The 115343-nt window shown below is 38.4% G+C and carries 107 protein-coding genes, 1 riboswitch and 4 other annotated features (1 of these 112 only partly in view); of the genes, 88 read left to right on the forward strand and 19 right to left on the reverse strand.

From position 1 onward, the window contains the following. On the reverse strand, window positions 1-88 hold the 5' portion of the coding sequence (locus tag N0O92_RS03880; protein ID WP_315613307.1) for an aminopeptidase. Its footprint begins 1028 nt before the window's first position; 88 of the gene's 1116 nt are visible here — the first part of the coding sequence; the start codon lies at window positions 86-88; its stop codon lies off the left edge, out of view. A 188-nt stretch (window positions 89-276) separates the two neighbouring features. Between N0O92_RS03880 and N0O92_RS03885 the strand changes: the two genes are divergently transcribed. The 7 genes from N0O92_RS03885 to N0O92_RS03915 all read left to right on the forward strand — a co-directional run bounded on the left by N0O92_RS03885 (window position 277) and on the right by N0O92_RS03915 (window position 6466). Then, entirely contained in the window at window positions 277-720 is a 444-nt protein-coding gene (locus tag N0O92_RS03885; protein WP_315613308.1) for a DUF948 domain-containing protein, read from the forward strand. Then, window positions 717-1181: a YtxH domain-containing protein gene (locus N0O92_RS03890; RefSeq protein WP_315613309.1), complete on the forward strand. Its 465-nt coding sequence runs from the start codon at window positions 717-719 to the stop codon at window positions 1179-1181. The genes N0O92_RS03885 and N0O92_RS03890 overlap by 4 nt, the downstream gene beginning before the upstream one ends. A gap of 346 nt (window positions 1182-1527) precedes the next feature. Continuing rightward, the gene (locus N0O92_RS03895) at window positions 1528-2604 is read left to right on the forward strand and encodes a bifunctional 3-deoxy-7-phosphoheptulonate synthase/chorismate mutase (protein WP_315613310.1); all 1077 of its coding nucleotides are present in this window, start codon (window positions 1528-1530) and stop codon (window positions 2602-2604) included. A 311-nt stretch (window positions 2605-2915) separates the two neighbouring features. Next, complete coding sequence (gene ccpA / locus N0O92_RS03900; protein WP_315613312.1) at window positions 2916-3917, forward strand: catabolite control protein A; 1002 nt, start codon at window positions 2916-2918, stop codon at window positions 3915-3917. A 117-nt stretch (window positions 3918-4034) separates the two neighbouring features. Next, window positions 4035-4847: a flagellar motor protein MotP gene (gene motP / locus N0O92_RS03905; RefSeq protein WP_315613313.1), complete on the forward strand. Its 813-nt coding sequence runs from the start codon at window positions 4035-4037 to the stop codon at window positions 4845-4847. Beyond that, window positions 4834-5601 carry a flagellar motor protein MotS gene (gene motS, locus N0O92_RS03910; RefSeq protein ID WP_315613314.1) on the forward strand — a complete coding sequence of 256 codons (768 nt, stop codon included), beginning with the start codon at window positions 4834-4836 and terminating at the stop codon, window positions 5599-5601. Before motP ends, motS begins: the two co-directional genes overlap by 14 nt. A gap of 157 nt (window positions 5602-5758) precedes the next feature. Beyond that, complete coding sequence (locus N0O92_RS03915) at window positions 5759-6466, forward strand: 5'-methylthioadenosine/adenosylhomocysteine nucleosidase (protein WP_315613315.1); 708 nt, start codon at window positions 5759-5761, stop codon at window positions 6464-6466. Between the two features lie 146 nt (window positions 6467-6612). On the opposite strand, the gene N0O92_RS03920 is transcribed toward N0O92_RS03915, so the two are convergent. Genes N0O92_RS03920 through N0O92_RS03930 form a run of 3 tightly spaced genes read right to left on the reverse strand, consistent with a single transcriptional unit; the run spans window position 6613 to window position 9064 of the window. Next, window positions 6613-7776 carry an acetoin utilization protein AcuC gene (locus N0O92_RS03920; RefSeq protein WP_315613316.1) on the reverse strand — a complete coding sequence of 388 codons (1164 nt, stop codon included), beginning with the start codon at window positions 7774-7776 and terminating at the stop codon, window positions 6613-6615. After that, the gene (locus tag N0O92_RS03925) at window positions 7776-8417 is read right to left on the reverse strand and encodes an acetoin utilization AcuB family protein (RefSeq protein WP_315613317.1); all 642 of its coding nucleotides are present in this window, start codon (window positions 8415-8417) and stop codon (window positions 7776-7778) included. Before N0O92_RS03925 ends, N0O92_RS03920 begins: the two co-directional genes overlap by 1 nt. 14 nt (window positions 8418-8431) lie before the next feature. Then, on the reverse strand, window positions 8432-9064 hold the full coding sequence (locus N0O92_RS03930) for an N-acetyltransferase (protein ID WP_315613318.1): 633 nt from the start codon (window positions 9062-9064) through the stop codon (window positions 8432-8434). 224 nt (window positions 9065-9288) lie between these two features. Between N0O92_RS03930 and acsA the strand changes: the two genes are divergently transcribed. Continuing rightward, window positions 9289-11004: an acetate--CoA ligase gene (acsA, locus tag N0O92_RS03935; protein ID WP_315613319.1), complete on the forward strand. Its 1716-nt coding sequence runs from the start codon at window positions 9289-9291 to the stop codon at window positions 11002-11004. 148 nt (window positions 11005-11152) lie between these two features. Here acsA and N0O92_RS03940 read toward each other — a convergent pair whose 3' ends face one another. Continuing rightward, window positions 11153-13978 carry a transglycosylase domain-containing protein gene (locus tag N0O92_RS03940; RefSeq protein WP_315613321.1) on the reverse strand — a complete coding sequence of 942 codons (2826 nt, stop codon included), beginning with the start codon at window positions 13976-13978 and terminating at the stop codon, window positions 11153-11155. Window positions 13979-14126: 148 nt separating this feature from the next. Then, window positions 14127-14356: a binding site (T-box leader), on the forward strand. A 54-nt stretch (window positions 14357-14410) separates the two neighbouring features. Here N0O92_RS03940 and tyrS point away from each other — a divergent pair. After that, window positions 14411-15652 (forward strand): tyrosine--tRNA ligase, encoded by a 1242-nt coding sequence (tyrS, locus tag N0O92_RS03945; RefSeq protein ID WP_315613322.1) that lies wholly within the window; start codon window positions 14411-14413, stop codon window positions 15650-15652. 127 nt (window positions 15653-15779) lie between these two features. Here tyrS and rpsD read toward each other — a convergent pair whose 3' ends face one another. Further along, window positions 15780-16382, reverse strand: coding sequence for a 30S ribosomal protein S4 (gene rpsD / locus N0O92_RS03950; RefSeq protein ID WP_315613329.1), 603 nt, complete (start codon window positions 16380-16382; stop codon window positions 15780-15782). A 485-nt stretch (window positions 16383-16867) separates the two neighbouring features. Between rpsD and N0O92_RS03955 the strand changes: the two genes are divergently transcribed. Next, window positions 16868-19093 carry a sensor domain-containing diguanylate cyclase gene (locus N0O92_RS03955; RefSeq protein WP_315613330.1) on the forward strand — a complete coding sequence of 742 codons (2226 nt, stop codon included), beginning with the start codon at window positions 16868-16870 and terminating at the stop codon, window positions 19091-19093. Between the two features lie 55 nt (window positions 19094-19148). Here the strand turns inward: N0O92_RS03955 and N0O92_RS03960 are convergent, their stop codons facing one another. Beyond that, window positions 19149-19634, reverse strand: coding sequence for a GAF domain-containing protein (locus tag N0O92_RS03960; RefSeq protein WP_315613333.1), 486 nt, complete (start codon window positions 19632-19634; stop codon window positions 19149-19151). Between the two features lie 243 nt (window positions 19635-19877). Between N0O92_RS03960 and refZ the strand changes: the two genes are divergently transcribed. Beyond that, on the forward strand, window positions 19878-20531 hold the full coding sequence (gene refZ, locus N0O92_RS03965) for a forespore capture DNA-binding protein RefZ (protein WP_315613335.1): 654 nt from the start codon (window positions 19878-19880) through the stop codon (window positions 20529-20531). Here refZ and hisJ read toward each other — a convergent pair. Continuing rightward, entirely contained in the window at window positions 20526-21347 is an 822-nt protein-coding gene (hisJ, locus tag N0O92_RS03970) for a histidinol-phosphatase HisJ (RefSeq protein WP_315613336.1), read from the reverse strand. The two genes, refZ and hisJ, sit on opposite strands and share 6 nt — an antisense overlap. Window positions 21348-21685: 338 nt before the next feature. Here hisJ and ezrA point away from each other — a divergent pair, with 338 nt between their 5' ends. The 5 genes from ezrA to N0O92_RS03995 all read left to right on the forward strand — a co-directional run bounded on the left by ezrA (window position 21686) and on the right by N0O92_RS03995 (window position 28020). Then, window positions 21686-23377: a septation ring formation regulator EzrA gene (gene ezrA, locus N0O92_RS03975; protein WP_315613337.1), complete on the forward strand. Its 1692-nt coding sequence runs from the start codon at window positions 21686-21688 to the stop codon at window positions 23375-23377. A gap of 192 nt (window positions 23378-23569) precedes the next feature. Further along, window positions 23570-24712, forward strand: coding sequence for a cysteine desulfurase family protein (locus N0O92_RS03980; RefSeq protein ID WP_315613339.1), 1143 nt, complete (start codon window positions 23570-23572; stop codon window positions 24710-24712). Next, entirely contained in the window at window positions 24709-25911 is a 1203-nt protein-coding gene (gene thiI / locus N0O92_RS03985) for a tRNA uracil 4-sulfurtransferase ThiI (protein WP_315613340.1), read from the forward strand. Before N0O92_RS03980 ends, thiI begins: the two co-directional genes overlap by 4 nt. 152 nt (window positions 25912-26063) lie before the next feature. Continuing rightward, complete coding sequence (locus tag N0O92_RS03990) at window positions 26064-26273, forward strand: alpha/beta-type small acid-soluble spore protein (RefSeq protein WP_034634231.1); 210 nt, start codon at window positions 26064-26066, stop codon at window positions 26271-26273. A 157-nt stretch (window positions 26274-26430) separates the two neighbouring features. Then, window positions 26431-28020, forward strand: coding sequence for an amidohydrolase (locus N0O92_RS03995; protein WP_315613341.1), 1590 nt, complete (start codon window positions 26431-26433; stop codon window positions 28018-28020). Window positions 28021-28120: 100 nt separating this feature from the next. On the opposite strand, the gene N0O92_RS04000 is transcribed toward N0O92_RS03995, so the two are convergent. After that, the gene (locus N0O92_RS04000) at window positions 28121-28927 is read right to left on the reverse strand and encodes an NAD kinase (RefSeq protein WP_315613342.1); all 807 of its coding nucleotides are present in this window, start codon (window positions 28925-28927) and stop codon (window positions 28121-28123) included. Window positions 28928-29026: 99 nt separating this feature from the next. Between N0O92_RS04000 and sppA the strand changes: the two genes are divergently transcribed. The 9 genes from sppA to N0O92_RS04045 all read left to right on the forward strand — a co-directional run bounded on the left by sppA (window position 29027) and on the right by N0O92_RS04045 (window position 37133). Beyond that, window positions 29027-30022 (forward strand): signal peptide peptidase SppA, encoded by a 996-nt coding sequence (sppA, locus tag N0O92_RS04005; protein ID WP_315613343.1) that lies wholly within the window; start codon window positions 29027-29029, stop codon window positions 30020-30022. Window positions 30023-30032: 10 nt separating this feature from the next. Further along, entirely contained in the window at window positions 30033-30617 is a 585-nt protein-coding gene (locus tag N0O92_RS04010) for an RDD family protein (RefSeq protein ID WP_315613345.1), read from the forward strand. Window positions 30618-30706: 89 nt separating this feature from the next. After that, window positions 30707-31366: a DUF2953 domain-containing protein gene (locus N0O92_RS04015; protein ID WP_315613347.1), complete on the forward strand. Its 660-nt coding sequence runs from the start codon at window positions 30707-30709 to the stop codon at window positions 31364-31366. 21 nt (window positions 31367-31387) lie between these two features. Then, window positions 31388-31861: a GerW family sporulation protein gene (ytfJ, locus tag N0O92_RS04020; protein ID WP_315613349.1), complete on the forward strand. Its 474-nt coding sequence runs from the start codon at window positions 31388-31390 to the stop codon at window positions 31859-31861. A 112-nt stretch (window positions 31862-31973) separates the two neighbouring features. Then, window positions 31974-32474: a thiol peroxidase gene (gene tpx, locus N0O92_RS04025; RefSeq protein ID WP_315613351.1), complete on the forward strand. Its 501-nt coding sequence runs from the start codon at window positions 31974-31976 to the stop codon at window positions 32472-32474. Window positions 32475-32784: 310 nt separating this feature from the next. Then, window positions 32785-33774 carry a class I SAM-dependent methyltransferase gene (locus N0O92_RS04030; RefSeq protein ID WP_315613352.1) on the forward strand — a complete coding sequence of 330 codons (990 nt, stop codon included), beginning with the start codon at window positions 32785-32787 and terminating at the stop codon, window positions 33772-33774. 197 nt (window positions 33775-33971) lie between these two features. Next, the gene (locus tag N0O92_RS04035; protein ID WP_315613353.1) at window positions 33972-35162 is read left to right on the forward strand and encodes an acetate kinase; all 1191 of its coding nucleotides are present in this window, start codon (window positions 33972-33974) and stop codon (window positions 35160-35162) included. Window positions 35163-35330: 168 nt separating this feature from the next. Continuing rightward, window positions 35331-36284, forward strand: coding sequence for a 3'-5' exoribonuclease YhaM family protein (locus tag N0O92_RS04040; RefSeq protein WP_315613354.1), 954 nt, complete (start codon window positions 35331-35333; stop codon window positions 36282-36284). Window positions 36285-36287: 3 nt separating this feature from the next. After that, a complete protein-coding gene (locus tag N0O92_RS04045) occupies window positions 36288-37133 on the forward strand; it encodes an EcsC family protein (protein WP_315613355.1) in 846 nt (281 codons plus the stop codon). 90 nt (window positions 37134-37223) lie between these two features. On the opposite strand, the gene N0O92_RS04050 is transcribed toward N0O92_RS04045, so the two are convergent. After that, complete coding sequence (locus tag N0O92_RS04050; protein ID WP_315613357.1) at window positions 37224-37547, reverse strand: hypothetical protein; 324 nt, start codon at window positions 37545-37547, stop codon at window positions 37224-37226. 237 nt (window positions 37548-37784) lie between these two features. Between N0O92_RS04050 and N0O92_RS04055 the strand changes: the two genes are divergently transcribed. The 5 genes from N0O92_RS04055 to N0O92_RS04075 all read left to right on the forward strand — a co-directional run bounded on the left by N0O92_RS04055 (window position 37785) and on the right by N0O92_RS04075 (window position 42288). Then, complete coding sequence (locus tag N0O92_RS04055) at window positions 37785-38996, forward strand: argininosuccinate synthase (RefSeq protein WP_315613358.1); 1212 nt, start codon at window positions 37785-37787, stop codon at window positions 38994-38996. Beyond that, a complete protein-coding gene (gene argH, locus N0O92_RS04060) occupies window positions 38996-40369 on the forward strand; it encodes an argininosuccinate lyase (RefSeq protein ID WP_315613359.1) in 1374 nt (457 codons plus the stop codon). The genes N0O92_RS04055 and argH overlap by 1 nt, the downstream gene beginning before the upstream one ends. A gap of 92 nt (window positions 40370-40461) precedes the next feature. Further along, window positions 40462-40611: a hypothetical protein gene (locus tag N0O92_RS04065; RefSeq protein ID WP_156314835.1), complete on the forward strand. Its 150-nt coding sequence runs from the start codon at window positions 40462-40464 to the stop codon at window positions 40609-40611. Between the two features lie 198 nt (window positions 40612-40809). Continuing rightward, window positions 40810-41568, forward strand: a complete 759-nt coding sequence (locus N0O92_RS04070; RefSeq protein WP_315613362.1) for an SDR family oxidoreductase — start codon at window positions 40810-40812, stop codon at window positions 41566-41568. Between the two features lie 339 nt (window positions 41569-41907). Next, on the forward strand, window positions 41908-42288 hold the full coding sequence (locus tag N0O92_RS04075) for a hypothetical protein (protein ID WP_315613363.1): 381 nt from the start codon (window positions 41908-41910) through the stop codon (window positions 42286-42288). A gap of 160 nt (window positions 42289-42448) precedes the next feature. On the opposite strand, the gene N0O92_RS04080 is transcribed toward N0O92_RS04075, so the two are convergent. Beyond that, a complete protein-coding gene (locus tag N0O92_RS04080; protein ID WP_315613365.1) occupies window positions 42449-43549 on the reverse strand; it encodes a M24 family metallopeptidase in 1101 nt (366 codons plus the stop codon). An 85-nt stretch (window positions 43550-43634) separates the two neighbouring features. Between N0O92_RS04080 and N0O92_RS04085 the strand changes: the two genes are divergently transcribed. The 4 genes from N0O92_RS04085 to N0O92_RS04100 all read left to right on the forward strand — a co-directional run bounded on the left by N0O92_RS04085 (window position 43635) and on the right by N0O92_RS04100 (window position 47019). Further along, the gene (locus tag N0O92_RS04085) at window positions 43635-44483 is read left to right on the forward strand and encodes a YitT family protein (protein WP_315613366.1); all 849 of its coding nucleotides are present in this window, start codon (window positions 43635-43637) and stop codon (window positions 44481-44483) included. An 83-nt stretch (window positions 44484-44566) separates the two neighbouring features. Next, window positions 44567-45250: a metal-dependent hydrolase gene (locus N0O92_RS04090; RefSeq protein WP_315613367.1), complete on the forward strand. Its 684-nt coding sequence runs from the start codon at window positions 44567-44569 to the stop codon at window positions 45248-45250. Window positions 45251-45373: 123 nt separating this feature from the next. Then, window positions 45374-45613 carry a hypothetical protein gene (locus tag N0O92_RS04095; RefSeq protein WP_315613370.1) on the forward strand — a complete coding sequence of 80 codons (240 nt, stop codon included), beginning with the start codon at window positions 45374-45376 and terminating at the stop codon, window positions 45611-45613. Window positions 45614-45711: 98 nt separating this feature from the next. After that, a complete protein-coding gene (locus N0O92_RS04100) occupies window positions 45712-47019 on the forward strand; it encodes a DRTGG domain-containing protein (protein WP_315613375.1) in 1308 nt (435 codons plus the stop codon). 101 nt (window positions 47020-47120) lie between these two features. Here the strand turns inward: N0O92_RS04100 and N0O92_RS04105 are convergent, their stop codons facing one another. Further along, entirely contained in the window at window positions 47121-47405 is a 285-nt protein-coding gene (locus N0O92_RS04105) for a YtpI family protein (protein ID WP_315613377.1), read from the reverse strand. 168 nt (window positions 47406-47573) lie between these two features. On the opposite strand from N0O92_RS04105, the gene N0O92_RS04110 reads away from it, so the two are divergent. Next, window positions 47574-48506, forward strand: coding sequence for a DHH family phosphoesterase (locus tag N0O92_RS04110; protein WP_315613378.1), 933 nt, complete (start codon window positions 47574-47576; stop codon window positions 48504-48506). A gap of 85 nt (window positions 48507-48591) precedes the next feature. Here N0O92_RS04110 and N0O92_RS04115 read toward each other — a convergent pair whose 3' ends face one another. From N0O92_RS04115 to ytrH, 3 genes are all read right to left on the reverse strand, one after another. Next, the gene (locus N0O92_RS04115; protein WP_315613380.1) at window positions 48592-48819 is read right to left on the reverse strand and encodes a YtzJ family protein; all 228 of its coding nucleotides are present in this window, start codon (window positions 48817-48819) and stop codon (window positions 48592-48594) included. Window positions 48820-48924: 105 nt separating this feature from the next. Continuing rightward, complete coding sequence (gene ytrI, locus N0O92_RS04120; protein ID WP_315613382.1) at window positions 48925-49431, reverse strand: sporulation membrane protein YtrI; 507 nt, start codon at window positions 49429-49431, stop codon at window positions 48925-48927. Then, a complete protein-coding gene (gene ytrH / locus N0O92_RS04125; RefSeq protein WP_315613384.1) occupies window positions 49428-49766 on the reverse strand; it encodes a sporulation membrane protein YtrH in 339 nt (112 codons plus the stop codon). The genes ytrI and ytrH overlap by 4 nt, the downstream gene beginning before the upstream one ends. Before the next feature lie 186 nt (window positions 49767-49952). On the opposite strand from ytrH, the gene dnaE reads away from it, so the two are divergent. From dnaE to N0O92_RS04290, 33 genes are all read left to right on the forward strand, one after another. Further along, entirely contained in the window at window positions 49953-53291 is a 3339-nt protein-coding gene (gene dnaE, locus N0O92_RS04130; RefSeq protein ID WP_315613386.1) for a DNA polymerase III subunit alpha, read from the forward strand. Window positions 53292-53438: 147 nt separating this feature from the next. Further along, a complete protein-coding gene (gene ystJ / locus N0O92_RS04135) occupies window positions 53439-54650 on the forward strand; it encodes an NADP-dependent malic enzyme (RefSeq protein ID WP_315613619.1) in 1212 nt (403 codons plus the stop codon). A gap of 32 nt (window positions 54651-54682) precedes the next feature. Further along, the gene (locus tag N0O92_RS04140) at window positions 54683-55348 is read left to right on the forward strand and encodes a FadR/GntR family transcriptional regulator (RefSeq protein WP_315613387.1); all 666 of its coding nucleotides are present in this window, start codon (window positions 54683-54685) and stop codon (window positions 55346-55348) included. A 67-nt stretch (window positions 55349-55415) separates the two neighbouring features. Next, on the forward strand, window positions 55416-56261 hold the full coding sequence (accD, locus tag N0O92_RS04145; protein WP_315613388.1) for an acetyl-CoA carboxylase, carboxyltransferase subunit beta: 846 nt from the start codon (window positions 55416-55418) through the stop codon (window positions 56259-56261). A gap of 15 nt (window positions 56262-56276) precedes the next feature. After that, on the forward strand, window positions 56277-57260 hold the full coding sequence (gene accA, locus N0O92_RS04150; protein WP_315613389.1) for an acetyl-CoA carboxylase carboxyl transferase subunit alpha: 984 nt from the start codon (window positions 56277-56279) through the stop codon (window positions 57258-57260). Window positions 57261-57448: 188 nt separating this feature from the next. Further along, window positions 57449-58408 (forward strand): 6-phosphofructokinase, encoded by a 960-nt coding sequence (pfkA, locus tag N0O92_RS04155; RefSeq protein WP_315613390.1) that lies wholly within the window; start codon window positions 57449-57451, stop codon window positions 58406-58408. Window positions 58409-58551: 143 nt separating this feature from the next. After that, window positions 58552-60306 carry a pyruvate kinase gene (gene pyk / locus N0O92_RS04160; RefSeq protein ID WP_315613391.1) on the forward strand — a complete coding sequence of 585 codons (1755 nt, stop codon included), beginning with the start codon at window positions 58552-58554 and terminating at the stop codon, window positions 60304-60306. 85 nt (window positions 60307-60391) lie between these two features. Continuing rightward, window positions 60392-60787: an FxsA family protein gene (locus N0O92_RS04165; protein ID WP_315613392.1), complete on the forward strand. Its 396-nt coding sequence runs from the start codon at window positions 60392-60394 to the stop codon at window positions 60785-60787. Window positions 60788-60883: 96 nt separating this feature from the next. Then, window positions 60884-61357 (forward strand): DUF441 domain-containing protein, encoded by a 474-nt coding sequence (locus N0O92_RS04170; protein WP_315613393.1) that lies wholly within the window; start codon window positions 60884-60886, stop codon window positions 61355-61357. Window positions 61358-61574: 217 nt separating this feature from the next. After that, a complete protein-coding gene (gene citZ, locus N0O92_RS04175) occupies window positions 61575-62690 on the forward strand; it encodes a citrate synthase (protein WP_315613394.1) in 1116 nt (371 codons plus the stop codon). Between the two features lie 116 nt (window positions 62691-62806). Next, entirely contained in the window at window positions 62807-64075 is a 1269-nt protein-coding gene (gene icd / locus N0O92_RS04180; protein ID WP_315613395.1) for an NADP-dependent isocitrate dehydrogenase, read from the forward strand. A gap of 296 nt (window positions 64076-64371) precedes the next feature. Further along, entirely contained in the window at window positions 64372-65316 is a 945-nt protein-coding gene (gene mdh / locus N0O92_RS04185) for a malate dehydrogenase (RefSeq protein ID WP_315613396.1), read from the forward strand. A 178-nt stretch (window positions 65317-65494) separates the two neighbouring features. Next, on the forward strand, window positions 65495-66220 hold the full coding sequence (locus tag N0O92_RS04190) for a response regulator transcription factor (protein ID WP_315613397.1): 726 nt from the start codon (window positions 65495-65497) through the stop codon (window positions 66218-66220). Further along, window positions 66213-67982: a two-component system histidine kinase PnpS gene (gene pnpS, locus N0O92_RS04195; protein WP_315613398.1), complete on the forward strand. Its 1770-nt coding sequence runs from the start codon at window positions 66213-66215 to the stop codon at window positions 67980-67982. Before N0O92_RS04190 ends, pnpS begins: the two co-directional genes overlap by 8 nt. A 364-nt stretch (window positions 67983-68346) precedes the next feature. Beyond that, entirely contained in the window at window positions 68347-69297 is a 951-nt protein-coding gene (gene hflK, locus N0O92_RS04200) for an FtsH protease activity modulator HflK (protein ID WP_315613399.1), read from the forward strand. Further along, the gene (gene hflC, locus N0O92_RS04205; RefSeq protein ID WP_315613400.1) at window positions 69297-70232 is read left to right on the forward strand and encodes a protease modulator HflC; all 936 of its coding nucleotides are present in this window, start codon (window positions 69297-69299) and stop codon (window positions 70230-70232) included. Before hflK ends, hflC begins: the two co-directional genes overlap by 1 nt. A 231-nt stretch (window positions 70233-70463) precedes the next feature. Further along, window positions 70464-73088: a DNA polymerase I gene (gene polA / locus N0O92_RS04210; protein WP_315613401.1), complete on the forward strand. Its 2625-nt coding sequence runs from the start codon at window positions 70464-70466 to the stop codon at window positions 73086-73088. A gap of 14 nt (window positions 73089-73102) precedes the next feature. Continuing rightward, the gene (gene mutM / locus N0O92_RS04215; protein ID WP_315613402.1) at window positions 73103-73927 is read left to right on the forward strand and encodes a DNA-formamidopyrimidine glycosylase; all 825 of its coding nucleotides are present in this window, start codon (window positions 73103-73105) and stop codon (window positions 73925-73927) included. Between the two features lie 64 nt (window positions 73928-73991). Continuing rightward, entirely contained in the window at window positions 73992-74630 is a 639-nt protein-coding gene (gene ytaF / locus N0O92_RS04220) for a sporulation membrane protein YtaF (protein WP_315613403.1), read from the forward strand. A 13-nt stretch (window positions 74631-74643) separates the two neighbouring features. Then, window positions 74644-75234: a dephospho-CoA kinase gene (gene coaE / locus N0O92_RS04225; RefSeq protein WP_315613404.1), complete on the forward strand. Its 591-nt coding sequence runs from the start codon at window positions 74644-74646 to the stop codon at window positions 75232-75234. A gap of 147 nt (window positions 75235-75381) precedes the next feature. Next, the gene (locus N0O92_RS04230) at window positions 75382-76416 is read left to right on the forward strand and encodes a glyceraldehyde-3-phosphate dehydrogenase (protein WP_315613405.1); all 1035 of its coding nucleotides are present in this window, start codon (window positions 75382-75384) and stop codon (window positions 76414-76416) included. A gap of 163 nt (window positions 76417-76579) precedes the next feature. Beyond that, window positions 76580-76951: an adenosylmethionine decarboxylase gene (gene speD / locus N0O92_RS04235; protein ID WP_315613406.1), complete on the forward strand. Its 372-nt coding sequence runs from the start codon at window positions 76580-76582 to the stop codon at window positions 76949-76951. Window positions 76952-77198: 247 nt separating this feature from the next. Beyond that, a complete protein-coding gene (gene nrdR / locus N0O92_RS04240; RefSeq protein WP_315613407.1) occupies window positions 77199-77660 on the forward strand; it encodes a transcriptional regulator NrdR in 462 nt (153 codons plus the stop codon). Between the two features lie 71 nt (window positions 77661-77731). Beyond that, entirely contained in the window at window positions 77732-79171 is a 1440-nt protein-coding gene (locus tag N0O92_RS04245) for a replication initiation and membrane attachment family protein (protein ID WP_315613408.1), read from the forward strand. A 3-nt stretch (window positions 79172-79174) separates the two neighbouring features. Continuing rightward, window positions 79175-80101 carry a primosomal protein DnaI gene (dnaI, locus tag N0O92_RS04250; RefSeq protein WP_315613409.1) on the forward strand — a complete coding sequence of 309 codons (927 nt, stop codon included), beginning with the start codon at window positions 79175-79177 and terminating at the stop codon, window positions 80099-80101. 98 nt (window positions 80102-80199) lie between these two features. Further along, a complete protein-coding gene (gene mqnC, locus N0O92_RS04255; RefSeq protein ID WP_315613410.1) occupies window positions 80200-81312 on the forward strand; it encodes a cyclic dehypoxanthinyl futalosine synthase in 1113 nt (370 codons plus the stop codon). 221 nt (window positions 81313-81533) lie between these two features. Next, window positions 81534-82394, forward strand: coding sequence for a putative sporulation protein YtxC (ytxC, locus tag N0O92_RS04260; RefSeq protein WP_315613411.1), 861 nt, complete (start codon window positions 81534-81536; stop codon window positions 82392-82394). A gap of 67 nt (window positions 82395-82461) precedes the next feature. After that, window positions 82462-82706: a binding site (T-box leader), on the forward strand. Between the two features lie 282 nt (window positions 82707-82988). Further along, window positions 82989-84920: a threonine--tRNA ligase gene (gene thrS / locus N0O92_RS04265; protein ID WP_315613412.1), complete on the forward strand. Its 1932-nt coding sequence runs from the start codon at window positions 82989-82991 to the stop codon at window positions 84918-84920. Between the two features lie 425 nt (window positions 84921-85345). Then, window positions 85346-85472 (forward strand) — a sequence feature (ribosomal protein L20 leader region). A 101-nt stretch (window positions 85473-85573) separates the two neighbouring features. Next, on the forward strand, window positions 85574-86077 hold the full coding sequence (infC, locus tag N0O92_RS04270) for a translation initiation factor IF-3 (RefSeq protein WP_315613413.1): 504 nt from the start codon (window positions 85574-85576) through the stop codon (window positions 86075-86077). A gap of 37 nt (window positions 86078-86114) precedes the next feature. Next, window positions 86115-86315 carry a 50S ribosomal protein L35 gene (gene rpmI / locus N0O92_RS04275; RefSeq protein ID WP_034750876.1) on the forward strand — a complete coding sequence of 67 codons (201 nt, stop codon included), beginning with the start codon at window positions 86115-86117 and terminating at the stop codon, window positions 86313-86315. A 35-nt stretch (window positions 86316-86350) separates the two neighbouring features. After that, window positions 86351-86710, forward strand: a complete 360-nt coding sequence (gene rplT / locus N0O92_RS04280; protein ID WP_034627110.1) for a 50S ribosomal protein L20 — start codon at window positions 86351-86353, stop codon at window positions 86708-86710. A gap of 126 nt (window positions 86711-86836) precedes the next feature. Continuing rightward, the gene (locus N0O92_RS04285) at window positions 86837-87106 is read left to right on the forward strand and encodes a DUF1294 domain-containing protein (protein WP_315613414.1); all 270 of its coding nucleotides are present in this window, start codon (window positions 86837-86839) and stop codon (window positions 87104-87106) included. A 22-nt stretch (window positions 87107-87128) separates the two neighbouring features. Beyond that, window positions 87129-87704, forward strand: coding sequence for a TVP38/TMEM64 family protein (locus N0O92_RS04290; protein WP_315613415.1), 576 nt, complete (start codon window positions 87129-87131; stop codon window positions 87702-87704). Between the two features lie 54 nt (window positions 87705-87758). On the opposite strand, the gene N0O92_RS04295 is transcribed toward N0O92_RS04290, so the two are convergent. Continuing rightward, entirely contained in the window at window positions 87759-88139 is a 381-nt protein-coding gene (locus N0O92_RS04295) for a sigma-w pathway protein ysdB (RefSeq protein WP_315613416.1), read from the reverse strand. A gap of 154 nt (window positions 88140-88293) precedes the next feature. On the opposite strand from N0O92_RS04295, the gene N0O92_RS04300 reads away from it, so the two are divergent. Then, window positions 88294-88785: a dUTP diphosphatase gene (locus N0O92_RS04300; protein WP_315613418.1), complete on the forward strand. Its 492-nt coding sequence runs from the start codon at window positions 88294-88296 to the stop codon at window positions 88783-88785. Between the two features lie 70 nt (window positions 88786-88855). Further along, window positions 88856-89941: a M42 family metallopeptidase gene (locus N0O92_RS04305; protein WP_315613419.1), complete on the forward strand. Its 1086-nt coding sequence runs from the start codon at window positions 88856-88858 to the stop codon at window positions 89939-89941. Window positions 89942-90051: 110 nt separating this feature from the next. Here N0O92_RS04305 and sspI read toward each other — a convergent pair whose 3' ends face one another. After that, window positions 90052-90258: a small acid-soluble spore protein SspI gene (gene sspI, locus N0O92_RS04310; protein WP_315613420.1), complete on the reverse strand. Its 207-nt coding sequence runs from the start codon at window positions 90256-90258 to the stop codon at window positions 90052-90054. 124 nt (window positions 90259-90382) lie between these two features. Here sspI and N0O92_RS04315 point away from each other — a divergent pair, with 124 nt between their 5' ends. The 9 genes from N0O92_RS04315 to N0O92_RS04355 all read left to right on the forward strand — a co-directional run bounded on the left by N0O92_RS04315 (window position 90383) and on the right by N0O92_RS04355 (window position 102763). Further along, window positions 90383-91138: a TrmH family RNA methyltransferase gene (locus tag N0O92_RS04315; protein WP_315613421.1), complete on the forward strand. Its 756-nt coding sequence runs from the start codon at window positions 90383-90385 to the stop codon at window positions 91136-91138. A gap of 60 nt (window positions 91139-91198) precedes the next feature. Further along, window positions 91199-91427: a binding site (T-box leader), on the forward strand. Between the two features lie 78 nt (window positions 91428-91505). Further along, a complete protein-coding gene (gene pheS, locus N0O92_RS04320) occupies window positions 91506-92540 on the forward strand; it encodes a phenylalanine--tRNA ligase subunit alpha (protein WP_315613422.1) in 1035 nt (344 codons plus the stop codon). Window positions 92541-92552: 12 nt separating this feature from the next. Continuing rightward, the gene (pheT, locus tag N0O92_RS04325) at window positions 92553-94979 is read left to right on the forward strand and encodes a phenylalanine--tRNA ligase subunit beta (RefSeq protein WP_315613423.1); all 2427 of its coding nucleotides are present in this window, start codon (window positions 92553-92555) and stop codon (window positions 94977-94979) included. Window positions 94980-95209: 230 nt separating this feature from the next. Beyond that, window positions 95210-95485, forward strand: a complete 276-nt coding sequence (zapA, locus tag N0O92_RS04330; protein WP_315613424.1) for a cell division protein ZapA — start codon at window positions 95210-95212, stop codon at window positions 95483-95485. Window position 95486: 1 nt separating this feature from the next. Then, window positions 95487-96026 carry a CvpA family protein gene (locus N0O92_RS04335; RefSeq protein ID WP_315613425.1) on the forward strand — a complete coding sequence of 180 codons (540 nt, stop codon included), beginning with the start codon at window positions 95487-95489 and terminating at the stop codon, window positions 96024-96026. Between the two features lie 136 nt (window positions 96027-96162). Continuing rightward, window positions 96163-97884, forward strand: coding sequence for a DNA polymerase/3'-5' exonuclease PolX (gene polX, locus N0O92_RS04340; RefSeq protein WP_315613426.1), 1722 nt, complete (start codon window positions 96163-96165; stop codon window positions 97882-97884). Between the two features lie 73 nt (window positions 97885-97957). Next, on the forward strand, window positions 97958-100318 hold the full coding sequence (locus N0O92_RS04345) for an endonuclease MutS2 (protein ID WP_315613427.1): 2361 nt from the start codon (window positions 97958-97960) through the stop codon (window positions 100316-100318). A 17-nt stretch (window positions 100319-100335) separates the two neighbouring features. Then, window positions 100336-100749: a DUF350 domain-containing protein gene (locus tag N0O92_RS04350; RefSeq protein ID WP_315613428.1), complete on the forward strand. Its 414-nt coding sequence runs from the start codon at window positions 100336-100338 to the stop codon at window positions 100747-100749. 307 nt (window positions 100750-101056) lie between these two features. After that, window positions 101057-102763: a long-chain-fatty-acid--CoA ligase gene (locus N0O92_RS04355; RefSeq protein ID WP_315613429.1), complete on the forward strand. Its 1707-nt coding sequence runs from the start codon at window positions 101057-101059 to the stop codon at window positions 102761-102763. A gap of 156 nt (window positions 102764-102919) precedes the next feature. Here N0O92_RS04355 and N0O92_RS04360 read toward each other — a convergent pair whose 3' ends face one another. Next, complete coding sequence (locus tag N0O92_RS04360; RefSeq protein WP_315613430.1) at window positions 102920-103603, reverse strand: hypothetical protein; 684 nt, start codon at window positions 103601-103603, stop codon at window positions 102920-102922. 157 nt (window positions 103604-103760) lie between these two features. Here N0O92_RS04360 and N0O92_RS04365 point away from each other — a divergent pair, with 157 nt between their 5' ends. The 8 genes from N0O92_RS04365 (at window position 103761) to N0O92_RS04400 (ending at window position 113247) form a co-directional block, all read left to right on the forward strand. Next, a complete protein-coding gene (locus N0O92_RS04365; RefSeq protein ID WP_315613431.1) occupies window positions 103761-105461 on the forward strand; it encodes an AMP-binding protein in 1701 nt (566 codons plus the stop codon). A gap of 99 nt (window positions 105462-105560) precedes the next feature. Next, window positions 105561-106151: a TetR/AcrR family transcriptional regulator gene (locus N0O92_RS04370; protein WP_483860624.1), complete on the forward strand. Its 591-nt coding sequence runs from the start codon at window positions 105561-105563 to the stop codon at window positions 106149-106151. 14 nt (window positions 106152-106165) lie between these two features. Continuing rightward, window positions 106166-106936 (forward strand): enoyl-CoA hydratase, encoded by a 771-nt coding sequence (locus N0O92_RS04375; protein ID WP_315613432.1) that lies wholly within the window; start codon window positions 106166-106168, stop codon window positions 106934-106936. A 50-nt stretch (window positions 106937-106986) separates the two neighbouring features. Next, window positions 106987-107757: an electron transfer flavoprotein subunit beta/FixA family protein gene (locus tag N0O92_RS04380; protein WP_315613433.1), complete on the forward strand. Its 771-nt coding sequence runs from the start codon at window positions 106987-106989 to the stop codon at window positions 107755-107757. Between the two features lie 13 nt (window positions 107758-107770). Next, complete coding sequence (locus N0O92_RS04385) at window positions 107771-108748, forward strand: electron transfer flavoprotein subunit alpha/FixB family protein (protein WP_315613434.1); 978 nt, start codon at window positions 107771-107773, stop codon at window positions 108746-108748. A gap of 654 nt (window positions 108749-109402) precedes the next feature. Next, window positions 109403-109717: a thioredoxin gene (gene trxA / locus N0O92_RS04390; protein ID WP_034745400.1), complete on the forward strand. Its 315-nt coding sequence runs from the start codon at window positions 109403-109405 to the stop codon at window positions 109715-109717. A gap of 136 nt (window positions 109718-109853) precedes the next feature. After that, entirely contained in the window at window positions 109854-111629 is a 1776-nt protein-coding gene (gene uvrC / locus N0O92_RS04395) for an excinuclease ABC subunit UvrC (RefSeq protein WP_315613435.1), read from the forward strand. A 72-nt stretch (window positions 111630-111701) separates the two neighbouring features. Continuing rightward, window positions 111702-111891: riboswitch (Lysine riboswitch) on the forward strand. Window positions 111892-112005: 114 nt separating this feature from the next. Beyond that, window positions 112006-113247 carry an aspartate kinase gene (locus N0O92_RS04400; RefSeq protein WP_315613436.1) on the forward strand — a complete coding sequence of 414 codons (1242 nt, stop codon included), beginning with the start codon at window positions 112006-112008 and terminating at the stop codon, window positions 113245-113247. Between the two features lie 75 nt (window positions 113248-113322). Here the strand turns inward: N0O92_RS04400 and N0O92_RS04405 are convergent, their stop codons facing one another. Then, on the reverse strand, window positions 113323-113721 hold the full coding sequence (locus N0O92_RS04405) for a YslB family protein (protein WP_315613437.1): 399 nt from the start codon (window positions 113719-113721) through the stop codon (window positions 113323-113325). Between the two features lie 220 nt (window positions 113722-113941). Here N0O92_RS04405 and N0O92_RS04410 point away from each other — a divergent pair, with 220 nt between their 5' ends. Further along, entirely contained in the window at window positions 113942-115291 is a 1350-nt protein-coding gene (locus N0O92_RS04410) for a TrkH family potassium uptake protein (RefSeq protein WP_315613438.1), read from the forward strand. The last annotated feature ends 52 nt before the right edge of the window (window positions 115292-115343 follow it).

Raw genomic sequence — 115343 nt, forward strand, 5'->3', positions numbered from 1 at the left:
TTTCTATTAATACTTTCTCTCCTTTTTGTAATTCGACCGAGTAGGTAATTAAGTTTTTGGCTAATACTTGAATTCTAGGGTCTCTCATTCAAATTCCTCCTTATACATTCACTTTCTTATTGTATACGATTATGGGAAAACATAACAGTAATTATGAAAAGAAGCAGGAGTTCTAACAATGATCGCGAATAAATGTAAAGAAAGGACGTTTAACATAATAGGATTGTGGGTAATACGAATTATAGATCGTAGTTATCAAGGAGGTGAAGATCTATAATGGAAAGTTTATTGTACATAAGTGCGCTAGTAGCTGCCATTGCTTTTGCAGTGTTAGTCATATATCTTGTCCGAACATTGAAATCAGCAAACCGTACTCTTGATCATGTTGCTAATACGATGGCTGGACTGGAAAAACAAGTGAATGGAATTACTAGGGAGACAGAAGAATTGCTACATCGTACAAATCGGTTAGCAGATGATCTTCAAGAGAAATCGGAATCATTAAATACGGTTTTTTCATCGGTGAAGGAACTTGGTGACTCAGTAGGGCAAGTGAATAAGTCCATCAGACACGTTTCTGATACAGTCTCATCCCAAGTTGTTAAACAGTCGGATCAAATTGCCAAAGCCGTACAATGGGGCAATGTTGCAATTGATTTATATTCGAAATTCAAACAAAAAAAAGAAGAAAGCGAATCTAAAGGAGGAGAAAGATTATGAGTGATAAGAATAGCATGAACACAAAGGACTTTTTAATTGGCTCATTAATTGGGGGAATTGTAGGGGCGTCGGCAGCATTGTTTTTAGCTCCTAAATCAGGAAAAGAACTTCGTAGTGATATTAACGAGCAAGCTCAAATTGCCCGTGATAAAACAAACCAATTTACTTCCACTGCTTACGACAAAGGAAATGAATGGGCTACTTACGCTAAAGAAAAATCTTCTTCTATCGCTAAAGTGGTTTCCGATCAGTCAGCTCAAGTGGTTGAAAAGGTGAAGGAAGCAACGACCAATTTAAAAACTGAAGCTGAGGATACAGCTAATGCAGCTGGTGAAATTGTTGAAGATCTGGCTGGAGATGTACAACAATCTGGAGAAGAAATTGCAGAGACAGTCAAACAAGAAGTGAGTGACATTCAAGCTAAGCTTGAAGAAGAAGAAAAAGCTGCTCAAGCGAAATAACAATTATGAATAGAGAAGTCTTAGATAAGGGGTACCGCCACAATTCAAAAATGACCTGTGGCGGTATCCCTTTCATTTCTTATACTTAGTGGGAGTTATGACGACAGTGATTTATCCCCTTCATGAATAAGAAGCATTTGTTGAAAATCAATCGTTTTCCCATATATAATAGCTATATTTTACTAAAGAATATGTAGAAACGTAAGCACAAACTATTAGACTAGTTGCTTTATTGCATAAAAGCATAAAAGCTTAAAAGCGTTAAAGAAAACTCGTGACATTCTCTGAATTTTCATATATAATAAAAAACAAATACAAAAGAGGCATATAGAGGGAGTGGAGAGCAGTGAGTAACGACAAATTAGATGTGTTGAGAACAGAATTAGACGAGGTAAATCTAAAGCTTCTTGAAACAATCAATGAGCGAGCTCGTCTTGTTCAAGAAATTGGAAAAGTAAAAAGTTCACAAGGTGTAAATAGATTCGATCCGGTGAGAGAGCGTAGCATGCTCGATCACATTGCGGAGCATAATAAAGGACCATTTGAGACGGCTACTTTACAACATTTATTTAAGCAAATCTTCAAAGCGAGCCTTGAGTTACAAGAAGAAGACAATAGTAAAGCATTGCTTGTTTCTCGTAAAAAGCAACCAGAAAATACGGTTGTTGATTTAAAGGGTGTCATGATGGGAGATGGACAGCAACGTCTTGTTATGGGGCCATGTGCGGTTGAAAGCTACGAACAAGTATTAACAGTTGCCAAAGCATTGAAAGAACGTGGAATTAAATTGTTACGAGGAGGAGCGTTTAAACCTCGTACATCACCATACGATTTCCAAGGGTTAGGGCTAGAAGGCCTTAAGATTTTAAAACAAGTGGCAGATGAACTTGATATGGTTGTGATCAGTGAGATCGTAAATCCTTCTGATATTGAAACAGCTGTAGAATATTTGGATGTTATTCAAATTGGTGCACGTAACATGCAGAATTTTGAACTACTAAAAGCTGCTGGAGCAGTAGATAAGCCAGTTTTACTAAAACGAGGCTTATCTGCGACGATTCAAGAATTCATTCATGCTGCAGAATACATTGTAGCAAATGGAAATACAAACTTAATGTTATGTGAGCGCGGAATTCGCACATATGAAACAGCGACTAGAAATACGTTAGATATTTCAGCTGTTCCAATCTTAAAACAAGAAACTCATTTGCCAGTATTAGTGGATGTGACACATTCTACTGGGCGTCGTGATTTGTTACTTCCAACAGCCAAGGCTGCATTCGCTATTGGTGCCGATGCTATTATGGCAGAAGTACATCCAGATCCGGCTGTAGCTTTATCAGATTCTGCTCAACAAATGGATATTCCTCAATTTAATAAATTTATTGATGATTTGCTTGCTTCAGGATTATATAAAGGGTAATTCAAAATAGAGAGGTTGTCTCTAATAAAGTTCAATCCCAAAGTCCACCATATATAGTATGCTCGTCTAAGTGTACATTATGGAGTCTGGTAAGGGTGGAGGAACTTTCAGAGATAGCCTCTCTTTCTTTTGTAAAGAAACAGGCGAAAAACCGCAAAAAATGTATTTTTTTTTACACATACTATGAAAATTTCATGAAGGATGTCGATATAAGTACTGTAGGACATTGCGGACCTCTTCATAGTATCGTATGATAACTATACAATCATGAAAACGAATAAGTTTATTTTCAAAAACTGAGGAGGATCCTAGTGAATACAACTATTTATGATGTAGCAAGAGAAGCAGGAGTTTCAATGGCAACCGTGTCACGTGTTGTTAATGGAAATCCAAATGTAAAACCCGCAACTAGAAAGAAAGTACTTGAAGCAATTGAGAGGTTAGGCTATCGTCCCAATGCAGTAGCAAGAGGTCTAGCAAGTAAGAGAACAACAACTGTCGGGGTGATCATCCCTGATATTTCGAGTATCTTCTTTGCAGAATTAGCAAGGGGGATTGAGGATATTGCCACGATGTATAAATACAACATCATCCTTTGTAACTCTGATCAAAACCAAGAAAAGGAAATCCATTTAATCAATACGTTACTTGAAAAGCAAGTAGACGGAATTGTTTTTATGGGTGGTCATATTACAGAAGAACATGTTGTTCAATTTAAACGCTCACCAGTCCCAATCGTGTTAGCCGCTACACTTGATGCGAACGAAGAGATTCCTTCGGTAAACATTGATTATAGACAAGCTGTTTATGATGCTATTTCTCATCTCATTGAACAAGGACATTCTCGTATTGGGATGCTCTCAGGAACGTTAGATGACCCTGTTAATGGTTATCAAAAGTTCCTAGGATATAGAGAGGCAATTGAAGGAGCTGGTCTTTCTTTTGAAGAGGACTTAGTTGTCATTGGGGACTATACGTATGACTCAGGAATAGACGCAATGGAGTCATTTTTAGAGTTAGAAAATAAGCCTTCAGCTATTTTTGCATCCACTGATGAAATGGCTTTAGGTGTTATTCATGGAGCTCAAGACCACGGATTTTCAATCCCAGATGATTTCGAAGTAATTGGGTTTGATAATACTCGTCTTGCAACAATGGTTCGACCAACACTTACAACAGTTGTTCAACCGATGTATGACATTGGTGCTGTTTCTATGCGTTTATTAACGAAATTAATGAACAAAGAAGAAGTGACGGACCAAGTCGTAGTGCTCCCTCACAGAATCGAATTTAGACAATCAACGAAATCATAATGGGACGCTGAACCAAGATCTCAGAACACGAATACGTAATAAGCAAACATAGATGACTATGTTTCGAGAATGAAGTGTAGTGGTCAAGAGAGTATCGCGCCCCTCAGGGAGAGGATTATGAAAAAATTTGATATTATGACACCAATAGGAATCGTGATAGGAATCATCGTTATCCTATTGGCTGTCTTCTCAAACTCTGGGCCATCTGGATTTATTTACTTTATTCAGATTGCATCAGTTCTTATCGTATTTGGAGGTCTTATATCAGCCATTGTTATTACGTTTTCTTTAGCTGAATTAAAATTGGTTCCGAAAGTTTTAGGGGAAGCATTTCGTACAGAGAATCATGATTTACATCAACTGATTGATACATTTGTTGATTTATCATCAAGAGCACGTCGTGAAGGCTTACTAGCACTTGAGGCGAGTTTGGATGAAGTAAAAGACCCTTTTATAAAAAAAGGAGTACTGTTAGCGGTAGATGGAATTGAGCCAGATGTAATAAAAGATATTATGATGGCAGAAGTTGTAGCAATGGAAGAGAGGCATCGTAAGGGACGAGCCATCATTGAGAAAGCTGGAGAATATGCACCGGCTTGGGGGATGATTGGAACTCTTGTTGGTCTAGTTCTCATGTTACAAAATTTAAATGATCCCGCTACTCTTGGACCTAATATGGCTGTTGCTTTATTAACAACCCTTTATGGGACAGTGCTTGCTAACCTAGTTTTTTTACCTATGGCTACTAAACTAGGAAACAAAACAGATGAAGAAATATTCGTAAAGCAGATTATTATAGAAGGGGTTATTGGGGTTCAATCTGGACAAAATCCAAAAGTACTTCAAGAAAAACTAAGTGCCTTCTCTACTGCAAAGAAAAATGACAACCAAGATGAAGATGTGTTAGGTGAAGAAAATGTTGCATCGTAAGAGACGGCAAGAAGATAAAGGTGCACCAAAATGGATGGTCACTTTCTCTGATCTTATGACACTAATTTTGGTATTTTTTATTCTTTTATTCTCGATGTCCGTCGTGGATGCTCAAAAGTTTAGGGCAATTGCGGATTCTTTTAATCAAAGACAAATCTTTGAATATATGCCTTCAGCGATTGAGTTTGATAACCCAAGCCAAGAACAAGGCGAAGTAAGAAAGGATCCGTTTGAAGAAGGAGTATTCGGTAGCGAGGAAACTACGAGAGATGAACAAGACGCTGCTATGGATGAGTTACTGTATGAAGTAAATGAATTTCTTGAAGAAAATGAACTGACTGAATTAATCTCTGCAACAAGAGATGATCGGGGAGTTGTACTTGTTTTGCAAGAAAGAACCATTTTTGCAACAGCGGAGGCTGAATTACTTCCAGACGCGGAACCATTTCTTAGCAAAGTCGGGACATTACTTGTTGCGATACCAAACATCGTAAAGGTGGAGGGACATACGGATAGTCGTCCAATCTCGACTTATCGCTATCCCTCGAACTGGGAACTGTCTGGAGCGCGAGCAAGTAGCGTTATCCGTTTTTTAATTGATACACATGATTTAGAACCAGACCGTTTTATTGCAACAGGCTATGGAGATACTCGTCCAGTTGTTCCTAATACAACGGTTGAGAATTTACAGCAAAATCGACGAGTTGTGATCGTTATATCCGATCCTAGCCTTGAAGATGGAGAAACATTTTAAGTGAATAACTATAACGAATGATTGCCATGATGATATTTGCAGTCACAATATCCCGAAAATGAATGATTTTTGCTATTGTTTATTCAGTACGGTATATTGTGATTGCTACTCTTTTTATCATGGTAGTCATTTTTTTATGGTTTTAGGAGGTTAAATAGTGAAAATTGGAATCATAGGTGCAATGAATGAAGAAATAGAACGTATGAAAACCGAAATGGAGATTGTGGAAACCCATATTTTTGCAACGGTTACTTTTTATGAGGGGAAGATGAATGGGCAAGACCTCATCCTTTGTAAGTGTGGGGTAGGCAAGGTGAATGCTGCTCTCACCAGCCAAATTTTAATTGATAAGTTTACAATTAGTCATCTGCTATTTACAGGGGTCGCGGGAGCTGTTGATGATTCATTGGATGTGGGTGATTTGGTCATTTCAACGAGTGCAATGCAACATGACCTTGATGTTACACCACTAGGTTTTAAAAAAGGAGAAATCCCTTATTTTAACGGTTCATCTGATTTTCAAGCTGATGAAACACTCATTCAAATGGCAGTGCAAGCAGCGAAAGCCTTACCTGATCGGCGTATCGTTCAAGGTAGGATTGTGAGTGGCGACCAATTTATTGCAGATCACAAGTATGTTCAAAGCTTACGTGAAGAGTTCACAGCTGCTTGTGTAGAAATGGAGGGGGCAGCTGTTGCACAAGTCGCTGCGATGAATGACGTTCCTTTTGTGATTATCCGGTCCATGTCAGATAAAGCAAATGGAGAAGCATCAGTCAACTTTCAAGAATTTACGGTCCTGGCAAGTGAACAGTCACATCTCCTTGTGTCAAACATCGTTCGAACATTGAAGGGAACTTTATAATAAAGGTAATTCGGAAAAAATATGTTTACCGCTGGCAGCGAAAGGAAAAATGGAAAACTAGCGAAAAAACCTCTTGAAAGTTTGAGCACTGAAAAGGGAACAATCAACCATTTTCAGTGCCCTGAACCTTTAAAAAATTTAATAGACTACCGTTTTTTTTCATTTCGAATGTGAAAAAGAGCTTTTTCTAATGTTTTTCTATTTTTTTCCGTAATCTCTTGTTTGCGAGGGATGGAAGGAACAATATTAGTATCGTGCCAAGTTACCGGTAACGTTTCAATAGATTGCTCAGACCAATTATGAATCCAGGAATTAGGAATGGACGTGTCGAGACGATCGGTTTGATTTGTCATCGTTAACCAAATATAGGCCCAAGCTCTTGGAACAACGCGCCATATATCGTACCCGCCGCCTCCTACCGCAATCCATCTCCCTTCACAAAATTCATGAGCGAGTTCATGAGCTATTCGTGGAATTTGTTTATAAGTCTCAATCGTTGAACAAAGATGAGTAAGTGGATCAAAATGATGAGCATCTGCCCCGTTTTGTGTTAGTATTACATCTGGTTTAAAAAACTCAATAACCTCACGGAAAGCGGTCTCATAAACTTCTAAAAATGATTCATCTTCTGTAAACGCGTCTACAGGCACATTAATAGAAAATCCGTATCCCTTTCCCGATCCTTTTTCATGTACTTGTCCTGTTCCAGGGAAAAGATATCGCCCAGTTTCATGAATGCTCAATGTACATACATCTGGATCATCATAGAAAGCCCATTGAACTCCGTCTCCATGATGGGCATCTGTATCTACATATAATACACGGGCTCCATACTTTTGTTTCATGTACTCTATTGCAATTGAACTATCGTTATAAATACAAAAACCAGAAGCTTTTCCTTTAAAACCATGATGCAACCCACCACCAAGGTGAAGAGCATGATTGGCTCTACCTGACATGACTTCATCAACTGCTTGTAATGTACCACCGACAAGTAAGGCTGCTGCCTCATGCATATTCGGGAAGATAGGAGTATCTTCTGTCCCGAGTCCATAATTGGCTGCAATAGCTTCTTCTAACGCTCCTTGTCCTGCAGCTTTCACGGCGTCAATAAACGCTTCATCATGAACAAGCGCGATCTCTGTATCCGTTGCCATTCGTGGAGATAGAATTTGTTTTGTATTAAGAGCGTCAAGACTTTTTAATAGATCAAAAGTAAGTTGAAGACGTAAGTGATTAAAGGGATGTTTCTCATTAAAACGATAAGCTAACTGTTCATCGGAAAAGATAAAGACGGCGTCTTGTTTCATTATTTCATCCCCGGCACACTTGGCCAAATAACATCATATCCTTCTTCTTCAATCACTTTAACCACTTTTCTAGGATCTATCGTTTGTATACGGAAAACAAGAATTTTGAAAGCTGGATCTTGATGAGGGTAAACCAAAACACTCGTAATACTTATGTTTAATTCTTTGAAAATAGAGGCAATATCTGAGAGTTTGCCAGTGATATTTTCAACTTTCACCTCGATATGAGAACTAGGTTGGTGAGCTCCCATTAATTCAACTAATGTGTGGAGCATATCTGTTTCTGTAATAATACCAACTAACTCTTCGTCATCTAATATTGGTAGACACCCAATATGATGTTCATAAAAAAGGGTAGAAACTTCTTCTACGAAATCAAGCGGGTGAGCGGTGATCACATTTCTTTTCATGATAGAAGAGATCGGTTTTAAAAAATCTTCAAGATGTTCAGTAAAGTGAAAAATGGAGGGACTTGCATCTCTAATATCACTATCTGAAACAATTCCAACAAGTTGTTTTTGTGCGTTAAGAACAGGAATATGGCGAATTTGATGGTATTCAAGAAGTTGCATAGCTTCTTTGATAGTGGATGTTTCTGTAACCGTAATCACATTTCGTTTCATTATGTGTTCAATAATCAATACAACCCACCTCCTTAGTACATGAATCGGTTTTGGAACCGAAGTTGATCAAATTGCTGAATTGATTCTTGGCTTACTCTCTTTCCTACCCTGGCCATTAAGCAATTGGCAGGGTGAGAACAAATTTCAGGGTCGTCTGTTGCATACCATTCTAAGCCACCAGCATTCATCATTTTCTCCATGACTTTTCGATACTCCCATACATCTAATCCACTGCCCTTTAAATCCCAATGCCAGTAATATTCTGTTGTAATAATAATATAATCTTCCATTGCATCATCCATGACGGAAAGACGTAACAGATTTTTTCCTAACTGAGCACCGCGATATTCAAAAGCGATTTCAATTGCCCCTAGTTCAATTAGATTTTCCATTTTTCCTTCTGACCAGCGTTCCATTGGATCTGGATAAACAAATGTAACATATCCTACAATCATGTTCCCATCCCGAATGATATTAATTCTGCCTTCTGGTAAATCAGCAATTTCTAATAACGCTTCTTTTTGCTGGGTAGGGGGTCGAAACGCTACAAGACCATCATGAAAATCATAAGATCGTAAAAGATCAGAATGAATTGGACCTTCAAGGAGCAATGTTCGATCGTGAAATGGGACTTCCATTGAGTAATATGTCTTCTGATGCATCATGATATGTAACCACCTTTATAAAGCCTATTTCCACTTTTATTATACATGATGAATAGCAAATGGTGTTATTTGCCATTGATTTGTCAATAAAAATTATCAGAGGTCTTTTTCGTGTTAGTTTGTTTTTCCTAAAAAATGGGTAAATTTAAAATTTTAAATTGATATAATATTCTAAATGTATTATACTATAAATTGAAACTACATAAAAGAGAGGAAGATGTACGATGAATCTGCAAGCGCTTCCATCTGTAAGGGGAAATCATAATTTAGAAAGCTATGAACAGACTGCCCAGTCTTTTGACTGGAAAGAAACAGAATCTCAATTCACTTGGAGTAAAACAGGACAGGTTAACCTTGCTTACGAAGCGATTGATCGTCACGTAGAGGAAGGAAAAGCGAACAAAGTAGCACTTTACTATAGTGATGCTAAGCGCGATGAGCAATATACTTTTACTGATATGAAGAATTATTCAAATAAGGCTGGAAATGTCCTGCGTGATGCAGGAGTAGAAAAAGGCGATAGAGTTTTTATTTTTATGCCGCGTTCACCAGAACTATACTTTGCGGTTCTCGGTGCCGTCAAGCTAGGAGCCATAGTTGGACCATTGTTTGAGGCGTTTATGGAAGGGGCTGTACGTGATCGTTTAGAAGACAGTGAGGCGAAGGTGCTGATCACAACGCCAGCTCTATTAGAGCGAGTTCCGGTGGATGACTTACCAAATCTTGAAACTGTCTTTATTGTAGACGAGTCATATGAAGAGAAAGAAGGCTACCTAAATCTCTTAACTCGTATAAATAGTGCTAGCGATGAACTTGATATTCAATGGGTTGATCGTGAAGATGGATTAATTTTGCATTATACGTCTGGCTCTACAGGAAAGCCTAAAGGAGTATTGCATGTTCATAATGCTATGCTTCAACACTACCAAACAGCTAAATGGGTGCTAGACTTAAAAGATGATGATATTTACTGGTGTACAGCTGATCCAGGTTGGGTAACAGGAACATCATATGGAATTTTTGGTCCTTGGCTGGTCGGTGTTTCTAATGTTGTCCGTGGTGGACGATTCAGTCCTCAAGATTGGTATGAAACGTTAGAGAAATACAAAGTGTCTGTTTGGTATAGTGCACCAACAGCATTTAGAATGTTAATGAGTGCAGGCGATGAGCTTGTTAAGAAGTATGACCTTTCAAACTTGCGCCATATGTTAAGTGTAGGTGAGCCTCTAAACCCTGAGGTAGTCCGTTGGGGTAAAAAAGTATTTGACCTTCGTATTCACGATACGTGGTGGATGACAGAGACAGGTGCTCAAGTAATTTGTAACTATCCTGCAATGGACGTTCGTCCTGGTTCAATGGGCAAACCGATTCCTGGTGTTAAAGCGGCCATAATCGATGATAAAGGAAATGAATTACCACCTAATCGTATGGGGAATTTAGCTATTAAAAAGGGCTGGCCATCGATGATGCGAGCTATCTGGAAGAATGAAGAGAAATATAATAGCTATTTCGAAATCGAAGGCTGGTATGTTTCTGGTGATTCAGCTTATATGGATGAAGATGGGTACTTCTGGTTCCAAGGTAGAATTGATGATGTAATTATGACATCAGGAGAGCGTGTTGGACCATTTGAAGTAGAAAGCAAATTGGTTGAGCATCCTGCTGTAGCTGAAGCTGGTGTTATTGGGAAACCAGACCCTGTAAGAGGTGAAATTATTAAAGCGTTTGTTGCTCTTAGAGATGGATATGAAGTAACAGAAGAGCTTAAAGAGGATATTCGAAATTTTGTTAAAAAAGGGTTAGCTGCTCATGCGGCTCCACGTGAAATTGAATTTAGAGCAAAACTTCCTAAGACTCGTAGTGGTAAGATTATGAGACGTGTTCTAAAAGCATGGGAATTAGACTTGCCAACAGGGGACTTATCAACAATGGAAGATTAATAGAGAAGCCTACACCCGATCGGGTGTAGGCTTTGTCTTTGTTTATTCAATAATCCTGTGTGTTTGTTCATTATACAGTGGTAAATTGAAAGGATGTGTAAAAAGAAAAAGCTAGGAACAATCCTAGCTTTTTCTTAGTTGCAATGTGTTAATTATCATTACCATCATTAGAAGAGTTTTCGTTCTCTTTCTCTTTTTTCTTCTCTTCTTTTTCTTCTTTCTTTTCTTTCTCTTTCTCTTCCTCTTTTGGCTTTTCAGGTTCTGGCTCAGGTTCTGGCTCTGGCTCTGGTGAATAGTTTTTCCCTTCAACGATGGACGAAGCAGACGATTCACGGCCTGAAGAGTCTACAGCCGTTACATAGTACGAGTAATTGTCTCCATTCACATTTAATGAAGTTGTTTCATTTCCTTTTACGTGATTATAACGTTTATAATTCGTACTTTCATTTTCAGCTCGATAGATTCGATAGCCTACAATATCGTTGTCGGAGTGTTTGGACCAAGTAAGTGAATTGCCGCTTAATTTGATTCCACTAACAGAACCAGGTGTATTCCCATTATTAGGTGCCTTTTTATCTGGAATTAAGTTTTTCATATTATCTGGCAGGTATTTTGATATATCTCCTATGCCAGGAAAATCATCGGCTACCATAACGCCTTCTTGTGTGAATTCAGAAGGTGTGTTAGAAAGGGCCAAATAGTTACTTCCATTAATCGTAACATATCGAGCATTTTCCAAGCTATCATCGGTTTTATTTGGAACATATCTTGCGTCAAATAGATCAGTTGTTACTAGACCGGCTTGTTGACAAATTGGTGATGGTAAAAGTCCTGTTAGACTACATATCGATCGAGATACAATTCCATCAGGTCTAGCAAAACGCTCGCTTGGTCCTACCAATTCGGGTTTTTGGCTATAAGCAGCATTGGCAATATTTGCCCAGATTTGCTGAGTTCTTGGTCCAGACCGCAACCCGTTAACTGTTGTACTAATTTGTTCGCCTTTGTCATAGCCAATCCAAACCCCTAATGTAACATTAGGATTGGTGCCAACAAACCAGGAATCTCGAGTGTTACTGGTAGTTCCTGTTTTACCAGCCCAATCTGCTGAAAAGTTCAATCGGCCTGGTAATGAACTTGCCGTACCGCCTGCTTTTAATACGTCGCGCAACATATCAAGCGTTAAGTATGAAGCTTGTGGGCTAAATACGTCTACTTCTGTTGGCTCATGTTCATAAAGTACGACACCCTGAGCCGTTTCAATACGTTCAATCATATAGGATTCAACGTATTTCCCACCATTAGCAAATGTTGCATAGGCGTTTGTATTTTGTTCAACTGTAACGTTATGATCGGTTGAACCTAGTGGAGCGGAAGGATATGGCTCCCCGCTATTTAATGAGAATCCTAATTTTAATAATGTTTCTCGTGACTTTTCATGCGGTACCATTAAAAAAGAACGTACGGCAGGAATGTTACGAGATCTTGCAAGAGATTGTCTTACTGAAAGCAATCCTTGATGGCCATTATCAAAGTTTGATAATGGTTCCCCCCCTGGATAAGTAGTAGGGGTGTCTGGTACAACAATTCCGGGTTGGATCGCTCCAACGTCCATAGCTGGTGCATAGGCAAGCAGTGGCTTCATTGTTGAACCGTTTTGTCTGTACGCTCGAGTGGCACGATTGAAGTCTCTGCCGTATACTTCCTCACGTCCGCCAACAAATCCCTTAATGGCACCAGTATGATTTTCAATCAAAACAGCCCCAACTTCTTCTTGTTGACCACCTTTTTCAGGGCCAAATAGATGACCGGTTTTGACTGCTTCCTGCATGGCCTTGTAGATATCTTCATCGATTGTTGTATGGATATGGTATCCATTTGTACGTAATTCCTGGCTAGCTTCTTGACGATATCTACTAAGTAGTTCAATTTCTTCTGATTGCTCAAGTTCTTCATGTCCACTGTTTTGTAGCTTCTGTTTAGCTAACATGTCGGCTGCACGTAATAAAACTTCATTAGTTAAATAAGGATACTCCTCAATTGGGGCAGGAGTTCGTTCTGTGAAATCCCCTGGAATATCATAAGCTAGGGCATCTTCAAACTCTTCTTCCGTAATAAAGCCAGCCTCGTGCATTCTTGATAAGACGGTTCTCATACGGTTCATACTAGGATCTAGATTATCTTTCACTTCACCACCTGGTAAAAAAGGTGTATAGCCAAATGGGCTTTGTGGCAAGCCTGCAATATAGGCTGCTTGTGGGATAGATAATTCACTAGCATCTACACCGAAAAGACCATTAGCTGCTGCTTGAACACCGGCAATTTGGCGACCGGATGAATTACGACCGAATGGTACGATATTTAAGTACGCTTCAAGTATCTCATCTTTATCCAAAAAGTGCTCTAAGCGCATCGCAAGTAAGATTTCGGTAGCTTTACGGTCGAACGATACTTCACTTGTTAAAATTTGATTTTTAATCAGCTGCTGTGTGAGGGTACTACCACCTGTTTGTAAGGATGAGTTGGCAAACTCTTGAAACGTTGCACGCATAATGGCTTTCGGTACAACCCCTTCATGCTCATAGAAATATTCATCTTCTGTAGCAATGATGGCATTTCTTAAGTGTTCAGAAATATCCTCTAACGCAACTTGGTAACGTTCAATGTCTGCTGGAAGTTCTCCAATTAAGCGATCATCGGCAAAATAGGCAACACTTGTTTCTTCATAATCATAAATTTGTGTTCGCATTTCACTTGCTGACCGAAGCGGTTCATCTTTGACAAGGGCGGCAAAGTAACCAGCTGCTGCGCCACCCACGAAAAAGAACCCCATAAATCCAACAATTAAAAAGACAAGGAATAAGTTCCAAAATACTTGGTATGTAATACCAATTTTTCGAAATACCTTTAATTCATGTAATTTTCTTGGAAACCGTTTGAGTTTCTCTATAAATGATGATTCGTTATGATTCATAGCAAACCTCCCATATATCAGTAAATATTATATCATACGCTGTCGAATGACGATATGGGTTAAAAGGTGTTTGACAATGTCATTTTCTTGTGGTAAAAAAGATACATTATAGTCGTTTGACAAAAAAGACTGAATACAAATGAATAATAATGAAGCGAAGAATGATCGAAGTAGTCTTAATCTTCCCTGTAAAAGAGAGCTAATGGTTGCTGTGAATTAGCACAAAAGGTTAGGATGAATTACAATCAGGAGCTTTTCTTTGTGATAAGCAAAGAACGGATGATACCGTTAACTAAATGAAGTGGAAAAGACCGATATGGATCACGTATTCATGTGTCTTTTCAACAAGGGTGGTAACGCGAAGACCTCGTCCCTTTTTTAGGGGAGAGGTCTTTTTTCTTTTATATAAATATACAGAATGGGGTATGAATGATGGAAAAAGAATGGACTTTAACGGAAGAACAAAAAGCAGAAGTAGAGAGACAGCTTAATTATTTAAAGCGTGGAGTAGTAGAAATTGTTCCTGAAGCTGACTTCAGAAAGAAAATTGAAAAGTCAGTAGCGACAGGAAAGCCATTAAAAATTAAATTAGGAATGGATCCATCTGCACCTGATGTACATATCGGTCATACAGTTCCGCTTCATAAATTACGTCAGTTTCAAGAGTTAGGACATGAAATTCAAATGTTAATTGGGGATTTCACAGGGCGAATTGGAGACCCGACAGGAAAGTCTGAGACACGTAAGCAATTAACTGATGAAGAAGTGAAGCAGAACGCAAAAACGTATGTTGAGCAATATGGAAAGATTCTTGATATGGATAAAGTAACGATTTACTACAACTCTGAATGGTTAAAACCATTACAGTTTGAAGACGTAGTGAAACTTGCTGCTAATATGACAGTTGCTAGAATGTTAGAGCGTGACGATTTCGAAAAACGTTACAAGTCAGGCCAACCTATTTCTGTTCACGAATTCTTCTATCCATTAATGCAAGGGTACGATTCGGTAGCGTTACACACGGATATCGAAGTTGGTGGTACGGACCAAAAGTTTAACCTGTTAATGGGAAGAACATTACAAGAGGCATATGGGCAAGAGAAGCAAGTGGCACTCACGTTACCTCTGATCGAAGGTCTTGATGGGGAAAGAAAGATGTCTAAGTCATTAAATAACTATATTGGTATAGATGAGGCTCCGAACGAGATTTTTGGAAAATCGATGTCGATCCCAGATGAACTGATGATTAAATATTACAAATTAGCAACTGATTTACCAATGGATGAAATTAACAACCTAGAAGTTGGGTTAAAAGATGGCAGTGTACATCCTCGAGATGCAAAAATGAATTTAGGGGCACTATTTGTTGAAATGTACCACGGAAAAGCAGCAGCAGAAGAAGCTCGAAATTATTTCCAAACAGTCTTCCAAAAGCGTTCTCTTCCAACAGATCTTCCTGAGACTAAGTGGGAAGGTGACGAATCGGTTTGGATTGTCGATTTACTTGTTGAGTTGAAGATGATGAGTTCAAAAGGAGAAGCTAGAAGAATGATTCAAAATGGTGGAGTTAAAATAAACGAGGAAAAAGTAGAGGACGTCCAGTTACAAGTTGAAATAGAAGACGGTATGATTCTTCAAGTCGGAAAACGTAAGTTTATGAAATTAATCAAGTAAAAAAGCAGAAGTTTTTGAGGGGGCACTGAAAGGGTGAGTTTCACTATTTTTAGTGCCCTAAGTTATCATCTGTTAAGCTAAGACAAAAAAAAGCCAGTCCAATTGGACTGGCTTTTTTCTATAAAGATTAACGAGAGTAGAACTCAACGATAAGAGCTTCTGTAATTTCAGCAGGTAGCTCAGAACGTTCTGGAAGACGGCTATAAGTTCCTTGTAAGCTATCAGCATCGAAAGTTACATAAGCAGGAACGAAGTCGTTTCCTTCAAGAGCTTCCTTAATTACATCAAGGTTGCGTGACTTTTCACGAACACCAATTGTTTGACCAGGCTTAACGCGGTAAGATGGGATATCTACGCGGCTTCCATCAACTAAGATGTGACCGTGGTTAACTAATTGACGAGCAGCACGACGAGTACGAGCAAGACCCATACGGTAAACTAGGTTATCAAGACGAGACTCAAGAAGAATCATGAAGTTCTCACCGTGGATACCAGACATTTTACCAGCATCATCAAAGATGCGACGGAATTGACGCTCATTTACTCCGAACATGTGACGAAGTTTTTGCTTTTCTTGAAGTTGTAAACCATATTCAGAAAGCTTTTTACGTTGGTTTGGACCGTGTTGCCCTGGAGCATACGGACGCTTTGCTAATTCTTTACCCGTACCGCTTAGTGAAATTCCTAAACGACGAGATAATTTCCAAGATGGACCTGTATAACGAGCCATAATTTGACTCCTCCTTGTTATTTTGATGTTGCAAAATAACAACCGGCTGGTAATCTCTAAACAATGTTCATTTTGCTTTCATGCATCTTCGCTTCGACAGCTAGAAGTTACACGATGCACCTCGTCTTTATGCAGCCGTTCGAGGAACAAAATGAAGGAACATTGCTTGTTTACCGTGGCTGTCGTATTTCACACAAATTCTATTATATGAATTAAGAATACAGTTGTCAAGAATCGATTATCTTTCTTTCTCTTTTGACTACTAAATATCATGAGTATAGTTCCTTTGCAAATAATGATTTGATTTTTTCATTACATGAATAACAGGAACATAGTATAATTAGGATGTATATAGTCCTAACACTATTTTACTTATTTATAGTAAAATAGATACAAAAATGACTGGTTAAGAATACCGGATGAAAATATAAAGTAGGCTACGTCAAAGTGGCGGGTCATACACGATTGTGTGGTGTTGTAAGAGAATGAAAAACGATTTCAAAGTACAGCCTATAAATAATAGATATGATATTTTTTTGGACAAAGTTGTTTCAAGAATGCTAGCCCATCAGACGTTTTTTAAACCTGCTGTTTTCTTTGTTGCTTCAGAAGATCGGATTCTTTCCTTACAAGAAGTTGGCTATCTTCCAAAAGAGTTAGTTAAGGCTACATCGTACTTTTGTCATTCTTTTCAGGTGAATAAAATGATGATGAAATATGGTGATTGTCACCAAATTTCGGTTCCCATATTTCAGGAGGAAAAAAAGCTTTTTTTAGGAGTTATCATTCAGTGCACGAACGAGAAAAGCCAAAAGATTCATCAATATTTGGAAATTGTATCCATTGGCCTTGTCTCCGCTAATCTGGACCAATTATTTGAACCACTGGGGGTATCGCCAGAAGAATTGCTTATAGCGGCGGATTATCGGATGGAATTTAGTCGTTTGGCAAAAGCCTTGGTAACATGCTATACAAAAAAGGTAAATCGCCACATAGGTATATATGAACTAAACCATAAAAAAGCAACACTGGTATGTTCATCTACAAAACTTCCAATGGACGAAGTAACTATAACAGAACTGTTTATTGATGAACAATTAGAACAGACGGATATGCCGTTTCTAGTTACAGGAGAGAAACTTAATAATAAGAATACGAACGCCTATCTTCTTTTCCCTGTTGTGTTCATGAGTAATGTTGTATCATTTCTAGTATTTTCTTTTGAATCAGATGAAGAAGTTTATGCTGAAAAAGAGCATTATTGTGGGTGGGTAAATAAATTAATCCCTATTTTTGAAAAAGGTCTTGAGCAGCCAACGGGAAAAGTAGAAAAACGTAAAGACATCTTATTGCAAGTAACAAAAAAATTCCACTCTACAATGGATATTGCCAACGTACTAGATGAAATTGTTGCAGCGATAAAAAATGTATATCCACGGTTTCACGTACACCTGCTAATTTCTCAAGAATGGAAAGTGAATCATGATTTGCCTATTAAACCCTTTATGTACGGAACGGACAGTAGCAATCGGATGGCTGAGCAAGCTTATTTAACTGGACGGATTCAAGTAGACCATGAAGCAATGAACGAAAATATAGTGTTGTATGCGCCTCTTAAAGGAAAGCAGGGAGTGTATGGCGTAATGGAAATAGAGTTGGTTGATTATACTCGAATTCCAAGAGCAGAAATTGAGTTTATTAAAATGCTTGCAGACACTGGTGGGATTGCATTAGAAAATGCGGAGTTGTTTCAACAAAGTCGAAAACTCATTTATGATTTACAATTAATTAATGAGACATCTCATCAGTTAAATCTGAACTTACGCTTATCTGATACGATTAACTTTATGACCCGTCAGATTACAGAGTCGTTTGGAGCCGAACAAGTTGGGTTTATTATTTTCCAACCTAATGGAGGATACATCGTGCTCGAAGGAAGTTCACCTTTATTTAGTGAAGCGGCAATTCTAGATGAATTAGAGCCTTTTTTGCAACGAATGAAGCGAGAAAAAGATTCTGTTTTCATAGGTGATACTGATATTCAAAATGAAAAAGTAATTGAAGGTTATAAATCCATTCTATCTGTTCCTATGATTCAAAATAAGGAGTTAAAAGGCGTAGTCATTGCCATTCATCACAAGACGAATCATTTTAGTTTTGATAACTTTAAACTTCTTCAGTCCCTTGTTTTTCATTCAACATTAGCATTTACGAATTCCATGCTTCATGAAGAACTAGAAAGACTAGTGATAACGGACCATCTAACAAGGCTACACTCAAGAAGGTTTTTAGATGAATGTATTCAAGAGTCTTTGCAAAAAGATGCAAATGGAAGCTTCCTATTACTAGATATTGATGATTTTAAGACAATTAACGATACGTTTGGTCATCAAGTAGGTGATGATATTATTATTCAAGTGGCTAATGTTCTTAAGAAAAATATTCGAGAAGGGGACATTGCTGCTAGATGGGGTGGCGAAGAGTTAGCTATTTATTTTCCGCGAGTTGAAATAAAAATAGGCAAACAAATTGCACATAGAATATTGCGAGCTGTTGAATTAGAAACGAGTCCTAGAGTAACGGTATCCATTGGATTATCTTCCTGGAGCTCCAGTGAAAAAGGGATGACGTTGCAAAAGCTGTTCAAATTAGCAGATCAAGGATTGTATGACGCCAAAGAAGCTGGTAAAAATAGGGTGATTGTCAAATGAAAAAGAGGTTGCTAAGGAGAGTGTGTCTCCTTTTAGGCAACCTCTTTTATATTTATTAATTAACAATATGCTTCTCAATAATGGCTACAAACTTCTCTAAATACATTTGTTCTTCTTCTGTAAATCGAGATGGAAGGGGACTATCAATATCTAATATAGCGACAATAGAATCCTGATGTCGAATTGGAATAACAATTTCAGAACGAGAGGCAGCGTCACAAGCAATATGACCAGGAAATTGGTGCACATCAGGTACGAGCATCGTTGTATTTTTTTCTACTGCTGTCCCGCATACTCCTTTACCTAGAGGGATACGTACACATGCAGGCAATCCTTGAAACGGACCTAACACTAGTCCTTCTTCTTTAAGTAAATAAAAACCAACCCAATTTACATCGTGGAGAAATTGGGTTAGCAAAGCACTGGCATTTGCTAGGTTTGCAATAAAATCTTCTTCACCTGTTAATAACGCATCGAGTTGCTTTGTGACGATGTTGTATTTTTCTTCTAAACTTCCTTTATATATCTCTTGTTGGAACATGGTTTGCTTCCTCCATTTATATGAATTGTGTCATGACTGCGTCGACGTCTATTTTGCCATTTTACCTGATTTTCACTATAAAGCAAAAGAAAACAACTACCTTAGGTGAATGATAGAGGAAAATGGAAGAAAATGAAGAATTTTGTTGGTTTATCAAAGATTTTTGTCGAGCGATTCATAAAGGAAATTGACCAAGTGGCACGAAACTTATAACAGTCAGGAAAAATAAGGAGGGCTACCAATATGAAGGAATCAAAAAAAGATAGAATAATTGATGCTGCTGTTCGACTTTTCCATACACAAGGTTTCGATGGTACCTCAGTCCGAGATATCGCTAGTAAGGCTAACGTCAATGTCGCTCTTGTCTCCTATCATTTTGGTGGAAAAAAAGGCCTTTACGAAGAGTTAATGACTCAATTTCTTGAAGGTCACCTCCAAATCATGAAAAATGAATTAGAAAAAACAATAACAACAAATAAGGAGCTTGTTCTCTCTTTAATCAAGTCTCTTCTTGAATATCAATCGAAGAATCATTTTGTGGCAAGAATGGTTCATCGAGAAATGACCATGGATTCTGTTCTTGTCCGTGAGCTCATGAGCACCTACCTTAGAAAAGAGAAGCATGACCTTGAAGAGATCATTCGGACAGGAATGAAGAGAGGAGAATTTCGAAAACAGCCACTTGATTTTGTAGTAATCCATTTGCGCACAATGATCAACATGCCGTTTCAATCTCCTCATTACTTAAGTGAGCTATATCAAATTACGACAACCGAACCGTACTTTATTGAAAGGTATATGAAGCACATTAGACATTGGGTCGATCTGTGGTTATGCAAAAATCAATCAGAGTATACAACAACGACAACGTACTTACTTCCACGATCTATTTCATAATTGTTGAGGCTTTGATAAAACAGCCTTAGCGACTAACTGGTTGCTTCCACTCAATAAGCCAGTTACTTGATGGGCATCAGAACCATAAACCAGTGGAATGGAGAGGTCCATTGCTCGTTCAATAATGGAATCATAAGGGTAAGGCTCTTTGCATAAAGGTTTGATACAGCCAGCGCCATTATAATCGAGTTCATATCCTCTATTCTTTATTTCATGAAGAATAGTTGAAAGATCATGTAAGTGATCATGTTTTGCTGGGTACTTTTTTGCGAATTTCCGTGCAAGAGTAATATGGCCAATCCTCTTCGGTTTATAAGGTCCTAAGTCAGACCGTATAGAGGATGCTACTGTCTTGTAGTAATGCTGATATACAGCATCGATAGAACCTAATTGTAAGGCTGCCTTTTGGAACACATCAGGACTATAATCTATACAAAGGTAGCTTCCTTTCAGATGTAAAAAATGAACGGAAAGAATACTATCGTCTAACAGCGGTCCAATTTCATTTAGGAACGCTGTTGTTTCATGTTCATATCCCTCAATATAGTCTACTTCTAATCCGGTATAGACGTTAAGATGTCCTTTGTATTGCTGTTTTAGTGCCTCGATCTCTTCTAGGTAACGATGTACATCCTCGATTTTCATGGCACTATCCATCATTGGAGTAGGATCTTTAAATGAAGATGGAAGTGGAGCATGCTCTGTGAATGTAATTCCTTGATATCCGTATTCAATTGCCTTATCACAATACTCTTCAAATGAATCACTCGTACCGTGAGGGCAATAAGGGCTATGTACGTGACCATCATGTATCATGTTCTGCTCGCTCCTTAACGTTAATGAAACTTACATATATCAAATGAAAGAACGGTATTGTTAAAGAGGTACTAAAAAACACTTTATCATTCTCTTTCATAAAGCAGGATTCACTCTTATGCTTGACTGAAGTAAAAGATTTGTTTTTTTTAGTATTTTCCCAAATTGACCGTTTTACATGGATACAAACTAACCATTTCATGGTATCATAGAAACTATCAAAATCGTAAAAATTTTAGACAAATTTGTCAGAAATAGAGGATTTTTGTTTTATTTGCCGAAACAACAAGAAGCCACAAAGAAATCTACAGATTAATGAGCAAGAAGGGAGTCCTCAAATGTTTTTTTATTTAGTTTATACAGCCATAGCGATTGCAGCTATTTTTATAATTGTCAGTTCTGTCATGCGTAAGCGGATCTACAAAGAGGTAGACCGACTCGAAGAATGGAAAAATGGTATTTTGAATCGGGATATCCCTGATGAAATTGGCAAAGTCAAGAAACTACATATGTCAGGTCAAACGGAAGAAAAGTTTGAGACGTGGCGAAATGAATGGGACGAGATTGTTGGTGTCATCTTACCTGATATTGAAGAGAAATTATTTGATATTGAGGACCTCGCTGCTAAAAATCGGTTTGCAAAAGCAAAACAATTACTGGACTTGTCTGATAAGCGTCTAACTAGCATTGAAGTTCAAATTAAAAACTTGTTAGAAGATGTAGAAGGATTAGTGCAAAGTGAAGAACAAAATCGTTCAGAAATAGATGAGGTCAGGGCAGCCTATAAAGAGCTTTATACCGTTATTACGAAAAAAAGAGGTTCATTAGGGCCAGGGCTTGTTTCATTTGATGAACAAGTAGACAAGGTCAATGAACTTTTAGAGTTGTTCGATGAGTCAACTGCTGAGGGGAGTTACTTAAAAGCAAGAGAGCATCTTGTCGAAGCTCATTCTTTAGTAACACACTTAGAACAATTAATTGAAGAGTATCCTAAACTTCTTGTGCAAGTAGAAACGAAAATTCCAGCAGAGATGATGGAAATTCTAGATGGAATGAAGGAGATGGAAGCTGGAGGCTATCAACTAGAGCCATTTGCTATTCCTTCTAGATTAGAGGTAATGGAGCAAGAGCTTGCGAAAATAAAAGAAGAATTAGTCGTTTTAAAATGCGATGGGGTAGAAGAACAACTTCTTGAACTATCTACGAAGATTGAAAATCTATATGATACGTTAGAGTATGAAGTAGAGTCTAAACAATATGTTGATACTCAATTAGAACAACTATCACTGCAAGTACAAGAAAGTAAGCAAAAGGTAGAAGCATTAGCAAATGAAACATTAGATGTACAAAAAAGTTACTTTGTTTCGAAGCAACAAATAAGTACGCAAAAACAAATTAAAGACAATGTCCATGATCTAACAAATCAATTATACGTGCTTTTTGATCTTGCTGAACATCAAAAGCAAACCTATACGTCCATTAGAGAAATGGTTGATAAATGGCAAGAAGAGATGAAAACGATCGTTACTCAAATCGATGAGGAAAAAGAAACATTGTTTGCGTTAAGAGAAGATGAGAGAGCAGCAAAAGAAACGTTGCAATCGCTTAGACACATCATGTTAGAAACAAATCGAGTCGTTAAAAAGAGCAATATTCCAGGTCTTCCACAGCGAGCTGTTGATCAACTAGAAAGTGCGGAGGAATCATTAATACGTGCTACAAATCAACTATCACAAGTTCCACTTGAATTAGGAAGAGTAACGGTGTTGGTAGAAGAAGCAGAGGCCACTGTGAAGAAAAACCAAGAAATGGTAATGGGAATGGTGGAGCAAGCTGATTTGGCTGAAAAAGTGATTCAATACGGAAATCGTTATCGTAGTCGTTCTCAAGATGTAACGATTGGTTTATTAGAAGCAGAGTCATATTTTAGACAATTTGAATATGAGGAAGCTCTAGAATGTGCAAGATCAGTGATTGAGAAATATGAGCCTAATGTAGTAGACATTGTAAAAGGGTATATGCCCGTGTAAATAAGAAGTAGGTTGTCTCATAAGAATTCATCCCATAACTGTTTGGGATCTGATTCTTTGTTGAGATAACCTTTTTTTATGGCTCGAACATGTGAATAACTGGGAATATCAATTATCTACCTTGTTATTTATGTAGATTGTGCTAACATATATGGATGCGTAGAATAAATGAAGACTTGGGGGGAGTATACGATGATTTACTTAGATAATAGTGCAACGACGAAACCATATAAGGAAGTTATTGAAACCTTTTCAACTGTTGCGTCGACCTATTTTGGAAATCCATCCTCTCTTCACTCTCTTGGGATGCAGGCAGAGGGATTAATCGGAGAATCTAGAAATCGTATTGCTCATTTACTCGGTATAAAGGCCAATGAAATTATATTTACTTCTGGAGGAACAGAAGGAAATAATATAGCGATAAAAGGTGCAGCAAAAGCAAAACAAAGTCGAGGCAAACACCTCATTACAACACAAGTGGAGCATGCTTCAGTCCACGAAGCCTTTTCACAACTTGAGAAAGAAGGCTTTGACGTTACGTATGTTCCTGTGGATGAAAATGGGATGATCAGTGTGGAACGAATCAAGAACGAAATTCGATCAGATACGATTCTTGTTTCCATGATACATGTAAATAATGAAACAGGGGCAATACTTCCTGTCCAAAAGATTGGAGAACTTCTAAAAGCGTATCCTCAAATACTTTTTCATGTTGATCATGTGCAAGGTGTTTCGAAAGTACCTTTGGATTTAAAGGATTCAGGAATTGATTTATGTACGTTCTCAGCTCATAAATTTCATGGTATGAAGGGGAATGGTTTTTTATTTGTTAGAGAAGGATTGAGAATAGATGCGCTGTTTCATGGGGGAGAGCAAGAAGGGCGCCTGAGGGCTGGTACGGAAAATGTTGCAGGTATTGTTGCAATGGCCAAAGCGTTACGACTCGCTACTGAGTCAGCAAGCAAAAGCTGGCAATTAGAGAAATTACGTCAATATCTTGTAAATGAATTAACAACATTGGAAGGTGTTGTTGTAAATAGTCCAGACGACAACGTTGCACCACATATTGTTAACTTCTCTATTCCAGGTGTGAAACCAGAAGTTGTTGTACAATCTTTAACGGCAAAAGAGATCTATGTATCTACGAAATCGGCTTGTTCGTCAAAAGTATCAGAACCGAGTCGAGTTCTTTTAGCTATGGGGTTAAGTGAAGAAAGAGCGAACTCTGGAATTCGAGTCAGTTTTTCTTATGAAACAACACAAACGGAGATAGATCAATTTATATCACAGTTAAAAATAATTATTCCGGAATTACTGGAGGTTGTAAACTCATGACATATGATCACATATTAATACGATTTGGAGAGCTTGCCTTAAAAGGAAAAAACCGTTCTATATTTGAGAAGCAACTTCAACAAAATATTAAAATGAGTCTTAAATCTTTTTCAAATTTGCAAATTAAGCGCACGTACGGTCGAATTGTGATCGAACTGAATGGAGAAAATCACGAAGAGGTTGTGAGTAAGTTGAAACATATCTTCGGAATTCATTCGTTCAGCTTAGCGTTGAAAGTAGAAAATGATATTCATGCAATGCAGAATGGTGCTCTTCAAGTACTAAAAGATCACCAACATGTTCAAACTTTTAAAATTACGGCAAGAAGAGCTTACAAACCATTCCCATTAGATACGATGCAATTAAATCGTGAAATTGGTGGGTACGTTTTAGCGAATACAGATGATGTCAAAGTCGATGTTCATAATCCCGATGTAGATATTCGAGTAGAAGTTCGCGAAACAGCAACATATGTAACGTCTGGCTCGTATCAAGGAGCAGGTGGGTTACCTGTTGGAACAAGTGGAAAAGTGTTATTGTTATTATCAGGTGGAATAGATAGTCCAGTTGCTGGTTATTTAACAATGAAACGTGGGGCCAAAATAGAAGCTGTGCACTTCCATAGCCCGCCGTATACGAATGAAAGAGCAAAGCAAAAAGTAATTGACTTAGCGAAAACACTAACAAAATTTGGAAGTAGCGTTACGCTACATTTAGTGCCATTTACAGATGTGCAAAAACACATTCATCAGCACATTCCAAGTAACTTGCAAATGACAATAATGAGAAGAGTGATGCTTCGTATCAGTGAAAAAATTGCTCAGGAACGGAAAATTCTTGCCCTTGGAACAGGGGAAAGTCTAGGTCAAGTAGCAAGTCAAACGTTGCATAGCATGAATACGATTAACGAAGTGACGAACTTGCCAATCATTCGCCCTTTGGTTACAATGGACAAGCTAGAAGTGATTGAAATTGCGAAAAAAATTGATACGTATGAAACATCTATTTTGCCATTTGAAGATTGTTGTACTATTTTCTTGCCACCTGATTCAAAAACAAGACCGAAACGAGAACAAGCTAATAAATATGAGCAATATATAGAAGTTGATAAATATGTACAAGATGCCGTAGAACGAACAGAGAAACTGATCTTAACAAGTGCAACACCAGTTAGCAAAGAAGTAGAAGACCTATTTTAATCCTTACTTCAACAAAGATCTAGGTAGTTAAAATGGCTTACTTAAGGCAACAAAGCTCGCATTCAATAAGATTCACAACAATTACCAATTATCTTGGTGCATGTTTTTCCCCTGTCTAACTCATTCTATGAGTACAGAAGGAGGTGAGAAACATGGCAAACAACAACAGCGGTAATTCAAACCAGCTTCTTGTACCTGGTGTACAACAAGCTCTAGATCAAATGAAGTACGAAATCGCTTCAGAATTTGGTGTTCAACTTGGAGCAGATGCTACTTCTCGTGCTAACGGTTCTGTTGGTGGAGAAATCACAAAGCGTCTAGTTCAAATGGCTGAACAACAAATGGGTGGTAGCATCCAGTAATTAGATATATGATGGCTGTGAGAAGGGTGCAACTAAGCACCCTTCTCTTATTTTGTGTGCATTTGCTTTTGGGCGAAGGTTTTACCATGCTATCATATTGCAAGTTGTAAAAGATTAGGGCACGATATAGGAAAGACACAAAGAGGAGGAAAGATGTATGGGTACGCTGTGGTTTAACGGTACATGTTTTACAATGAGAAAAGAGAACGAAAGCGTGAGTGCCATTTATATAGAGAATGGCAAAATTCGTGCGTTAGGTAATAAAGATGATCTTGAAGAACGATATGGGGGAAATATAGAAATAAAACATGATTTACAAGGGAAATTTCTGTATCCTGGCTTTGTAGATAGTCACTTACATATAATTGGTCATGGTGAAAAGTTAATTAGGCTTGATTTATCAGAAGTGAATGAAGCTGCGGAAATGAGAACATTATTAGAACGAAACTACAAGGAAACGAAGGAAGATCATTGGGTCTTCGGTGAGGGATGGAATGAAAATAATTTTCCGGATAGAAAGATCTTTCATCGTTCAGAGCTTGATGAAATTGCTCCGGATAAACCTATGTTTTTAACAAGGATTTGTCGTCATGCAGCCCTTGTTAATACTAAGGCCCTAGAATTAGCAGGTATTACTAAGGAAACAAAAGATCCAAATGGTGGAGTAATTGTTAAAGATGACAAAGGAGAACCGACTGGTTTTCTTTTAGATACAGCAGCCGATTTAGTGAAAGAAGTCATCCCTGGGGCAAGTGATGAGTATGTTAAACAAGCATTAACTGTAGCGATAAAGGATATGTTTCAAGTTGGTCTAGTAGGCGGTCATACGGAAGATTTACATTATTATGGAGGATTTAAACAAACGTTTGATCAATTTTTACATGTCATTAATGGAAATGAGGTTAAGTTTCGAGCTCACCTTCTTGTCCATCATGAAGCGGTAGCTGAAATGGAAAAAGAAGGATATGAAATAGGAGAGGTAACCCCTTTTATTGAGCTTGGGGCGGTTAAGATCTTTGCAGACGGTGCACTTGGTGGGAGAACGGCCTTTTTAAGCGATCCTTATACAGATGATCCTTCTACTTCAGGTGTCGCTATTCATACAGAGGAAAGCCTACAACAGCTTGTGAAAAAGGCTCGTGAGAAAAATCGAGCTGTGGCCATTCATACGATAGGAGATGCTGCACTGGATATGGCTTTGACAGCATTAGAACGTTATCCCGTGAAAGAAGGAAGAGATCGATTGATTCACGTTCAAGTCGTAGACGACTCGTTATTAGAGCGAATGAAAAAACTGAACGTCATTCTTGATCTCCAACCTAGATTTGTCGCTTCTGATTTTCCTTGGGTAATGGAGAGATTAGGAGAAGAACGAATTCAACAGTCATTTGCGTGGAAAACGTTACTAAACAGTGGTTTGCATTGTGCTGGGGGATCGGATGCACCTATAGAACCAGTTGATCCACTATTGGGCATTCATGCAGCTGTAGCTAGAACGCGTTTAGGAGAACAACATGAAGGGTATTTGCCTAAACAAAAATTAACCCCGTTTGAAGCGGTTCAGTTGTTTACATCTGGAAGTGCTTATGCGATCGAAAAGGAAAGAGAAAGAGGCTTACTAGCAGAAGGGTTTGTAGCTGATTTTACCATTCTAGACAAAAATTTATTTGAAATTGAACCAGAAGACATCTTACATACAAACGTAATGATGACGGTTGTCGATAATACGATCATGTATCAAAGATAAATGAGAGGTTGTCTCATAAACAACAAGGGTGAAGCGATGTTCCATACTAGCACCTTGTTCTTGAGACAACCTCTCTATTTTTCCCTAAGGGGGAGAGATATTAAGGTGTACGTAAGAAATTTCTTTGTACTTTTTCCCAAAATGAATTGTTTTTTAATTTCAATACTTTAATGGAACGTTCCGCTAATCGTAGTTTCAGTTGGTGGGCATGTCGAATGCTGAGAGCCTCATTATCGACTCCGATAATGGGATGGTCATTTCCATCTTGAACAACTTTCAAAGTAAGGACTCGGTCTGAACCAAGTAAAAAGGATGTGCCAAGAGTTCTGTATTGATTATTATTTAATGAAGCAATTTCACTTACTTGTAACGATGGTAAGGTAGGATCGACTACGGCTCCATTAACGGACATATTGTATGCCGTACTCCCTGTAGGAGTAGAGACAATCATCCCATCCCCTCTAAACGTTTCAAAGTGCAAATCATCAATAAAGACATCAATGACAAATGTTTTGATGACATTGGAACGAATCGAACATTCATTCAAGCAATAAAATGGCTTTTCATTATCAACAGTCACTTCCAGAATAGGGTATCGACGTACTTCCACCTCGGCATTCTTCATAGCTTCTATCATCTGCTTGAAATCTTGAATGGAAAAATCAGTATAAAAACCTAGCGAATCGGTGCTCACTCCAACGTATAAACAATCTTCTTGGAAACCAGTTTTGCGAGTCGCTTGTAAAAAGGCATTGTCTCCGCCGATGCTTGCAATAATATTAGCTTTATTAACATCGGAAACAAGCGTAAGACCGTTCTCCATAGCTAGTGTTTTTACTTGTTCAACTACTTGTTCCATTTCTTCTGTACGTTTGTAGGATAAATAAAGATTGGTTCTCGATGTCATAACTGTCATCCTCTCTGAAATGTCCTATTATCAATTTTATGTTATCATAACCAATGAATGGGAAAAAGAAACGAAAAAGTGAAATCGAGGAGTGAGGGAATGAGTCGGAAACGATGGCTGGCGTTAATTGCCGTGGCGATGTTGCTAGTTATATCACTAGTAGTAAATGTAGCAACATCCATGATTTTTTCAAATACAAGCTCTTTTATGGATTCAATGGCACATGATTGGACAGAGCAAGTATTAGATACAGGAGAGGAATTGGGAGGTTCAATCGTTGTTCTAGAAATAAATGGGGTTATTCAAGATACAGGAGACGGTGGTTTATTTTCAGCAACAGGCTATCGTCATCAAATGTTCCTATCACAAATTGAACATGCAGCGAAAGACCCCACTGTAGAAGGAATCATTATTCGAGTTAATACCCCTGGTGGTGGAGTGGTGGAAAGTGCTGAAATCCATGAGAAAATAGTAGAAGCCCAAGAGGAATATGATAAACCTATTTATGTTTCGATGGGGAGTATGGCGGCATCTGGTGGTTATTATATCGCGGCGCCTGCTGACAAAATTGTGGCAAGCCCACAAACAATTACGGGGTCAATTGGTGTCATTATGGAATCCATTAATGTAACTGAACTGGCTGAAAATTATGGAGTGAAAGTAAATACAATTAAAAGTGGTCCATATAAAGACATTATGTCTGCAACAAGAGAAATGACGGAAGAAGACAGAGCCATCCTTCAATCATTAATAGATGAGTCTTATGATGAATTTGTTCGAATCATTGCTGAAGGAAGAGAGATGTCAGAGTCCCAAGTTCGGACTGTAGGAGATGGACGAATCTATAGTGGAACACAAGCTTTAGAATTAGATTTAATTGATGAATTAGGAAGCTTGGATGACACCATAGAAATGATGAGAGAGCTAGTTGGGCCATTGAATGTAGTGAAATATGAACCACATGTAGGCTTTCCGAATTTCCTTTCTATGTCCTTTCAACAATTATTTGGAACAGATGTGGGGGAATTAGCCACTCTTGAACGTATTTTAGCAACACACCGATCACCTACTTTGAAATATATTTATACAGATTAAGGAGGGGAAGATGTTGAATGAGGTAGTGGAACGATCTTGGCTTCCGAAACGAAAGCGAGTAGTCAACGGGCGCTTACGTAATCGAGTCATTTCTCAAAATGTCGAGGTCCCTTTACACGTAGCACAAGAGGAAGAATCTCACGTAGTGCCTACCTATTATTATGCTGGTTTTTGGCTACGGTTCTGGGCTTTTCTCCTGGATATGCTTGTTGTGTTTTCTTTAAATGGATTACTTGTATACCCATTGCTTCGAGTAACGGGAGTGGATGGTTTGTTATCGATCGCCTCGTTTAGTTTTGAATCAGTATTAACGGCGATTGTATTCTTTTTGTATTTTGCGATTATGACGAAATTGTATGGACAGACGATTGGGAAAATGGTGTTAGGAATTCGAGTGATTTCTTTGAATAGTCAAGAGTTAAATTGGACTCAAATAATCTTCAGAGAAGGAATCGGGCGTTTTATCCATCAAGCTTTTTTTCTTCTTTACGCCATATATACAATGGTCGCTTTTACGCAAAAAAAACAAGGTTTGCATGACATCATAGCAGATACGATAGTCATTCATGAAAGAGATGAAATTAAGAAAGAATAACTTTTGCGTAAACCTGCCAAAACTGGCAGGTTTATTCTGTATAAAAAAGGAGAAGCTAATACAATCGAACTTTGAAAAAGGGGTATTGTATGGTTTGGGCGATTATTCTTATAGCACTACTTGTATTGTTTCTCTTAGTTGTAGTATCAAAAGTGAAGATTTACGTAGATTATCGTCATAATAAAGACGATGATTTACTTGACGCAAAGGTGACTTTTTGGGGAATGAGAGTATACACTTTTTCAGCTCCAGTCATAAAAATTGATGATGATTCAGCTTCACTAATTGTGGAAGAAGAACAAAAAATTGCTGGATTCGAAACGAAAAAGGCACTGCCAATTACACCAGAATTATTGGATAAATATTTTCACTGGTTTAAAGATTTCTTAGACCATGTAGTTGGGCTACATAAGATCGTACGAAAGTTCTTAAAAAAAGTAAACGTGAATTCATTAACATGGCACACCGATATTGGTGTAGGAGACGCAGCTCATACTGCTCAACTTGCTGGTGCAATTTGGGGAGTAAAGGGGAATATTATTGGTCTCATTGGGAATTATATGAGAATGAAGTTCATGCCTAAATTAACAATTGATCCACATTTTCAGGCAATGGTTTCTCATACGTATTTTTCATGCATGTTTTCTTTCAGAATCGGACATGCTATCGTTGCAGGTCTAATGCTACTTAAGCATTGGAGACGAAGACCGAAACTGTCTCAATCAGAATCGGTTGAAAAAAATATGTAAATTATGAAGGAGGAAACAATCATGACAGACCATCCAATTCAAGGTTTAATGAAAACGGCTATGGAAAATTTAAAAGAAATGGTCGATGTAAACACGATTGTTGGTGACCCAGTTGAAACTCCTGATGGCAGTGTCATCATGCCTGTATCTAAAGTAGGGTTTGGTTTTGCTGCTGGTGGTAGTGAATTCGTTATTGAACAACGTGGTACGGAAGAACACAAGCACCCATTTGGTGGTGGTAGTGGTGGTGGAGTTTCCATTACTCCTATTGCATTCTTAGTTGTAAATAGTGAAGGTGTAAAAATGGTTCACTTAGATAGTAACACTCATTTATACGAGAAGTTGCTTGATTTTGCACCGCAAGTAGTTGAGAAAATTCAACAAATGCTTGGAAACAATAGTGGTGGTCAAAGTGGTGCTGCTACAAACGGGAATTCTTCTACTACTACTTTTACAAGCACAACAACAACGGATACGGATCAAACAACACTTTAAGAATGGGGTTATCCCATTCTTTTTTTATTTTTTCTTTTAAGTTACTTAACTGGCATATTTTCTCACTCTCCTGTAAGATAAATGGGTACATACTTTTAAAGGAGGAATAACAATGGCTGAAATTACATTTAAAGGAAATCCAATGACCTTATTAGGTTCAGAAGTAAAGGTTGGAGAAAAGGCTCCTGACTTTACCGTTTTAGCAAATGATTTATCAGAAGTAACATTGGCTGACTCAAAAGGGAAGGTGCGCTTAATTAGTGTTGTTCCTTCTATTGATACGGGTGTATGTGACCAACAAACAAGACGTTTTAATGAGGAAGCAGCAAGTCTTGAAAATACACAAGTATTAACCGTAAGTGTTGATTTGCCTTTTGCTCAAAAGCGTTGGTGTGCAGCTGCCGGAATTGAAAATGTTCAAACGGTTTCTGACCATCGTGATCTTTCTTTTGGAGAGGCCTTTGGTGTTGCGATTAAAGAATTACGTTTACTAGCTCGTGCAGTTTTTGTTATTGATTCAAATGATGTTGTTACATATGCTGAATATGTTTCTGAAGCAACGAATCATCCAAATTATGAAGCTGCTATTGAAGCTGCCAAATCAGCTGAGTAAAAATCAATTTTAGTGTGGTTCATTTAGTTTTAAGCTGGAATAGAAGGAGTAAGTATGGAGTATCCTTCTAACAAAGTAGCTATGATATGGACGTTACAAGCTTTCTATGAGAAACCTACTCATGGAAGGCTTTTTTAAACTGGTTGTGTACGGGACAAGGCCAAGGGACGTTATTTTGTGAGAACTCCCCTCAAAGCATTGTAGACATTCCTTCGCTCAAATTCATGATCAGAAGGTGACTACAGTAGTATTAAGCATGTGAATTTGCTAAAATGGTTGGACGAAGCTTTAACGAGGAAGGGGAAAAACCGTGAGTCAAACAAAAGTAGAAATATTATATACATATTTAGATGAAGTGGCCAATTACTTAGAGGGAATTGTAGATGTAACATACTTAGAAGGTTTAGCAGAAGCAGGTGAAAATTTATTTAAAGAAGAAGTGTGTCAACATGTTACAACAGAACAAAAAATGTGGTTACAGGACAAACTGTTTACGATAAAAGACGAATCAATCTCAAATGAAGACATTCGTAAAGCATTTCAATTAGCCGTTTTAAAAGGGATGAAAGGAGCCGTTCAACCGCATCACTCGATGACGCCAGACGCTGTCTGTTTATTTTTAAGTTACCTAGTCAACAAAGTGATTGCGAAAAATGAACAGCCTATTTTGCTTTTAGATTTGGCAGCAGGATCCGGAAATTTAGTGAATGCTCTTTTGAATCAATCGACTGCACCTATTACAGCAAGTGCATTTGAAGTTGATGAAACGCTTTTAAAACTTGCCTATGTAAGTGCGAATTTACAAAAGCATGAATTGCAGTTATTTCACCAAGATAGCGTAGAACCTATTGTTTTTGAAGATGTAGACTTAGTTGTGACCGATTTACCTGTTGGGTATTATCCAAAAGACGAAATTGCCCAAGCTTATCAATTAAAAGCACCAAAAGGACATTCCTTTATTCACCATCTTATGATTGAACAAGCAATAAGCAAAACAAAGGCAGGGGGGTTTTTGTTTTTCCTAGTGCCGAATTTCTTATTTGAGAGTGAACAAGCCAAGCAGCTTCATGAATATGTAAAAGGTGAGGCCAACATTCTCGGCTTACTTCAGCTACCTAACAGCATGTTTCAGTCTGAACAGTTTGGAAAGAGCATCTTTATGTTACAGAAAAAGGGAGAGAAAACGAGACAACCGAAACAAGCATTGCTTGCGGAACTCCCATCATTCACTAAAAAAGAGGCGCTTGCAGACATGGTCAAACAGATCAATAAATGGTTTGAGGAAGAGTTACGTATATAATGTGTGAAAGGGTGTGACCTTAAGTAAGAGGTTACACTCTTTATTTTTCAAAAAAGCGATTTCATTTCTGAAAATAAAGAATATAGCTGAAAACTGTAGAAAAAAGGCGAATAAACTTGAAATGATGAATTTGTGGTGCTTAAATGGAAGAGGATAAAAAGAAGTAAAAGCAAGATAAAAGGAGCGGACAAAAAAAGATGGCAAAAATCATTGCAATAAATGCAGGAAGTTCTTCATTGAAATTTCAACTTTTAAACATGCCTGAGGAATCAGTCGTTACAAAAGGATTAGTAGAACGTATTGGTTTAGGTGACGGTGTGTTTACAATAGAAGTAGATGGAGAAAAAAATACAGAAACATTAGACATTCCAGATCACGCTTTTGCGGTAAAAACATTATTAGATAAGTTAACAGGTCTTGGCATTATTCAATCGTTAGATGAGATTGATGGCATTGGTCATCGTGTAGTTCACGGTGGAGAGAAGTTTAACGATTCTGTATTAATTACAGATGAAGTATTAGCGGGAATTGAGGAAGTTTCTGAATTAGCTCCTTTACATAACCCTGCAAACATTGTAGGGATTAAAGCGTTTAAAGAAGTATTGCCGAATGTGCCAGCTGTAGCTGTATTCGATACAGCATTTCATCAAACGATGCCTGAATCTTCATTTTTGTATAGCTTGCCTTATGAGTATTATGAAAAGTTCGGAATTCGTAAATATGGATTCCACGGAACATCGCACAAGTATGTGTCAGAACGTGCTGCAGAGCTCTTAGGTCGTCCAATTGAGCAACTGCGTCTATTATCATGCCATTTAGGTAATGGAGCGAGTATCGCCGCTATTGATGGTGGAAAATCAATTGACACATCGATGGGTTTCACTCCTCTAGCGGGTGTAACAATGGGGACGCGTTCAGGTAATATTGACCCAGCCTTAATTCCGTATATCATGGAAAAAACGGGTCAAGATGCAAACGGCGTATTAGATACCTTAAACAAACGTAGTGGACTTTTAGGGGTGTCAGGCTTTTCAAGTGACCTGCGTGACATCGAAGGAGAAGCAAAAAGTGGAAATGAGCGTGCAGAATTAGCTCTTGAAGTATTTACATCACGTATCCATAAATACATTGGATCGTATGCTGCGCGTATGAGTGGGGTCGATGCTATTATTTTCACAGCTGGTATTGGTGAAAATAGTGATGTCATTCGTGAGCGCGTACTAAAAGGTCTTGAATTTATGGGTGTTTATTGGGATCCTTCTCTTAACAAAGTACGTGGAAAAGAAGCTTTTATTAATTATCCACATTCCCCAGTTAAGGTCATCATCATTCCAACAAATGAAGAAGTTATGATCGCTCGAGATACGATTCGCTTGTCGCAATCATAAATGAGAAAGTCCTCCCATTCTAATTTAAGATAGAATAGGGAGGCTTTTTTTAGATGTTTGGATCTCAGTTGGAAATCGTTTTGCTTTTAGAAAACAACAACGCTATCATGAGACTGAAAACTTTCTATAGCGCATACAATGAAACAATGAGCGATAGGGGGGATGGCAATGTTACAGTTGCACGAGGGAGAAACCATTACCTCTTTTTTTCTAATTAAGGAGAGAGAGATTAAACAAGCTGCTAATGGAAGCGACTACGCGAATTTCAAATTAGAAAGAAATTTGGTCATGATTCCCGCGAGATTATGGGATATTACAAATGAACAAAAAAAAGCATTCCAACGAAAGACGATCGTGAAGGTAGAAGGTACGGTTATGACTTATCGTGAGAAGCTGCACTTAAACATACAACGAATCCGTTTAGCTACAGAAGAAGATCAAGTGAATGTCTCTGAATTAATTTCAAAAAAGGGAGTACAAAGAGAAGTTCTTTGGCAAGAGTTTAGGCTTATGATGGAAGAAGTCGATTCCCAAACATTACGTTCCATTATCAGACAGTTATTTAGCAATAAAGGAATTAGAGAGCGTATGACAACCATTCCTGCATCGAAAAACTATCATCATACATATTATGCTGGTTTGCTTGATCATATTGTCCATGTCACGCAATCAGCTATGCAGCTGTTGCCATTGTACCCAAACATCAATAAAGATATTATTATTGCGACATGTCTTACGCATGAAGTAGGAAAGACAGAAGTGTTTACAGAGGCGATTGCACCGGAGCATTCAACCGCAGGTGAGTTATTGGGACATATTGCTCTTAGTCTTGAACTCGTCCAAGATGCTGCAAAAGAGGCAGGAATTCAAAGAGGAAATGACGAACTATTAGCCTTAAAGCATTGTATAGCAAGCCAATATGGAGAAAGAAGTTACGGTTATGGTAGCACAGCTTCTCCCAAAACAGCAGAGGCAATCTTTTTTCATCATCTAAAACAAATGAATGCGACATTACAATCGTTTGAAGTGGTTCAGGTAACAGAAAACGAAGAGTGGGTGTATTCTCCGATTTTAAAAAGAAAACTGTTTGTCAACAATGATTATGGTAGTAAAGAGGGATAAAAAATGAGGGAAATGGACCAAATCGAATTTCGATTGAAAGAATTGAATGAATGGGAAGAGACGTTCTTTTCGTATGAATCAACCGATTTCAAAACAACGTACAGCAAATGGACGGAGCAACTTGTTGATCAACTAGGTGAAAAGCGTAAACAAAAGTGGTTATCGGTTATGGATGCATGTTTATTGCATTTGCAGGCATGGTTGCAACATACGCGCTCTTATGACGAAACAAAACGTAGAGTCATTTCGCATGCACGAACGTTTGATCCAACTATTACAACTATTGATGACCTGCAAAACCTTCCGCTAGAACAATTAGACTACTTAGCAGAACAACTCATGGCAAAGCAACGACTTATTGCGTTAGGGCAAGGAGGTCTCACTGGCATGGGGGGCGCCTTTCTTCTGTTATCTGATTTACCTGCTCTTGCTGTTATTCAACTACGATCGTTACAACACTTGGCTTTAGTCTATGGATATGATGTGAGAAGACCTGTTGAATTGATCAATATGCTAAAGTTGTTTTATGTTGCGACGATTCCGAAATCACATCAAGCAAGAGAATGGGACAAGTTGATTGCTGAAGTGGAAGAACAAGACCGTGAACATGTGTTTTACAGCGGCGATGACGCGATCTTACAAGACTCTATATTCGAACAATTGTTAAAACAACTTGCTAAAAGTTTTGTGTTGACGATGTTACGGAAGAAGATGATTCAAGGAGTTCCGTTAGTCGGAATGGCTGTAGGAGCAGGAATGAATTATCGTTTTTCGCAACAAGTCATTGATGTGGGGCAACATTTTTATCAAAAGCGGCGTTTAATGGAAGAACTAGAAGACTGGTCATAAAACAAGAATGAAAGAAAAAAGGGGCTGTTGAACGATCAACAGCTTTTTTAGTTTTTTCAAGAAATACAGGCAACATCTGTCACCCCTATACTATGATGGTAGTAAGTGGCCATCATAAGTAATGGATGGAGTTGTGCGAAACCATATCCATAAGTCATTAATAATCGATGCAAGTTCTGCCATTTCCAAATTCAATTCACAAGAGCGCTCAAAATCTTCTTCTACTGTTAACTGGGAATGGACTACATCAATCTTTCGTTCTATTGCTTTTACTCGGTCAGGTATTGTTCCTCTGATCGTTTCCCATTTTGCTAAAACATCCTCTTGGCTATCTTTATCTAAATCAGTCCAAGATACAGAAATAACAGGTAAGGATAGGCCTAGTCGTGAATCATAATTGAATATGATACTCATGAAATCACCTCACTATCCATATTAAAAGATGGATCGTAATTTTGGAAACAAAAACAAAGGAAAAAACAAAAAATTTACTTGCCAAAACCATTCACCCCTGTTAAAGTAATGAATATTAATAAGAATTGTGTTTGGTTTTATGCAAAAAGGTGCAGGCAAGTAACGCACTCATTTTTTTGAATAAGGATGTATAAAAATAATATTTAAAGTATTAATATTCATTGGAGGTTTTTAGAGATGAGCAAAGAAAAAGTAGTTTTAGCATATTCAGGCGGGTTAGATACATCGGTTGCAATTAAATGGTTAGCAGATAAAGGATATGACGTTATTGCGGTAGGTTTGGATGTTGGGGAAGGCAAGGATTTAGACTTTGTGAAGCAAAAGGCTTTGAATGTAGGAGCAATTGAATCGTATTCAATTGATGCGAAAAAAGAATTTGCAGAGGATTTTGTGTTGCCTACATTACAAGCACACACTATGTATGAAGAGAAATATCCATTAGTATCAGCACTTTCTAGACCGCTTATCTCTAAAAAGTTAGTTGAAATTGCTGAAAAAACGGGTGCATCTGCTGTGGCACATGGTTGTACAGGAAAAGGAAATGACCAAGTTCGTTTTGAAGTTTCTATTCAAGCGCTAAATCCTAATCTAAAAGTTCTTGCACCTGTTCGTGAGTGGGGTTGGTCACGTGATGAGGAAATTGCTTATGCAAAAGAAAACAATGTTCCGATTCCAGTTGATTTAGATAATCCATATTCTGTAGATCAAAACCTATGGGGACGTGCAAATGAGTGCGGTATCTTAGAAGATCCATGGGCGACACCTCCAGAAGGTGCATATGAGTTAACAAACTCGATTGAAAACACACCTGATCAAGCTGAGATTATTGAAATTGGCTTTGAGCAAGGAGTACCAGTAACATTAAACGGCAAGTCTTATCAATTAGACCAGTTAATTCTTGAGTTAAACCAAGTAGCTGGAAAACATGGTGTTGGACGTATCGACCATGTAGAAAACCGTCTTGTTGGTATTAAATCTCGTGAAGTATATGAGTGCCCAGGTGCAATGACGTTAATTAAAGCACATAAAGAGCTCGAAGATATTACATTAACAAAAGAAGTCGCTCACTTTAAGCCTGTTATTTCTAAGAAATTAGCAGAAGTGATCTATGATGGACTTTGGTTTTCACCAATTACAAAAGCATTGCAAGCATTCTTAACAGAAACACAAAAAACGGTAACAGGTGTTGTACGTGTGAAACTGTTCAAAGGTCATGCGATCGTAGAAGGACGTAAATCACCTAACTCACTATATAATGAGAAACTTGCTACGTATTCAACAGATGATGAATTTGATCACAGTGCAGCAGTTGGTTTCATTTCATTATGGGGCTTATCAACAAAAGTAAACAGCATGGTGAACAAAGAGAAGAAGGAGGTCACTCAGTAGTGGCTAAGCTTTGGGGTGGACGTTTTACAAAAACAGCTGAGGAGTGGGTCGATGCATTTGGTGCATCGATCGGCTTTGATCAGGCATTAGTAGACGAGGACATTGAAGGAAGTCTTGCACATGTAACGATGCTTGGCAAGTGCGGCATTCTTCCTGCAGAAGAAGTTGAGCAAATTAAAGCAGGACTAAACACGTTACGAGAAAAAGCGAAGAACGGGGAATTGGAGTTCTCTGTTTCAGAAGAAGATATTCACTTAAACCTTGAAAAAATGCTTATTGATGAAATTGGTCCAGTTGGAGGGAAGCTTCATACTGGTCGAAGCCGTAATGATCAAGTTGCAACTGATATGCATCTTTATCTACGTAACAATACAGAAGAAATTATGAATGCCATTAAAAAATTGCAAGAAGCGTTGTATAATCAAGCAACACAGCATGTTGAAACGTTAATTCCAGGTTATACGCACTTACAGCGTGCGCAACCAGTTTCATTTGCGCACCATCTACTTGCGTATTTCTGGATGCTTGAGCGGGATTATAGCCGTTTAGAAGATAGTATGAAACGGGTAAATATTTCACCATTAGGTGCTGGTGCACTTGCAGGCACGACATTCCCTATTGATCGCGCTTATGCAGCAGAACTGCTTGGTTTTGATGATATTTATCAAAACAGTCTTGATGCAGTAAGTGATCGTGATTTTATTGTTGAGTTTTTAAGTGCTTCTTCGGTTTTAATGATGCACTTATCTCGACTATGTGAAGAATTAATTCTTTGGTCAACACAGGAATTTCAGTTTATCGAGATGGATGATTCATTTGCAACAGGAAGCAGCATTATGCCACAAAAGAAAAATCCAGACATGGCTGAGTTAATTCGTGGAAAAACGGGACGGGTTTATGGAAACCTGTTCTCTCTTTTAACTACTCTCAAAGGTCTTCCACTTGCATACAACAAAGATATGCAAGAAGATAAGGAAGGGATGTTTGACACAGTTGAAACAGTCAAAGGTTCACTTAATATTTTTGCTGGTATGATCGAAACAATGACAGTGAATACCGATACGATGGAAAAAGCAGTTCATCAAGATTTCTCTAACGCAACCGAACTTGCTGATTATTTAGCAACGAAGGGAATGCCGTTCCGTGACGCGCATGAAGTAGTGGGAAAACTAGTTCTTGTTGCGATTCAAAAAGGAGTATTCTTACTTGATCTGCCTTTCTCAGACTATAAAGATGCAAGTAGCTTGTTTGAAGAAGATATCTTTGATGTCTTACATCCCAAAACGGTCGTTGCACGTCGTAACAGTGCAGGTGGAACAGGATTTGATCAAGTGAAACTGGCATTAGAAAAAGCAGAAACATTATTAAAATAATAAAGAGACATTTCTACTGTTAACACATAAAACTAGCTGGTCTGTTTCATACTAAGTAGGCGATTGAATACTTAGAAGGGGGTAGATCACTAGTGAAAGAACACAAATTATCAAACCATGTTTACGATGCAGAAGGCGAAATGTCTGTGCATCAACAAGTGATGGATTCTTATAGTCAAGGAACGCATGAACAGCGTCACCAAGATGAAATGGAACATCAATACGAAAAAACAAAGTATTAATGTTAACCGTAGATGTCCCCCTTCCCCTATAAGGAAGCAGCATGAGCCTATATGTAAAGAGAGACTATTTCACAGTAATTTGATCGGCCCTTTAAGGACTTACTTCAAATTGCTTTTGAGAAATGGTCTCTTTTTTTACTAACATGGTAAAACGTAGTATCATTTAACTGTAAATGATTTGGGTAAGGAGGGATAAGCGTGCGTCATGCTTTCATAACGGCCGGAACAAAAGGATTAGGTGTTCAAGTAACAGAAGCTTTGCTTAAAAAAGGGTATTCTGTAACCGTAACGTATCGAAGTGATCAAAAAGCTGTAACAGCTTTGAAAGAAAAATGGAGTCATTATGAGGGAGTACTTCATTTTGTGCAAGCTGATGTAACAAAAAAAGAGGATATTGATCGTGCCGTTGCACTTGCAATGGAGAAATTTAACCGAATTGATCTATTAATTAATAACGCAGGACCTTATGTGTTCGAACGGAAAAAGCTTGTTGATTACGAAGAGACAGAATGGTATGAGATGATAGAAGGAAATTTAAGTGCTGTTTATCATCTGTTACGAAAAATTGTTCCCATTATGAGAGAGCAACAGTTTGGACGAATCGTTACATATGGCTTTCAAGGAGCCAATAGTGCCCCAGGCTGGATCTACCGATCAGCCTATGCTGCAGCGAAGGTCGGTTTGGTTTCGTTAATGAAGACCGTCTCAATTGAAGAAGCTGAATATGGCATTACTGCTAATATGGTTTGTCCTGGAAATATATTAGGGTCAATGAAAGAAGCGACCATTGAGGAAGCGAGAAAACAGCATGATAGTGAAACCCCTATCGGTCGTTCAGGAACAGGAGAAGATATTGCAAGGTCTATTCTCTTTTTGTGCGATGAAAATGCCGATATGGTCACGGGAACGGTGCTAGAAGTGACAGGCGGCGTTGATGTCATTCATCGGTATCGATAGAGAACCAAGAAAAAGGGGAAGACCATCCCTTTTTGAAGAGGATTCGGGGAAGAGCAATAGCTCCGCACGTTGCACAAGAAGGAGACCATCGGTTCCGCACATTGCTAAGAGACCTAAGAAAAAGGGAAGACCGTCCTTTTTCTTGAAGAAAACTCGAAGAAGAGCAATGGCTCCACACGATGCGCGCATGAAGGAGAAGGGCACTCCTTCCTGCTAAAAAGAAGGCATCGGTTCCGCACATTGCTAAGAGACCTAAGAAAAAGGGAAGACCGTCCTTTTTCTTAGGTCTCTTGTATAACATTCCATTTTTTTACTCATGTTAATGGTGAGGTGATGGTTATGTTGAAATGGTATGTTGCTCCGTTGATGATTGTTGTTCTACTTGGGTTGTGTGTACCGATTCAGGCTGCCGCTTCCGGGACAGAGTTAATGACGGCATTTTCTCTTAGGGTTACCATTGTTGAAAATGGAGTGGAGCATGAGTGGGAATATGATAGTCCAAATCATTATGAATACGAGCAAGGTGATCGAGTCGTAAAGGGGAAAGAAGCTAAGGAAAAGGTTGAACAAATTGTCGATGAACTACAGTTACACGAGAAAGCCGAAGTGAATGATTTAGTTAAAAGATTAAAAAGTTCGGCTTATCCTAATATGAAAAAATTAGATATTCGTTTTATGAACGGAGAGAGTAAGCTATTTACATGGGTTTGGGAAGCATAAGCATAAGCATAAGTAGAAGGTGTTAGGGGATAAAGTCTTTTAACACCTTGTTTTATAGACAGATAGTAGGAAGTGAAAGCAGAAAAACACGATTCCCTAACAAACGGGAATCGTGTTTTTTGAGACTGCTTATTAATACTTTATTAAGGTGCGGCAAAAATTACGTTATTATTTGTAGTTCTTTTGGATACGTAGTTAAACATTCATACCCTTCAGTCGTAATCAATACATCATCTTCAATTCTTACTCCCCCGAGTCCCGGTACATAAATCCCAGGTTCAATTGTAAACGTCATTCCAACTTTAAGGTAGTCTTGATTGGTTTCATTAAGTGAAGGAAGCTCATGGACTTCTGTTCCTAATCCATGCCCAATTCGGTGCGGAAAATAATCGCCGTATCCAGCACTCGTAATAATCGATCGAGCTTTCAGGTCTAAGTCTCCAAGAATTGTGCCAGCTTTGCAAATGTCAAGTGTTTTTAATTGTGCCGATAAAACCGTGTCATAAATCGCTCTTTGTTCTTCTGTTAATTGACCAAAAGCTACTGTTCTTGTGATATCGGAGCAATAGCCTTCAAGGACAACTCCTAAGTCAAATAATACAAATTCACCGTGACGAATTTGTTTCATACTTGGCTTACCATGCGGATTTGCAGACTGTTCACCGCTTAGAACTAAGGTTCCAAACGACATTTCAGCAATTCCTTTTCTTTTTAACTCATATTCAATTAAAGCAAGAACATCCATTTCTGTCCGACCAGTTGCCAGAGCGTGAATGCCCACTTCTACACCGTAATCGGCTAGTTTAGCTGCTTCTCGTAAAATGGCTAATTCATCTTTGCTTTTAATTAAACGAAGATTCATTAGTTCGTCTTCACAAGAAATGAAATCTAGTGCCGGTGATAGGTTTTGTAACTGTTCTGAACGCGCAACAGATAATAATCCTTTTTCAATGGCTATTTTCGTGCCTTGTAGTGACAAAGAAGCAAAATAATGAGAGAGCAATTCCCAAGGGTTTTCATTGTCGCTATAGCCTATGATATGGTAGTTCCATCCCGATTGTCGAACAAGGTCTTTTTCCATATTCGGACAAACAAGAATGGGTTCGGATTCTTGAAAGACTAACAAGGAAACTAGACGCTCATGAGGTTCACACCGAAAACCCGTTAAGTAGAATAAGTTCGCTTTTCCTTTGACGAATGTATAGGCTATATCTTCGGTTTTCATCCATTTTTGTAAAGTCTGTAATCTATTTTCTAACATAATATCCCCTTTCAAAGCTTCTTGATTATTCTTAATTTAACATCATATGTTAAAATAAGATAGACATAGAGAAGAGGAGAAACAAATGAAAACATTTTTTAATTATCTTTCTTTGACAATTGGTTCAATCATTGTAGCAGCTGGGCTTGAACTTATATTAGCTCCTAATGGTCTAGTTGATGGTGGTGTAACGGCCATAGCTATTATGGTCAACTCGCAATTGGGCTGGCCCATTTGGATTGTGTATTTAGGGCTTAATGTTCCAACGCTCCTGTTTTCTGGACGGTTTATGGGCAGGAAGTTTGTGATTCGTACGTTGTATGCTAACGTTGTGACAACTGCTGCACTTTGGTGGTTGGCACCGATGATGGCTATCACCTCTTCTGAAGTGTTGATTGTTTTATATGGGGGTCTTATGCTAGGGTTAGGAATTGGCCTTGTTGTGAAAGCAGGAGGGGCAGTTGACGGAACTGAAATGATTGCCATTTGGGCTAATCGTCGTTTTCATATACCTATTAGTACCTTTTTATTAGCGGTAAATGCTGTTATTCTTACAGGCGCCGCTTTTGTGTTTACGTTAGAACAAGCCATGTTTAGTATCGCTGTTTTTTACATCGTTTCTAAAATGATTGATTTTGTATTAGACGGCTTAAATCAAGGAAAATCGGTCATGATTATATCAGAAAAACCCCATCTAATTGGAGAAAAACTTTTAGAGGAACTTGATGTGTCCATTACGTATTTATATGGTCAAGGTGGCTATACAGGAGATGAAAGATTAATTATCTATTGTATAACCAACCGATTTATGTATCCAAAATTAAAGGAAGTTGTCTTAACAATCGATCCGACAGCTGTACTAGAAGCTTCATACGTAACGGAAACAACAGGAGTAAAAAAACAAACGTTATTTCAAAACCAAGAAGGAAAATAATCATATGGTTAGGCAGGAATTTTTAGATTAGTGGTTAAATAAAAAATATAGTGGGAAATAGAATCAAAAAAGGAGCGGATAGTATGAAGATTAGCTATCATGGTCATTCAGTTGTCCAAATTGAAACAAATAAGAAAAAGATTATTATTGACCCTTTTATAACTGGAAACGGTCTTACCGATTTAGATGCTAATGACTTAGAGGTCGACGTCATTCTGCTAACTCATGGTCATAACGATCATGTTGGAGATACGGTTGAGCTTGCAAAACGTAATAATGCACTTGTTATTGCACCGAATGAACTTGCGGTATATTTAGGCTGGCAAGGGGTTAATGTGCATCCTATGCATATTGGAGGTGCACATCAATTCGATTTTGGTACCGTAAAACTTACGCAAGCTTTCCACGGATCTGCGTACACAATTGAAGAAGAACAAAAAATTGTCTATACAGGAATGCCTGCAGGAATTTTGTTTACAGCTGAAGGCAAAACTATCTTCCATGCAGGAGATACGGCTTTATTTAGTGATTTGAAACTAATCGGTGAGAGAAATACAATTGATGTTGCCTTTTTGCCGATTGGTGATAACTTTACAATGGGCCCTGAAGATGCATCAATTGCTGCTGAGTGGCTACAAGCAAAACGTGTAGTGCCTATTCATTATAATACATTCCCTGTTATTGAACAGAATCCTAATGAATTTGCAGACAATTTATCTGGAAAAAAAGGATTGGCTCTAGCGGTTGGGGAATCGATCGAATTATAAAATTCGTTGTAAGAAAGAGTGGCTGAAGCTACTCTTTTTTTCTGTTTACATGTGGATATGGAAGCTTGGTCTTTTCCTGTTTTTACGTGCATAAGATGTAGAAAACAGTAGTGGGGTGATGGAATGAAACAGCGGTTGTTCTTGTCATTCTTACTTTCAATTGCCATGATTGTCTATGGAATTGAATATTTGCCATTTGACGGGACAGGAGTGGACAGGGTGTTTGCTTGGTCATGGATGGTGTTTGCGCTTTTTGTTGTGAGTGGAAATGGACTACATCTGTTATACCAAAAGAAGCGAAGAAAACGCGTAGCTGTACCTATTCATAAAATGTCTCCGGCAAGGGAGAAAATGCGAGGATAAGAAAGGAGCCTTGATAGTCCGAACTTTCAGACGTATAATGACAATAGTACAGAATACGTGTATCAGTAAAACAGCTGAGTGAAAGTGTGGTGGCTATCATGGCTACAAAGCATGAGCAAATTATTGAATATATTACGAATTTAGAAGTAGGAGAAAAGATTTCTGTCCGTTCGATTGCAAAGGCTCTGACAGTGAGTGAAGGAACGGCCTATCGGGCTATTAAAGAAGCTGAGAATAAAGGGCTTGTCAGCACCATTGAACGAGTAGGGACTGTTCGAATTGAGACGAAGAAAAAAGAGAACATTGAAAAGCTTACATATGCAGAAGTAGTCAACATTGTTGATGGACAAGTATTAGGTGGGCGCAACGGTCTTCATAAAACGTTAAATCGGTTTGTTATTGGTGCAATGAAATTAGAAGCCATGATGAGATATGTTGATCCAGGTAACTTATTAATTGTCGGAAACCGTGATCAAGTTCACAAGGTAGGACTAGAAGCAGGGGCTGCGGTTCTTATAACAGGGGGATTTGACACGAGTGATGAGGTAATAGAACTAGCAGATGAGCTGGAATTACCGATCATTTCAACGAGTTATGACACATTTACAGTTGGCTCGATGATTAACCGTGCCATTTATGATCAGCTTATTAAGAAAGAAATTGTCCTCGTTGATGATATTCTCATTCCTTTTCAAGATACGTTTTACATGACAACGCAAAATACGGTTGAGAAATGGCATGATTTAAATAACAAAACAGGGCATAGTCGTTACCCTGTTATCGACGCAAATATGAAAATACAAGGAATGGTAGCAGCAAAAGATGTTCTTGGAGCATCGAGGCAAACTCCAATTGAAAAAGTGATGACAAGCAATCCGATTACTGTCAATGAACGTACGTCAATTGCAGCAGTAGCTCATGTTATGGTGTGGGAAGGGATCGAGCTATTGCCTGTGATTGATACACAAAGAAAACTTCTAGGTGTAATCAGCCGTCAAGATGTCTTGAAGGCGTTGCAAATGATTCAAAGGCAGCCGCATATTGGAGAGACGATAGAAGATATTGTGACAAGTCGTGTACTGGATAAGTCTGAAGGCACTGAGCTTACTTTTGAATGTGAAGTGACGCCACAAATGACCAATCAACTTGGAACGATTTCCTATGGGGTGATCACAACGCTTGTGACGGAAATAGGTAGTAGAGTGATGAGGAAATACAAAAAAGGCGACTTAGTCGTTGAGAACATTACGCTTTATTTTCTAAAACCCGTTCAAATTGATAGTGTAATGACGATTAAACCAAAGATTCTTGAAATTGGAAGAAAGCATGGAAAGATAGATGTTGAACTCTATCATGATTCAAACATTGTTGGAAAAGCAATGATGATGGCTCAGTTAATTGATTGATTAGTATATAAAAAGGCCTGCTCACGCTACGCTCCTATATGAAAGTTTTCATTCTATCCATATAGGAGCAAGGCAAGAGACAGACCTTTTTCTATTTTCTATTAGTCACCGAGTTGTGCTACATAATGACGAGATGCACGATATCCATAAATAATATTTGCGACTCCAAGAATCGCAAATAGAACGCCTACAACAATGTCGATCATGCTTCGATTAAAAATGAGTAGGTTTGCACCGAAAGCAGTTAGGAAAAATCCTAATGCTAGAGAAGATTTTGTTTGATAAATTCGCTTTAGTAATGATTCACTAGAGCGCCACATTCTTATTTTATTATATAAGAAAAAGACAGCTGAAATAATAATAATAATCGTTAATAGTTTATCCAATCACAGTACCTCCCACATTTCTAAAAAATTGAGTGCCATCACAAGAAGATGAGAACTCTTGGCTCGGATGTGTTACGTTTTCTCTCTAGTAGACATTGTATCTCGAGACGAGTTTTTTTGCTAGTGGAGGAACCGTGAACAAGTGGTTAATTAAAGGAGAGTTTTTGTATGATAAAAGAGATTCAAGAGAAAATTGATCAGTTTCAGACAATTATTATTCATCGGCACGAACGACCAGATCCAGATGCACTAGGCTCTCAGCTTGGTTTAGCGAGCGTGATTCAAGAGCGTTATCCTACAAAAAAAGTATATGTTGTAGGGGAAGAAGAACCGAGTCTATTTTTTCTTGGCACGATGAATAACGTGAACGATGAGGAGTACAAGCAGGCTTTAGTCATTGTATGTGATACGGCGAATACAGCTAGAGTGGATGACAAACGCTTTGATCAAGGTTCTTTCCTTATCAAAATTGATCACCATCCAAATGAAGAACCATATGGAGATTTAAATTGGGTAAATACGAACTATAGTTCTACAAGTGAAATGATCGTTCACTTCGTTGAAAATAGTGAAGCAGAAGGGTATACACTGAATTCAAAATCTGCTCTACTGTTATATGCAGGAATTGTAGGAGATACAGGGAGATTTCGGTACACCAATACAACTCCAGAGACATTGCAAAGAGCGAGTTTATTAGTTAAACAAACGTTTGATCAAAATGCATTTTATTCTAACTTGCATAAAAAAGATGTGAAAATGACTAGGCTACAAGGGTATGTGTTACAACACTTTTCCATTATCGAAGGCAAAGTAGGAGTCATGCGTCTTACGAAGGATGTTTTACAGACGTTTAATGTGACGTCTTCTGAATCCTCACAACTAGTGAATTCTTTCTCTGATGTAGAGGGGCTGAAAGTCTGGGTATTCTTTGTGGAAGAAGATGAGAAGATTCGTGTTCGACTTCGTTCAAAAGGTCCTATTATTAATACGATTGCTACTGAACACAATGGTGGAGGACACCCAATGGCTGCAGGTGCAACTGCTTATTCATGGGAAGAAACAGAGGAGATCGTGAAAAAGCTTATTGAGGTTTGTAAGTAAGAATAGAAGGTGATTTCGTTCTCATGTCGAATTACTAGACGAAGAAAAAGAGTATTGGAACAATTCCAATACTCTTTTTCTTCGTCTAGTAATTCATTGGTTGTTTCTTTATTTTGTTAACAGGGGTAAACCAACAACCAACCTCTGTAATATCTTCGAAAACGTCAATATTTTGTTTTTTTAATTCTTTTTGAATGAATTCGGTAACCTCTTTAGACTCAGCAAAAGCAGAAAAGCCATTTTTGATCTTTTCAACTTTTTTTAGTGCCATGTCTTTTCGGTTAATGACCATTTCTTTACCAGTTACGTCCATGAAAATCCCTCCTTACCCAGGATAAGGTACGTTTCTAGGTTTATTATATAATAGAATGATAGGACGAAACGTAACCCAATTGAAAGGTTCATAAAAATGTGACAATTAACTGTTAGATGGAATAATCTTGACATAAATTCGAAGAGTTGTATGAAGGTGTACTTGTTCAACACTTAATTGGTATCGTTTATCACCTGTACGAAACACTTTATTCTCGAGGTTGCTTATCATCAGATCACTCATTCTTGAGACCGTTTCGATATCTCTTCCCTTAATGTCTTGTAATTCATGCAGCACCTGTTGTTTTAAGTCTAGTAATGTTAATTGATTCAATCGCAATCGCCGATCATTGCTAAATAGAATATCTATTTCTTGAATGGTTAATTTCTTTTCGTTTTCTTCATTTAATCTACTCTGTTCACTACGAAGCAATTCAATATCGTCTTCCAACCCGTTAATAATGGCTTCTTGCTCTGAAATCCGAAAAACAAGTCCTTCATAAACTTGTCCGTATTGATAAACGAAGAAGAACCAGCCAATGATAATACCGAGAATCATACCAGCTAAAAATCGCTTCACCGATGGACGTTCGTAATAAGGAGGGACTCTCATGGTGATAGAGACTCCCCGACGATCCATTGAATGAGCAAAGTTCCAGACTGAGCGCCACACAAGGCTGCAAAAATCATAAATCCCGTTTTGAAAATATCATCATGAGTGCCGTAAAATAATCCACGTTCAATACTTGTTATCGCATCAAAGGTTCCTCCGATTGCAGCAACAATGGCCCATATTTTTAAGCTTCCGGCTAAATCATGCATAACGGATAACGGAGGTTTTCCGATTAAAAATGCGCCAATTCCACCTATAATTGCTCCACCAATAATAACGCCAAAAGCGACAAAAAAATCAATAATTAACGTTGCAAGAAGTTCGCGACTTAGCATGTGGAACACCTACTTTCAAAATTTCAACCAATTAAAAATATAGCTTATCCATATCATTTATAAGAGAAAAAAGGAACATTTATGACAACGAATTAAAACTCTCAAGTTCCACTCATATTCATAAACATAGAATTTGTACTATACTAGAAGAACAAATGTACTTAAAAGAAAGTTGAGGCGAGTTGTATGGAGATTGTTCAAACGCATATTTATAGTGAATACAGTCTTCTATCATCAACCAATCGAATAGAGGAATTAGTAAAAAAGGCGAAAGAGCTTGGATATCATGCTCTGGCTTTATGTGATCATCATGTGATGTATGGGGCCGTACCGTTTTACCAGGCTTGTATAAAATATAATATTAAACCAATCTTTGGTTTAGAGATCACAATTGAATCCCAAAAAGGGGAATATTCGTTGCTTCGCGTGTATGCCAAAAATCATTCAGGATACACCAATCTTTTGAAGTTAGCGACAAAAATGGGACATAAACAAGATAAGTTTTCTAGTTTAACAAAAGAAGAAGCAACTCCATATTTTCAAGATGTTCTTATCGTTCTCCCATTTCAGAAAAGTCCAATTGAAACATACATTCAAAAAGGTCAATTTGATCAAGCTTTAGCTTGGTGCCGTTCATGGAAGGGAGAGACCAGTTCAATAGATTGGTTTTTGGAAATGCAAATGATAGGTGTCACTAGTACTGAAAAATACAAAAAGGTTCAACTGTTCTCTGAAAGAAGTGGAATTAAACGATTAGCTTCTCATCCTACTCGCTTTATAGAAAAACAGGATGCTATTTCCTATCAAGTCGTTCGTGCCATCCGAGAAGGAGTGAAGGCAGAAGACTATCCGCTTGGGCAGGAGGAACGTACTTTTTATTTACAGGCACCTGATGAAATGTTGGAGCGTTTTTCAGAAGATCCCGTAGCGTTAGAGGAAACAGCACGATTTAAAACACTTTGCTCCGTTCAGCTTGAGCTAGGGCAATTGAAATTACCTAGCTACCCGGTTGAACGAGGAAATGTCAGTGATTTGTTAAAACGTTTGTGTGAAGAAGGTGCTAAACATCGCTATGGAGAAATTCGTGAAGATGTGAGGAAGAGACTAGAGAAAGAATTAGCAGTTATTAATCAAATGGGCTTTAATGATTACTTCTTAATTGTTTGGGATTTTATGAAGTATGCGAGAGAGCAGAAGATTCTAACAGGGCCTGGTCGGGGGTCGGCAGCAGGATCTCTAGTGGCCTATGTTTTACAAATTACCGATGTCGATCCATTATATTATGACTTGATATTTGAGCGGTTTCTAAATCATGAGCGAATTTCTATGCCGGATATCGATATCGACTTTCCAGATCATCGTCGTGATGAGGTTATTGAATATGTTCAACGTAAATATGGACCAGAACATGTAGCTCAAATTATTACATTCGGAACGTTAGCTGCTAGGGCGGTCATTCGCGATGTTGGGAAAGTATTAGGAATTGATAGTTACGTAATAAGTCAATTAGCAAAAGAAATTCCAAGCGCACCTGGTATGACTTTAACACAGGCTTTGCAGAAAAATAGTCAATTACAAACATTGGTTCATGACTCTGAAGAGTTAGTAAATTTATGGAAGATTGCGACCAAATTAGAAGGGTTGCCACGCCATGCCTCCACACATGCTGCAGGTATTGTCATTAGTGCAGAGCCGCTTACCAATATGATTGCACTTCAAGCTGGACAAGCTTCCATTTCGTTAACACAGGGGACGATGGAGGTAGTAGAAAAAGTAGGACTCTTAAAATTTGATTTTTTAGGGCTACGCAATTTAACTCTTTTAGAAAATATTGCCCAATTAATAGACATTCATTATGGTGTTGAAATTGATTTTTCGAAAATACCTTTAAATAATGAAAAAGCCTATCAGTTACTAGGAAGTGGTGAAACAACGGGGATCTTCCAACTAGAATCGGATGGTATGAGAAAAGTTTTGAAACAATTACAGCCATCTGAATTTGAAGATATTGTCGCTGTTAATGCCCTTTACCGTCCTGGTCCAATGGAATACATCCCTTCTTATATCGATGGAAAGCATGGGAGGAAAGAAGTTACGTATGTTCACCAAGACTTACAACCGATCTTAAAAAAAACATATGGGGTTCTAATTTATCAAGAGCAAATAATGGAAGTTGCTGCTAAAATGGCAGGTTTCTCTCTCGCTCAAGCAGACCTTCTTAGAAGAGCCATTGGAAAGAAGAAAAAAGAAGAGCTGGATCAGCAACGAGAAGCTTTTGTAAAAGGGGCTACACGTAATGGGTATACAGAGCAAGTTGCTTTAGATGTATATGAAATGATTGAGCGATTTGCTAATTATGGTTTCAATCGAAGTCACGCAGTCGCTTATAGTTTGATCAGCTATTTCTTAGCTTACCTTAAAGCGAACTACCCGATTGCCTTTTATACTTCGCTATTATCGAGCGTCTGGAATAACACAGAAAAGTTAGCTCAACACATTCATGAATGCAAAGACGCAGGTTATCAAGTGTTGACACCATCTGTGAATAAAAGTAGAGTGTTATTCTCGATAGAAGATGAAGGGATTAGGTTTGGTTTACTGCCGATTAGTCATGTTGGAATACAGGCAGCAAAATGGATTGTTCAAGCTAGAAATGCTGAACCGTTTAAGGATCTTTTCCATTTTGCTGTTCAAATGAATGAAAAAATAGTGAATAAGAAAGCGATCGAACAATTAATAAAGGCAGGAGCAATGGATGATTTTCATACTGATAGAGCAACATTATTATACTCAGTAGAAGATGCAATCCGCTTTTCCGCTGAAGTTAATTCGTTTCAACATGAAACAGAAGGTCTCTTTACACTTGATATTCAAGCTCCAGAATACAATGAAATGGAGCCACTGCTTATTCAAGAGAAATTGGATTATGAAAAAGAAGCTTTAGGCTTTTATTTGTCAGGGCATCCTATTGAGCAATATAGAGAAAGATTAGAAGCTAAAGGGAGAGTGATGTTACAAGAAGGAACCAAACGAAAAGGTACGATTAAAATCGCAGGTCTTCTTACACAAGTGAAAAGGATAAAAACGAAGAAAGGGGAATCTATGGCTTTTGCACTAGTAACGGATGAATCAGCGTCCGGGGAACTAGTTATTTTTCCGCGTATATGGGAAAGTACAAAGCACGTTATGAAAGAAGGAGAGTTGGTTTTCATTGAAGCTAAATTTGACGAAACCCAAGGTCGATCTCAATGGATTGTGTCGAATGTCAAATCGCTGAGTTCATTAGAGAATTCGTACGGCACTCTTTATTTACGAATCAGTGAGAACCATCAGAAATCCGATGTATTAGAGAGGGTAAGGGCTCTTTTGCTAGCGCAGGATGGGACAACTCCTGTTATCCTTTATTATGAACAGTCAAAACAGACGAAGCATTTAAGTGATGAGTATAAAGTCGAAGCAGATCAATCTTTTATAGAGATAGTAAAAAGTCTATTGGGGCCTCAAAACGTAATCTTAAAAGAATAAGTACTATTTAAGTTATTAGGGTTGGCTAATGGTAGATTTTTTTATATAATTAAAATTGTTTTTAAGTGGTCAGACCAGTAAAATATAAAACTGAGGTAGAAAAAGGAGAGTGTCGTTGTGGCAACCACAAGAGAAGAAGCCTTACATATGCATCGTGTAAACCAAGGAAAACTTGAATCAAAAACAAAGGTAGCTGTTCGAAATGCAAAGGATTTGAGTTTGGCGTATTCTCCAGGTGTAGCAGAACCTTGTAAAGAAATTTTTGAAGACGTGGAAAATGTCTATGAATATACAATGAAAGGCAATATGGTAGCCGTTGTCAGCAATGGAACGGCTGTACTCGGACTAGGGAATATCGGTCCGGAAGCATCGTTACCTGTTATGGAAGGGAAAGCTGTTTTATTTAAATCATTTGCAGGTGTGGATGCTTTCCCAATTTGCCTACGTTCTAATGATGTTGAGAAAATTATCGAGACAGTAAAATTAATGGAGCCGACATTTGGTGGAGTGAATTTGGAAGATATCGCAGCACCAGAGTGTTTCGAAATTGAAGAGCGACTAAAGAAAGAAACGAATATACCAGTGTTCCATGATGATCAACACGGTACAGCTATTGTTACGTTAGCTGGTTTAATTAATGCTTTAAAAATCTCTGGAAAAAAACTTTCAGAAATTAAAGTGGTAGCTAATGGTGCAGGTTCAGCTGGAATTGCGATTATTAAACTTATGCAGCGTATGGGCGTCCGAGACGTTATTTTATGTGACTCAAAGGGAGCAATTTTTGAAGGGCGAACATATGGAATGAATGATATGAAAGCTGAAGTTGCTAAATTTACGAATCGTGACAGATTAGAAGGTAGTTTAGCGGACGTAATTAAAGGAACGGATGTATTCATTGGTGTTTCTGTTGCTGGGGCATTAACAAAAGAAATGGTTGAAAGCATGAATGCTGATCCTATTATTTTTGCCATGGCCAATCCGGTTCCAGAAATTATGCCAGAAGAGGCTAAAAAAGCAGGGGCGAGTGTTATTGGGACAGGTCGTTCAGATTTTCCAAACCAAGTAAACAACGTGTTGGCTTTCCCTGGTATTTTCCGTGGAGCGCTTGATGTAAGAGCTACTCATATAAACGAAGAGATGAAAGTAGCAGCTGTTTATGCCATTGCTGACTTAGTATCGGAAACAGATCTATCCCCTGATTATGTCATTCCAGCACCATTTGATCCACGTGTTGCCCCAGCAGTTGCAGCTGCTGTTGCAAAAACAGCAATGGAAACAGGAGTAGCACGCAAGAAAGTAGATCCAGAAAAAATAGCAGAAAAAACAAGGAAATTGGCACTTATTGGGGATGAAGAGTAAGAAATCTGTTTATAACTGAGGTGAGGTGACAAATGTCATCGGAACAACCAAAAGTCTATATAGAAGTCATTAAACAAATTAACAATATTATTAATGAAGACCAGTTAACAAGTGGTGACAAACTCCCATCTGAAAGAGAATTGAGCGACCGTCTAGATGTCGGTCGCTCCTCTGTTCGAGAGGCATTAAGAGCTCTAGAACTTTTAGATCTAATTGAAACAAGACGCGGGGAAGGAACCTATATAAAACCCTTTGGAAGTTACCGCCTTGTCGAAATTTTATTATCTTTTCTCCTTAAAGATGATAATGCAAGGAAGGATTTAACGGAAACAAGGAGAATTGTAGAGCTTGAGGCTCTTAAGCTGGCTTGTGATCGAATCACCGATGATTCGGTTGATCAAATAAAAAAATTGATCGATCTAGCAAAAGAAGAATGGTCTCATGGAGATTTACCTGTAGAAGAAGATTACCTCTTTCATAAAACGATTGTAGAAGCAAGTCACAATCGCCTTCTTCTAAATTTATGGGTTTCGTTGGTTGAATATAATAAAGTAGCGATTGAACGTTCCTTACAAAGAGAAGGAAGGATGCTAGTCTCTCTTGGAGAGCATGTGGAAATTTATGAAGCATTGAAAAATCGTGATCAAAAAGCGGCAACCGAGGCTATGAGGAAACATTTAGAAAATAGTCGTTTTTAGCTTGTACTATTTATGGAAAGACAACCATATGGTTAATTAACAAGCTTTTAGCGAGTGAGGTGGAAAAATGCTTAAGGATTTTCTGAAGAAAAAAAAGAGATATGCCACAATTCCTTCTGAACGGGCCAAACAAGAAGTACCAGAAGGATTAATGACAAAGTGTCCGTCTTGTAGAACCATTATGTACACAAAAGAGTTAAAGAATAATTTGCATGTTTGTGATTCTTGTGGACATCATTTCCGAATGACGGCTTACGAGCGCTTTGACAGTTTGTTTGATGAAGGAAGCTTTGTTGAATTTGATAAAAATATGATTGGTGAGAATCCGCTGAATTTCCCTACTTATGAAGAAAAGCTTGAAGCAGACCGTAAGAAGACGGAGCTAAATGAGGCAATTGTGACTGGAAAAGGCACGATTAATGGATATGGAGCAGTAGTAGCCGTTATGGATCCAAGGTTTAGAATGGGAAGCATGGGCTCGGTCGTTGGTGAAAAAATTATGAGAGCGGTAGAACAGTCAATTGAGATGGGTGTACCGTTTATTTTGTTTTCTGCCTCAGGTGGGGCGAGGATGCAAGAAGGTGTACTAAGCTTAATGCAAATGGCAAAGACAAGTGCGGCACTAGAAAAATTAAGCCGACAGGGGGGCTTATTTATTTCTGTTATGACACACCCAACAACGGGTGGAGTCTCAGCAAGTTTTGCCTCATTAGGAGATTATAATTTTGCTGAACCAAAAGCATTAATTGGCTTTGCAGGACGCCGGATTATTGAACAAACAATCAGACAAGAGTTACCGGATGATTTTCAAACAGCAGAGTTCCTTTTAAAGCATGGTCAATTAGACCGGGTTGTATCCCGTCTTGAGATGAAAGAACTATTAACCACGATTTTAGATATTCATGCTTCATAAAGGAGGTGCAAAAGCATGGCAAGTGAACTAGGTTTTGAAAAGCCTATTATAGAATTAAAAAATAAAATTTCTGAACTTCGAACATTTACCGAAGAGAAAGAGATTGATTTAACAGATGAGATCACTAAATTAGAGAAACGTTTGCAACAACTTGAACGTGATATTTATGGCAATCTACAGCCGTGGGAACGGGTTCAAATTGCTAGACATAATGAACGTCCAACGACTTTAGATTATATCGAACAATTATTTACAGATTTTATCGAGATGCATGGAGACCGTCTTTATGGTGACGATGCTGCTATTGTTGGTGGAATTGCTAAATATAAGGGGAGCCCTATCACTGTTATAGGACACCAACGCGGAAAAGATACGAAAGAAAACATTCGTCGTAACTTCGGCATGCCGCATCCTGAAGGGTACCGTAAAGCTTTACGTTTAATGAAACAGGCTGAGAAATTTAAACGACCTATTGTTTGCTTTATTGACACAAAAGGGGCATACCCAGGGAAAGCAGCAGAAGAAAGAGGACAAAGTGAAGCTATTGCTAGAAATCTACTAGAAATGGCTGGTTTAACAGTCCCTGTTGTTTGTATCGTTATTGGTGAAGGGGGAAGCGGAGGTGCTCTTGCACTTGGCGTTGGTAACCATCTTCATATGTTAGAGAATTCAACATATTCCGTCATCTCACCTGAAGGAGCAGCAGCTTTATTATGGAAAGATGCTTCTCTGGCCCAAAAAGCAGCCGAATCAATGAAAATTACAGCGCCAGATTTGAAGGAATTAGGGGTCATCGATGGTATTATTCGTGAAGTTAAGGGTGGCGCTCATCGTGATCTTGTTCAACAAAGCGAATCAATTGATGAAATCCTTCATGAATCGTTAACTCAACTTTCAAAACTAACGGAAGAAGAGCTTATTGAGCAGCGCTATCAAAAATATAAAAATATTGGACAATTTACGTATGTAAACGATGCCATTCCTTTAAATAAAGGATAAGTGCTTTCTACTTTTTAGAAAGCACTTTTTCTAATGGAAGGATCTGTATTGTGTTCACTTCACTAAAGTGGTATTTTAAAAAATGGAGAAGAAATCATTACATATATTGAGAGTGAAAGTACACATGCTATTAGTAGCATTGAACTTTTCAACATATTTTTTACGTTTTAGTTTGAGGAGGAATGGAAATGAAAAGAATAGGAGTATTAACTAGTGGTGGGGATTCACCTGGAATGAATGCTGCCATTCGTGCTGTCGTTCGTAAAGCTATTTTTCATGGTTTAGAGGTTTACGGAATTTCATACGGGTATGCAGGGTTAATTAATGGTGATATTAAGAAAATGGAAATAGGGTCAGTAGGTGATATCATCCACCGCGGGGGAACGATGCTTTATACGGCGCGTTGTGAAGAATTTAAAACACTTGAAGGCCAGAAAAAAGGGATTGAGCAATTAAAGAAATTTGGTATTGAAGGACTTGTTGTTATTGGTGGAGATGGATCGTATCGAGGTGCTCAAAAATTAACGGAGCATGGCTTCCCGACTATTGGCGTTCCTGGAACAATCGATAACGATATTCCTGGGACTGACTTTACTATTGGTTTTGATACGGCTTTAAATACAGTCATAGATGCTATTGATAAAATTCGTGATACAGCCACTTCACATGAACGTACATATGTGATCGAAGTAATGGGACGTCATGCAGGTGATCTTGCACTTTGGTCAGGATTAGCTGACGGTGCCGAAACCATTGTCGTACCAGAAGCAGATTATGAAATGTCTGACATCATTGCTCGATTAAAACGTGGACAAGAGCGTGGCAAAAAACACAGTATCATTATTGTAGCTGAGGGTGTTGGCTCTGGTTTTGATTTTGGTAAGAGAATTAATGAAGAGATGAATCTTGAAACGAGAGTTACCGTATTAGGTCATATTCAGCGTGGAGGATCTCCGACGGGATTTGATCGCGTTTTAGCAAGTCGTTTAGGAGCAAAAGCGGTGGATCTCCTTTTAGAAGGAAAAGCAGGAGTGACAGTAGGTATAGAGAAAAACGAGCTTGTTTATCATGATATTGATGAGGCGTTAGCTCGTAAACATACAATTGATATGGATATGTACAAGCTTTCACAGCAACTATCTATTTAAGGTTCTGATCTTAGCTGATTCGTGAAAACAGCTAAGAAATAATAAGCGAAACCGCTTTATGTAGATTTACATTTTGGAAATGATTCTTTGATCTAATGTAGTAAATAAAAAGATGTATTAAAAAAAGCATATAGGAGGATATTATGCGCAAAACGAAAATTGTTTGTACGATTGGACCAGCAAGTGAATCAATTGAAAAGTTAGAATCCCTTATCGAGGCAGGGATGAACGTTGCACGTTTGAATTTTTCACATGGTGATTTTGAAGAACACGGAGCAAGAATTCGTAACATTCGTGCGGCTGCTGAGAAAACTGGAAAAACAGTTGCGATCTTACTTGATACGAAAGGTCCAGAAATTCGTACGCAAACACTTGAAGGTGGAGTAGCGGAGTTAACGGCTGGCGATGAATTAATTATTTCTATGACAGAAGTTGTAGGAAACAATAAGAAGATTTCTGTTACATATCCTGGCTTAGTTAATGATGTACACCCAGGATCAAAGATTCTACTTGATGATGGGTTGATTGGTCTAGAAGTTACAGAAGTTGGAGAAGAGCAACTTGTTACAAAAGTGTTAAACAGTGGAACATTGAAAAATAAAAAGGGAGTAAACGTTCCGAATGTAAGTGTTAATCTTCCAGGAATCACGGAAAAAGATGCCGCTGATATTAAATTTGGTATTGAGCAAGGCGTAGATTTCATTGCAGCTTCTTTTGTGCGTAGAGCAACTGATGTACTTGAAATTCGTGAATTACTTGATACTAATGGTGGAAACGAAATTCATATTATCCCTAAGATTGAAAACCAAGAAGGCGTCGACAATATTGATGAAATCTTAGAAGTATCTGATGGTCTGATGGTAGCTCGTGGTGACCTTGGTGTTGAAATTCCTGCTGAAGAAGTACCTCTTGTACAAAAAGTACTTATTAAAAAGTGTAATGCTGTGGCAAAACCGGTTATTACAGCAACTCAAATGCTTGATTCTATGCAACGTAACCCGAGACCAACTCGTGCAGAAGCAAGTGATGTAGCTAATGCTATTTTTGATGGTACGGATGCTATTATGCTATCTGGTGAAACTGCAGCTGGTGATTATCCTGTAGAGTCTGTTCAAACGATGCACAATATCGCGACTCGTACAGAACAAGCGTTAAATTATGCTTCGATGCTTCGTAAGAAAACAAAAGAAGAAACGACGACAATCACTAGTGCTATTGGTCAATCTGTTGCACACACCGCTTTCAATTTGTCAGCATCTGTTATTTTATCTGCAACAGAAAGTGGACATACAGCACGCATTGTTTCAAAATATCGTCCTAAATCACCAATTGTAGCAGTGGCAAGCAATCCAAGAGTGATTCGTAAACTGAATCTTGTGTGGGGTGTTACACCAATTTTGGGGAATGAAGCTTCTTCTACGGATGAAATGTTTGAATCAACGATCGGAACAGCTTTAGAATCAGGATCGATTAAACAAGGTGATTTAGTTGTTATTACAGCTGGGGTACCAGTAGGTGAATCAGGAACGACTAATATTATGAAAGTTCATGTAATTGGTGAAGTTATTGCGAAAGGCCAAGGAATTGGTCGTCGTTCAGCTGCTGGACGTGTTGTTATTGCTAGATCGGCTGATGAAGCAAATGCCAAGACAACGGAGGGATCTATTTTAGTCACTTATAGTACTGATAAAGATATGATTCCAGCTTTTGAAAAGGCTGCTGCTGTTATTACTGAAGAAGGTGGATTAACTTCTCATGCAGCTGTTGTTGGATTAAACCTAAGTACTCCGGTTATTGTAGGAGTTCAAGGTGCCTTGGATTTATTCAAGGATGGAGAAGAGATTACGGTTGATAGTGCTAGAGGTGACATTTACAGAGGTCATACAAGTGTACTATAATAAATAACGAGGAGAAGGGAGTTCCCTTCTCCTCTTGCTGTATCAAAAAGGATCTAATTAGATAAATGAAAGAGAGGAGCAACGAATGTTTCGATTATTATTGCTTTTAATTATCATTGTTCCAGCCCTTGAAATAGCTGTATTAATATTATCAGGAAATGTATTAGGTGTTTGGCCAACAATTCTCTTAATTATAGCGACAGGTGTACTAGGAGCGTGGTTGGCGAAAAAAGAAGGACTTCAAGCATTACGTCTAGCTCAATTACAAACACAACAAGGACAATTGCCTAGCGGTGTTCTTCTCGATGGAATTTGTATTTTAGTTGGTGGGGTAGTTTTATTAACACCTGGATTTATTACAGATGCAATAGGGTTCTTTTTGTTAATTCCAGCTACTCGGACAATTGCAAAAGCGTTTCTATTAAAACTGTTTCATCATATGATTAAAAACGGAAATTTTGTTATTATGACAAGAAAATAGCTGATATTAGATCATTTAGGGAATATATGGTATCATAAAACGTAGCTATGATTTGCATTTGCATGTTGTTTGCAAGTGAGGAAGAAGGGTAGAAACTTGTTTTCACAAGCATCCATTTTTATGTTGATTTTATTACTTGTGGCGGTTGTCGCAAAAAATCAATCGCTCATTGTTGCTGTTTTATTTCTATTAGTAATTAAATGGGTAGGATTGGGAGATAAACTTTTCCCTCTCTTTCAACAAAAAGGAATTAACATTGGTGTAACCATTATTACAATTGCTGTGTTAACACCCATTGTTACTGGTGAGATTGGTTTTAAACAATTGGGAGAAGCAGTTAGATCGTATTATGCTTGGATCGCGCTTGGAGCTGGTATTCTTGTTGCTCTTATTGCAGCTAATGGAATTGATTTATTGCAATCAGATCCACATATAACAACGGCTTTAGTATTTGGAACGATTTTAGCAGTTGCGTTATTTAATGGTGTAGCTGTAGGGCCTCTTATAGGGGCAGGTATTGCTTATTTCGCCATGAAAATCGTTGAATACTTCACTCATCTAGGTGGATGAGTGCCACCTAAATTTAAATATCTAAATAGTTTAACGAATGAAACTTTTGCAATTTATTAATAACTTTGCAAGAAAACGTTCACAAAAGCGTAAGAAATCGTTATAATGGAACTTGTGAACATCCTTCTTACATAGCGTAGCTTTTATTCTCCTAATGGAGTGTAAGCACTTACTAGTTTGAGGACCGAAATGATATTAGAGAAAAGGAGAGGTTAACGTGAGTACAACTCGTGGTCTAGAAGGTATTGTAGCAACGCAATCAAGTGTTAGTTCCATCATTGAAAGTGTCCTTACTTACCAAGGATATGATATTGATGATTTAGCAGATAATGCGAGTTTTGAAGAGGTAATTTACCTCCTTTGGAATGGGTCATTACCGAAAGCGGATGAGCTTAGTCAATTCACTTTGGAACTTGCTAGCCATGCTGAAATACCAAAAGAGATAATTGACCAAATGAAGGCTTATCCAATTGATAAGGTACACCCTATGGCTGCCCTTCGTACAGCTATTTCAAGTCTGGCATTATTTGATGAAGATGCAGATGTAATGGATGAGGATGCTAATCGTCTGAAGGCTATTAAAATACAAGCGCAAATCCCAACAATAGTGACAGCGTTTTCAAGATTGCGCGAGGGACTTGAGCCTGTAGCTCCACGTAAAGATTTAGGATTTGCTGCAAACTTTCTATACATGCTAACTGGTAACGAACCAGATGAGATTGCGATTAATGCATTTAATAAAGCACTAGTGCTACATGCTGATCATGAGTTAAATGCTTCAACGTTCACTGCACGTGTCTGTGTAGCAACACTTTCTGATGTTTACTCTGGTATTACGGCAGCAATCGGGGCTTTAAAAGGTCCATTACATGGTGGCGCGAATGAAGCAGTAATGAAGATGTTATTGGAAATTGAAAGTGTTGATAACGTAGAACCATATATCCGTAAGGCTCTCGATAACAAAGAGAAAATTATGGGATTTGGTCATCGCGTTTATAAAGATGGAGATCCACGTGCCAAACACCTACGTGAAATGTCTAAACGTTTGACTGAAATCACGGGTGAGACAAAATGGTATGAAATGTCTAAGCAAATCAACGATATGGTAACAGGCGAAAAAGGGTTACTTCCAAACGTAGATTTCTATTCTGCTAGTGTTTATCACAGCTTAGGTATTAAGCATGATTTATTCACTCCAATTTTTGCAGTAAGCCGAGCTTCAGGCTGGTTAGCTCATATTTTAGAGCAGTATAGCAATAACAGACTGATTCGTCCGCGAGCTGAATATATTGGACCAAATAAACAAAGTTATATTCCGATAGAACAGCGTTAATGCGTATCTGGGAGGATGTTCCTCCCTGTACATAGATTGACAATTCTTTAAAAGAATAGCAACATAATAGAGAACTAGAATTTATTCTTTTTTAATTCATTAGGAGGTTATGTACTATGTCAAACGGTCAAGTAATCAAAGTAAACAACGGTGTTCTAGATGTGCCAAACAACCCAATCGTTCCTTATATTGAAGGTGACGGAATTGGACCAGATATTTGGGCAGCTGCTTCTCGTGTGTTAGATGCGGCAGTTGAAAAAGCATATAACGGTGAAAAGAAAATTGAGTGGAAAGAAATTTTAGCTGGAGAAAAAGCGTACAATCAAACTGGTGAGTGGCTTCCTGAAGCAACTTTAGATGCTGTTCGTGAATATATGATCGCAATTAAAGGACCTTTAACTACACCAATTGGTGGCGGAATTCGTTCTTTAAATGTAGCACTACGTCAAGAGCTTGATCTTTATGTGTGTCTTCGTCCAGTTCGTTATTTCCAAGGTGTACCTTCACCAGTTAAACGTCCAGAAGATACGGATATGGTAATCTTCCGTGAAAACTCAGAAGATATCTATGCAGGTATTGAGTACAAAGAAGGTTCTGATGAAGTTAAAAAGTTAATTGAGTTCTTACAAAATGAAATGGGCGCTACTAAAATTCGTTTCCCTGAAACATCTGGTATTGGTATTAAGCCAGTTTCTCAGGAAGGAACAGACCGACTAGTTCGTGCGGCAATTCAATATGCTCTTGATGAAGGCCGTAAGAGTGTAACGCTTGTTCACAAAGGAAACATCATGAAGTTTACAGAAGGAGCGTTCAAAAACTGGGGTTATGAAGTAGCTGAGCGTGAATTCGGTGATAAAGTATTTACATGGGCTCAATACGATAAAATCGTTGAGACAGAAGGCAAAGATGCAGCGAACAAAGCACAAGAAGAAGCAGAAGCTGCTGGTAAAATCATTGTAAAAGATTCGATTGCAGATATCTTCTTACAACAAATTTTAACTCGTCCAAAAGAGTTCGATGTTGTTGCAACAATGAACTTAAATGGTGACTATATTTCTGATGCTTTAGCTGCACAAGTTGGTGGAATTGGTATCGCTCCAGGAGCAAACATTAACTATGATTCAGGACATGCTATTTTCGAAGCTACTCATGGTACAGCACCTAAATATGCGGGTCTTGATAAAGTTAATCCATCATCTGTACTTCTTTCTGGTGAGCTATTACTTCGCCACTTAGGTTGGTTTGAAGCTGCGGACCTTATCATGGCTTCAATGGATAAAACGATTGCTAGCAAAGTTGTAACATATGACTTCGCTCGTCTAATGGACGGAGCAACAGAAGTATCATGCTCAGGATTTGCTGAAGAATTAATCAAAAACCTATAAGAGATTTATACCCAAAAGGGCGGTTTTCCCTTTTGGGTATAAATCGAAGCAATGAGCGCAGCCACCGTAAAGGTTTTAAGCCTTTTGAGTGATCTTCTCAAAGGCGCACGGTGAGTGGAGCCATTGCAAATGTTTGCACAGTTCAAACAAAAGGGAAAAGGAAACTTTTCCCTTTTTGTATAGTTTCAACTGATTTATTCCTATAACTCAACGCTCTTTTGGATATAATTAGAAGTGTTGTAAAACTTTCAACTTTCGTCAATCAAGTAAATTACTAAACGGGATGTGAGTGTACGATGGCAATTAAGCGTAGAAAGATTTCCGTTATCGGCGGTGGGTTCACTGGTGCCACAACAGCTCTTATGGTTGCTCAAAAGGAATTGGGAGATGTTGTTCTTTTAGATATACCACAAATGGAAGGTCCTACAAAAGGAAAAGCGCTAGATATGCTGGAATCAACTCCTGTAGCAGGAATCGATTCCAATATTATTGGCACATCTAACTATGAAGATACAAAAGATTCTGATGTAGTGGTCATTACTGCAGGTATCGCACGTAAGCCTGGAATGAGCCGTGATGACTTAGTGAATACGAATGCAGGGATTATGAAAGTCGTTACTAGAGAGGTAGTGAAATATTCTCCAAACTGTTATATTATCGTCTTAACCAATCCAGCTGATGCTATGACATATGCCGTTTACAAAGAATCTGGATTCCCTAAAAATCGTGTCATTGGTCAGTCTGGAGTTCTTGATACAGCGCGTTTCCGTACGTTCGTCGCTCAAGAACTGAACCTTTCTGTTGAAGATATTACTGGATTTGTTCTTGGTGGACACGGAGATGACATGGTACCACTTATTCGGTATTCAGCTGCAGGAGGCGTTCCGCTAGAGAAGTTAATCCCTCAAGATCGCTTAGATGCTATCGTAGAGCGTACTCGTAAAGGTGGCGGTGAGATTGTTGGATTACTAGGTAACGGAAGTGCCTATTATGCACCAGCAGCCTCGCTTACCCAAATGGTTGAAGCAATTATTAAAGACAAGAAACGTGTTATTCCAACCATTGCTTATCTTGAAGGGGAGTATGGATACCAAGATCTTTATGTAGGTGTTCCGACTATCCTAGGCGGAGATGGAATTGAGAAAATTATTGAATTAGATTTAACAGATGAAGAAAAGACCGCTCTAGCTAAGTCTGTCGAATCTGTTCGTAACGTGATGTCTGCCTTACCTAAAGAATAATAATAGTTAAGAAAGCTTCTCGCGACAATCGTGAGAGGCTTTCTCTTTTTTTGTTAGCAATTTACATATAGTTTGATATACTAATTTTATAAAGAGAAAAAGAGCCCTATAAGGGCAAAAAGCAGGATGAACCGTTACATTTACCCGTTTCTTTGAAGCGATTTTTGGGAGGATAATAATGTCACAGCGTTTGTTAATTGTTGATGATGAAGAATCAATTGTTACGTTACTGCAGTTTAATTTAGAGCAATCAGGCTTTGAAGTGACAACAGCAATGGATGGAGCAACGGCTTTAGAATTAGCTACAGAAAAATCGTATGATTTGCTCATCTTAGATTTAATGCTACCGGAAATGGATGGTTTAGATGTTTGCAAGCATTTAAGACAAAATAAAGTAACAACACCCATTCTCATGTTAACGGCAAAAGACGATGAGTTTGATAAGGTTCTAGGTCTTGAGCTTGGAGCTGACGACTATATGACTAAACCATTTAGTCCGCGAGAAGTTGTTGCAAGGGTTCGAGCAATCTTAAGAAGAGTACAACCACCCACTTTAGAAACAAGTACGGAACTTGCCGCTCAAAAGGAAAACGTCATTAGATTTGGAGAGGTTGAAATTCATCCTGATAATTATGAAGTTCTTTTCAAGCAAACAGCCCTTGAACTAACACCAAAAGAATTTGAGTTATTGTTGTACTTAGCTACTAATAAAGGGCGAGTATTAACGAGAGATCAACTACTAAATGCGGTTTGGAATTATGAATTTGTTGGAGACACAAGGATTGTCGATGTTCATATTAGTCATCTTCGTGAAAAAATAGAAGAGAACACGAAAAAGCCAACTTATATAAAAACAATTCGTGGGCTTGGATATAAATTAGAGGATCCTTCACTTAATGTATAAGCTAAGAATTAAGATTATGGTTGCCGTCCTGTCGATTACACTACTTGTTTTGACAGGAGTAGGTATTGTTATCGGTCAACTGTATCAGGATTTTTATATTAACTATGTTACGGAACGAGTGGAGAAAGAAGCCAATTTAGCTGCCTATATGTTAGCTACTGAGAGACTTGATTTAGAAAATGCACAGAAAAAGGCTCTAGAAATCTCAACCTTGCTTGACTCTAGAGTAACCATTATTGATCTAGATGGAACGGTTATTGGCGAATCAGCAGAAAATCCTGTCACGATGGATAATCACCTTGATAGGCCAGAAATTGAAGCGGTAGAAATGGGGAAACACGCTTCCTATATTCGTTACAGTGAAACCGTTCATGATGAACTGCTTTATTACGCTGTTCCAATCTTGGATGAGAACGCAAGTAAAATCGGCTATTTGAGACTTGGCCTTTCTACCGATACATTAGCGGAAATGTCGGAAATGATTTGGTGGATATTAGGGATTAGTTTTACCGTTGCCTTTGTTATCATTGTCTCCATTACGTATAGAGTGACGAATGAAATGACCCGACCTATAGAGAGCGCTACGGTTGTCGCAAATGAACTAGCCGAAGGAAACTATAAAGCTAGAACGTCTGAAGGAAAGCGAGATGAGATTGGACAATTAACAAGATCCATTAATATCCTTGCTTTTAATTTGGAACAACTAACCAAACGACATGAAGCTCAAAAAGAACGAATGGAAACTCTTATTGATAATATGGGAAGCGGACTCATTTTAATAAATACAAAAGGGGATATTTCTCTTATTAATCGAACGTGTCGAGACATCTTTCAAGAAAATACAGATTTGTGGAAACACGAACTGTATCATGATGTTATTAAACATAAAGAAGTAATTAAAATTGTTCAAACTATCTTTTTAACCGAAAAAAAACAAAGAGCACACATTTCGTTTCCTGTTCAGCTAGAGGTGCGGCATTTCGATGTGTATGGAGCACCAGTTATGAGCAATCGAGATAAGTTGAAAGGAATCGTCCTTGTACTTCATGATATGACGGAGTTAAAGAAGCTTGAACAAGTTCGTACCGATTTTGTGGCAAATGTTTCTCACGAGCTTAAAACACCTGTTACATCAATTAAAGGGTTTACAGAGACTCTACTTGATGGTGCCATGAACACAGAATCATTGCGTGAGAAGTTTTTGACGATTATAGCCAAAGAAAGTGAGCGGCTTCAGAACTTAATTCAAGATTTGTTGGATCTCTCTAGGATTGAGCAAGCTTATTTTCAGCTCAATTGGCAAAGAACTAATCTACAGGTAGTTGTTGGAGAAGTATTTGATTTATTAAAAGATAAAGCAAAGGCTAAGCAAATAGATTTACAAGTGAACACAGAAGGGGATGTGACACTTGAAGGTGACACTGAACGTATTAAACAAATTGCCATTAATTTAATTAATAATGGAATCATGTATACCCCGCAAGGAGGCTCTGTTCATGTGTCTTTAAAAGGGGAGCAGGACACAGTAATTTTAGAGATCTCTGATACGGGTGTAGGAATCGGTGAAAATGAGTTGCCTAGAATTTTTGAGAGGTTCTATCGTGTTGATCGAGCGAGGAGTCGAAATTCTGGAGGGACAGGCTTAGGACTGGCCATTGTTAAACATCTAGTTGAAGCTCATCACGGAAAGATGGCTGTAACAAGTAAATTAGGGGAAGGAACGACGTTTACAATTAAATTGAAACGATATCGAGAAGAATAAAGGCGGCCAAAAGGAAAAGCTACCTAATATACTTCTACATTTACAAAACATTTACAAACGGTTAAAACGTTCTTAATCTTGTTCGATTATACTAGCAGAGAACGGATTTCATCACTGCTAGTAAGTAGAAACCCTACTTGCATAATAGTACTTCCCTTTGTAGACGTGAGCGTCCCCCTTATGCTCACGTCTTTTTTTTATGCTTCTTTTACCTAAATTTTGGTGAGACGTTTTCGGTGAAAAGGCCCATTCGTCTTACATTATGTACTATAATAAAAAAGAATGGGATTCTTTAAAAGTTTATGAAACCGATTCATTTAAAGAATCGTATAAAGTAGTAGAACATCAGGGAAGGGATGATACGATGACAGTTAAGCAATTATTGGTTGGGTTTGGCTCTTTAATAGGCGTTGCGATACTGGCCCTCTTTCTAGCAACTGGCTGGTACATAGTAGATGAGTCTGAACAAGCAGCACTTATCACATTTGGAAAGGTAGATGAAACAATTACAGAACCTGGTTTGAAATTTAAGCTGCCATGGCCGATTCAAAGAGTTGAAATTCTATCAAGGGGAACGTATAACCTTCAAGTTGGTTATAAAGAAGAAGATGGTGAAGTCGTTGAGTTTACTCGTGAAGCAAAGATGATTACTGGTGATGAAAACATCCTTTTTGCTGACTTAGCAGTCCAATGGAGAATTACTGACCCAGAACAATACCTATATAGCTCAGTTGATGCACGTGAGGTATTGTATAATGCAACCTCGTCTGCATTAAGAACGGTCATAGGTAGTACGACTATAGATGATGTCTTAACAGATCAAAGACCGGCAGTTGAGGCACAAGTATTTGAGAACTTAATTGAGTTACTTGAAATCTATCAAATAGGAATTAGTATACAAGATGTTAAGCTTCAAGATGTAGAGCTACCAACGGATGAAGTACGTCGTGCGTTTATTGAAGTAACAGATGCACGTGAGCAACGTTTAACAAAAATTAATGAAGCGACAAGATACCGCAACCAACAAATCAATGAAGTTGAAGGGGAAAAGGATGCCATCATGTCCCGTGCAGAAGGTACAAGAGCAGAGCGTATTGAACGAGCGCGTGGGGATGTAGCAAGGTTTGATGCACTTTATAATGAGTATCTAGTCAATCCTGAAGTAACGAGGCAGCGTCTTGTGCTTGAAACCCTTGAAAATGTGTTACCAAATACAGAGATTTATATAATGGATAGCAACAACGATACGGTAAGTTACTTACCAATCAGACCATTAGAACGTGGACAGAGTTCTGCTGAAGGAGGGAGTAACTAATGAGTGATGAGAACATTGTAGATCTAAATGAACGCCGTCCAAGCGATGAGTGGAGAAAGTACTCTAAGCTTGGAGCGATGGCCATTCTATTAATTGTGATCTTAGCTACGATCATTAGTAATCTTTTTATTGTAGAACAAGGGGAATTTAAAGTGGTTCGTCAATTTGGTGAAGTTGTTAGGATAGAAGCTGAACCTGGATTAAGTTATAAAATCCCATTTATTCAAAGCGTTTCTTCTCTACCAAAATATCAATTAATTTATGATATTCCACCAGCTGAAATTAATACGAGAGATCAGAAACGAGTGCTAGCGGACCATTACGCTGTATGGAGAATAGAAAATCCACAACTGATGATCTCCAATACAGTGACACAGGAACGTGCAGAAGCCATTATGGGTGAGTTGATCTTCTCTGCCATTCGTGCAGAGTTAGGACAATTAGAGTTTGATGAAATTATTAATGAAGATGAAACATCTTCACGTGGTAGTTTCAATGAATTAGTTCGTGACCGGGTAAATGAAGCATTAGATCGAAATCAATATGGAATTGTGTTAACTGATGTTCGAATGAAGCGTACCGATTTACCAGAGGAGAATGAAGAAGCGGTTTATAGTCGGATGATCTCTGAGCGTCATGCGACTGCTCAAGAATACTTGTCACAAGGGGATGCGGAAGCGAACCGAATCCAATCTAATACAGACCGCGAAGTAACGGAAATTCTTGCAACAGCCAATGCCGATGCTAATGAGATTGTCGGGGAAGGGGAAGCAGAAGCAGCCCGTATCTATAACGAATCATTCGGTCGTGACACTGAGTTTTATCAATTGTATCGTACGTTAGAATCGTATGAGACAACAATCGGTGAGGAAACGGTCATTGTTTTACCGTCTAACTCTCCGTATGCTCGAATTTTAATGGGCTATACAGACTAACACTTCAGGGAGTACCAAAAGTCAAACCCAGACTTTATCAGAGAAGAAGTAATGGCTCCGCGCGCTGTGCGCCTTCCTGAGAAAATCGCTCAGGAAGGCTTAAATAAAAACAGCGGCTATGCACATTACTTCAGGGAGTACCAAAAGTCAAACCCAGACTTTTGGTACTCCCTTTTTTCATATGCTACAATATACTGTAGAAAATATTGGTTCAAGAGAGGGGCCTTTTACTTGAAAAAGCTCGTATTAATAGATGGAAATAGTATTGCTTATCGTGCTTTTTTTGCACTCCCTTTGTTAAATAATGAAAAGGGTGTTTATACGAATGCTGTGTATGGTTTTACAACGATGTTATTGAAAATTATTGAGGAAGAAAATCCGACACATATGTTAGTAGCATTTGATGCGGGTAAGACGACATTTCGTCATAAAACGTTTGACGAATACAAAGGGGGACGTCAAAAAACTCCTCCTGAATTATCTGAACAATTTTCACTTGTTAGGGAGATGCTTGATGCATTTAATATTTCACGCTATGAAGCAGAAAATTACGAGGCAGATGATATTATTGGTACACTCGCTAAACATGCTTCAGGAGAAGGGTATGAAGTGAAAGTTTTTTCTGGGGACAAGGATTTGCTTCAGCTTGTTTCAGATAAGGTGACTGTTGTCTTAACGAAAAAAGGAATTACAAATGTAGAAGCTTATGATGAAGCATTAATTGATGAAAAATACGGAATTACTCCGAAACAAATTATCGATATGAAAGGTTTAATGGGAGATAGCTCGGATAATATCCCAGGTGTACCGGGAGTAGGGGAAAAAACAGCGCTAAAGCTTTTAAAGGAATTTGGCACAGTAGAAAATGTTCTTGATTCTATTGATCAAATCTCTGGAAAAAAGATGAAGGAAAAATTAGCAGAAAACCGTGATCAAGCATTAATGAGTAAAGAGCTTGCGACAATCTATTTAGAAGTTCCGTTTGAAACGAAGTTGGACGATTTAAATTTCGGTGAATATGATAAAAAGCATGTTACTAAATTAATGAAAGAACTAGAATTTACTTCACTGATATCAAAATTTGACTCTGAAGATGCGGTAGAAGAAGAATTAGAAGATATTACATATGAGGTTTTAGAGACTGTGACTGAAGAGCATTTGACACAAGAAGCATCTCTTATTGTTGAAGTGTTAAGTGAAAATTACCATCAAGCAAATATCGAAGGATTCGCTTTCGTCAACGAGAAAGGACGTTTTTTTATAGAGACGAAACAGGCATTGGATTCTTCCGCATTTGTGAATTGGTTGAAAGATGAATCAACTAAAATTACAGTGTTTGATGCAAAGCGTGCTGTTGTTGCCTTAGGCTGGCAAGGGGTTCTGTTAAATGGTGTAACATTTGATTTACAGATGGCGTCTTACTTGTTAGATCCTTCTTTATCTTCTCATGAAATTAGCGATGTAGCCAAACGAAAAGGGAAAGGACAAGTTCAAGAAGATGAAGTAGTTTATGGAAAAGGGGCTAAACAAAAAGTTCCTGAACAAGCAACGCTTGCCGAGCACCTTATTCGCAAAGCAGACGCTATGTATCAGCTACGTCCGATGCTTGAGGAAGAACTAAAGGGAAATGAACAGGAAGAGTTATTCAGAGAACTAGAAATGCCTCTAACGATCATTTTAGGGAGAATGGAAACAACGGGTGTGAAAGTAGATAAAGAGCAACTGGAACGTATGGGAGAAGACTTGCATGTACGTCTTCAGGACTTGGAGCAGAAAATTCATGAGCTTGCAGGGGGTTCTTTTAATATTAATTCACCTAAACAATTAGGAGAAGTATTGTTTGAAAAACTAGGGCTTCCTCCTATTAAGAAAACAAAAACCGGTTATTCTACTTCTGCAGATGTGTTAGAAAAGTTGGCGGAAGACCATGAAATTGTTGAGCATATTTTGCATTACAGACAATTAGGCAAATTAAATTCAACCTATATTGAAGGCTTATTAAAAGTAACAAAAGCAAACACGAATAAAATCCATACGAGATATAATCAAGCATTAACACAAACAGGAAGGTTAAGTTCTACAGATCCTAATTTGCAAAATATTCCTATTCGTTTAGAAGAAGGACGGAAAATACGAAAGGCATTTATCCCATCAGAGTCAGGGTGGAAAATTGTAGCTGCCGATTATTCGCAAATTGAACTACGTGTGTTAGCTCACATTGCTGGTGATGAAAAGTTAATTGAAGCTTTTCGTTCTGACATGGATATTCATACAAAAACGGCGATGGATGTTTTTCATGTGAGTGAAGAGGAAGTAACGGCCAATATGCGTCGAAGTGCCAAGGCGGTCAACTTTGGGATTGTATACGGGATTAGTGATTTTGGTTTATCGCAAAGTCTTGGTATTACAAGAAAAGAAGCTGGTCAATTCATCGATCGTTATTTAGCGAGCTATCCAAAAGTAAAAGAGTATATGGATAACACGATTGAAGAAGCAAGGGAGAAAGGCTATGTTTCTACGTTGTTGCAACGTAGGCGTTATTTAGCGGATATTACAAGTCGCAATTTTAATAAGCGTAGTTTTGCAGAACGAACGGCGATGAATACCCCAATTCAAGGAACGGCAGCGGACATTATCAAGAAAGCGATGGTTGATATGGCTGAGAAACTTGAACAAGAAAATTTACAAAGCCGTATGCTTTTACAAGTTCATGATGAACTTATATTTGAAGTACCTGAAAATGAAATGGACATCATGATGAAGCTTGTACCAGAAGTAATGGAACAAACCGTTACTCTCGATGTTCCTCTAAAAGCAGACGTCTCTTACGGGGAAACGTGGTATGATGCGAAATAAGGAGAGAACGGACAATGCCTGAATTGCCAGAAGTAGAAACAGTAAGCCGGACGTTGCGTGAATTAGTCGTAGGGAAAACCATTGTTGCCGTTGATGTAAAGTGGGCTAATATTATTAAGAAACCCGATGATGTTGAACAGTTTAAGCTTCACCTAATCGGACAAACGATTCATGAAGTAAACCGGCGTGGAAAGTTTTTGCTATTTGTTTTAGATGATATAACGATGGTGTCTCATTTACGTATGGAAGGGCGTTACGGTCTTTTTCATAAAGGTGAAGATCTAACACCACATACTCATGTTATTTTCTCTTTTTCAGATGAGACACAATTGCGCTATCAGGATGTTCGTAAATTTGGGACGATGCATATTTTTAAAAAAGGTACAGAAGAAGAAACGATGCCGTTATCGCAGTTAGGCGTCGAGCCATTTTCTAGTGAATTTACCGTAGAATTAATGAAAGAAGCTTTTCAAAACACAACAAGGACTATTAAAGTGGTGTTATTAGATCAAAAAACGGTCGTGGGCCTTGGAAATATTTATGTGGATGAAGCTCTATTTAAGTCTGGTATTCACCCTGAACGAGCGGCTTCTTCCCTTTCAGAAGAGGAATTAGTACGGTTGCATAAAGCGATTGTTACGACGCTGCAAGAAGCTGTTGATTTAGGTGGAAGTTCGGTTAAATCATATGTGAATGGCCAAGGTGAAATGGGGATGTTTCAGCAGCAGTTAACGGTTTATGGACGTAAAGGAGAACCTTGTGTAAAGTGTGGGGCTGAACTTGCTAAAAAAGTTGTGGGTGGTAGAGGCACACACTTCTGCATAAACTGTCAAAAATAAAGTACCATTGGATAGGCTTCTGCCATATACTATCGTATGTTTGAAATGGAAGGAGCTTATCAAGATGGTTGAGATTCTCTCCTTATTAGCTATTGCTTTAGCTGTCAGCTTAGACAGCTTTGGTGTTGGCTTAACATATGGATTGCGGAAAATGAAATTGCCTTGGAAGTCACTGCTCTTTATTGCCGGTTGTTCTGCTACATCTATTTTGATCGCCATGTTTTTTGGGAACGTTATTCAAACTTACTTATCTCCACGTGTAGCAGAATCGATCGGTGGGGCTATTCTTATTTTGATTGGGGCTTGGGCATTATACCAAGTGTATCGACCAGCTACGAATACTGTGAAGACCAAAGGTGATGAGGTCATCCTCAATTTTGAAATTAAAGTATTAGGTGTCGTTATTCGAATTTTGCGAAAGCCAATGGTAGCAGACTTTGATGATTCAGGTACGATTACTGGGAGAGAGGCATTATTGCTCGGGATCGCTCTTTCCTTAGATGCCTTCGGTGCAGGGGTTGGAGCTGCGTTAGTTGGGTTTTCACCGGTATGGATGGCCATTGCTGTTGCAACGATGAGTGCGTTATTTGTGACGCTAGGGATGAAAAGTGGAAATCGGTTTGCTGATTCCTCCTGGATGAAGAAATTTTCGTTTATTCCTGGTCTTCTACTTATTTTAATTGGGGTATTTAGTCTCGTGTAAGGAGAGTTATGGAATGTTAATAGGGTTAACAGGTGGTATTGCTAGTGGGAAGTCTACTGTAAGTAAAATGATACAAGCAAAAGGGATCCCCATTATTGATGCTGATCAAATTGCACGAGAAGTTGTAGAGCCTGGTACGAAGGCTCTACAACTAATTAGCGAGCACTTTGGACAGGGTGTCTTAAATGAGGATGGAACGTTAGCAAGAAAAAAATTAGGTGCGATTATTTTCGAACAGCCAAAAGAACGCGACATTCTTAACCAAATCGTGCATCCTGCTGTTCGAAATCGTATGAATGAATTAAAAGATCAATACATTCATGAAGGACATCAAACGATTGTTTTTGATATACCACTCTTATATGAGAGTGATTTATTTTCTCTAGTTGATAAAGTTCTTCTTGTATTTGTGGATGAAGCAACTCAATTACTGAGGCTTGTGGCGAGAGATCAAGCTGGTGAAAGTGATGCTAGAAGAAGAATTTCCTCGCAAATCCCTCTGAAACAAAAGCGAAAAAGAGCAGATGCCATTATAGATAATTCGGGTACGATAGAAGAGACCAAAAACCAATTGGAAACGATCTTTAGACAATGGAACATATAGTGTAGTCAGTGCCACAAGAGCGAAATCTTGTGGCACTTTTTTCTTTTTTTGCGAATTATTTAATGTCCTAAAACGGTTAATGTGTTATACTATTTGTAAAATAACATAGCATTAAGTATAGCTTTATCATGAGGAGGAGTTATTCTAATGAAATCAAAAGTAGCGATAAACGGATTTGGACGAATTGGGAGAATGGTGTTTAGAAGAGCGATGCAAGAGAAAAAGGTGGATATTGTTGCGATTAATGCTAGCTATCCGGCTGAAACATTGGCTCATTTAATAAAATATGACAGTATTCATGGAAAATATGATTTAACAGTTGAAGCAAAAGAAAATGCGTTACTTGTAGATGGAAAAGAAATTATGTTGTTGCAATCTCGAGATCCAAGGGAACTTCCGTGGGCAGGGCTCGGAATTGACATCGTAATAGAAGCAACAGGAAAATTTAAAACACAAGAAACAGCTGGTTATCATTTGGAAGCAGGAGCAAAAAAAGTACTAATTACGGCTCCTGGAAAAGATGAAGATATCACAATCGTAGTCGGAGTAAATGAACGCGATTACATGAATGAAGAACATCATATTATTTCTAATGCTTCATGTACAACTAATTGTCTAGCTCCTGTTGCCAAAGTTCTTGATGAGGAATTTGGCATTGAAAGTGGGTTAATGACAACGGTTCATGCTTACACAAATGATCAGAAGAATATTGATAATCCACATAAAGATTTGAGAAGGGCTAGAGCTTGTGGGCAGTCTATTATCCCTACTTCCACAGGTGCAGCCAAGGCAATCGCCAAAGTCCTTCCTCAACTAGAAGGTAAGTTAAATGGGATGGCACTTCGGGTTCCCACTCCAAATGTGTCCCTCGTTGACTTAGTCGTTAATGTAAAAAAAGATGTAACGGCTGAAGAAGTAAATCAAGCGTTACTATCAGCTTCTCAAGGTAAACTAAAAGGAATTTTAGGGTTTACAAATGACCCACTTGTGTCGGTTGATTTTAATGGGGATGATCAATCATCGATTATTGATGGACTTTCTACAATGGTGATGAATGAAAGACAAATAAAAGTATTGGCTTGGTATGACAATGAGTGGGGGTATTCATGTAGAGTGGTTGATCTTATGAACCTTGTTGCAACAAAATTATATGAAACAAACCAAGTACATTCAGCTTCATAATCATAAAGAGATGACTTAGAGGACAGGATCCTTCAAGTCATCTCTTTTGTTTACGTATGTACAAAGGACAGAATAGTGTATTTCATAATGTGACACGATAACAGTAGTTTGTTTAAGTAATCACGTTCTTTATACATTATCTTTAATAAAGGGGATTTTACATATGGACACAATGGGTCGTCACGTTATTGCAGAATTATGGGGGTGTGACGTGGAGAAATTAAATGATATGAGTTTCATTGAACAATTATTTGTGGATGCTGCTTTAAAATCAGGAGCTCAAGTGCGCGAGGTAGCATTTCATAAATTTGCCCCAAGAGGAGTTAGTGGGGTAGTCATTATTTCAGAATCCCATTTAACGATTCATAGTTTTCCTGAACATGGATATGCAAGTATCGATGTGTATACATGTGGAAATCTTGACCCCAATGTGGCTGCTTCTTACATCGCAGAGTCATTGCGTGCAACAGCAAGTGAAGTAGTGGAAGTACCAAGAGGTATGGGACCAATAAAAGTGGGGAAATCACAACGATAAAGTATAAACAAGGTTAACCTTGTTTTATTTTTTACCGATACGTTTTTTTGTAAAGCTAACAGGTTCAAAAGGACACGACAATTCAGCCTCTTTTTTGTCATTTCACTTTCTTTTGCATCTTTATGTTATGATAGTTCTATTGTAAACAGTAAGAGTATCTTGTCAGACCTCTACTTTTTCTATATCATAAAATATAGATACTTTACTTGAACGATTTATGTACGATACGGAAAGTGGAGATGATCAAATGCTATGTCCTGCTTGTCATCACAATGGAACTCGAGTACTTGATTCTAGGCCAAGTCATGAAGGACGTTCTATTCGCCGGAGAAGAGAATGTGAAAAATGCAGTCATCGTTTTACGACGTTTGAAATGGTGGAAGAAATTCCTTTAATTGTTGTAAAGAAAGATGGGACGCGTCAAGAATTCTCACATGAGAAAATTTTACGCGGATTAATTCGTGCTTGTGAGAAGAGACCTGTTTCTTTAGATACACTTGAGATGATCGTGAATGGTGTGGAACGTGAATTAAGAGGCTTTGGTAAAAATGAAGTCCAAAGTCAAGACGTTGGCGAACTTGTTATGGAAAGGTTAGCTGATATTGACGATGTTGCTTATGTTCGGTTTGCTTCTGTTTACCGACAATTTAAGGACATCAATGTCTTTATTAAAGAATTGACAGACTTAATGAATAAGAATGAAGAATAGAGCTTAAGCGTAACTCGCTACAAGCTCTTTTTACGTGAGATAGCCAATTGGGCGATTTTGGGGGTGAAAGGATGAGTTGGCATTGGAAGGAACTACTACCAGTTGATCGATTTTCAGTTCGGACAAGTAACTATATAACAGAGGTGGACAGATTAACGTTAACCTTGTTGTATCAACCACTTACTGGTGCAATAGCTCATAGTTTGTATTTGACACTCCTTTCCCAATTAGAGAAAGATGAGTATTGGAGTAGTGAATGGACTCACCGGCAACTAATGCTTTTGTTAGGTGTTTCCCTTGAAGTCATATATGAAGAAAGAAAGAAGTTAGAAGGAATAGGTTTATTAAAAACGTTTAAGCATAAAGATGAATCCGGCAATGCGACCTATCTGTATGAGTTGCAGCCTCCGATGACACCGAAACAATTTTTTGAGAATGATGTGTTAAGTGTGTATTTATTTAATCGTCTTGGTAAGTCTCATTACCGGCAACTTCGTGATCGCTTTACTCTTAATCAGATTAATCGAGATGACTATATGGAAATGACGCATGCCTTTGATGAAGTATATGTTTCTTTGCACCACTCAGAAATGGTTTCCAATCTAACTTCAGAAACAGGTAACGCTTTACAAGTCGATAAAGACAAACAATTGCTCTCATCTAATGAGCAAAGTGAATTGGTATTTCAAGCGTTTGATTTTGAATTGCTTGAAAAAAGCTTATCTTCCTTTATCGTACCAGATGAAGCTTTAACAGAAGAAGTTAGAAAAACAATTAGTAGACTTGCTTTTGTCTATAAAATAGAACCTTTAGAAATGAGTAGCATTGTTCAACAAGCTCTTCTTCATGATGAAAAGGTAGATTTGCAGCAGTTGAGAAAGAAAGCGCAGGAATGGTATAAGGTGGAACATGGAAATGAACCACCTGGATTAGCGATGCAAAAACAGCCGATAATAAACCAGACAATGGCTGGGGTTGAGCCAAAAACAGAGGAAGAACGAGCTATTAAGTTTTATGAGACGACTGCACCTTTGGAATTGCTTGAGATTCGTTCGGACGGAGCGAAAGTGGCAACAGCAGATGTCAAGATTATTGAATCACTAATACTAGATCATCAATTATTGCCAGGAGTAGCCAATGTACTTTTAGACTTTATGTTGTATAGTCAAGATATGAAGTTGTCCAAAGCACTCGTTGATAAAGTAGCTGGACATTGGTCTAGGAAAAAAGTTAAAACGGTCAAAGAGGCTATGCAACTTGCCTTAGTAGAAAGACGTAAAGCTAATGAAGTAGCAAACAAAATGAATCAACCTCCAGTTCAAAAACGTACGAATCAGAAGAAACAAAATGCGAAGCGAGATAAACTACCTAAATGGATGATGGAAGAAAAAGAGAACAAACAAAAGAACCAGAAAGTAGAAGAGGATACACAGCAAGAGTCAAAAGCGGATGATCAGAGTTTTGCACAAATGCTTGAACAATTAAGAAAAAGCAAGGAAGGAGGAAGATAGAAAATGGAATCTATTCAATCAGCATTAAAACAATGGTCAAAGGACAAAAATATCGAACAACGATTAGAAGCAGCCAAAAGAGAGTTACTAAATGATCCTCTTGTGAAAGAGGCACTTCAACGTGTTTCTCCATCGGATGATATTTTAGATCAAGGATTAATTAAGTTATACGAATTTCAAAAAGAACGTCGCAATTGTGAGAATTGCCCTGGATTAGCACAGTGTCCAAACATGATGCAAGGATATCAACCAGAGATTATTCTTTCTCGGAAAGTTATTGACTTGGAATATCATTCTTGTTCGTTAAAGAAAAAAGAAGAAAGTGCTAAAAAACAACGTCAATTAATTCGTTCCCTCTATGTTCCTAAGGATATATTGGATGCTACTTTTGAACAGTTAGATCTTGATCGAGATCGCGAAGAAGCGAGCCGAAAAGCGTTGGCCTTTGCTGTTAATGCGATGCCTGGTGAAGATGGTCAAGGGTTATATTTTTACGGCCGATTTGGTGTTGGGAAAACGCATCTTATGGGTGCGATAGCGAATGAATTACGTGAAAGAGAGATCGATTCTTTTATCGTTTATACACCTGACTTTTTCCGAGAGATGAAGCAATCAATAGGGGATGGAACATTCCAGGAGAAACTTGATATGGTTAAACGTGCGCAAGTGTTGATTCTAGATGATATTGGTGCGGAGACGATTTCAGGTTGGATTCGAGATGATGTGTTAGGAGCGATCTTGCAGCATCGAATGCTAGAGAAATTGCCAACATTGTTTACTTCCAATTATGATTACGAGGAATTAGAGGAGCACTTAGCTTATTCGGAACGTGGAGGCATTGAGGAATTAAAGGCCAAACGAATCATGGAACGGATTAAGCATTTTACGTCATTTGTAAGAGTTGAGGGACAAAATCGCAGAGCGAGATAAATTTGAAATTTCTCCCAAACGCAGGTTCATTACTTTGCGCATCCTAATAACTATGATAGGATAACAGTATCCTATATTGAGAGATTCGGGGGTACAACATGAGCATTGATGCTATATTAGAACGTGCCGTGAATGGTGAAAGATTGTCAATGGATGACGTCGTCGCTCTTTATGAGAGTGATGAAGTCGAAAAAATGGGCGAAGCTGCCAATAAAATTATGTTAAAGTGGCACCCAGAGCCGATTACTACTTTTGTCATTGGACGAAATGTAAATTATACAAATTTCTGTGATACGTATTGTCGTTTTTGCGCGTTTTATCGCGCACCGGGGCACAAAGAAGGGTATGTTCTTAAGGATGAGGAAATCTTTAAAAAGATTGAAGAGACGTTAGAAGTAGATGGTACAGAAATTTTGATGCAAGGTGGGACAAACCCAGATTTGCCACTAAGCTATTATACGAATCTACTACGAGAAATTAAACGCCGTTATCCAACGATTTGGATGCATTCATTCTCTCCCGCAGAGATTTGGAAAATTGCTGAAGTATCGGACCTTTCTGTTGAAGACGTATTGCGAGAGTTACATGAAGCTGGTCTTGATAGCATGCCAGGTGGGGGAGCTGAAATCTTAACAGAAGAAACGCGCCTTCGTGTGAGTCGATTAAAAATCACATGGGAGCAATGGATTGAGGCGATGAAGGCTTCCAAGCGTGTTGGTATGCATGGTTCTGCAACGATGGTTATTGGCTTTGGGGAATCATTTGAAGAACGAGCTCTTCATTTGCAACGTATTCGTGATGCACAAGACGAGACAGAGTGTTTTACTGCCTTTATTTCATGGTTATTTCAACCAGAAAACACAGGGATGTATAAAACAAAAAAGCTTACGTCTCGTGATTACTTGAAAAATGTTGCTATCTCAAGACTTTTCCTTGATAACATTCCAAACTTCCAATCTTCTTGGGTTACAATGGGTCCAGAAGTAGGAAAGCTTTCGTTACAATACGGGTGCAATGACTTTGGAAGTACCATGATGGAGGAAAATGTTGTTTCTGCTGCTGGGACTACTCACAAAGTGAATACAAATGAAATTTTACGTTTAATACGTGAAGCTGGGAAAATACCTGCACAGCGTGATACGAAGTACAATACGTTACGCGTTTTTAATGATGAAGAAACCGCGGCAAAAGATTTTATTATGCAAAACTAAGATGGATGTAAGAGTCTGACAAAGATGTCAGGCTCTTTTCTTTTTGTATGGACAAAAACCTCCCTTTTTTCTCTGCAGTCTCTTGTCACACTCTTTCAAGGAAAATTCATTTTCTAATCATGTTTTTGAAATCGTAACATAGGATGAAAGTAGAGCCTGTCTGAAATGAAAAGAATGATGTTCACATAGAGGTGTTCGTTAAATGTAAGGGGGAGTAAGCGTTGATAGCAATCCATTTTGAAGAAATCCACGATTGCAAGCAGCTATTTCATCAGCTGACAGCGTATATCCAGAAGTACGCTGAGTACGGTTTAGGTGGAGCTGTGAGAGCAGAAGGTGATGATACAATTATTCTCAACTATGAACACAAACATATTAATTTTTATGATTCGTTTCATCCATTGCTAGCTTCTGTGTTAACCGATTATGTTATTAGTACAAAAGAAGATGAATGGTTACTCGATATTATCGAAACTATGTTTTATTTTCATGATGAGGAAGAACAAGAACAGATTTTAACGATTGCACGTTCTATCTTAGAAGGAGATCGAAATGATTTGCCTCAAATGAAATCATTTTTTAATCGCAGAGAATTTATTTATCAAGCATTCTCAAATCATTTGGAGGAGGATACGACTTTTTATTATGAACCGTTCCTGACATTCCGTTTGCGTGATTATGGGGAGATTTTAATTGATTGTGTAGAGATGGCAATTGATGAGTATATGTTAGAACAGGAATACCAAAATATGATTGAGGACTTTCGTCAATTCGTTCAATTCAAACGGTCGAAAATCGAGATGATTTACATTGTACATGATGGGACATTTACGTTTTACGATGAACATTTCAGAAGAATGACAAGAGAGGAATTGTTGTTCCATCTTCAGGACGACCTTGTTTTTGAACAAGAGGTAGATATTGATGATATGGTCATAAGTCCATTAGTAAGTATGGTACCGCGACAAGTCCACGTTTTCTCAGATGATCCAGACCATGGAGTGATTTTATCCATTCAAGCAATCTTTCAAGAGCGCATGAAACTATATCCGTTGAAAGCTTATGATAAAGAATGGAGCTAACTTTTTTGTTTGCCTCTTGATTTTCTAATCAAGGCTCCCTATAATACTACATAACACAGTCAAACAAGAAAGAGTCTTGATGAGGACATGAGTCGTTGTATCGGTTTTCAGAGAGGGAAGCATTTGCTGAGAGCTTCCTAACTAGAATAACGTTCTTACCACCTCTGAACTGCGGCAGGGAAACACATAAGTGGACTATCTGACGCCGGTAGCAACCGTTATATTGTATCTTGAGGAGAATGATTTATTTTTCATTGTAAAATGTGTCTTTCTCGAACAAGGGTGGAACCACGAACTACACTCGTCCCTTCTATTATGGAGGGATGGGTGTTTTTTATTGGCTGTTTTTACGTGAAGATTGTTACAGTAACGATATGTCTCTTAGTGAAATGGAGCGGAAGTCACTCGACCGGGATGAAGAGGTAGGGTCGAGACCCCACAGGCGAAGCCGAGGAGGCTCGACACCTCCCCGCGGAAAGCGAGTGGCTGGAGCGCAATGGAACGAACATGTGGAGACCCGTTTTTCGGAAAAACAACAAAGTATGCGAAAACAGTCTTTTTATTTCAGAAAAAAAGAAGAAGGAGTGAACAGGCATGGCTGAAGTGAAAATTACGTTTCCAGATGGTGCTGTAAAGGAGTTTCCAAGTGGAACGACGACAGAAGATATTGCTGCATCCATTAGTCCAGGTCTAAAAAAGAAAGCACTGGCAGGAAAACTAAACAATACATTGGTTGATTTACGTACGCCTATTACAGAAGATGGAGAAATTGCAATTGTGACACCTGATTCCGATGAGGCGTTAGAAATTGTTCGCCATAGTACAGCTCACGTGATGGCTCAAGCAATTAAACGCTTGTATAAAGATGTGAAGCTTGGGGTAGGACCAGTTATTGAAGGTGGGTTCTACTATGATATTGATTCAGAAGAGTCATTAACTCCAGAAGATCTTCCAAAGATTGAAAAAGAAATGAAACGAATTATTTCTGAAAACCTTGAAGTGAAGCGGATTGAAGTTTCACGAGAAGAAGCTGTTCAAAAATACAAAGAAATCGGCGATGAGTACAAGCTAGAACTGATTGAAGCGATTCCTGAAGGGGAAATGCTAACGATTTATGAGCAAGGGGAGTTCTTTGATCTTTGTCGTGGGATACACATTCCATCTACAAATAAAATTAAAGAGTTTAAATTGTTGAGCTTAGCAGGTGCTTATTGGCGTGGAGATAGCAAGAATAAAATGCTTCAACGTATTTACGGTACAGCGTTCTTTAACAAAGAAGATTTAAAAGAGCATCTTCGTTTGTTAGAAGAAGCAAAAGAGCGTGATCATCGTAAATTAGGTAAAGAGCTTGGCATTTTCGCATTATCACAAAAAGTAGGACAAGGCTTGCCACTATGGTTACCAAAAGGTGCGACTGTACGACGCATTATTGAACGCTACATTGTTGATAAAGAGGAAAGACTCGGCTATCAGCACGTTTATACACCAATTTTAGGTAGCTCTGAGCTTTATAAAACGTCTGGACATTGGGATCATTATAAAGATGATATGTTCCCTGTTATGGAACGTGATAATGAAGAGTTTGTGTTACGTCCAATGAACTGCCCTCATCATATGATGGTTTATAAACAAGAGATGAGAAGTTATCGCCAGCTTCCACTTCGTATCGCTGAACTTGGGATGATGCATCGTTATGAAATGTCTGGTGCAGTTTCAGGTCTTCAACGTGTTCGGGGTATGACATTAAATGATGCACACATTTTCTGTCGTCCTGATCAAATCAAAGATGAATTTATTCGAGTGGTTCGTCTCATTCAAGAAGTATACAATGACTTTGGAATTGATAAGTACAAATTCCGTCTTTCCTATCGTGATCCTGAAGATACAGAAAAGTATTTTAATGATGATGAGATGTGGAATAAGGCACAAAGCATGTTAAAAGATGCGATGAATGAGCTTGAAGGTATTGAATATTATGAAGCAGAAGGAGAAGCTGCTTTCTACGGTCCGAAACTTGATGTTCAAGTGAAAACGGCTCTTGGAAAAGAAGAGACTTTATCGACTGTTCAGTTAGACTTTTTATTACCTGAGCGTTTTGACTTAACTTATGTTGGAGAAGATGGCCAGCAGCACCGTCCAGTCGTTGTCCACCGCGGGGTTGTTTCAACAATGGAACGTTTTGTTGCGTTCTTACTTGAAGAGTACAAAGGTGCTTTTCCTACTTGGTTAGCTCCGATCCAAACGCAAATCATTCCTGTCTCTAATGATGTTCATCTTGAGTACGCAAAGAAAGTACAAGAAGAGCTTCAAGCTGTTGGAGTGCGTGTTGAAATCGATGAGCGCGATGAGAAATTAGGATACAAAATTAGGGAAGCGCAAATGCAGAAGATTCCTTATATGCTCGTTCTTGGTGATAAGGAAATGGATGCAAATGCGGTCAATATTCGCAAATATGGAGAGCAAGATTCAACGTCTGTTTCTTTAACTGATTTTGTAGCACAGATGAAGGAAGAAGCTAGGAAATAATAGATAAAAGGGAAAAACGTCCTTTTTGACATAGACTCTTTTCATAGAGAATGTTGCAAAATGAATATCGTTTTTCCCCGCGGAAAGCGAGTGGCTGGAGCGCAATGGAACGAACAAGTTTCTTTCACTAACCCATAATAATAACAAAGTATGCCAATACAGCCTAAAATAAATAAGAGTGCGAACAAGTTTGCGATGGCTCCGCGCGCCGTGCGCCTTTTGAGAAGTGCGCTCAAAAGGCTTAAAAGACTACGGCGGCTCCGCTCATCGCTTCGAGAATATTAAAAAAGGGAAAATCGCCCTTTTTTAATATTCTCTTGCATTCTAAAAGATTAGCAGGTAGAATAATTAAGTCAGCCACCAAAGAGTTGACGTCATTCATTGATTATGGTATAGTCATTGAGTAAACAATTTAACATTGGAAACAAAGCAAGCAGAAGCGCCCGCTTCTCACCTGATAGACGCGTTAGCAGTTTACAGGTATGAACAGTTTCATTTTTAGTCGAATGGACGAAGTGTGGGCGTATTGTGCGCCTACACTTTTTTTGTACTTGAATGAAGGTGCATTGAATTATCTTAACTCAAGAGATTCTATGCGAACCTTGCTTTGATTCGTTAAAATCCTTTGGAGGTGGCTCATTATTAGTAAAGATATGTTGGTCAATGAAGGGATTCGTGCACGTGAAGTACGTCTTATTGGAGCAAACGGCGATCAAGTTGGTGTGAAGTCAAAACAAGAAGCACTTGAAATGGCGCAAAATGTCAATCTTGACTTAGTTTGTGTAGCTCCAACTGCGAAACCACCTGTATGTCGCATCATGGACTACGGAAAATTCCGTTATGAGCAACAAAAGAAAGACAAAGAAGCTCGTAAGAAACAAAAGATTATCAACGTTAAAGAGGTTCGTTTGAGCCCGACGATTGAAGATAATGATTTTAATACGAAGCTTCGTAATGCTCGAAAGTTCCTTGAAAAAGGAGATAAAGTAAAAGCTGCGATCCGTTTCCGTGGACGTGCTATTACTCACTCTCAAATTGGACGGAAAGTTTTAGAGCGTCTTGCAAAAGAATGTGAAGATATTGCAACAGTTGAATCGATGCCTAAGATGGAAGGACGTAGTATGTTCCTAATTATGGCTCCTAAAGCTGAAAAGTAATTCTTTGCTGAACAAGATTAAAGGGAGGACCTGAGTTATGCCAAAAATGAAAACTCACCGTGGAGCAGCTAAGCGTTTCAAGAAGACTGGATCTGGGAAGCTTAAGCGTTCACACGCATTCACTAGTCACTTATTCGGTAACAAGTCACAAAAGCAAAAGCGTAAGCTACGCAAAGCTGGAATGGTTCATTCTGGTGACTTCAAACGTATTCGTCAAATGTTAACGTACAAAAAATAATTGATTTCGTTTTTTAGAAAAAGGAGGGAACTTCGATGCCAAGAGTAAAAGGCGGTTATGTCGCTCGTCGTCGTCGTAAGAAGGTATTAAAGTTAGCTAAAGGATATTACGGTTCTAAACATACATTATTTAAATCAGCGCAAGGACAGGTAATGAAGTCTTTACTATACGCTTACCGCGACCGTCGCAACAAGAAACGTGACTTCCGTAAGCTATGGATTACTCGTATCAATGCAGCTGCTCGTATGAATGGTCTTTCTTACAGCCGTTTCATGCACGGATTAAAGCTTGCTGATATTAATGTAAATCGTAAAATGCTTGCTGAATTAGCTGTAACTGACGAAAAGTCATTTGCACAACTTGCTGAAAAAGCAAAAGCAAGCCTTAATGCATAAGAATAGTGAAAAGCGCGGCTAGTAGTCGCGTTTTTTTTCTTTGTCCAAAAAACGTGCTGTGAAAGAGAAAAGAAGGAGGAGTACTTTCTCTATTTCCAACGCTAAGTGAAACGAGGTTCTGGATTCATGGTGATTCTCAGCTATTTTATTGTCGTTAACTTCCTAGCTTTTGTTATAATGGGGTTGGACAAATCAAAAGCGAAAAAACGCGAAAGAAGAGTACCCGAAAAAACACTATGGTCGATTGCTCTCCTTGGAGGAAGTGTCGGGACCTATATTGGGATGAAACAATTCCGACATAAAACGAAACACAAGACGTTTATGATTGGAATTCCACTCATCATTTTTAGCCAAATCATAGTACTTGTCTTCATCTTACTTCAAGTGTCGGCATAGACTGGAGAGAGGGGGACTGAAAATGGAGGAGTTGTTAGAACGTTCATTTCAATTTATCGAACAAAGTGGTTGGTTTGCTCCGCTATTCTTTGTCTTACTCCATGTTTTTAGGCAAGTGTTTTTTATTCCAGTTCTACTTATTTGTCTAATTGGTGGTTATTTATTTGGAACCTTTTATGGTTCGATTTATTCAATTGTTGGACTAACAGCAGTGAGCGTTGTCTTCTATGGTCTTGTTCATATTTTTCCTAGTTTGCGAACAAAGCTAACAACTTTAAAAAAACAGTTTTTAAAAGATCGGCACCAGTTAACAGTTGCGCAAATGATGATTATGAGACTTATGCCATTTATTCACTTTCATTTAATATCTTTGTATTTGATTGAATCTACGAAGAATGTAAAAGAGTATACGAAATACTCGCTACTTGTCAGTATCCCGCCAGCTATTGTGTATACGGCGTTTGGCGATATGATTCATGAGTTACCATTAGCGGGTACGATCATTTTTGCGGTGTTTCTAGCTATCTTGTTTTTATTTTTTCGTAAAAAACGGACGAATATTAAATGGAATGAGTTTTTTCAAACATCTAAACAATAATAAGAAAAAGGTGAAGAGCACATACTCTTCACCTTTTTCTTATGAATTATTTTTTTAATTACGTAACAATTCCTTAATTGGACTTTTCCATTCTATTTTGGCATCAGGGTAACGTAACTTAATATCATCTTCAATAAATTGGAAATCCTCTTTACTTAAACCAGTTAATTGATCCGTTTGTTTTGCCCAAACATAGATTGAGACAATTTCAAATGATTGTTCTGTCGTACCTAGATATTTTTCGCCTTCGAACATGACTCCTTTGTATGTGATCAGAAAGTTTTTCCGAACGTCTTTGTCATCATCATAGAAGAAAAATTGCTTGCGATCATGTGCTTGTTCTAACTTTCGACGAGGGTGGAATAAGTATTTAAAAGCGGAATAAGCAAGTACGACAAGTGCTACTAGTAACAGCAGACGAAATAAAATGACCATAAAGTTTCCTCCTTAATGAGGTACGTATCTGTAAGTTGATTTTGACACATCTAATGAAAAAAAGTAAAGCTCTACTTGTAATACGAACGAAACGATGATTGGTTACGTGTTTTTTAAAAAAATTGTTATAATTATATAGGAGGGAGGAATGGTTATGGATATTCAAGTGTTATTTGCGATACAGAAAGACCTTAATGATCGGATTGTGGACGAACATCAACTTGCTGAAAGAGACTTATTTCAAGAACAACTGCTCGCTTTAATTGTTGAGGTGAGTGAGTTAGCTAATGAAACAAAATCCTTTAAATATTGGAGTCGGAAACCTGCTTCAAAGCGTTCCATTATTTTAGAAGAATATGTAGATGGGCTGCACTTTGTTTTAACGTTAGGGCTAACGTTATGTATGACCTCAATTGAGATCAAGAAAGAAATGAACGTCTCTACTGAGAAAACAACAAGTCTTTTTCTAACACTCATACAGCGTGCTTATCAAGTAGAGGAAAGTCGAACAAAGGAATCGTATCAAGAACTAGTAGATGCCTTTTTCTTATTAGGGCACCATCTTGGTTTTTCTCATGAAGAAATTGAGCAAGCATACTTAGATAAAAATAAGGTGAATCACGAAAGGCAAGACTCTGGATACTAATGATTTATTTGAGTAGCGAATTTGAATTCGGTATACTGAAAAAGGAAGAATACAAAGGAGGCAATACATAATGGCAAATCTCGATGAGCGTTTACAAATGTTAAAAGATTTAACCGATGCAAATGGGGTGCCTGGAAACGAGCGAGAAGCACGTGAGGTTATGACGAAATACATCACTCCTTTTGCAGATGAAGTAACAACCGATAAATTAGGGAGTCTAGTGGCTAAAAAGACTGGAAAAGCAGACGGACCTAAAATTATGGTTGCCGGTCACTTAGATGAGATTGGCTTTATGGTGACAAGCATTGATGATAAAGGGTTTTTGCGTTTTCAAACAGTAGGTGGCTGGTGGGAGCAAGTCATGCTTGCTCAGCGCGTAACCGTTATGACAAGAAAAGGCAATGTACCTGGAGTAATTGGATCAAAGCCGCCTCATATTTTGGCTCCGGAAGCAAGAAAGAAACCAGTAGATAAGAAAGACATGTTTATTGATATTGGTGCAACAAGTAAAGAGGAAGCGATGGAATTTGGAATTCGTCCAGGAGATTCTGTTGTTCCCGTTTGTGAGTTTACGGTTATGAAAAATGAGAAGCTGTTAATGGCAAAAGCATGGGATAACCGTATTGGGTGTGCGATCGCGATTGATGTTTTACGTGGATTACAAGGAGTCGATCATCCGAATACAGTATATGGTGTCGGAACGGTTCAAGAAGAAGTGGGGCTCCGCGGTGCACGTACGTCAGCTCATTTAATCCAACCTGATATTGGTTTTGGTGTTGATGTTGGTATTGCTGGTGATACTCCAGGAGTGACGGAAAAAGAAGCATTAGCAAAAATGGGAGAAGGCCCACAAATTGTATTATATGATGCATCGATGATTTCTCATAAAGGATTGCGTGATTTTGTTACAGATACGGCCGATGAACATAACATCCCTTATCAATTTGATGCTATGGCTGGAGGAGGAACAGATTCTGGTGCGATTCATTTAACGGCCAATGGAGTACCGGCTTTATCCATTACAGTAGCGACCCGTTATATTCATACACATGCGGCTATGTTGCACCGTGATGATTATGAAAATGCTGTGAAGCTTATTGTTGAGGTTATCAAAAAGCTGGATAAAGAAACAGTCGAGAAAATTACGTTCTCATAGAAAAAAAAAGGGGGGGTTCTCCCTTTTTTATTTTTTAAACAAACGTTTGATTAAATAGAAAAAGGGTGCCTCAAGCTAGACTTGAGGCACCCTTTTTTCTGATCAAGTACTTATTGTAAGCCTTGACTAATTTGTTGGCAAACTTCATTTTTTTGTTGCTCATTTGCATTGTTCCAAAACACTTCCATCATGACACCAAGACCTGGAAGCATCTTTTCTTCCCCACGTTGAACAGCATCAACAATGGTAGCTTGAACTTCTTCTTCAGAATTTCCTTTAATGTTTGCCATGATTGCACCACGTAAGTTAAAGCTCATCGTATAGCACTCCTTTTAAGGTGAAATAAATTCTATTTATAGTATGTATCAGCATGGACTGGATTATGACGAAAAAAATGGGTAAAATGGATGAAATGAGATACAAGCGTTAAAGGAGTAGAGAATGAAACGAATTGATTCAGTTAAAAATGAGCACGTCAAGCGTTGGAAGAAGCTTCATACGAAAAAAGGTAGAGATACATCTGGTCGATTCCTCGTGGAAGGGTTTCACCTTGTAGAGGAAGCGATTAAAGCAGAAATGACAGTAGAGTACATTTTGATGATAGAAGACATAATCTTGCCTTCTTCTTTATCCATGAAAGACCAAGATGTGATTGTCGTAAGTGAACAAGTGATGAAAGAATTATCTGAAACCCAAACACCTCAAGGAATTGCTGCTATTTGTATTATTCCGACAGAACCTACTGTCGACAAACTTACAGGGCAATATCTTCTCTTAGACCGCATCCAAGATCCGGGCAACTTAGGAACGATGATTCGCACGGCTGATGCTGCAGGGCTAACAGGAATTATCCTTGGAGAGGGAAGTGTAGATGTTTTTAATAGCAAAGTAATTCGAGCAACACAGGGGTCTATTTTTCATTTGCCCGTCATTAAAGGAGACTTAGAGACGTGGATTGATCGTTTACTCGATTCATCCATTCCTGTGTTTGGAACGGCACTTAAAGAGGCAAGTTCATACACAGCGATTGAGCCTCAATCTCAATTTGCTCTTATTATGGGGAATGAAGGTGAAGGAGTATCAGAGTCTTTGCTACAAAAAACCAATCACAATATTTACATTCCTATTTATGGACAAGCAGAATCTCTAAATGTTTCGGTAGCAGCGGGAATTTTGCTTTACTATTTAAAAGGGTAATTGTAACAGAAGCTTGCATCAACCATTTTTATTCACTATAATATATTAATCAATAATATTTTAAATGCTACGAAAGAGAGTAGTACGCTTTTACCCACCATTCAGGGAGAGAATGCCTTAGACTGCAAGCATTTTTATGGAAGGAGAAGCCGAATTCACTCTGGAGCAGGCACTGGAGCACAAGTAATCTTGTGAAGGTGATCCCGGTTTCGACCGTTACAGCAATGAAGATAATGAAGGGGATAACTCTTCATTAATAAGGGTGGTACCACGAGTCTTCGTCCCTTTTTGCGGGAGCGAAGGCTTTTTATTTTGCAATTTTATTGAAAAAGTGAGGTAGTTACTACCTAATAAAGGAGGAAATATGATGCGTGAACGTTTAGAAGCTTTACGTGATGAAGCATTGGAGAAAGTAGCTTCAGCTGAAGATGTGAAAGCATTGCAAGAAGTAAGAGTTGCTTATTTAGGGAAGAAGGGACCCATTACAGAAGTTTTACGCGGAATGGGAAAGCTCACAGCGGAAGAGCGTCCTGTTATTGGACAAATGGCAAACGACGTACGAGACGCAATCAAGGAGCAAGTAGAGCTTAAAGAAGAAAAGTTAGAAAAAGCGGCAATTGAAAAGCAATTAGCTAGTGAAAGCATTGATGTGACATTACCGGGACGATCAGTCAAATCTGGTTCAACTCATCCATTAACACAAGTAGTGGAAGAAGTAGAAGAAGCCTTCTTAGGACTTGGATTTTCGGTTGCAGAAGGACCTGAGGTGGAAGTAGACTATTATAATTTTGAAGCGTTAAACCTTCCGAAAGACCACCCAGCTCGGGATATGCAAGATTCTTTTTATTTCACAGAAGAATTACTGCTTCGTACACATACTTCGCCTGTTCAAGCTAGAACAATGGAATTACATAAAGGAAAAGGTCCAGTCAAAGTTATCTGTCCAGGAAAGGTGTTCCGTCGCGATGATGACGATGCGACACATTCACACCAATTTATGCAAATTGAAGGATTATTTGTTGACGAGAACGTACGGATGAGTGATTTGAAAGGTGTTCTTGAGCAATTTGCTAAATCATTTTTCGGAGAAGATCGCAACATTCGTTTGCGTCCGAGTTTCTTCCCATTTACAGAGCCATCTGTTGAAGTGGATGTATCTTGTGGAATGTGTGGAGGCAAAGGGTGCCGCGTTTGTAAGCAATCTGGTTGGATTGAAGTACTTGGTGCAGGAATGGTTCATCCGCGAGTACTAGAAATGAGTGGATTTGATTCAACAAAATATAGTGGCTTTGCATTCGGAATGGGTGTAGAACGCTTAGCGATGCTAAAATATGATATTGATGATATTCGTCATTTTTATACAAATGATGTACGTTTTCTAGCGCAATTCAAACGGGTGTAAGGAGGAGAAGAAATGTTAGTCTCATATAAATGGTTACAAGATTATATTGATGTGAAAGATTTATCTGCACGTGACATTGCGGAGAAAATGACTCGTGGAGGAATTGAAATTGATTTTGTTCACGAATTAAACAAAGGTATTAAAGGAGTCGTTGTTGGATTTGTAAAAGAATGCGAGCAACACCCAAATGCCGATAAATTAAATGTGTGCCAAGTGGATATAGGTGAAGAAGAGCTTGTCCAAATTGTATGTGGTGCACCAAATGTAGCTGCAGGACAACATGTTGCTGTAGCAAAAGTAGGAGCAGTCCTACCAGGAAACTTTAAAATTAAAAAAGCGAAGCTACGAGGAGAAGTGTCTCAAGGAATGATCTGTTCCTTGCAAGAACTTGGCATTGATAGCAAATTAGTTCAAAAAGAGTTCTCAGAAGGCATCTATGTTTTCCGTGATGAGGTTGAAGTGGGAAGTGATGCACTTGCAGCCTTAAACCTAGATGATGAAGTATTAGAATTAGATCTGACACCAAATCGTTCAGATTGCTTAAATATGCTTGGTGTCGCTTACGAGATTGGTGCGTTGTACGAACGCGAAGTGACTCTTCCAACGATTGATGTCGTCACAAATGAGGAAGAAGCATCAGATTACATCGCTGTAACGGTGGAAGCGGAAGAGGACAACCCTTACTACGGTGCTATTGTAATTAAAGATGTAAAAGTCGGGACTTCTCCGCTTTGGTTACAAAACCGTTTGATGGCTGCTGGAATTCGCCCGATAAGCAATGTTGTGGACGTAACGAATTACGTTTTGCTTGAGTATGGTCAGCCTTTGCATGCATTTGACTATGATCGTTTTGGCTCTAAAGAAGTCGTTGTTCGCCGTGCTCATGAGGGTGAAACGATTGTGACGTTAGATGACCAAGAGCGCACTTTATCTAATGACCATTTAGTTATTACAAATGGCAAGGAACCAGTAGCTGTTGCTGGGGTTATGGGTGGAGCAACATCTGAAGTACATGAAGGAACAACAACGGTTCTGTTAGAGGCCGCATACTTTAAAGGGGCAACCATTCGCAAAGCCTCTCGTGATTTAGGATTAAGAAGTGATGCGAGCACAAGGTATGAAAAAGGGGTTGACCAAGATCGCGTCCTTGCTGCAGGAAGACGTGCTGCTGCTCTGATTGCTGAATTAACTGGCGGCACCATTGTCTCTGGTGTTGTTGAAAAAGACTTATTATCGTATGAAATGGCAACCGTTCGTCTTGATTTAGAACGAGTTAACAATCGTCTTGGAATGAATGTGACATTAGAAGAAGCCGCTTCGTTCATGTCACGTTTAGGGTTTACGTTTGAGCAAGATGGTCAAGTGTTGCATGTTACCATTCCGTCTCGCCGTGCGGATATCCAAATTGAGGAGGACTTGATGGAAGAAGTAGCAAGATTGTATGGCTATGATCATATTCCAACAACACTTCCTGTCGGTGCAACGACTCAAGGGGCATTAACGGATTATCAAAAAAAGAGACGACACGTTCGTCGAGTATTAGAACGTTCAGGCTTGTCTCAAGTGATTACGTACTCGTTAACAAGTCCGGAAAAAGCAAAAGGATTTGCGTTTGAAACAAACCAAACATCACCGGTTCGTTTAGCGATGCCGATGAGTGAAGATCGCAGTACGATGCGTACGAGCTTAATTCCACACTTGTTTGATGTACTAAGTTACAACAATAACCGTAAAAATCCTAATGTACATGTCTTTGAAATTGGTTCGATATTCTTAACGGATGAAGAAACATTAACAAAGCAACCAACGGAACGCGAAATGGTTGCTGGTGCGTTAACGGGTTTATGGCATGAGCATAGCTGGCAAGGCGAGAAAAAGGCCGTTGATTTCTTTGTTGTCAAAGGGATTCTTGAAGAATTGTTTAGCGAATTAGGTGTAGAGGGACAAGTTGTGTTTGAGCAAGCTACGTTACCTGATTTGCATCCTGGTAGAACGGCTCTTGTGAAACTTGATGGAAAAGAAATTGGTTTTGTTGGACAAGTTCATCCAGTTGTCCAGAAAGAAGTTGGGATTAAGGAAACGTATGTATATGAGCTTGAACTTAGTTCGTTGCTTACGCATGATACGACATCAGTCGTTTATCAATCATTGCCACGCTATCCAGCCATGGTTCGTGACATTGCGCTTGTCGTTGATACTCATCGTTCTGCTGGAGAAGTGGAGGCTGTCATTCGTTGGGCTGGAGGAGAATTGTTAAAGCACGTTCGTGTCTTTGATTTGTATGAAGGTGAACATATGGAAGAAGGAAAGAAATCTCTTGCGTTCTCCTTAACTTATCTTGATCCAGAGCGAACGTTAACGGATGAAGAAGTAACCGAAGCTCATAATGAAGTGTTGAAAATGCTAGAAGAACATGTTGGAGCTACACTAAGAGGATAAATGAACAGGTTGCCTGAGTTGAAGGACTCAGGCAACCTTTTTTATAGGATAGAAGAGGAATATTGTAAGAAATGCCATAATACGTATGGAAATAGAAGAAATTTGCCGAAACCTTGCTATTTTTTTGTATCACTGTATTTCTTTAAATGTACCTTCATGGTATGATAGAAGATGGTATTTTTATGGATTATTCAACATTGCATTTGACTTGTAGATAGGAGGCTTATTCCGTGGCAAAGCAAAAAGGTAAGCAACGGATCACTGTTTCAATATATGGTCAACAGTACACAGTCGTCGGTGAAGAGCCTCCGAACTATGTAAAAGATGTCGCCCATATAGTGGATCAGAAAATGAGGGAAATAAAAAAAATGAACCCTTATCTTGATACCACTCGTTTAGCAGTATTAACGGCTGTAAACATTGTGGATGATTATATGAAATTGAAAAAGGAAAATGAAATGTTAAACGAAAAAGTCAACGAAGATCGATCGACAGGAGACGATTAACATGCTAAGCTTTCTCATTCTATTTATCTTATTTTGTAGTTTTTTCATTGGTAGAAGAAGAGGCTTTATTCTCCAAATCATTCATCTAATTAGCTTTATCGTGGCTATTGTTGTAGCCTATACATATTTTGGGGAATTTGCCACATACATTCGTCTATGGGTTCCATATCCACAGTTTTCTTCAGACAGTACGGTTGGTATGATTATTAATACATTTGATGCAGAAAGTGTCTACTATTCAGGGATTGCCTTTGCTATTCTCTTTTTTGGAACGAAGATCGTTTTACATTTATTAGGATCGATGTTGGATTTTCTTGCACACTTGCCAATTCTACGATCTATCAATCATTTACTTGGTGGAATTCTTTGCTTTTTAGAAACCTACCTTATTTTGTTTATTATACTAATTGTCGTTGCACTACTTCCAATTGAGGTTGTTCAAGACTTGATGCAACGTTCGATTGTGGTTCAACTCATGCTTAACCATACTCCATTCTTATCTGATTGGATCAAGGATCTTTGGATAAATAATCAAATTTAGAAAACAGAATAGATGAAGAAAGAGGGTATCTAGTAAAGGGATCGAATGACCTTGGTGGATGCTCTCTTTTTCGCTTGAGTACATGCGTTGATTTTGCCTACCAACTATCGGTATGATGGATAGAAAGAAAGGGACGATGAAGATGAACAAGAAAGATGTTATAGGTTTTTTGGAAACAATCGCTACGTATTTAGAAATCAAAGGAGACAACCCTTTTAAAATATCTGCTTATCGCAAAGCTGCATTGGCATTAGAGTCTGATGAACGGACGTTAGAAGAAATTGATAATCCTGCATCTTTGAATGGCATTGGCAAAGGAACAGCAGAAGTCATTCTTGAACTAAAACAAACAGGGGCGTGTTCTTTACTGACTCAGCTCCAAGAAGAAGTGCCTTCAGGTCTTTTGCCTCTTTTAAAGCTTCCTGGATTAGGAGGCAAGAAGATCGGAAAACTATACAAAGAATTAAATGTTGTTTGTATCAATACGCTCAAGCAAATGTGTGAAGAAAAAAGAGTACAACAACTTGCTGGCTTCGGAAAGAAAACGGAGGAAAAAATATTGCTTGCTATTGAAGAAGCGAGCACTAGGCCAGAGCGGTTAGCTCTACCACTTGTGTTACCGATTGCTCAGTCTATTGAGCATGCGCTTATGGAGATGGACGGGGTACAACGCTTCTCAAGGGCAGGAAGTTTGCGTAGGTTACGGGAGACCGTGAAAGACTTAGATTTTATTATTGCTACAACAGAACCGGAAAAAGTAAAGGCTGGTCTTTTAGACTTAGAAGATATAAGCAAAGTCATTGCAAGTGGTGATACGAAAGTTTCTGTTGAAATTACCGGAGAATTCCCCATTTCTGTTGATTTTAGACTCGTACTTCCTGAAGAATTTGCAACCACTCTCCATCACTTTACAGGATCAAAAGATCATAATGTGAAAATGCGTCAGTTAGCCAAAAAACGTGGCGAGCGTATAAGTGAGTATGGAGTTGAAGACTTAGAGACAGGTGAAGTGAAAACATTTGATACGGAAGAAGAGTTTTTTGCTCATTTTAATCTGGCGTTTATTCCTGCTGAAGCAAGAGAAGATCAGGGTGAAGTGGAAAAAGCAGATGAAACCAGTTCTTTACAGGTGTATGTATCGGACCAACAAATTCGAAGTGACTTACACATGCATACGACATGGAGTGATGGCGCTCATTCCATCGAAGAAATGGTCGAAGCTGCTAGAGCAAAAGGATATGAGTATATAGCTATAACAGATCATTCAAAGTATTTGAGAGTAGCGAATGGACTGTCAGTTGAGCGTTTAAAAGAACAGCATGCTAAAATACGAACACTAAATGAAAAGTATGAAGATTTCACGATCTTAACGGGAATTGAAATGGACATTTTGCCAGATGGGACTCTCGACTATGATGATGATGTACTAGCTGAAGTTGATTTTGTCATTGCTGCTATTCATTCATCCTTTCAGCAAGATAGGGACATGATTATGAAGCGGTTAAGAACAGCACTTGAGAGTAAGCATGTCGACTTGATCGCTCATCCTACTGGCCGTTTGCTAGGACGACGAGAAGGATATGATGTAGACGTTGAGATGTTGATACAGCTAGCAAAAGAAACAAATACAGCACTTGAGCTAAACGCCAATCCGCACCGATTGGACTTATCTGCACATTGGCTTAAGAAAGCAGAAGAAGCGGGTGTTGTGATTTCCGTTAATACGGATGCCCATAACAAAGAATCATTGGATTTGATGTCTTACGGAACATCGGCAGCAAGAAAAGCGATGCTTCATCCAGACTCCATTATAAATACATGGTCTCTCGATAAACTACAAGCATTTTTGAAACGTTAGACTTGAGCAAACTACTTAAATAGGGAAGGTTATATGGTTACAGTCCCACTTCGTATGAGAAGGAGTTACGTCTATGGAACGAGTACTACGGGTATTAGAATTTGAAAAAATGAAAGGTCAGTTGCTTGATCACGTTTCCTCTTCCTTAGGAAGACGGAAAGTGGAGCAGCTGCATCCATCTACAGATATAGAAGAAGTTCAAAAATGGCAACATGAAACAGCTGAAGGTGCGAAGGTTCTAAGGTTAAAAGGACAGGCTCCCTTAGGAGGGATTACAGATGTTGCTGCAAATGTGAAACGAGCAAAAATTGGAGGCTCTTTATCGGCAAGTGAACTCATCGCCGTTGCAAGTACGATTTATGGTGGACGGAGATTAAGAAAATTTATTGTAACAATGGTTGAAGAAGAGGAAATTGAGTTGCCTTTGTTATTTGAATATGCGATGCAAATCGAATCCCTCACTGATGTGGAACGTGAAATAAAACAATGTATTGATGATAATGGTCATGTGTTAGATTCAGCAAGTCATGAACTAAGAACGATTCGTTCGCAAGTTCGTAGTTATGAGTCTTCGGTTCGTTCGAAGCTGGAGAATATGACAAGATCCTCTAGCACACAAAAAATGTTATCTGATGCCATTGTAACGATACGAAATGATCGTTTCGTTATTCCAGTGAAACAAGAGTATCGTAGCTCATTTGGCGGAATTGTTCACGATCAGTCCGGTTCAGGTGCAACTCTATTTATTGAGCCTCAAGCGATTGTGACATTGAATAATCAATTACGAGAAGCAAAAGCAAGGGAAAAGCAAGAAATTGAACGAATCTTAGCAAAGCTTTCGAATGAAGTAGCAGAAGTGGCGGACTTCTTGCTACATAATTTAACGATTCTGGCTGTGTTGGACTTCATATTTGCCAAAGCTCGTTATGCTCATCAAATAAAAGCAACGGAACCGAAGCTAAATGAAGAAGGTTATATGTTTTTAAAAAGAGCGAGACATCCGTTGTTAGATGAGGAAGAAGTTGTGCCTATTGATGTAGAATTAGGTGGGGAGTATCGATCGCTTATTATTACTGGACCAAATACAGGGGGAAAGACAGTTACACTAAAGACGGTTGGTTTGTTAACTCTTATGGCACAAGCTGGGTTGCACGTTCCGGTGGAAGAAGAATCTGAACTTGCTGTATTTAAACAAGTATTCGCTGATATAGGTGATGAGCAATCGATTGAGCAGAGCCTGAGTACATTCTCTTCTCATATGACGAATATCGTAGACATATTAGGAAAAGTCGATTTCCAAAGTCTTGTGCTATTCGATGAGTTAGGGGCAGGGACGGACCCTACGGAAGGAGCAGCTCTTGCCATTTCGATATTGGACGATGTATATCAACGAGGAGCTTGTATCGTTGCTACGACACACTATAGCGAACTAAAAGGATATGCGTATAATCGAGAAGGAGCCATTAATGCAAGCGTAGAGTTTAATGTAGAAACATTACGTCCAACTTATCGTCTTCTTATTGGTGTTCCAGGACGAAGTAATGCATTTGCGATTTCAAGAAGATTAGGATTAGATGAGCGAGTCATTGAAAAAGCAAAGGAACAAATAGATAGTGAAACAAATCAAATTGAAAACATGATCTCTTCTCTTGAAAGTAGTCAAATATCTGCTGAATCCGAACGAGACAAAGCACGGTCTCTCCGTTTAGAGGCTGAACAGCTACGGGAAGATTTACTCAATCAACTTGATCAGTTAGAGCATGAGAAAGAACGCATTCTGAAAGAGGCGGAAGAGAAAGCAGAAAAAGCGGTCAAAGAGGCAAAAGAAGAAGCAGAATTCATTATTGGTGAATTGAGAGAAATGCAAAAAGAAGGCCTTTCTGTCAAAGAGCATCAGATTATTGATGCGAAAAAGCACTTGGAACAAGCGGCACCTAAGTTAACAACAAAACAAAAGAAAATTAAAAAAGATGCGGCAAAAGCCAAACAAAACATCCAAGTTGGCGATGAAGTGAAAGTTCTAAGCTTTGGACAAAAAGGATTTATCGTTGATAAAATTAATGATCAAGAATTCCAAGTACAAATGGGAATTATGAAAATGAAAGTAAAGAAAGATGATCTACAATTATTAGATCGTCCCAAACCAATTGAAACGAAGCCTCTTGCCATGATTAGAGGAGGAGAGTCTCATGTGAGGGCAGAGCTAGATCTTCGTGGTGAGCGCTTTGAAGATGCGATGCTTCTTGTTGAAAAATATATTGATGATGCATTGCTCGCGGGCTATCATCAAGTATCAATCATCCATGGAAAAGGAAGCGGAGCGTTACGCAAGGGAGTAAAACAGCTTTTGAAAAAACATCCACACGTGAAAGGTGAACGAGATGGAGGCATGAATGAAGGCGGCCTTGGTAACACAGTAGTTGAATTGAAATAAAAGAGGCGAATGGATATATGGATGTACTATTTGAAAATGAATGGATACGAATAGCAGCCTACTACAGTGTTTCCATCCTTGCCCTTATTTTGTTTTTAACCATATTCGAGACGGTGACACGTTATCGTAATTGGGAAGAAATCAAAAAGGGCAATATCGCTGTAGCGCTAGCGACTGGTGGGAAAATCTTTGGTGTTGCGAATATTTTTAGGCACTCGATTGCCTATTCAGATTCACTATTAATGATGCTATCTTGGGGCGTGCTTGGTTTTTTCTTATTGCTGGTAGGATACTTTGTATTTGAGTTTCTTACACCTGGCTTTAAGGTGGATCAAGAAATTGAGAAGGATAATCGGGCAGTTGGTTTTATTGCTATGATCATTTCAATTGGATTGTCTTACGTGATTGGGGCAAGTATTATTGCTAGATAAAGGAGTCTTGCAAGTGGAGTTATTAATGAAAATTTTATATGTTAGTTGTGGATTGTTTATTATAGCAGGAATTATTTTTATGCTCTTTTATGCTCCGTAACAGCAAACGGCCTGATCTTGAAATAATAGATCAGGCCGTTTTAAATTTTAGAACTTTTATTTGTACTCAAGTGGGAAAGTAAGATTATTTTAAAAAAATATTAAAAATAATCAAAAAAAGATTCAAAATTGTAAGCGATTACAATAGAATAGAATAGAGGAGAACAATGAGAAAGGAGTAATAACAATTTGTTAAGGAGGAGATAGAGTGACGACAGTGGAAAAAATATGGTTACAGAACTATCCTGAAGAAGTTGCCCATTCCATCCAGTACGATGAGAGTTGCCTTCACGAATACTTAAAGAGATCAACGGAAAAGTATCCAAACAAACATGCCCTTCATTTCATAGGTAAGGACATTACGTACCGCGAACTGTATGAAGAATCAAAGAAGTTTGCCAATCAACTACGTTCACTTGGTGTGGGTAAGGGAGATCGAGTAGCAATTATGCTCGCCAATTGCCCGCAAGGTGTTATTAGTTATTACGGAGCACTTATGATTGGAGCGGTCGTCGTTCAGACTAATCCTCTTTATGTTGAAAGAGAGTTAGAACATCAGTTGATTGATTCAGGAGCCAAAGTGATCATTTGTCTTGACCTTGTTTTTCCACGAGTACAAAAAGTCCGTTCCAAGACCAAGTTAGAATACGTTATCGTTACAGGTATTAAAGACTATCTGCCTTTTCCAAAAAATTTACTCTATCCATTTGTTCAAAAGAAAAAAATAGGAATTAAAGTTGATGTTGTATATGATAAGAATACGATCGAATTCAAGCCATTTCTAAAAGCTGGTTCTACTAATGAAGTAGATATTGATATAGATCCAGTTGAGGATTTGGCATTGTTGCAGTACACAGGGGGGACAACAGGGCTCGCTAAAGGAGTTATGCTTACTCACCAAAATCTAGTTGTGAATACAATGCAATGTATTCACTGGATATACAAAACCACTCCTGGTGAAGAGAGGGGCTTAGCGGTACTTCCTTTCTTCCATGTGTACGGTATGACCGTTTGCATGAATTTAAATATTATGAATGGCTTCACTACTGTGATTTTACCAAAGTTTGAGACAAAAGATGTTTTGAAGACAATAGACAAACAGAAAATCACACTATTTCCGGGTGCTCCAACGATGTATGTTGCCTTAATTAACGATCCAACCATTAAAGACTATGACCTTTCATCCATCAAAGCATGTTTAAGTGGAGCAGCTCCTTTGCCATTAGAAGTTCAACAAACGTTTGAAAAGCTAACAGGTGGAAAACTTGTGGAGGGATACGGGTTAACAGAGACCTCGCCAGTTGCGGTCGCAAATCCAATCTGGGGAAGGCGGAAAACAGGAAGCATTGGTATTCCATGGCCAGATACGGAAGTGATCATTTTGTCTGCTGAAACGGGTGAAGCAGCTGAAGTTGGAGAAGTAGGAGAAGTTGCCATTCGAGGTCCGCAGGTGATGAAGGGGTATTGGAATCGCCCAGAAGAAACAGCCCGTGTTTTTAGAGGAGATTGGTTCCTTACCGGGGATATGGGGTACATGGATGAAGAAGGGTATTTTTATATCGTCGATCGAAAAAAAGATATGATTATTGCGGGTGGATTTAATATTTATCCTAGGGAGATTGAAGAAGTACTATATGAGCATGAAGCTATTCAAGAAGCTGTCGTTATTGGTGTTCCAGATGAATACCGAGGAGAAACAGTCAAAACATTTATTGTGTTAAAAGAAGGCAAAAGTTTAACTGAGAATGAACTAGATCAATATTGTAGAAAGCATTTAGCCGCTTATAAAGTACCTAAGTTTTATGAATTTAGAGAAGAGTTACCCAAAACGCTTGTAGGGAAGATTTTGCGTCGTGTACTAGTTGAAGAAGAAAAGAAAAGACGTGAAGCCGAGGAAAAAGTTAGCAATGAATAATAGGGAATGTTCTATTCTATCTTAATTAATAAGTCCTACGTAATGTTAAACGTTACGTAGGACTTGTATTTTCATGGCTGTTTTCGTAAAGATGCTACAATGGAACGGACATCTTGAGAACACGTACCCATAGAATGTACCTACATGTTTGAGAAACTAGTGATATGGATTCTTCTCTGCTATTTGCTCATCCCCAAACAGTTCAATGACAAGCTCACCTTTGTAGTGTATCCTGACGAGACCTTGTTCTTTTGCGAAATGATAGACGGTATCATTCATTTCAACTGGAAGAGTCGTTACCTCTTCACCGCTCATGAGAGAAACCTCTTCACGTTGATCGGTCATGTAAAAAAATACCTTATTTTCATTGTGGTCTTCTTCAAGATAATCTTCAAGTAACTGTACAGGATCTTCTCCCATATCTAACGCTTCGTTAATGGAATCAAATGGTTCACTGTCTTCTTTAAATTCATGGGTAATGATGATCTGTTCATTTTCTTTATTTATTTCAAGAATTCGATAAAAAGCAACTGCTTGAGCTTGATGACCTAATGCTAAAGCGTGGCTTTTATTTTTTGCAAGAAACGTCATGCCTTCTCCGAGTCCTGTACCATCATGATACATATCATAGTCAGATAACGGTTTAAATTCATTTACAATCTCTTCAAAAGAAGAAGTTTCTTCCTTTGGCTCTTCGATCGTTTGCCCTAATTCATCGTCCGTAATGGGTTCTAGTTCTTCGTTTTCTGGGAGCGTTTCATTAGGAACCTCTTCGGTCTGGCAAGCAGTACATACCGCTAAAAAACAAGCAAAGAAAAACAATGATTTTACTATGTTCACACTTATCACCTCATCTTAAAGTAGTTCACAAAATGTAAAGAAACAAAACATCAAAGAAAAAAATAATAAAAAACCATTTAAAAATGAATGAACATTCATTACAATAAAGAAGAGAGGATGAATAAAAGAGAGGAGTTAAAAAAAGGAGGCTATTTGCTTGATAAAAGAAATCAAGAAAAATTGGCTGGAACAATACCGTGAAGAGATACCAACTACGATTAAATATCCAGAGTTATCGTTACATGAGTTGATCGAACAGGCGAGCGAACGTTATCCCAATCATATAGCACTTGAATTTCTAGGGAAGTCACTTACATATAGTGAATTCATTCAATCTGTTAGAAGGTTTGCTAATCAATTGCAAATACTCGGTTTAAAAAAGGGAGAACGTGTTTCTATTATGTTACCCAATTGTCCTCAAGGTGTGATTGCTTATTTCGCAACATTAATGGCGGGGGGCATTGTAGTTCAAACGAATCCATTGTATGTAGAACGAGAACTGGAACATCAGTTGGTTGATTCTGGGGCGAAAATGATTGTATGTTTGGATTTACTGTATCCAAGAGTAATGAAAGTAAAGAAAGCAACAGAAATTGAACATATTATTGTAACCGCTTTCAAAGATTACCTCCCTTTTCCTAAAAATGTAATCTATCCATTTGTGCAAAGGAAAAATACTGGTTTAAAAGCAAATGTAACGTATAACGAACATACACACTCTTTCTTGCAATTAGTGAAAGAAGGTTCAGATGTACGTCCTGCTGTTTCGCTTAACACAAAAGAAGATATAGCCTTATTGCAGTATACAGGGGGGACAACAGGAGTTGCGAAAGGGGTAATGCTAACCCATTTTAATTTAGTCGCTAATACGCTTCAGTGTCGTCATTGGCTTTATCAATTAGAAGAAGGAAAGGAGCGAACTCTAGCAGCATTGCCGTTTTTTCATGTATATGGTATGACAACGTGTATGAATCTTACTTTGTCCATGGGAAATGCCTTGCATATGGTTCCAAGATTTGATCCAATACAAATATTAAAGATCATTCATAACAAAAAGATTACCTCTTTTCCAGGGGCGCCTACGATGTATATTGGGTTAATAAACAATCCTAAAATTTCAAAGTATGATCTTTCATCAATAAAAGCTTGCATAAGTGGGTCTGCCACGCTTCCCGTTGAAGTTCAAGACCAATTTGAGAAAGTAACGGGTGGTAGGTTAGTAGAAGGCTATGGACTTACGGAAGCTTCACCAGTCACTCATTGTAATTTAGTTTGGGGTGAACGCAGACGTGCGAGTATTGGTTTGCCATGGCCTGACACGGAAGCCGTTATTTTGTCGATGGAAACGGGAGAACCGGTCGAGCAAGGCGAAATTGGAGAATTAGTTGTTCGTGGTCCGCAAGTAATGAAAGGATATTGGAATCGACCGGAAGAAACCGCCGCAATCATGCAGGGAGAATGGCTAATAACTGGAGATCTTGGTTATATGGATGAACAAGGTTTTTTCTATATTGTTGATCGAAAAAAAGAAATGATTATTGCTGGCGGATTTAATATTTATCCAAGGGAAATTGAAGAGGTCCTTTATAATCATGAACAAATACAAGAGGCGGTCGCGATTGGTATTCCCGATGAATACCGTGGTGAAACGGTGAAAGTATTTGTTGTAAAAAAAGAAGGAGCAACGTTGACCGAAGAAGAATTAAATACGTATTGTCGTAAGAACCTTGCAGCTTATAAAGTTCCAAGGAAGTACGAATTTAGGGATGAACTTCCAAAAACAATGGTTGGCAAGATATTAAAAAGAGTATTAATAGAAGAGGAAAAGCAAAAGATAGGTAAAGCAAAAACAAGTTAAAAAAATGAAAATTTTAAGAGGGATACATTGACAATAACGCTCTTTTTCACTACAATAAGATATATGAATGAATGCTCATTCACTAAAGGAGAGACAAAAGTGGGAAAGAAAAAAGGACCAAAATACAACCAGATTATCGATGCAGCAGTAAAAGTAATTGCCAACCATGGCTACCATCAGGCTCAAGTTTCAAAAATTGCAAAAGAAGCAGGTGTAGCAGATGGAACAATTTATTTATATTTTGAGAACAAAGAAGATATACTAACATCTTTATTTGAAGAAAAGATGGGGAGATTCGTAGACATTATTCGTAGTCGGATGACAGCTGATTTGTCGACGGAAGAAAAGTTTTTGCTTCTCATCACATTGCATTTAGAGCAACTTCAAGAGGATAAAGATCTTGCCATTGTGACTCAACTTGAATTACGTCAATCTAACACAGATTTACGAATGAAAATTAATGAGATTTTAAAAGGTTACTTACTGCTTGTGGATGAGTTATTAACAGAAGGAAAATTGAATCATTTTTTTCCAGAAGAGTTGGATAACCGTTTAGCAAGACAAATGATTTTTGGAACGATTGATGAAGTTGTTACAAATTGGGTAATGAAAGAATGCAAATATGACTTAATCAGTTTATCAAAACCCGTCCACAAAATGTTACTCGGCGGATTACGCTCAACTTCGTGAAGGGAATGAAAAATATGGAATTTTTTAACGTCACGATCAGTGAAAAAGTTGCTACGATAACGTTACACAGACCACCTGCTAATGCTTTATCAAAAGCCGTTTTGCAAGAGCTAGACCGTCTCCTATCGACACTTGAGGGCAATAATGAAGTACATGTTCTTCTCATTCATGGAGAAGGACGGTTCTTCGCAGCTGGTGCAGACATCAAAGAATTCACAGAGAACGATGAAAAGGAGCAAGCTAACCAGGCCCGACTAGGACAGCAATTATTCGACCGAATCGAAGCCTACCCCAAACCAGTAATTGCTGCTATACATGGGGCTGCTTTAGGAGGTGGGCTAGAGCTAGCTATGGCATGTCATATTCGCTTAGCAACAGAAGATGCAAAGCTAGGATTGCCAGAACTCCAACTTGGTATTATTCCAGGGTTTGCTGGAAGTCAAAGACTTCCTCGCTTCGTCGGTACGGCGAAAGCTTGTGAGATGCTTTTAACGAGTGAACCGATCACAGGAAAAGAAGCGAAAAAATGGGGACTTGTCAATTCTACGTATTCAGAAGACTTACTTTTACCAGAAGCACAAAAGCTTGCAAAAAAAATAGCAGAAAAAAGCACCACTTCTGTCAAAATGACACTTGAGCTTTTACGTTATAGTCAGCCAACCACTCATGAACAAGGTTCAATTCGAGAAGCTGAACTATTTGGTCAAGTATTTAACACACCAGATGCGAAAGAGGGAATACGTGCCTTTATAGAAAAACGGAAACCTAACTTTAACCAACATTAGAAATACATCAAATCTTTAAAGCTATGAAACTATTCTTGGGAGGGAAGAACATGAATATTTTTGTCATTATGAAGCGTACATTTGATACGGAAGAAAAGATCACAGTAACTGGAAATAAGATTGATGATAGTGGTGCCGAGTTCATTATTAACCCTTATGATGAATACGCGATTGAAGAAGCAATTGTGTTGCGAGATGAACATGGTGGAGAAGTAACTGTAGTGACAGTGGGAGAAGAAGAGGCTGAAAAAGAGCTAAGAACAGCCTTAGCCATGGGAGCAGATAAAGCTGTCTTAATTGACAGTGAGGATCTTGATGAATTAGATCAATTCACAACATCGACTCTTCTGGCAGCCTATTTAAAAGATCAGGACATTGATCTTATTTTAGGAGGAAATGTAGCGGTAGATGGGGGATCAGGTCAAGTTGGACCCCGCGTTGCTGAATTGCTAGGCATGCCACAAGTTACAACGATCACGGGCATAACCATTAATGGAAATAGTGCAACCATTGTAAGAGACGTGGAAGGTGATGAAGAAACAGTTGAAGTATCTCTTCCTGTACTTGTAACTGCACAGCAAGGCCTAAATGAGCCAAGATATCCATCACTTCCTGGAATTATGAAAGCGAAGAAAAAACCATTAGAAACCCTTGATTTAGATGATCTTGATCTAGAGGAAGAAGATGTTGAAGCGAAGACGACAACGTTAACCATTTTCTTACCACCAGAAAAACAAGCGGGAAAAGTACTTGAAGGAGACGCCGCATCTCAAGTAAAAGAACTTGTCTCATTATTAAAATCAGAAGCAAAAGTTATTTAGGGGAGGGATTACAATGGCAAAAAAAGTACTCGTTATAGGAGAGGTTAGAGAAGGAGAACTACGAAACGTCTCTTTTGAAGCGGTAGCTGCAGGAAGAACGGTAGCGAATGGTGGTGAAGTGATCGGTGTTCTTTTAGGAGAAAATGTAAGCGGTTTATCTTCTGAATTAGCTCAATATGGTGTGGATCGAGTTGTCGTAGTGGAACATGCCGAATTGAAGAGTTATACAACGGACGCTTATCAACAAGCTCTTTTACAAGTATTTGATGTAGAAAGTCCAGAAGGGGTTATTCTTGGTCATACGTCGATCGGAAAAGACGTTGCTCCTCGATTGGCTATGAAGTTATCAGCAGGACTAATTTCAGATGCCGTATCGGTTGAACTTGATGGTGATGACGCTGTCTTTACACGCCCGATTTATTCAGGAAAGGCGTTTGAAAAGAAAAAAATCAAAGAAGGCATCGTATTTGCCACTATTCGTCCTAATAATATTACGGCAATCGAGCCTGATCCATCTAAAACGGTCGATGTTAGTAATTTGTCAGTTGATATTAAAGATTTACGTACAACAATCAAGGATGTGGTTCGTAAAGCAACAGGAGGCGTAGATCTTTCGGAAGCAAACGTTATTGTAGCTGGCGGTAGAGGTGTGAAAAGCAAAGAGGGGTTTGCTCCGCTACAAGAGTTAGCTGATTTGTTAGGGGGAGCCGTCGGTGCATCTCGCGGAGCGTGTGATGCAGATTACTGCGACTATGGTCTTCAAATTGGTCAAACAGGGAAAGTTGTCACACCAGACCTGTATATTGCCATCGGGATTTCTGGAGCCATTCAACACTTAGCAGGGATGTCAAACTCTAAAGTGATAGTAGCGATAAATAAAGACCCTGAAGCACCAATCTTCGAGGTAGCAGACTACGGCATCGTAGGAGACCTGTTTGAAATTGTTCCTTTATTAACCGAAGAATTAAGAAATGTGCTCGTTTCAAATTAAAAACCCATTTAAATAGTAAGTTCATATTCGAGCGAGCGAAAAAGAGACAAAATCATTTTTGTCTCTTTTTTGAGTGTATGATTCCCGAAAAGAGAGGGTAGGCGGAATTCAGGAAGCAAAAGGGTTATATGATTCCCGAAAAAAGAGGATAGGCGGAATTCAGGAAGCTAAAGGGTTATATGATTCCCGAAAAAAGAGGATAGGCGGAATTCAGGAAGCAAAAGGGTTATATGATTCCCGAAAAAAGAGGATAGGCGGAATTCAGGAAGCTAAAGGGTGGTATGATTCCCGAAAAAAGAGGGTAGGCGGAATTCGGGAAGCTAAAGGGTGGTATGATTCCTGAAAAGAGAAGGTAGGCGGAATTCAGGAATCTAAAGGGTGGTATGATTCCCGAAAAAAGAGGGTAGGCGGAATTCGGGAAACAAAAAAGGCAATACTTTCCCGAGAATGGAGACCAGCGGAAAGTATAACTAACAACTCTGTTACTTCTTTATAATCATGAATCCAACGAGTATAAAATAACCTCTTTACCTTCCTTGTGTAAACAGAACATTCTCAGGATAAAATATAGTCGAGCAACAAATTCGCCAGCAGTGGAAGTGTTTGGTATAATTGTGCTGAAGTAAATTGTATTGGATAAAGGGAGGATTTATAATGGCAATCGTGAATGTAACAGATCAAACATTTGCATCTGAAACAAGTGAAGGAGTTGTCCTTGCAGACTTTTGGGCACCATGGTGCGGACCTTGTAAGATGATTGCTCCTGTTCTTGAAGAATTAGATTCAGAAATGGGCGATAAGGTAAAAATTGCTAAGCTTGATGTAGATGAAAACCAAGAGACAGCTGGTAAATACAGCGTCATGAGTATCCCAACTCTTCTTGTTTTCAAAGATGGTGAAGTAGTGGACCAAGTTGTTGGTTTCCAACCAAAAGAAGCTTTAGCAGAGCTTTTAAATAAGCACCTATAAGACAAATATAAGTGATTTCATTCTCCGATATCGGACGAGTGGAATCACTTTTTTTTATGTGAATTTTCTATATTCCAGTTTTTCTAACTTGCAAAAGTTCGCCTTCTAGCAAACAATAGAAGAGAGGTGGAATACGATGAGTCAAATCAAAGAAAAGCTATTAATTCTTCCTGATCAACCTGGCTGTTATTTAATGAAAGATCGTCAAGGTACGATCATCTATGTAGGAAAAGCAAAAGTGCTTAAAAATAGAGTACGTTCATATTTTACTGGTTCTCATGATGGAAAGACGCAGCGTCTTGTAAGTGAGATCGCTGATTTTGAATATATAGTTACATCCTCGAATATTGAAGCTTTAATTTTAGAAATGAATTTAATTAAGAAACATGACCCGAAATACAATGTCATGTTGAAAGATGATAAATCCTATCCTTATCTTAAAATTACGAATGAAGAGCATCCAAGGCTCATTACAACACGTCAAGTAAAAAAAGATGGGGGAAAATACTTTGGACCGTACCCGAATGCAGGGGCCGCCAATGAGACAAAGAAAATGCTAGATCGATTATATCCGTTGAGAAAATGTCGGACATTACCCGATAAAGTATGTTTGTATTATCATATCGGACAATGTTTGGCTCCATGTGTAGCGGAAGTGTCAAAAGAACAAAATCAAGCAATGGTACAAGACATTACAAAGTTTCTTCGTTCGGGTCATGATGAAATTAAAGATCAGCTAACAGAAAAAATGATGAAGGCTGCTGAGGAGATGGACTTTGAACGAGCAAAGGAAATACGTGATACGCTCCAACATATGGATACGGTGATAGAGAAGCAGAAAATGATGATTGGAGATCTTGTTGATCGTGATGTATTTGGCTTTGCTTATGATAAAGGCTGGATGTGTGTTCAAGTATTCTTTATTCGCCAAGGGAAACTAATTGAGCGTGATGTTTCCATTTTTCCTTTTTATAAAGACGCACCTGAAGATTTAATGACATTTATTGGCCAGTTTTATATGAAGAAGGAACATATAAAGCCGGCGGAAATTTTGCTTCCAGATGAAGTCGATAAGGAATTAATGGAGCAACTATTAGAGGTGAAAGCTCATCATCCAAAGCGCGGGAAGAAAAAAGAATTGCTTGATTTAGCGAATCAGAATGCGGCGATTGCCTTAAAAGATAAGTTCTCGCTTATTGAACGTGATGAAGATCGAACGATTAAAGCAATCGAACGCCTAGGAGAAGCGATGAACATCCGGACACCCTATCGAATTGAAGCTTTTGATAACTCAAATATTCAAGGAACGGATCCTGTATCGGCGATGGTTAGCTTTTTAGATGGAAAGCCAAGTAAAAAGGATTACCGGAAATACAAAATTAAAACAGTTGAAGGTCCTGATGACTATGGTTCCATGCGTGAAGTTATTAGAAGAAGATATGTCCGTCTTTTAAAAGAGTCGCTACCAATGCCGGATCTGATCGTCATTGATGGAGGGAAAGGCCAAATTGCAGCAGCCCAAGAAGTCATAGTTGATGAATTAGGATTAAGTATCCCTGTTTGCGGACTAGCAAAAGATGAAAAACACCGGACGTCGCAATTGCTTATGGGGGACCCACCTGTTGTTATCCCATTAAAACGTGATAGTCACGAGTTTTACTTGTTGCAGCGAATTCAAGATGAAGTTCACAGATATGCGATTACGTTCCATAGGCAGACACGCTCAAAAACGTTCTTTAAATCAGAGTTGGATGATATTCCTGGGGTAGGGGAAAAGCGAAAACGCCAATTGTTAAAGCATTTTGGCTCTGTAAAAAAGATGAGAGAAGCAAGCTTGGAAGATTTCAAGAAACTATCTATACCAGATAAAGTGGCAGATGCAATTATAAAAACATTACAAGAAAAAGACTAAAAAACCCTCTTGTATCATTTTTTAATCTTTGCTAAAATGATATCTAATTGAATATGCCACACTTCAAATGAAGTGATTGGTAGAGGAGCGAAAACCAATAGTAGGCTTTCTGAGGGGAATGAGACCTGTTGAAGATGGCTGAAAGGGGAATTCGCCGAAGTGCAGGAGAACAACTCATATTCCCTGTGCTGGACCTATGTTGAAGAAGCATAGGGCTGTCACATACCTACACCCAATTGGTATGTGGAGAACTATCTCACGAGAGAAACAGGGAGCAGTGTGGTACCGGACTGGTATGACTAGCAACAGTGAGGGGTTTTCCTTATTGTTGCTTTTTTGCATTCTCACACGTGAGAAACAAGGAGAGGAATAGAAGATGGCAAGAATCGTACAAAAATATGGTGGCACATCAGTTGGGTCGGTTGAAAGGATCCAACATGTTGCCACAAGAGTAGAGAAAGCTGTATTAGAAGGACATGAGCTAGTTGTTGTTGTATCAGCAATGGGGAAATCAACTGATGAACTAGTATCATTGGCTAATCAAATTACAGATAATCCAAGTAAGAGAGAAATGGATATGTTGCTTACTACAGGAGAACAAGTAACCATTTCTTTGCTTTCAATGGCTTTGCAAGCCCGTGGAATTGAAGCAATTTCCTTAACGGGATGGCAAGCGGGAATGAAGACAGAAGCAAGCCATGGGAACGCTAGAATTGAAGCAATTGATAACGGGCGAATCGAAAAGGAATTAGCTCAAGGGAAAGTGGTTATCGTGGCAGGATTCCAAGGATTAAGTCCAGACGGAGAAATCACAACCCTTGGTCGTGGAGGTTCTGATACAACTGCGGTTGCTCTTGCTGCTTCATTAAAAGCAAGTCGATGTGATATTTATACAGATGTAACAGGAGTATTTACAACGGACCCTCGGTTTGTAAAGAAAGCAAGAAAACTACACTCTATTTCCTATGATGAAATGTTAGAAATGGCCAATTTGGGAGCAGGAGTTTTACACCCAAGAGCAGTGGAGTTCGCTAAAAATTATGATGTTCCATTGATGGTGGCGTCGAGTATGGAAGAAGTGGAAGGAACGTTGATTGAGGAGGAAGTAACAATGGAAAAAAATTTAATCGTACGTGGAATTGCTTTTGAAAACGATGTAACGAAGGTTACGGTAAAAGGATTACCGAATCGACTAAATACATTATCTAGTTTATTTACTACGTTATCGAATCATCACGTGAATGTAGATATTATTATTCAAAACCAAGTGGATGAAGAGCATGTAAATATTTCTTTTTCCATTACACAAAGCACTTTAAAAGAAACACTCAACGTTTTACAAGCAGCTCAAGATGAATTGCAATTTAGTGATGTGACGTTCGAAGAGGAGTTAGCGAAAGTTTCCATCATTGGCTCAGGAATGGTTTCAAATCCGGGTGTAGCAGCGAAGATGTTTGATGTACTTGCTTCAAATGATATTTTTGTTAAGATGGTCAGTACATCAGAAATTAAAGTGTCTGTCGTCGTTCAAGAAATCGATATGGTTCTAGCGGTTGAGATGCTTCACGAGGAATTTCAATTAGCAGAGGAAGTTGAAGAACTGTCAGTAACTGTTTAAAAAAACATAAATAAAGGTTGTCTCAAAAGGTGCTCCTCCTCAAATAGGGGGAAAACCTAACATGAGACAACCTTATTATTGTTTGATTGGATCTCGTTTGTCGGTCTCAACTGTAATAACAATTAACTCTTTTTTCATAGTATAGGTAGCGCCTGTAATACATTCATACCAAGATTCCAGTTGTTGTGCAAGGAAACCAGCCTCTAATTGATAACAGCGCTCATCTTTGCTGTCTATCCATGGTGCTTGTAATTCGAAAATGTGAAGCTGTTTTTTTTCTTTAACTTTTGTAAGAATTCCCCAATTGGCCTTCTCAAAAAAATGAATGGTCTCTTCCTCATTTGAAAGCGGATATTTTCTAGCGAGAGATTTTCCAATCCAATATAAAATAGAATCATGTTCCTTTCCTAAAACGTCCTTTAGAACATCATTTCTAATTAGGTCATATCCAAACTGAGTTGCACGATCTTCCATAAAACAGCTCCTCTCCTTACTATCTAAAAAAAGCAAATTCATCTGCCCGACGTCTAATTACGGACGATTCATCGTATTATGAAGCTCTTTTGATCATAAACGAACTTATTCTAGCGTACAAGACCAAATAGCGGAAATGAACAAGAGGTCCTAAAGTGTTCTAGATTTGACAATGTTTAAATGTTATACTTATCCGCGAACAAAAGCGGAGGTATTATTAATGAAATCAGGGTTGAATCAATTTCTTTCCCCGTTTAGGGTTATCATCATTGCGTATATTATTGCGATGTTTCTTTTCAGTATCTTATTATATTTGCCAATCTCTCATCAGCCAGGAGTAAATGTAACCTATTCACAGGCTCTATTTACATCTGTTAGTGCCGTAAGTGTGACAGGTTTAACTGTAGTCAATGTTCCAGAAACATATAGCTACGTCGGCATTGTATTTCTGGCGCTAGCTATTCAACTTGGCGGAATTGGGATAATGACAATGGGTACGTTTGTCTGGATGCTATTTGGCCGTAAAATTAATTTAGCACAGAGAATGCTCATTATGGTCGACCAAAATCAAAATACGTTTTCTGGTTTGGTTAACTTGATGAGAGGAATTTTATTTGTCGCTCTTATTATTGAATTAATTGGAGCGCTCATACTTGGTACATATTTTATTCGGTATTTTGATACGATAGGAGAAGCTTATTATCAAGGTGCGTTTGCTTCCTTAAGTGCGTTTACAAATGCTGGATTTGATGTAACGGGCGAGTCGCTTATTCCATTTGCGAATGATTATTATGTACAGTTTGTCGTCATCTTACTAATTTTTGCAGGGGCAATCGGATTTCCAGTGTTATTGGAGCTAAGAGAGTATTTCTCAAGAAAAAACAACAATTTCAAATTTAGTTTGTTTACTAAAATTACAACAACAACCTATTTTGCCGTATTTATTATTGGAGTGATCGGCATTTGGGCGTTAGAGACTGGATTTTATTATGTGGGATTAGAATGGCATCAACAGCTGTTTTATTCGATTTTCAACTCGGCTACGGCTAGAAGTGGCGGACTTGCCATTATGGATGTGTCTGAACTTAATATTGGAACATTGCTCTTTATTTCAGGTTTAATGATTGTGGGAGCCAGTCCTTCGAGTGTTGGTGGTGGAATTCGTACAACAACGGTTGCAGTCATGTTCTTAACAATCCGAAGCTTTGCCTTAGGGAAAGATGATGTGAAAGTTTTTGGAAGAGAGATTCATCCAGAAGATCGACAAAAAGCATTCATCGTGTTATCCGTGTTTCTAGTATTACTATTTGCTGCTGTCACTCTAATCGCAGCGTTTGAGGCCAATAGCAACATCACACTGATGTCAATTATTTTTGAAACAGCCTCTGCGTTTGGAACGTGTGGTCTCTCTATGGGAATCACGCCTGATCTTTCTTTACCGAGTCAATTTGTTCTAATGGTTCTCATGTTTATCGGACGGGTCGGATTAATCGCATTTTTGTTTTCGGTTAGAAAACGTGAAACGAAAACACACTTTAAATATCCGACTGAAAGAATTATTATCGGTTAAATTTACTAGATATGGATAAAATTTAATTGTTTTTCATGGAAAGCCCTTTATA

Origin of the sequence: Alkalihalobacillus sp. MEB130 (assembly GCF_032335535.1) — a bacterium.
In the GTDB taxonomy this organism is placed as follows: domain Bacteria; phylum Bacillota; class Bacilli; order Bacillales; family Bacillaceae_D; genus Halalkalibacter.

Excerpts from the sequence above, each read along its gene's own strand:
- N0O92_RS04300 (WP_315613418.1), top strand. The coding sequence starts at position 88,294 with ATGGATATTCAAGTGTTATTTGCGATACAGAAAGACCTTAATGATCGG.
- N0O92_RS04045 (WP_315613355.1), top strand. The coding sequence starts at position 36,288 with ATGAGGGAAATGGACCAAATCGAATTTCGATTGAAAGAATTGAATGAA.
- N0O92_RS03890 (WP_315613309.1), top strand. The coding sequence starts at position 717 with ATGAGTGATAAGAATAGCATGAACACAAAGGACTTTTTAATTGGCTCA.
- dnaI (WP_315613409.1), top strand. The coding sequence starts at position 79,175 with ATGGAATCTATTCAATCAGCATTAAAACAATGGTCAAAGGACAAAAAT.
- N0O92_RS04050 (WP_315613357.1), bottom strand. The coding sequence starts at position 37,547 with ATGAGTATCATATTCAATTATGATTCACGACTAGGCCTATCCTTACCT.
- thiI (WP_315613340.1), top strand. The coding sequence starts at position 24,709 with ATGACATATGATCACATATTAATACGATTTGGAGAGCTTGCCTTAAAA.
- N0O92_RS04380 (WP_315613433.1), top strand. The coding sequence starts at position 106,987 with ATGAATATTTTTGTCATTATGAAGCGTACATTTGATACGGAAGAAAAG.
- N0O92_RS03980 (WP_315613339.1), top strand. The coding sequence starts at position 23,570 with ATGATTTACTTAGATAATAGTGCAACGACGAAACCATATAAGGAAGTT.
- coaE (WP_315613404.1), top strand. The coding sequence starts at position 74,644 with ATGTTAATAGGGTTAACAGGTGGTATTGCTAGTGGGAAGTCTACTGTA.
- ytrI (WP_315613382.1), bottom strand. The coding sequence starts at position 49,431 with ATGAGAGTCCCTCCTTATTACGAACGTCCATCGGTGAAGCGATTTTTA.
- infC (WP_315613413.1), top strand. The coding sequence starts at position 85,574 with ATGTTGGTCAATGAAGGGATTCGTGCACGTGAAGTACGTCTTATTGGA.
- speD (WP_315613406.1), top strand. The coding sequence starts at position 76,580 with ATGGACACAATGGGTCGTCACGTTATTGCAGAATTATGGGGGTGTGAC.
- N0O92_RS03990 (WP_034634231.1), top strand. The coding sequence starts at position 26,064 with ATGGCAAACAACAACAGCGGTAATTCAAACCAGCTTCTTGTACCTGGT.
- N0O92_RS03940 (WP_315613321.1), bottom strand. The coding sequence starts at position 13,978 with ATGAATCATAACGAATCATCATTTATAGAGAAACTCAAACGGTTTCCA.
- N0O92_RS04405 (WP_315613437.1), bottom strand. The coding sequence starts at position 113,721 with ATGGAAGATCGTGCAACTCAGTTTGGATATGACCTAATTAGAAATGAT.
- accD (WP_315613388.1), top strand. The coding sequence starts at position 55,416 with ATGCTTAAGGATTTTCTGAAGAAAAAAAAGAGATATGCCACAATTCCT.
- N0O92_RS04000 (WP_315613342.1), bottom strand. The coding sequence starts at position 28,927 with ATGACATCGAGAACCAATCTTTATTTATCCTACAAACGTACAGAAGAA.
- N0O92_RS04345 (WP_315613427.1), top strand. The coding sequence starts at position 97,958 with ATGGAACGAGTACTACGGGTATTAGAATTTGAAAAAATGAAAGGTCAG.
- trxA (WP_034745400.1), top strand. The coding sequence starts at position 109,403 with ATGGCAATCGTGAATGTAACAGATCAAACATTTGCATCTGAAACAAGT.
- pfkA (WP_315613390.1), top strand. The coding sequence starts at position 57,449 with ATGAAAAGAATAGGAGTATTAACTAGTGGTGGGGATTCACCTGGAATG.
- ytfJ (WP_315613349.1), top strand. The coding sequence starts at position 31,388 with ATGACAGACCATCCAATTCAAGGTTTAATGAAAACGGCTATGGAAAAT.
- ezrA (WP_315613337.1), top strand. The coding sequence starts at position 21,686 with ATGTTTTTTTATTTAGTTTATACAGCCATAGCGATTGCAGCTATTTTT.
- icd (WP_315613395.1), top strand. The coding sequence starts at position 62,807 with ATGTCAAACGGTCAAGTAATCAAAGTAAACAACGGTGTTCTAGATGTG.
- N0O92_RS04295 (WP_315613416.1), bottom strand. The coding sequence starts at position 88,139 with ATGGTCATTTTATTTCGTCTGCTGTTACTAGTAGCACTTGTCGTACTT.
- rpsD (WP_315613329.1), bottom strand. The coding sequence starts at position 16,382 with ATGGCTCGTTATACAGGTCCATCTTGGAAATTATCTCGTCGTTTAGGA.
- ytaF (WP_315613403.1), top strand. The coding sequence starts at position 73,992 with ATGGTTGAGATTCTCTCCTTATTAGCTATTGCTTTAGCTGTCAGCTTA.
- N0O92_RS04190 (WP_315613397.1), top strand. The coding sequence starts at position 65,495 with ATGTCACAGCGTTTGTTAATTGTTGATGATGAAGAATCAATTGTTACG.
- refZ (WP_315613335.1), top strand. The coding sequence starts at position 19,878 with ATGAAGGAATCAAAAAAAGATAGAATAATTGATGCTGCTGTTCGACTT.
- tyrS (WP_315613322.1), top strand. The coding sequence starts at position 14,411 with ATGGAAAAAGAATGGACTTTAACGGAAGAACAAAAAGCAGAAGTAGAG.
- N0O92_RS04100 (WP_315613375.1), top strand. The coding sequence starts at position 45,712 with ATGGCTACAAAGCATGAGCAAATTATTGAATATATTACGAATTTAGAA.
- N0O92_RS04110 (WP_315613378.1), top strand. The coding sequence starts at position 47,574 with ATGATAAAAGAGATTCAAGAGAAAATTGATCAGTTTCAGACAATTATT.
- N0O92_RS04095 (WP_315613370.1), top strand. The coding sequence starts at position 45,374 with ATGAAACAGCGGTTGTTCTTGTCATTCTTACTTTCAATTGCCATGATT.
- N0O92_RS04290 (WP_315613415.1), top strand. The coding sequence starts at position 87,129 with ATGGAGGAGTTGTTAGAACGTTCATTTCAATTTATCGAACAAAGTGGT.
- N0O92_RS04230 (WP_315613405.1), top strand. The coding sequence starts at position 75,382 with ATGAAATCAAAAGTAGCGATAAACGGATTTGGACGAATTGGGAGAATG.
- N0O92_RS04400 (WP_315613436.1), top strand. The coding sequence starts at position 112,006 with ATGGCAAGAATCGTACAAAAATATGGTGGCACATCAGTTGGGTCGGTT.
- N0O92_RS04410 (WP_315613438.1), top strand. The coding sequence starts at position 113,942 with ATGAAATCAGGGTTGAATCAATTTCTTTCCCCGTTTAGGGTTATCATC.
- rpmI (WP_034750876.1), top strand. The coding sequence starts at position 86,115 with ATGCCAAAAATGAAAACTCACCGTGGAGCAGCTAAGCGTTTCAAGAAG.
- sppA (WP_315613343.1), top strand. The coding sequence starts at position 29,027 with ATGAGTCGGAAACGATGGCTGGCGTTAATTGCCGTGGCGATGTTGCTA.
- N0O92_RS04040 (WP_315613354.1), top strand. The coding sequence starts at position 35,331 with ATGTTACAGTTGCACGAGGGAGAAACCATTACCTCTTTTTTTCTAATT.
- rplT (WP_034627110.1), top strand. The coding sequence starts at position 86,351 with ATGCCAAGAGTAAAAGGCGGTTATGTCGCTCGTCGTCGTCGTAAGAAG.
- uvrC (WP_315613435.1), top strand. The coding sequence starts at position 109,854 with ATGAGTCAAATCAAAGAAAAGCTATTAATTCTTCCTGATCAACCTGGC.
- N0O92_RS03995 (WP_315613341.1), top strand. The coding sequence starts at position 26,431 with ATGGGTACGCTGTGGTTTAACGGTACATGTTTTACAATGAGAAAAGAG.
- N0O92_RS04015 (WP_315613347.1), top strand. The coding sequence starts at position 30,707 with ATGGTTTGGGCGATTATTCTTATAGCACTACTTGTATTGTTTCTCTTA.
- acsA (WP_315613319.1), top strand. The coding sequence starts at position 9,289 with ATGAATCTGCAAGCGCTTCCATCTGTAAGGGGAAATCATAATTTAGAA.
- N0O92_RS04305 (WP_315613419.1), top strand. The coding sequence starts at position 88,856 with ATGGCAAATCTCGATGAGCGTTTACAAATGTTAAAAGATTTAACCGAT.
- N0O92_RS04335 (WP_315613425.1), top strand. The coding sequence starts at position 95,487 with ATGCTAAGCTTTCTCATTCTATTTATCTTATTTTGTAGTTTTTTCATT.
- N0O92_RS04140 (WP_315613387.1), top strand. The coding sequence starts at position 54,683 with ATGTCATCGGAACAACCAAAAGTCTATATAGAAGTCATTAAACAAATT.
- N0O92_RS04350 (WP_315613428.1), top strand. The coding sequence starts at position 100,336 with ATGGATGTACTATTTGAAAATGAATGGATACGAATAGCAGCCTACTAC.
- nrdR (WP_315613407.1), top strand. The coding sequence starts at position 77,199 with ATGCTATGTCCTGCTTGTCATCACAATGGAACTCGAGTACTTGATTCT.
- N0O92_RS04075 (WP_315613363.1), top strand. The coding sequence starts at position 41,908 with ATGTTGAAATGGTATGTTGCTCCGTTGATGATTGTTGTTCTACTTGGG.
- sspI (WP_315613420.1), bottom strand. The coding sequence starts at position 90,258 with ATGAGCTTTAACTTACGTGGTGCAATCATGGCAAACATTAAAGGAAAT.
- ytrH (WP_315613384.1), bottom strand. The coding sequence starts at position 49,766 with ATGCTAAGTCGCGAACTTCTTGCAACGTTAATTATTGATTTTTTTGTC.
- mdh (WP_315613396.1), top strand. The coding sequence starts at position 64,372 with ATGGCAATTAAGCGTAGAAAGATTTCCGTTATCGGCGGTGGGTTCACT.
- N0O92_RS04035 (WP_315613353.1), top strand. The coding sequence starts at position 33,972 with ATGGCAAAAATCATTGCAATAAATGCAGGAAGTTCTTCATTGAAATTT.
- N0O92_RS04375 (WP_315613432.1), top strand. The coding sequence starts at position 106,166 with ATGGAATTTTTTAACGTCACGATCAGTGAAAAAGTTGCTACGATAACG.
- N0O92_RS03930 (WP_315613318.1), bottom strand. The coding sequence starts at position 9,064 with ATGATGCATCAGAAGACATATTACTCAATGGAAGTCCCATTTCACGAT.
- N0O92_RS04010 (WP_315613345.1), top strand. The coding sequence starts at position 30,033 with ATGTTGAATGAGGTAGTGGAACGATCTTGGCTTCCGAAACGAAAGCGA.
- tpx (WP_315613351.1), top strand. The coding sequence starts at position 31,974 with ATGGCTGAAATTACATTTAAAGGAAATCCAATGACCTTATTAGGTTCA.
- pheS (WP_315613422.1), top strand. The coding sequence starts at position 91,506 with ATGCGTGAACGTTTAGAAGCTTTACGTGATGAAGCATTGGAGAAAGTA.
- N0O92_RS04080 (WP_315613365.1), bottom strand. The coding sequence starts at position 43,549 with ATGTTAGAAAATAGATTACAGACTTTACAAAAATGGATGAAAACCGAA.
- N0O92_RS04090 (WP_315613367.1), top strand. The coding sequence starts at position 44,567 with ATGAAGATTAGCTATCATGGTCATTCAGTTGTCCAAATTGAAACAAAT.
- N0O92_RS04385 (WP_315613434.1), top strand. The coding sequence starts at position 107,771 with ATGGCAAAAAAAGTACTCGTTATAGGAGAGGTTAGAGAAGGAGAACTA.
- pyk (WP_315613391.1), top strand. The coding sequence starts at position 58,552 with ATGCGCAAAACGAAAATTGTTTGTACGATTGGACCAGCAAGTGAATCA.
- motS (WP_315613314.1), top strand. The coding sequence starts at position 4,834 with ATGTTGCATCGTAAGAGACGGCAAGAAGATAAAGGTGCACCAAAATGG.
- N0O92_RS03960 (WP_315613333.1), bottom strand. The coding sequence starts at position 19,634 with ATGTTCCAACAAGAGATATATAAAGGAAGTTTAGAAGAAAAATACAAC.
- N0O92_RS04285 (WP_315613414.1), top strand. The coding sequence starts at position 86,837 with ATGGTGATTCTCAGCTATTTTATTGTCGTTAACTTCCTAGCTTTTGTT.
- motP (WP_315613313.1), top strand. The coding sequence starts at position 4,035 with ATGAAAAAATTTGATATTATGACACCAATAGGAATCGTGATAGGAATC.
- pheT (WP_315613423.1), top strand. The coding sequence starts at position 92,553 with ATGTTAGTCTCATATAAATGGTTACAAGATTATATTGATGTGAAAGAT.
- accA (WP_315613389.1), top strand. The coding sequence starts at position 56,277 with ATGGCAAGTGAACTAGGTTTTGAAAAGCCTATTATAGAATTAAAAAAT.
- N0O92_RS03920 (WP_315613316.1), bottom strand. The coding sequence starts at position 7,776 with ATGAAACAAGACGCCGTCTTTATCTTTTCCGATGAACAGTTAGCTTAT.
- N0O92_RS04245 (WP_315613408.1), top strand. The coding sequence starts at position 77,732 with ATGAGTTGGCATTGGAAGGAACTACTACCAGTTGATCGATTTTCAGTT.
- N0O92_RS03955 (WP_315613330.1), top strand. The coding sequence starts at position 16,868 with ATGAAAAACGATTTCAAAGTACAGCCTATAAATAATAGATATGATATT.
- thrS (WP_315613412.1), top strand. The coding sequence starts at position 82,989 with ATGGCTGAAGTGAAAATTACGTTTCCAGATGGTGCTGTAAAGGAGTTT.
- hisJ (WP_315613336.1), bottom strand. The coding sequence starts at position 21,347 with ATGATACATGATGGTCACGTACATAGCCCTTATTGCCCTCACGGTACG.
- N0O92_RS04315 (WP_315613421.1), top strand. The coding sequence starts at position 90,383 with ATGAAACGAATTGATTCAGTTAAAAATGAGCACGTCAAGCGTTGGAAG.
- N0O92_RS04115 (WP_315613380.1), bottom strand. The coding sequence starts at position 48,819 with ATGGACGTAACTGGTAAAGAAATGGTCATTAACCGAAAAGACATGGCA.
- mqnC (WP_315613410.1), top strand. The coding sequence starts at position 80,200 with ATGAGCATTGATGCTATATTAGAACGTGCCGTGAATGGTGAAAGATTG.
- N0O92_RS03885 (WP_315613308.1), top strand. The coding sequence starts at position 277 with ATGGAAAGTTTATTGTACATAAGTGCGCTAGTAGCTGCCATTGCTTTT.
- N0O92_RS04165 (WP_315613392.1), top strand. The coding sequence starts at position 60,392 with ATGTTTCGATTATTATTGCTTTTAATTATCATTGTTCCAGCCCTTGAA.
- pnpS (WP_315613398.1), top strand. The coding sequence starts at position 66,213 with ATGTATAAGCTAAGAATTAAGATTATGGTTGCCGTCCTGTCGATTACA.
- hflK (WP_315613399.1), top strand. The coding sequence starts at position 68,347 with ATGACAGTTAAGCAATTATTGGTTGGGTTTGGCTCTTTAATAGGCGTT.
- ystJ (WP_315613619.1), top strand. The coding sequence starts at position 53,439 with ATGCATCGTGTAAACCAAGGAAAACTTGAATCAAAAACAAAGGTAGCT.
- hflC (WP_315613400.1), top strand. The coding sequence starts at position 69,297 with ATGAGTGATGAGAACATTGTAGATCTAAATGAACGCCGTCCAAGCGAT.
- dnaE (WP_315613386.1), top strand. The coding sequence starts at position 49,953 with ATGGAGATTGTTCAAACGCATATTTATAGTGAATACAGTCTTCTATCA.
- polX (WP_315613426.1), top strand. The coding sequence starts at position 96,163 with ATGAAGATGAACAAGAAAGATGTTATAGGTTTTTTGGAAACAATCGCT.
- N0O92_RS04085 (WP_315613366.1), top strand. The coding sequence starts at position 43,635 with ATGAAAACATTTTTTAATTATCTTTCTTTGACAATTGGTTCAATCATT.
- mutM (WP_315613402.1), top strand. The coding sequence starts at position 73,103 with ATGCCTGAATTGCCAGAAGTAGAAACAGTAAGCCGGACGTTGCGTGAA.
- N0O92_RS04055 (WP_315613358.1), top strand. The coding sequence starts at position 37,785 with ATGAGCAAAGAAAAAGTAGTTTTAGCATATTCAGGCGGGTTAGATACA.